The organism is Bernardetia sp. MNP-M8, assembly GCF_037126285.1.
Classification (GTDB): domain Bacteria; phylum Bacteroidota; class Bacteroidia; order Cytophagales; family Bernardetiaceae; genus Bernardetia.
Map to the genome: position 1 here is coordinate 3,165,172 of NZ_CP147012.1, position 115,343 is coordinate 3,280,514.

Annotated in this window: 91 protein-coding genes (1 of these 91 running past the window's edge); 60 read left to right on the forward strand and 31 right to left on the reverse strand. The window is 31.5% G+C overall.

What is annotated here, in order from left to right:
• Positions 1-163 precede the first annotated feature (163 nt).
• The gene (locus tag V9L04_RS12965; protein WP_338790232.1) at positions 164-4,768 is read left to right on the forward strand and encodes a translocation/assembly module TamB domain-containing protein; all 4,605 of its coding nucleotides are present in this window, start codon (positions 164-166) and stop codon (positions 4,766-4,768) included.
• Between the two features lie 14 nt (positions 4,769-4,782).
• Complete coding sequence (locus V9L04_RS12970) at positions 4,783-5,283, forward strand: hypothetical protein (RefSeq protein ID WP_338790233.1); 501 nt, start codon at positions 4,783-4,785, stop codon at positions 5,281-5,283.
• A 41-nt stretch (positions 5,284-5,324) separates the two neighbouring features.
• Here the strand turns inward: V9L04_RS12970 and V9L04_RS12975 are convergent, their stop codons facing one another.
• From V9L04_RS12975 to V9L04_RS13000, 6 genes are all read right to left on the reverse strand, one after another.
• Complete coding sequence (locus V9L04_RS12975) at positions 5,325-6,236, reverse strand: pirin family protein (RefSeq protein WP_338790234.1); 912 nt, start codon at positions 6,234-6,236, stop codon at positions 5,325-5,327.
• A gap of 186 nt (positions 6,237-6,422) precedes the next feature.
• A complete protein-coding gene (locus tag V9L04_RS12980; protein WP_338790235.1) occupies positions 6,423-7,001 on the reverse strand; it encodes a hypothetical protein in 579 nt (192 codons plus the stop codon).
• A gap of 50 nt (positions 7,002-7,051) precedes the next feature.
• Positions 7,052-7,345 carry a hypothetical protein gene (locus V9L04_RS12985; protein WP_338790236.1) on the reverse strand — a complete coding sequence of 98 codons (294 nt, stop codon included), beginning with the start codon at positions 7,343-7,345 and terminating at the stop codon, positions 7,052-7,054.
• 13 nt (positions 7,346-7,358) lie between these two features.
• Entirely contained in the window at positions 7,359-7,970 is a 612-nt protein-coding gene (locus tag V9L04_RS12990) for a hypothetical protein (protein WP_338790237.1), read from the reverse strand.
• A gap of 28 nt (positions 7,971-7,998) precedes the next feature.
• Entirely contained in the window at positions 7,999-8,913 is a 915-nt protein-coding gene (locus V9L04_RS12995) for a hypothetical protein (protein ID WP_338790238.1), read from the reverse strand.
• A gap of 70 nt (positions 8,914-8,983) precedes the next feature.
• Positions 8,984-10,381, reverse strand: a complete 1,398-nt coding sequence (locus V9L04_RS13000; RefSeq protein ID WP_338790239.1) for a DUF819 family protein — start codon at positions 10,379-10,381, stop codon at positions 8,984-8,986.
• Between the two features lie 265 nt (positions 10,382-10,646).
• Between V9L04_RS13000 and V9L04_RS13005 the strand changes: the two genes are divergently transcribed.
• Genes V9L04_RS13005 through V9L04_RS13015 form a run of 3 tightly spaced genes read left to right on the forward strand, consistent with a single transcriptional unit; the run spans position 10,647 to position 13,649 of the window.
• Positions 10,647-11,423 carry an SDR family oxidoreductase gene (locus V9L04_RS13005; protein WP_338790240.1) on the forward strand — a complete coding sequence of 259 codons (777 nt, stop codon included), beginning with the start codon at positions 10,647-10,649 and terminating at the stop codon, positions 11,421-11,423.
• Between the two features lie 37 nt (positions 11,424-11,460).
• Positions 11,461-13,134: a hypothetical protein gene (locus tag V9L04_RS13010; RefSeq protein ID WP_338790241.1), complete on the forward strand. Its 1,674-nt coding sequence runs from the start codon at positions 11,461-11,463 to the stop codon at positions 13,132-13,134.
• 23 nt (positions 13,135-13,157) lie between these two features.
• Positions 13,158-13,649, forward strand: a complete 492-nt coding sequence (locus V9L04_RS13015; protein ID WP_338790242.1) for a hypothetical protein — start codon at positions 13,158-13,160, stop codon at positions 13,647-13,649.
• Between the two features lie 59 nt (positions 13,650-13,708).
• Here V9L04_RS13015 and V9L04_RS13020 read toward each other — a convergent pair whose 3' ends face one another.
• The 3 genes from V9L04_RS13020 to V9L04_RS13030 form a co-directional block, all read right to left on the reverse strand.
• On the reverse strand, positions 13,709-13,936 hold the full coding sequence (locus V9L04_RS13020; protein WP_338790243.1) for a hypothetical protein: 228 nt from the start codon (positions 13,934-13,936) through the stop codon (positions 13,709-13,711).
• Between the two features lie 105 nt (positions 13,937-14,041).
• Entirely contained in the window at positions 14,042-14,914 is an 873-nt protein-coding gene (locus V9L04_RS13025) for a hypothetical protein (RefSeq protein ID WP_338790244.1), read from the reverse strand.
• Between the two features lie 138 nt (positions 14,915-15,052).
• On the reverse strand, positions 15,053-16,456 hold the full coding sequence (locus tag V9L04_RS13030; protein WP_338790245.1) for an ADP-ribose polymerase: 1,404 nt from the start codon (positions 16,454-16,456) through the stop codon (positions 15,053-15,055).
• Positions 16,457-17,255: 799 nt separating this feature from the next.
• On the opposite strand from V9L04_RS13030, the gene V9L04_RS13035 reads away from it, so the two are divergent.
• The 5 genes from V9L04_RS13035 to V9L04_RS13055 all read left to right on the forward strand — a co-directional run bounded on the left by V9L04_RS13035 (position 17,256) and on the right by V9L04_RS13055 (position 20,558).
• Positions 17,256-17,663 carry a hypothetical protein gene (locus V9L04_RS13035; RefSeq protein WP_338790246.1) on the forward strand — a complete coding sequence of 136 codons (408 nt, stop codon included), beginning with the start codon at positions 17,256-17,258 and terminating at the stop codon, positions 17,661-17,663.
• Positions 17,664-17,781: 118 nt separating this feature from the next.
• Positions 17,782-18,195, forward strand: coding sequence for a hypothetical protein (locus V9L04_RS13040; RefSeq protein ID WP_338790247.1), 414 nt, complete (start codon positions 17,782-17,784; stop codon positions 18,193-18,195).
• 140 nt (positions 18,196-18,335) lie between these two features.
• Positions 18,336-18,764, forward strand: a complete 429-nt coding sequence (locus V9L04_RS13045) for a hypothetical protein (protein ID WP_338790248.1) — start codon at positions 18,336-18,338, stop codon at positions 18,762-18,764.
• A 69-nt stretch (positions 18,765-18,833) separates the two neighbouring features.
• Positions 18,834-19,868 (forward strand): zinc metalloprotease, encoded by a 1,035-nt coding sequence (locus tag V9L04_RS13050; protein ID WP_338790249.1) that lies wholly within the window; start codon positions 18,834-18,836, stop codon positions 19,866-19,868.
• A 294-nt stretch (positions 19,869-20,162) separates the two neighbouring features.
• Entirely contained in the window at positions 20,163-20,558 is a 396-nt protein-coding gene (locus V9L04_RS13055) for a T9SS type A sorting domain-containing protein (RefSeq protein ID WP_338790250.1), read from the forward strand.
• A gap of 131 nt (positions 20,559-20,689) precedes the next feature.
• On the opposite strand, the gene msrA is transcribed toward V9L04_RS13055, so the two are convergent.
• Complete coding sequence (gene msrA, locus V9L04_RS13060) at positions 20,690-21,406, reverse strand: peptide-methionine (S)-S-oxide reductase MsrA (protein ID WP_338790251.1); 717 nt, start codon at positions 21,404-21,406, stop codon at positions 20,690-20,692.
• A 343-nt stretch (positions 21,407-21,749) separates the two neighbouring features.
• On the opposite strand from msrA, the gene V9L04_RS13065 reads away from it, so the two are divergent.
• Complete coding sequence (locus V9L04_RS13065; protein ID WP_338790252.1) at positions 21,750-23,171, forward strand: PcfJ domain-containing protein; 1,422 nt, start codon at positions 21,750-21,752, stop codon at positions 23,169-23,171.
• Positions 23,172-23,268: 97 nt separating this feature from the next.
• Here V9L04_RS13065 and V9L04_RS13070 read toward each other — a convergent pair whose 3' ends face one another.
• Complete coding sequence (locus V9L04_RS13070) at positions 23,269-24,444, reverse strand: pseudouridine synthase (protein WP_338790253.1); 1,176 nt, start codon at positions 24,442-24,444, stop codon at positions 23,269-23,271.
• 149 nt (positions 24,445-24,593) lie between these two features.
• Positions 24,594-25,265, reverse strand: coding sequence for an SMC-Scp complex subunit ScpB (gene scpB / locus V9L04_RS13075; protein ID WP_338790254.1), 672 nt, complete (start codon positions 25,263-25,265; stop codon positions 24,594-24,596).
• A 487-nt stretch (positions 25,266-25,752) separates the two neighbouring features.
• Between scpB and V9L04_RS13080 the strand changes: the two genes are divergently transcribed.
• Positions 25,753-26,400, forward strand: coding sequence for an outer membrane lipoprotein carrier protein LolA (locus V9L04_RS13080; RefSeq protein ID WP_338790255.1), 648 nt, complete (start codon positions 25,753-25,755; stop codon positions 26,398-26,400).
• A 231-nt stretch (positions 26,401-26,631) separates the two neighbouring features.
• A complete protein-coding gene (locus V9L04_RS13085; protein ID WP_338790256.1) occupies positions 26,632-27,075 on the forward strand; it encodes a hypothetical protein in 444 nt (147 codons plus the stop codon).
• A 197-nt stretch (positions 27,076-27,272) separates the two neighbouring features.
• Here the strand turns inward: V9L04_RS13085 and V9L04_RS13090 are convergent, their stop codons facing one another.
• Positions 27,273-28,127 (reverse strand): biotin--[acetyl-CoA-carboxylase] ligase, encoded by an 855-nt coding sequence (locus V9L04_RS13090; protein ID WP_338790257.1) that lies wholly within the window; start codon positions 28,125-28,127, stop codon positions 27,273-27,275.
• A 253-nt stretch (positions 28,128-28,380) separates the two neighbouring features.
• On the opposite strand from V9L04_RS13090, the gene rsfS reads away from it, so the two are divergent.
• From rsfS to V9L04_RS13110, 4 genes are all read left to right on the forward strand, one after another.
• The gene (gene rsfS, locus V9L04_RS13095; RefSeq protein WP_338790258.1) at positions 28,381-28,755 is read left to right on the forward strand and encodes a ribosome silencing factor; all 375 of its coding nucleotides are present in this window, start codon (positions 28,381-28,383) and stop codon (positions 28,753-28,755) included.
• Between the two features lie 233 nt (positions 28,756-28,988).
• Positions 28,989-31,034, forward strand: a complete 2,046-nt coding sequence (gene ftsH, locus V9L04_RS13100) for an ATP-dependent zinc metalloprotease FtsH (protein WP_338790259.1) — start codon at positions 28,989-28,991, stop codon at positions 31,032-31,034.
• 184 nt (positions 31,035-31,218) lie between these two features.
• On the forward strand, positions 31,219-31,965 hold the full coding sequence (locus V9L04_RS13105) for a DUF2459 domain-containing protein (protein ID WP_338790260.1): 747 nt from the start codon (positions 31,219-31,221) through the stop codon (positions 31,963-31,965).
• Between the two features lie 175 nt (positions 31,966-32,140).
• On the forward strand, positions 32,141-32,857 hold the full coding sequence (locus V9L04_RS13110; RefSeq protein WP_338790261.1) for a carboxypeptidase-like regulatory domain-containing protein: 717 nt from the start codon (positions 32,141-32,143) through the stop codon (positions 32,855-32,857).
• Positions 32,858-33,018: 161 nt separating this feature from the next.
• Here the strand turns inward: V9L04_RS13110 and V9L04_RS13115 are convergent, their stop codons facing one another.
• The gene (locus V9L04_RS13115; protein ID WP_338790262.1) at positions 33,019-34,143 is read right to left on the reverse strand and encodes a YihY/virulence factor BrkB family protein; all 1,125 of its coding nucleotides are present in this window, start codon (positions 34,141-34,143) and stop codon (positions 33,019-33,021) included.
• Between the two features lie 533 nt (positions 34,144-34,676).
• Between V9L04_RS13115 and eno the strand changes: the two genes are divergently transcribed.
• A complete protein-coding gene (gene eno / locus V9L04_RS13120; protein WP_338790263.1) occupies positions 34,677-35,954 on the forward strand; it encodes a phosphopyruvate hydratase in 1,278 nt (425 codons plus the stop codon).
• 130 nt (positions 35,955-36,084) lie between these two features.
• Here the strand turns inward: eno and V9L04_RS13125 are convergent, their stop codons facing one another.
• The gene (locus tag V9L04_RS13125; protein WP_338790264.1) at positions 36,085-38,337 is read right to left on the reverse strand and encodes a sodium-translocating pyrophosphatase; all 2,253 of its coding nucleotides are present in this window, start codon (positions 38,335-38,337) and stop codon (positions 36,085-36,087) included.
• A 671-nt stretch (positions 38,338-39,008) separates the two neighbouring features.
• Between V9L04_RS13125 and floA the strand changes: the two genes are divergently transcribed.
• From floA to V9L04_RS13140, 3 genes are all read left to right on the forward strand, one after another.
• Positions 39,009-40,034, forward strand: coding sequence for a flotillin-like protein FloA (gene floA / locus V9L04_RS13130; protein WP_338790265.1), 1,026 nt, complete (start codon positions 39,009-39,011; stop codon positions 40,032-40,034).
• A 224-nt stretch (positions 40,035-40,258) separates the two neighbouring features.
• On the forward strand, positions 40,259-44,089 hold the full coding sequence (locus tag V9L04_RS13135) for a two-component regulator propeller domain-containing protein (RefSeq protein WP_338790266.1): 3,831 nt from the start codon (positions 40,259-40,261) through the stop codon (positions 44,087-44,089).
• A gap of 116 nt (positions 44,090-44,205) precedes the next feature.
• Positions 44,206-44,772: a hypothetical protein gene (locus V9L04_RS13140; RefSeq protein ID WP_338790267.1), complete on the forward strand. Its 567-nt coding sequence runs from the start codon at positions 44,206-44,208 to the stop codon at positions 44,770-44,772.
• A gap of 63 nt (positions 44,773-44,835) precedes the next feature.
• Here the strand turns inward: V9L04_RS13140 and V9L04_RS13145 are convergent, their stop codons facing one another.
• Positions 44,836-45,897 carry a hypothetical protein gene (locus tag V9L04_RS13145; RefSeq protein ID WP_338790268.1) on the reverse strand — a complete coding sequence of 354 codons (1,062 nt, stop codon included), beginning with the start codon at positions 45,895-45,897 and terminating at the stop codon, positions 44,836-44,838.
• 373 nt (positions 45,898-46,270) lie between these two features.
• Between V9L04_RS13145 and V9L04_RS13150 the strand changes: the two genes are divergently transcribed.
• Together V9L04_RS13150 and V9L04_RS13155 are read left to right on the forward strand one after the other, a co-directional pair.
• A complete protein-coding gene (locus V9L04_RS13150) occupies positions 46,271-48,739 on the forward strand; it encodes a hypothetical protein (protein ID WP_338790269.1) in 2,469 nt (822 codons plus the stop codon).
• A 90-nt stretch (positions 48,740-48,829) separates the two neighbouring features.
• Complete coding sequence (locus V9L04_RS13155) at positions 48,830-49,858, forward strand: hypothetical protein (RefSeq protein WP_338790270.1); 1,029 nt, start codon at positions 48,830-48,832, stop codon at positions 49,856-49,858.
• Positions 49,859-49,927: 69 nt separating this feature from the next.
• On the opposite strand, the gene hslU is transcribed toward V9L04_RS13155, so the two are convergent.
• Positions 49,928-51,331, reverse strand: a complete 1,404-nt coding sequence (gene hslU / locus V9L04_RS13160) for an ATP-dependent protease ATPase subunit HslU (protein WP_338790271.1) — start codon at positions 51,329-51,331, stop codon at positions 49,928-49,930.
• Positions 51,332-51,737: 406 nt separating this feature from the next.
• Here hslU and V9L04_RS13165 point away from each other — a divergent pair, with 406 nt between their 5' ends.
• Positions 51,738-52,865 (forward strand): acyl transferase, encoded by a 1,128-nt coding sequence (locus tag V9L04_RS13165; protein ID WP_338790272.1) that lies wholly within the window; start codon positions 51,738-51,740, stop codon positions 52,863-52,865.
• 60 nt (positions 52,866-52,925) lie between these two features.
• On the opposite strand, the gene V9L04_RS13170 is transcribed toward V9L04_RS13165, so the two are convergent.
• Together V9L04_RS13170 and V9L04_RS13175 are read right to left on the reverse strand one after the other, a co-directional pair.
• A complete protein-coding gene (locus V9L04_RS13170; RefSeq protein WP_338790273.1) occupies positions 52,926-53,303 on the reverse strand; it encodes a hypothetical protein in 378 nt (125 codons plus the stop codon).
• A 114-nt stretch (positions 53,304-53,417) separates the two neighbouring features.
• Positions 53,418-55,706 carry a carboxy terminal-processing peptidase gene (locus V9L04_RS13175; RefSeq protein ID WP_338790274.1) on the reverse strand — a complete coding sequence of 763 codons (2,289 nt, stop codon included), beginning with the start codon at positions 55,704-55,706 and terminating at the stop codon, positions 53,418-53,420.
• Positions 55,707-56,048: 342 nt separating this feature from the next.
• Between V9L04_RS13175 and V9L04_RS13180 the strand changes: the two genes are divergently transcribed.
• The 4 genes from V9L04_RS13180 to V9L04_RS13195 all read left to right on the forward strand — a co-directional run bounded on the left by V9L04_RS13180 (position 56,049) and on the right by V9L04_RS13195 (position 61,028).
• Entirely contained in the window at positions 56,049-56,753 is a 705-nt protein-coding gene (locus V9L04_RS13180) for an FkbM family methyltransferase (protein WP_338790275.1), read from the forward strand.
• 9 nt (positions 56,754-56,762) lie between these two features.
• A complete protein-coding gene (locus V9L04_RS13185; protein ID WP_338790276.1) occupies positions 56,763-57,584 on the forward strand; it encodes a hypothetical protein in 822 nt (273 codons plus the stop codon).
• A 143-nt stretch (positions 57,585-57,727) separates the two neighbouring features.
• Positions 57,728-59,656, forward strand: coding sequence for an O-antigen ligase family protein (locus V9L04_RS13190; protein ID WP_338790277.1), 1,929 nt, complete (start codon positions 57,728-57,730; stop codon positions 59,654-59,656).
• Positions 59,657-59,906: 250 nt separating this feature from the next.
• Positions 59,907-61,028 (forward strand): MBL fold metallo-hydrolase, encoded by a 1,122-nt coding sequence (locus tag V9L04_RS13195; protein ID WP_338790278.1) that lies wholly within the window; start codon positions 59,907-59,909, stop codon positions 61,026-61,028.
• A gap of 71 nt (positions 61,029-61,099) precedes the next feature.
• Here the strand turns inward: V9L04_RS13195 and V9L04_RS13200 are convergent, their stop codons facing one another.
• The 4 genes from V9L04_RS13200 to V9L04_RS13215 all read right to left on the reverse strand — a co-directional run bounded on the left by V9L04_RS13200 (position 61,100) and on the right by V9L04_RS13215 (position 65,737).
• Positions 61,100-61,558 carry a hypothetical protein gene (locus V9L04_RS13200; protein ID WP_338790279.1) on the reverse strand — a complete coding sequence of 153 codons (459 nt, stop codon included), beginning with the start codon at positions 61,556-61,558 and terminating at the stop codon, positions 61,100-61,102.
• 187 nt (positions 61,559-61,745) lie between these two features.
• Positions 61,746-62,930 carry a hypothetical protein gene (locus V9L04_RS13205; protein WP_338790280.1) on the reverse strand — a complete coding sequence of 395 codons (1,185 nt, stop codon included), beginning with the start codon at positions 62,928-62,930 and terminating at the stop codon, positions 61,746-61,748.
• 713 nt (positions 62,931-63,643) lie between these two features.
• A complete protein-coding gene (locus tag V9L04_RS13210; protein WP_338790281.1) occupies positions 63,644-65,080 on the reverse strand; it encodes a C1 family peptidase in 1,437 nt (478 codons plus the stop codon).
• A gap of 333 nt (positions 65,081-65,413) precedes the next feature.
• Positions 65,414-65,737 carry a hypothetical protein gene (locus V9L04_RS13215; protein ID WP_338790282.1) on the reverse strand — a complete coding sequence of 108 codons (324 nt, stop codon included), beginning with the start codon at positions 65,735-65,737 and terminating at the stop codon, positions 65,414-65,416.
• A 243-nt stretch (positions 65,738-65,980) separates the two neighbouring features.
• Here V9L04_RS13215 and V9L04_RS13220 point away from each other — a divergent pair, with 243 nt between their 5' ends.
• From V9L04_RS13220 to porV, 5 genes are all read left to right on the forward strand, one after another.
• Positions 65,981-67,054: a nucleotidyltransferase domain-containing protein gene (locus V9L04_RS13220; RefSeq protein ID WP_338790283.1), complete on the forward strand. Its 1,074-nt coding sequence runs from the start codon at positions 65,981-65,983 to the stop codon at positions 67,052-67,054.
• 192 nt (positions 67,055-67,246) lie between these two features.
• Positions 67,247-68,251, forward strand: a complete 1,005-nt coding sequence (locus V9L04_RS13225) for a WYL domain-containing protein (protein ID WP_338790284.1) — start codon at positions 67,247-67,249, stop codon at positions 68,249-68,251.
• A gap of 679 nt (positions 68,252-68,930) precedes the next feature.
• Entirely contained in the window at positions 68,931-69,752 is an 822-nt protein-coding gene (gene pyrF, locus V9L04_RS13230; protein ID WP_338790285.1) for an orotidine-5'-phosphate decarboxylase, read from the forward strand.
• Positions 69,753-69,890: 138 nt separating this feature from the next.
• Positions 69,891-70,967 carry a hypothetical protein gene (locus V9L04_RS13235; protein ID WP_338790286.1) on the forward strand — a complete coding sequence of 359 codons (1,077 nt, stop codon included), beginning with the start codon at positions 69,891-69,893 and terminating at the stop codon, positions 70,965-70,967.
• Positions 70,968-71,334: 367 nt separating this feature from the next.
• Positions 71,335-72,525: a type IX secretion system outer membrane channel protein PorV gene (porV, locus tag V9L04_RS13240; protein ID WP_338790287.1), complete on the forward strand. Its 1,191-nt coding sequence runs from the start codon at positions 71,335-71,337 to the stop codon at positions 72,523-72,525.
• A gap of 99 nt (positions 72,526-72,624) precedes the next feature.
• On the opposite strand, the gene V9L04_RS13245 is transcribed toward porV, so the two are convergent.
• Positions 72,625-73,092 (reverse strand): DUF4293 domain-containing protein, encoded by a 468-nt coding sequence (locus V9L04_RS13245; protein ID WP_338790288.1) that lies wholly within the window; start codon positions 73,090-73,092, stop codon positions 72,625-72,627.
• 264 nt (positions 73,093-73,356) lie between these two features.
• Here V9L04_RS13245 and V9L04_RS13250 point away from each other — a divergent pair, with 264 nt between their 5' ends.
• Both V9L04_RS13250 and V9L04_RS13255 read left to right on the forward strand, forming a co-directional pair.
• A complete protein-coding gene (locus tag V9L04_RS13250; RefSeq protein WP_338790289.1) occupies positions 73,357-73,833 on the forward strand; it encodes a GNAT family N-acetyltransferase in 477 nt (158 codons plus the stop codon).
• Positions 73,834-74,074: 241 nt separating this feature from the next.
• Entirely contained in the window at positions 74,075-74,755 is a 681-nt protein-coding gene (locus V9L04_RS13255; protein ID WP_338790290.1) for a DUF1361 domain-containing protein, read from the forward strand.
• A gap of 59 nt (positions 74,756-74,814) precedes the next feature.
• On the opposite strand, the gene V9L04_RS13260 is transcribed toward V9L04_RS13255, so the two are convergent.
• The 3 genes from V9L04_RS13260 to V9L04_RS13270 all read right to left on the reverse strand — a co-directional run bounded on the left by V9L04_RS13260 (position 74,815) and on the right by V9L04_RS13270 (position 81,106).
• Complete coding sequence (locus tag V9L04_RS13260; protein ID WP_338790291.1) at positions 74,815-75,987, reverse strand: zinc-dependent alcohol dehydrogenase; 1,173 nt, start codon at positions 75,985-75,987, stop codon at positions 74,815-74,817.
• Between the two features lie 289 nt (positions 75,988-76,276).
• The gene (locus V9L04_RS13265) at positions 76,277-76,822 is read right to left on the reverse strand and encodes a SiaB family protein kinase (protein ID WP_338790292.1); all 546 of its coding nucleotides are present in this window, start codon (positions 76,820-76,822) and stop codon (positions 76,277-76,279) included.
• Between the two features lie 120 nt (positions 76,823-76,942).
• On the reverse strand, positions 76,943-81,106 hold the full coding sequence (locus tag V9L04_RS13270) for a two-component regulator propeller domain-containing protein (RefSeq protein WP_338790293.1): 4,164 nt from the start codon (positions 81,104-81,106) through the stop codon (positions 76,943-76,945).
• A gap of 413 nt (positions 81,107-81,519) precedes the next feature.
• Here V9L04_RS13270 and V9L04_RS13275 point away from each other — a divergent pair, with 413 nt between their 5' ends.
• The 5 genes from V9L04_RS13275 (at position 81,520) to V9L04_RS13295 (ending at position 86,746) form a co-directional block, all read left to right on the forward strand.
• Positions 81,520-81,672: a hypothetical protein gene (locus V9L04_RS13275; protein ID WP_338790294.1), complete on the forward strand. Its 153-nt coding sequence runs from the start codon at positions 81,520-81,522 to the stop codon at positions 81,670-81,672.
• 231 nt (positions 81,673-81,903) lie between these two features.
• A complete protein-coding gene (locus V9L04_RS13280; RefSeq protein ID WP_338790295.1) occupies positions 81,904-82,515 on the forward strand; it encodes a biliverdin-producing heme oxygenase in 612 nt (203 codons plus the stop codon).
• A gap of 63 nt (positions 82,516-82,578) precedes the next feature.
• Entirely contained in the window at positions 82,579-84,993 is a 2,415-nt protein-coding gene (locus tag V9L04_RS13285; RefSeq protein ID WP_338790296.1) for an ATP-binding protein, read from the forward strand.
• A 131-nt stretch (positions 84,994-85,124) separates the two neighbouring features.
• Entirely contained in the window at positions 85,125-85,553 is a 429-nt protein-coding gene (locus V9L04_RS13290; RefSeq protein ID WP_338790297.1) for a response regulator, read from the forward strand.
• A 56-nt stretch (positions 85,554-85,609) separates the two neighbouring features.
• Positions 85,610-86,746 carry an ATP-binding protein gene (locus V9L04_RS13295; RefSeq protein WP_338790298.1) on the forward strand — a complete coding sequence of 379 codons (1,137 nt, stop codon included), beginning with the start codon at positions 85,610-85,612 and terminating at the stop codon, positions 86,744-86,746.
• On the opposite strand, the gene V9L04_RS13300 is transcribed toward V9L04_RS13295, so the two are convergent.
• Complete coding sequence (locus V9L04_RS13300) at positions 86,743-87,189, reverse strand: hypothetical protein (RefSeq protein WP_338790299.1); 447 nt, start codon at positions 87,187-87,189, stop codon at positions 86,743-86,745. The genes V9L04_RS13295 and V9L04_RS13300 overlap by 4 nt on opposite strands.
• Positions 87,190-87,344: 155 nt before the next feature.
• On the opposite strand from V9L04_RS13300, the gene V9L04_RS13305 reads away from it, so the two are divergent.
• The 15 genes from V9L04_RS13305 (at position 87,345) to V9L04_RS13375 (ending at position 109,642) form a co-directional block, all read left to right on the forward strand.
• The gene (locus V9L04_RS13305; protein WP_338790300.1) at positions 87,345-88,451 is read left to right on the forward strand and encodes a DNA polymerase III subunit delta'; all 1,107 of its coding nucleotides are present in this window, start codon (positions 87,345-87,347) and stop codon (positions 88,449-88,451) included.
• 24 nt (positions 88,452-88,475) lie between these two features.
• Complete coding sequence (locus V9L04_RS13310; protein ID WP_338790301.1) at positions 88,476-88,952, forward strand: hypothetical protein; 477 nt, start codon at positions 88,476-88,478, stop codon at positions 88,950-88,952.
• Between the two features lie 160 nt (positions 88,953-89,112).
• Complete coding sequence (locus tag V9L04_RS13315) at positions 89,113-90,063, forward strand: hypothetical protein (protein WP_338790302.1); 951 nt, start codon at positions 89,113-89,115, stop codon at positions 90,061-90,063.
• Positions 90,053-90,637 (forward strand): hypothetical protein, encoded by a 585-nt coding sequence (locus V9L04_RS13320; RefSeq protein ID WP_338790303.1) that lies wholly within the window; start codon positions 90,053-90,055, stop codon positions 90,635-90,637. Before V9L04_RS13315 ends, V9L04_RS13320 begins: the two co-directional genes overlap by 11 nt.
• Positions 90,634-91,380: a hypothetical protein gene (locus V9L04_RS13325; RefSeq protein ID WP_338790304.1), complete on the forward strand. Its 747-nt coding sequence runs from the start codon at positions 90,634-90,636 to the stop codon at positions 91,378-91,380. Before V9L04_RS13320 ends, V9L04_RS13325 begins: the two co-directional genes overlap by 4 nt.
• A gap of 322 nt (positions 91,381-91,702) precedes the next feature.
• Positions 91,703-93,706 (forward strand): ATP-binding protein, encoded by a 2,004-nt coding sequence (locus V9L04_RS13330; RefSeq protein ID WP_338790305.1) that lies wholly within the window; start codon positions 91,703-91,705, stop codon positions 93,704-93,706.
• Positions 93,707-93,924: 218 nt separating this feature from the next.
• Positions 93,925-95,199, forward strand: coding sequence for an asparagine synthetase B (locus tag V9L04_RS13335; protein WP_338790306.1), 1,275 nt, complete (start codon positions 93,925-93,927; stop codon positions 95,197-95,199).
• 122 nt (positions 95,200-95,321) lie between these two features.
• A complete protein-coding gene (locus V9L04_RS13340) occupies positions 95,322-95,774 on the forward strand; it encodes a DUF1569 domain-containing protein (protein ID WP_338790307.1) in 453 nt (150 codons plus the stop codon).
• Between the two features lie 257 nt (positions 95,775-96,031).
• The gene (locus V9L04_RS13345; protein ID WP_338790308.1) at positions 96,032-98,374 is read left to right on the forward strand and encodes a transglycosylase domain-containing protein; all 2,343 of its coding nucleotides are present in this window, start codon (positions 96,032-96,034) and stop codon (positions 98,372-98,374) included.
• 246 nt (positions 98,375-98,620) lie between these two features.
• Entirely contained in the window at positions 98,621-104,836 is a 6,216-nt protein-coding gene (locus V9L04_RS13350) for a S8 family serine peptidase (RefSeq protein ID WP_338790309.1), read from the forward strand.
• 522 nt (positions 104,837-105,358) lie between these two features.
• Positions 105,359-105,529: a hypothetical protein gene (locus V9L04_RS13355; RefSeq protein WP_338790310.1), complete on the forward strand. Its 171-nt coding sequence runs from the start codon at positions 105,359-105,361 to the stop codon at positions 105,527-105,529.
• A gap of 537 nt (positions 105,530-106,066) precedes the next feature.
• On the forward strand, positions 106,067-106,219 hold the full coding sequence (locus V9L04_RS13360; protein WP_338790311.1) for a hypothetical protein: 153 nt from the start codon (positions 106,067-106,069) through the stop codon (positions 106,217-106,219).
• Between the two features lie 64 nt (positions 106,220-106,283).
• On the forward strand, positions 106,284-106,469 hold the full coding sequence (locus V9L04_RS13365) for a hypothetical protein (protein WP_338790312.1): 186 nt from the start codon (positions 106,284-106,286) through the stop codon (positions 106,467-106,469).
• Between the two features lie 117 nt (positions 106,470-106,586).
• Positions 106,587-108,245, forward strand: coding sequence for a cysteine peptidase family C39 domain-containing protein (locus tag V9L04_RS13370; RefSeq protein ID WP_338790313.1), 1,659 nt, complete (start codon positions 106,587-106,589; stop codon positions 108,243-108,245).
• Between the two features lie 65 nt (positions 108,246-108,310).
• Positions 108,311-109,642, forward strand: coding sequence for a hypothetical protein (locus V9L04_RS13375; RefSeq protein ID WP_338790314.1), 1,332 nt, complete (start codon positions 108,311-108,313; stop codon positions 109,640-109,642).
• A 130-nt stretch (positions 109,643-109,772) separates the two neighbouring features.
• Here V9L04_RS13375 and V9L04_RS13380 read toward each other — a convergent pair whose 3' ends face one another.
• Positions 109,773-110,231, reverse strand: a complete 459-nt coding sequence (locus V9L04_RS13380) for a hypothetical protein (RefSeq protein ID WP_338790315.1) — start codon at positions 110,229-110,231, stop codon at positions 109,773-109,775.
• A gap of 287 nt (positions 110,232-110,518) precedes the next feature.
• Here V9L04_RS13380 and V9L04_RS13385 point away from each other — a divergent pair, with 287 nt between their 5' ends.
• The 5 genes from V9L04_RS13385 to mscL (V9L04_RS13405) all read left to right on the forward strand — a co-directional run bounded on the left by V9L04_RS13385 (position 110,519) and on the right by mscL (V9L04_RS13405) (position 113,739).
• The gene (locus tag V9L04_RS13385; RefSeq protein WP_338790316.1) at positions 110,519-111,118 is read left to right on the forward strand and encodes a NifU N-terminal domain-containing protein; all 600 of its coding nucleotides are present in this window, start codon (positions 110,519-110,521) and stop codon (positions 111,116-111,118) included.
• Between the two features lie 163 nt (positions 111,119-111,281).
• On the forward strand, positions 111,282-111,863 hold the full coding sequence (locus tag V9L04_RS13390) for a sigma-70 family RNA polymerase sigma factor (protein ID WP_338790317.1): 582 nt from the start codon (positions 111,282-111,284) through the stop codon (positions 111,861-111,863).
• A gap of 70 nt (positions 111,864-111,933) precedes the next feature.
• On the forward strand, positions 111,934-112,581 hold the full coding sequence (locus tag V9L04_RS13395; protein ID WP_338790318.1) for a hemolysin III family protein: 648 nt from the start codon (positions 111,934-111,936) through the stop codon (positions 112,579-112,581).
• Between the two features lie 123 nt (positions 112,582-112,704).
• Positions 112,705-113,166, forward strand: coding sequence for a large-conductance mechanosensitive channel protein MscL (mscL, locus tag V9L04_RS13400; RefSeq protein ID WP_338790319.1), 462 nt, complete (start codon positions 112,705-112,707; stop codon positions 113,164-113,166).
• Positions 113,167-113,322: 156 nt separating this feature from the next.
• On the forward strand, positions 113,323-113,739 hold the full coding sequence (gene mscL, locus V9L04_RS13405) for a large-conductance mechanosensitive channel protein MscL (RefSeq protein ID WP_338790320.1): 417 nt from the start codon (positions 113,323-113,325) through the stop codon (positions 113,737-113,739).
• 120 nt (positions 113,740-113,859) lie between these two features.
• Here the strand turns inward: mscL (V9L04_RS13405) and V9L04_RS13410 are convergent, their stop codons facing one another.
• Positions 113,860-114,429 (reverse strand): GNAT family N-acetyltransferase, encoded by a 570-nt coding sequence (locus V9L04_RS13410; protein ID WP_338790321.1) that lies wholly within the window; start codon positions 114,427-114,429, stop codon positions 113,860-113,862.
• An 89-nt stretch (positions 114,430-114,518) separates the two neighbouring features.
• On the reverse strand, positions 114,519-115,343 hold the 3' end of the coding sequence (locus V9L04_RS13415) for a sodium:solute symporter family protein (RefSeq protein WP_338790322.1). It continues 936 nt past the right edge of the window; the window shows 825 of its 1,761 coding nt (coding positions 937-1,761); the start codon falls outside the window, past its right edge; its stop codon occupies positions 114,519-114,521.

Sequence of the window (115,343 nt, forward strand, 5' to 3'; positions counted from 1 at the left end):
CCTAATTTTGCTTATAGAATTACGACCTGCCAAAGCAGTGAAGCTAATTACGAATTTTTCTCATTAAAAAAACTCTCATTTACAATAGTTATCAAAGAAACGCAGTTTCGAACTGATAACTGATAACTGATAACTGATAACTGATAACTGATAACTGAAAAAATTGCAAAAGCTAAAAAAAATATATCATAATCTTGCTGTTTACCTCCGATGGTTTATGATTCGGGTGGGCAGAACCATACGCTTTTCATTGAAGCTAATGGTAGGTATTTTGCTTTTTTTGCTTTTTCTGACACTTATAGGACAATATTCGGGTACACAAACTTGGGCTGCCAAAATTGGAGCTACTTATTTGAGTGAGCGTTTGGGTTTTCCAATTACTATTGAAAGACTATATTTTTCTGATATTGATAAAGTTACCCTGATAGGACTTAGAGTAATTGACCATACTGACCGTCTTTTTATAGATTCAGACACGTTGAATGCAGATTTGGGTTGGCGAGCTATTTTTGGAGGAGAAGTCATTCAGATTGATAATGTAGAGTTGCGTGGGACACAGTTTAATATGACTATGAATCCTGCCACAGAATCTTGGAATATAAATGAGCTTGTACGAGCTATTTCTGCACTTTCTTCTACTAGTGATACTACTCAAAAGACAAAGGATATTCCCTTTAAAATTAGTAAAGCTAGTTTGCATAATGTACAGTTTTCGCTTCACAATCCTACTAGAGATTCATTAGAAACAGGACTTTTTGATTATAATCACTTTACAATTAGTAATATTTATGGAGAGTTAGATTATTTTAGACTCTTTAAAGATACTGTCGAACTCAATGTTAGGAAAGGAAGCCTGATTGAGCCTTTTGTTGATTTTCCTGTCAGTAATTTGGATGTGTTTTTTCGTTATACCAACAATTCATTAGAATTTCTGAATCTTGATGCACAAATTGGAAATAGTCATTTGAAAGATACTCTTATTTTCAGGTATGATAGTACAGCTTATCTTTCAGAAAATTTTATAGAAAAAGTAGATATTTATGCAAATCTCAAGAATGCTCAACTAGATTTTGCTGATTTGGCTCGTTTTGCCCCTTCTTTAAAAAAATATAAAGAAAGAGTAGTGGCTACTGGCTTAGTTCGTGGAACAGTTGATGATTTGCGTTCGAAAGATTTACGGATTGATTTTGCCAATCAAAGTTTTGTCGATGGAAAGTTTGCTATTCGTGGTTTGCCTGATTATGAAAGTTCCTTTCTTGATTTACGATTTAAAGATGCTCGTCTGACAATTTCTGACATCAAACAATATCTATCTCCTTCTGATTATCAAACCATTTTGCCGTTAGGAATGGTAAATTTTTCAGGGGAATTTTTGGGCTTTCCTTCCGATTTTGTAGCGAATGGAAAATTCAAAACATCCATAGGAAATGCTGTAACTGATATTCACTTAAATACAACAAACAAAACTTATGAAGGAAAATTAAATTTAGTTCGTTTTCAAGCTGGAAAGATGGCAAAAAGTGATTTTTTAGGACAAATAACAGCAAAAGGACAAATAAATGGAAAAGGCTTTACAAAAGAAGAAGCTGATTTGGAAGTAAAAGCTGCTGTTGATAGTATTACATTAAAAAACAAGTTTAAATACTATTCCTATAAAAATATTATAGTAGATGGGCGTTTGAAATATCCATCTTTTACGGGAGAAATGACAATTAATGATGCCAACCTAGTCGCTGATATGCGTGGCAAAATTGACTTACAAGACAGTGTCATTAATGGAAGAATTCGTATCATAAAATCAGATTTACAAAATTTAGGTGTGTCAAAAAAAATTGCTAATCTACAGGGAAATGGTAATTTTAATCTAAAAGGTCTTACTCTAAATTCTATTACAGGAACTGCCGAAATTCGTCAAGCTCAAATTGATTACAATAAAAATAAATTGGCTTTAAGTGTCATTTCATTAAATTCTACACTACAAAATGGTTTTCGTGATATTCATTTAGAATCTGATTATGTTGATTTGGATATAAAAGGAGAGTTTCAATTACAAGATGCTATCGATGATGCAATAAGCACTTTTGAAGAATATCAATTAGAGTTTTTAAACGATTCGGCTTCACAGGTGGCTTATTATGATAAAAAGAAAGAAAAAGTAGAGAAAAATCCTGCTGAAAAAATACCTTATAAAATTGATTATTCTATTGATGTCAAAAAAATAAATCCTCTTGTACAGCTTTTCGAACCTAAATTTTATATTGCTTCTGACTCAAAATTTGATGGGATATTTGAGCGAGATATAGAAAAAAATCAAGTTAAATTTACACTAGATTCTTATATAGACTCACTCTCCTATCAAGATTTGGCATTATATAGAACCGATTTGAAAATTAATGCCATCAAACCGTTAGATTCGATGGGAGTTGATGTTCAGACCAATATTTCCTCAGAAAGACAGTATTATACAAGCGCTCTTTCTGCTGAAAATCTGCGTATTGATGCACAATGGTTTGGAAGAGAAATTTTATTTGATACCTACATAAAGAGACAAGAACATAATGATAATGTTTCATTAAAAGGCTCTTTAAATATTACAGATTCACTTTATGCGCTCAATCTTATCAATCCAGAATTTTTAGTGTTAGATAAAAAGTGGAAAAGTGATTCTTCTGTTAGAATAGGAATACGTAAAGATGAAATTCGTTTTGAAAATCAATTTATTTTACAAAGTGATAGCCAGCGAATAGAAATAATGGGTAGAGTCTCAAAAGACCCAAATTCTGTTTTGAATGTAGGTTTGGTAAATGTAGATTTAGAACCCTTTGGGATATTTCTTGGACAAGACTTGGCAGGACGAGCAAGTGGAGAAGCATTTGTCAGTGGGGTTTATGATACACTAAAATTAGAAAATAACCTTAATCTTCAAAATTTAGTAATGGCATCCATTCCGATTGGAAACCTACATACAGAATCAGTTTGGAATAATGAAGAACAAAAATTAAATATTGAGGCTTATTTGGCATATGGACGTAGAGAAGTTGTCGATATTTCGGGATATTATTCACCAAAAGACAAAGAAAATCCATTGAATTTGGATGCAAAAATTATTGGAATGAAACTCAATATTGTAGAACCATTCTTAAATGTGGTAGCTGATGGTTTTAAAGGAGATGTTTATGGAGCTGTCAAGATAAAAGGAAAACCCAATCAGATAAAATTGATAGGAGAGGCTTTTGTAAGTGGAGGAAGTTTTAGAGTAGATTATCTCAACACAATTTATCATTTTGATGATAAAATTACTTTTACAGAAAATCAAATTGGTGTGGATAGGTTGCGTTTGTATGATGATGCTGATAATATTGCGTTTTTGGATGGTGGTATTTTTCATGATGGTTTTAAGGATTTTGTAATGCAATTGCGTGGAGAAATGAAAAAAATGAAGGTTTTAGATACAAAACCACATCATAACGATCTTTTTTATGGAACTGCCTTTGCAACTGGAGATTTTGAGCTTTTTGGTGCTTTAGAGCAGTTAGGAATTACAATTAATGCAAAGAGTGAAGCAGGAACTCGTATTTATATGCCATTATCAAATCCTGAAGATGTTGCGACACAATCCTTTATTCGTTTTGTCAATCATACTGACTCTACCAAGTTAGATTCTCTTCAAAGTCGTTTGAAAAAAGAAGATTTGTCTAGCTTAAAAATGGAATTTAACTTAGATATTACACCTGATGCTTATATAGAGCTTATTTTTGATAAAAAAGTAGGTGATGTAATCCGTGGAAACGGAAAAGGAAGGCTCAAAATGATTATTGATACAAAAGGTGATTTTAATATGTATGGCGATGTAGAAATTGTAAAAGGAGCATATAATTTTACTTTTATGAATGTCATCAATAAAGAGTTTAATGTCGATAGAGGAAGTCATATTACTTGGAGTGGTGATCCATTTGCAGCACAAGTAGATTTGACAGCAACTTATCAACAAATGGCTTCTCTTGCACCTCTTATTACTGTTTCGGATAGTAGTGTCTTGGCCAGTCAGGAGATAAAAAGACGTTATCCTGTTGTAGTAGATTTGTTTTTGAAAGGTGATTTGCTCACACCTGATATTCGTTTTGATATAAATATAACTCAATATCCTGCTTTGATATTGGCAGGAGGAACACCCATTTCCTTAGAATCTTATGTAGCAGCTTTCAAAACTCGTATCCAAAACGACGACCAAGAGATGAACAAACAGGTTTTTAGTTTGATTTTGCTACGGCGTTTATCGACACAAAATGCCTTTGAGGGAATCAATCGTTCAGCAGGAAGTAGTGTAAGTGAGCTTTTATCGAATCAGCTCAGTAATCTCATTTCTCAAGTAGATGAAAACCTAGAAATAGATTTGAATGTACAAGGATTAGATGCACAAGCATTAAATACATTACAGCTTCGTTTGTCGTATTCTTTTTTTGAGGGTAGGATACGTGTAACTCGGGAAGGTGCGTTTACAAATGTTCAGAATCAAGCTAATTTAGCCAGTATTGCAGGTGATTGGACAGTCGAATATTTGATTTTGCCAGATGGAAAATTGCGTATGAAAGTGTATCATAAAAATAATGTAAATACGTTTAATACAGCACTTCAAAACAACTCTACAGCAGGCGCAAGTCTTCTGAAAATCTTTACTTTTGATAATTTTAAAGACCTTTTCAAAATCAAAAAGAAGAAAAAAGATGTTCCTTTTGTGCAGGATAATGAAATTCGGATTGAGGAATGATTTTTTAATAAAAAATGAAAATATATAAACTACTATTTTTTTTAGTCTTGAACATATTTGCTGCTTCTTTTAGCTTAGTATCTGCACAAGGAGGCTGGGATATTGGGTATTTCCCCATACAACATTTGGATTCTATGTATGAAGCCTTTAAGGGCAAGGAAATCAAATTAGATTTTAGAGAGGATTTAGGAGATACAGTAAAAATAACAGGTACTCTTATAGATAATATGCTACCTCTTTCTCGTAAGGATACTGTTGCAATAAGAATATTTGATAGTTTAGATGTATTTGTTGAACACTGGGAAACTTATGTTGATCAAGGTTATTTTAAAAAGCAATATCTTAAAGGAATAAATGAAAATTCATTTATAGAAATAAGAAATATTATTTTGAAAGCAATAGATGAGAATTATCTGTATCTTACTGTAGAAATAACTGGAGTAGGATTTCAGCCCAATAAAGATATTATACTAGACAGAAAGTTAGTCAAAGGAATATTATATGAAATAGAATAAACCAAACGATTCACTTTGAGTAAACCGTTTGGTATATAAACCTAACTCATCGGAACTTCCATCAATAATACTTCTGCATCTTGTGAGGCTTCAAGTTCAAAATTTTTGGTGTCCCAAATTCCAAAACCATCTTTTGTGTCTAACTCTTGTGTTTCATTGTTATTTTTCAAGATAACTTTACCTTTCAAGACAAAAATATAAACACCATTTTTTGCAGCATCTTTCAAATCATAATCTACTTTTGTTCCTGTTTCAAGACTTCCTAAATGAAACCACGCATTTTGATGAATCCAAACACCTGCATCATCAGCATTAGGCGACAAAATCTGTTGTAATTTGTTTTTTCTATCTGCTGGATTTAGCTTAATTTGGTCGTAACGGGGTTTTACGTTTCGTTTATTTGGAATGACCCAAATTTGAAGAAATTTAGTCGTCTCTTGTGTGTCATTCACTTCGCTATGTTGCACACCAGTTCCTGCACTCATTACCTGTATCTCGTTTTTCCCTATGAATGAAGTATTACCCATACTATCTTTATGACGTAAGCCATTTTCTATAGGAATACTGATAATTTCCATATTGTCGTGAGGATGCGTTCCAAAACCACTTCCACCTGCAATAATATCATCGTTCATGACACGCAAAACACCAAAATTCATACGTTCTGGATTGTAATATGATGCAAAACTAAAACTATGTGCGCTTTTAAGCCAACCATGGTCAGCCATTCCTCTTGTATTTGCTTTGTGAAAAACTGTATTTGCCATAATAGATTGTGTTGAAGAGTTTGGTAAATGATTAAATCCTAAAAAAGTGTCAGAGTCTGTAACAGAATTTACTGTTTTTTTCTGAGTTTGTTTGCCAAAAACATTTCCCAAAACAGGTGTAGAAATTAAGAAACCTGTTCCAAGTGTTGTCTTTAAAGCTCGCTTTAAAAAATCTTTTCTGTTCATTACTGTATAAATTGCTAAAAATCAGTTTCAAATTTTTAATTGTATATACAATTATTGTACCTACATCTATTTATATGTAAAAAATCATTCTAATACTTGAGATATAAATTCAACTTGATAAAATAGTACCTTCTTTTTAGTTTTTAAAATGCTTTTTTGTCAGTAACAAGAATTTTTTCGAATAAATTAATCAGTCAGATTGGCAATACATTTTTCTCTTAACTGCCAAAGGGTGTCAAAATTAATTGCAAAATCAGATTTTTTATTTTGGTTTTCAATCCAATTTCTTAGAAAATTTTGATGATAGTTTACTTTAAATTCATTGACTTGATGTGTTTCGATTTCAATCTCTTCCAAAATATCATTTCTTAATTTCTCAAAGTCAGAATTATTATCCGTAAAATCCTGTTCTATTCCATTTATTTTGAGGTAACAATGTGCTTCTGGAATATAATCTAATCGATAATCAAATTCATTGTCTAATAAAATATTTCCAATCTTGGGCGTATTGGAGCTATTCATTTTATAAATTCCGATATATAGCTTTACATTTTCTATCTCGTTCAAATCAGCTATCTTTTTGAGAAAAGCGTGTTTTGAGCTACATGTTCCTTTTTGTTCTGTCAAAACCAAACTCAAATCGTGGCGATTTTCATTTCTTCCATACGGTAAATTCTGAATATATTTTGTTAATTCATTCCATGTCTTTATTCCTAACTTTTTGATTTGTAGAGTTAAGTTATCTTTTGATTTTAGAAAAATCATATTTATCCAAAATTAAAATAGAGTCTATAAAATTTTTTTTTCAGTAAAATCTAAATCAAAGGAATTAAAAAGAAAGCTAAAACTACTATTACAAATCCAACAGTATATAAAGTAGAGTGTACTAGGTTAGTTTTATTCAAAGCAGAAAGCACACTTCCAATAACTACCCCAGATAACAAAGAAGTACAGGCAGCCAGAATAAGCGTAATTAGCCAATTTGGAAATATCTGATGAGGATGAGCTACTGAGTTCATGCTCCAAATTAGTCCAACCACATAGCCTAATAAGGAAGAAATAAGTAGAGAAATTCCTACTGTTTTTAGAATGAAAATGAAATGTTTCATAAAGTAATTATATTTATATGTGTATTAACTGTTCAATTCCTAAAGTATCTTGTATTTCTTTTAATAGCTTTCCCATATTAGATTCTACTCTAGGGCAATATACCTTTCCTAGTTTTACTTTTCCATCAATGTAAGCTGCAAATATATGCTCTGTTCCATCTAAATAGTAAACCTTCGGACATTCTCTTGCATCTTTTACGGCATTGAAAACTTTGTCCACAAGTAGTTGTGTTTCATCTGATTTTATAGGGCTAGGATTTGCGTAACTATTTAGATTTATTTTTTCTCCTTCATTATTAACAGCATTATATATAAACCCATCTCTACCTATTTTCAAATATTGACCAGTTTCTCCGTGCCAAGCAAATTCCATTATTACTACTTCATCTTCTTTAGGTTTTTCAACACCTAATTCTTTTTTCCAAAAGGGACGAATATGCGATTCAAAACTACTTTCTATTGGAGTTAAGTATTCGGCAGACTTCATATTATTAACTACAATATCGTAATTGACTTTTACATTCATCATTATTTTATCGTAGTTTTCTCCCTTCCAAGTATCTTTTTTTCCACATAGTTTTTCCAATAATTCTAAATTTTGGTCAATATATTCTTCAATAGTCATAAATAATATGTTGTTCTTGAAATTAATATTATACCTCTGGATTTATACCAAAAGGATACAAAGTATAATATCCATTCATTTTGGCGAAATATTTCTCTGCAATAAGGTGATTGTTTATAGTTTCGGCTACTATTGTAAGATAGCAATATAAAGTGTAACGATGAATTGAAGAGGGAGGGTTTTGAGATACACTTCTATCTATTTCATAAAGAATTTCATTTGCTTTTTTATCCAACTCACTCATATTATTTCCAAAATAATTAATTTCAGCTTGATAAGCCTCTCCAATTATTTTTAGTAATGTTATTTGTCGACTAAGTTCATGATTTGGGAGGTTGGCTAATAATTCTCTAACCAACTCTTCATCTCCTCCCCATTTTGGCTGTATTAATTCAGAATAACGCAAGTAAATCCAAATATCATTAGGAGTTCTATTTTTAGCTTTTTGGAAATAATCTATTGCTGTATCTAACTCACTTTCTCCCATGTGAAATTGCATCAAACGAGAATAGAGTTCTGTTAATAAAGAAGTGTTTTCTGAGACTTTATATAAAGTTTCTAAGCCTTTTTGTTGGTAATAAGAAAATGTTTTTCTGCCATCTTGACTGACTTCTCTGTATAAAGCATGAGTACGAGCTTTCCAGCCTTCATGATTGTAAAATACACCTAACATGAGTATAGGAATATCTCTTGAGTTACTATTTTCTATCCATTCCAATAGAATATTTTCATCTACTGTAAGAGTAATAAAATCTATAACCGTCGACAAGTCATCACAATTAAGCCGTTGAATCTGCTCTTCTACCAAGTCATATTTTTCTAAAATAATATTACTTCGTATGTGTCTATAAACTTCATTTCCATACGAATAATCTATTGTATTACCGTATAGTTTAGGAGTATTAAGAAATTGATTGGCTAGATTTTTTATGAAATCAAACATAACAAATGAGGTTATTTAATTAATGCAAAAACAGTTGAGTTTTCATCAAATTCAAAAATCTAACTTTATTTTACCCTCCTGCATACACCCATTCCATCAACCAAGCTGCTGCAATTGCTCCATACGTTCCGAGTGCATAACCCAAAACAGCCAATAAAACACCTACAGGTGCAAGTGCCGTACTAAAAGCCGAAGCTACCACAGGCGCAGAAGCAGCACCACCAATATTAGCCTGACTTCCTACAGCTACAAAAAAGAAAGGTGCTTTTATCAGGTAAGCCACAAAAAGCAAAATACTAACGTGAACAAGCATCCAAATAATGCCTAAGAAAAATAGACCTAAATATTGACCTATTTCAGCTAAATTCATGTGCATTCCGATTGTTGCGACAAGAATATAAATACAAACACTTCCTATTTTTGATGCGCCTGCCCCTTCTAATTTACGAAGAGGAGTAAAAGAAAGCAAAACACCGATTGTAGTGGCAAAAACTACCAGCCAAAAGAATCCACTTGTAAGGGAGTTAAGTCCAATATCATTTAATTGCTTTTCATATCCTTCCATGATTGGTGTAATAAGATCAGCAAAAAAATGCGCTCCTGCCGTTGCACCAAAACCAATTGCCAAAATAACAAATAAATCAGTTGTAGATGGAATACGGGCATGTTTGGCTTGAAAATCTTCCATTTTCTTCTTTAAAGCTGTGATAGAAGAAGTATCAGCTTTTAAAATTCTGTCTATTTTATCGCTCATATTTGCACCATATAATAAAAAGCCCATCCAAATATTAGCTACTATAACATCAATTACTATCATTGCACCAAACAAACTTCCACTTGGTTGATAAATTTCTTTCATGGCTGCTTGATTTGCCCCTCCACCAATCCAACTTCCTGCAATGGTTGATAAACCTCTCCAAACAGCATTATTTCCTGTTCCTTCTACTGTTTCAGGACTTACTGCATGAACAATAAAAAGAGCAACAGCACCACCGATAACAATTCCGACTGTTGCAGTCAAAAACATAACAATGGCACGCCAACCCAAATTCAAAACTCCTTTCAAATCAATGCTCAAACAAAGCAAAACCAATGCAACAGGTAATAAATAACGAGAAGCAACAAAATAAAGATGAGATTCTTTTATAAACCCTTTGTACTGACTTTTTTCGATTCCATTATCTGAAAAAATCTGTTTTACTTCATTAAAATTAGCACCCTCTGGAATAGAAATATTGAGTGAGCTTGCAAATTCCAAAATATCTGAATCAAACCATTCTGCTGCAATAAGATGCAATGGATAATTTAATAAAGCAGGAATAAAATAACACAAAAGCAAAGCAGGAACATATGTATAAAATTTTTGCCAACCTTTATTTTTACTATTTGAAGTAACAAAAATAATAGCCAAAACAATAAGTAAAATACCTAAAACAATAGCATCGTTTGTAAAAAGAGGAGAATTCATGTCAGTTATCAGTAAACAGTTATAAGTTACCTGTTGAATTACAAATATGTAATTACTAAAAAAGGAATTTCAAAACTGAATGGATTAGGATTAAAATTAATAAAAATACTAAGGGGATTTCAAAACAATCTACAATATAGAATCTGTTTTTTGTGTTTACAACTGTTTGTTAAAATTTTATGTAAAAAATACTTAAACAAGTCGTATCAATAAACGTTGTTCTGTTTATAATCTCATTTTTTATTAGAATATAAAACAAAAAAATATGAAAGCAGCACTTATTACTGGCGCATCTAGTGGAATTGGTCTTGAACTAGCTCATGTGATGGCAAAAGAAAAACATAATTTGGTTTTGGTAGCTCGTAGCATTGACAAACTCAATGAGCTTGCTACTGAACTTACACAATCACACGGTGTAAAAGTTCAGACTTACAAAGCTGACCTAAGCAATACAAAAGAAATTGAAAATCTATATCAACAAACTCAAAATGATGATATTGAAATCAGTTATTTAATAAATAATGCAGGTTTTGGGGAATATGGAAATTTTATAGAAAATGATTGGGAAAAGCTCAATTCGATGATGCAACTAAATATGATTTCATTAGTGCATCTGACCAGTTTGTTTTCAAAGGATATGATAAGTTCTAAGTTTGGTAAAATTATGAATGTGGCTTCAACAGCAGCTTTTCAACCTATGCCTTATTTTGCTGTCTATGCTGCTACAAAATCATTTGTGCTTTCATTTTCAGAAGCAATTGCAAGCGAGCTGAAAGACCATGGCATAACTGTAACAGCACTTTGCCCAGGGCTTACAGGAACAGGTTTTGTAGAAGCAGCCAATATGGGAGAGAGCAAATTTTTAGATAAAGCAAAGTCAAGTATGGCAACTCCAGAAGAAGTTGCAGAATATGGTTATGAAGCCATGATGAAAGGAAAAACGGTTGCTGTACATGGAATGATTAATTCCTTGATGGCACAGTCTGCAAGATTTTTGCCTAGAGATTTGGTAACTACAATTGCTAAAAAAGTACAGGAATAGAACAAAGTTAGAAGTTAGATTTCAGAAGTTAGAATTAATGATAAATAAAATCAACTTAAAATTAATGTATAGAATAGGAGTAATATTGATTTTCTCAATTACTCCTTTTTTTTGTATGGAGATTTTTGGTTTTGAAAATTCAAATCCTCAACGACAGCTTTACGCCTCGTTGATGGTTCAGAAAGAATTTATTTCGAAAACAGAAACTCAAAAACTCTATGATGAAATTTTTGATTTAAAATTTAATTATGCTAATTATCAAATAAAGGAAGAAGATAATAAAACAAAAACACCTTTATATTTAGTTGTTGAAGATTTTAGAGATATGCTTTTTATTCTCCTGACAGAAGACAAAAAAAACTATGAAAATTTAGAAAAAAATGAAGAAATTAGACTGGACGAATTAGAAAAATTTAATACCAAAAAAAGCAGTTATTATAAAGAATATAAATGGGCAAAAGCCGAAATAAAACTACATTGGGCAATAATAAAACTTAGTTTCGATGAAAAATGGGCTTCTGCGTGGCGAGTTAGACAAGCCTATAAACTACTTTTAGAAAATGAAAAAGAATTTCCAAATTTCATTGAGCAAAAAAAGTCATTAGCTTTGCTTCAAATTGTTTTGGCAAGTGTTCCTCAAAAGTACAAATGGGCATTGGATTTAATTGGAATGGAAGCAGACTTGGAAAGTGGAATCAACAACCTTCAAAAAAGCACTTCGCAAATTCATTTTTTTCAAAAAGAAACTTTGCTTTGGCAGGCTTTACTTCAAACCTATTTAGTAGAAGATTTAATAAAAAGTGGAGATAGGTCAAAACAGATTGTTCAAAATTTAATAAAAAAACATCCTTCTGAAAGACTGGTTTTGGTGGCTTCTAGCTTAGTTTTGATGAAAAATGAATCACATAAAACAGCTCTTTTAGCTTGGCAGAATTACGCTAGAGTCTATCAAAATAATACATTGACTTTTGATAAAAAGGAACATTTTAGTCAAGAGTATCTTTTGGCAGAATTATATTTTTATTCAGAAAAACCCAAAAAAGCAAAATTTCATTATCTTAATTTTTTAAAGAATCTTAATTCAATTCAAAACCGAAATTTTATTAAAGACAGTTATTACAAATTATTTTTGATAGAATGGCTAAGGGAAAAAAAGAATACAATCAATGACTCAGATGACATTGAAAATGTAAAAGAAAATAATTATTTTACTTCTATTTCAAGTAAAGGAAGTACAAAAACAGCAGTAGATAAAAATGCCAAAAAATTTGTAGAATTGGTAAACGAATCAAATCATTTACCAAATAAAGAATTGTATCAAGCAAGGATTTTGACAGATGGAGGAAATTATCAAAAAGCCTTAGAAACTCTAAACCAAATCACTAATTCAGAATTTCAAAAGTGGGAACAAGAAAAGCAGTTTGAAATTATTTTAGAATATAAATATAGAAAAGGCAGAATTTTAGATAAGCTAAGTCAATTAAATCAAGCTATTCCTTTTTATAAAAATGTAATTGAATACTCTACTTTGCACAATCAAAATGAAATTCATTATTTTGCTGCAAATTCGGCTCTTCAACTTGGTTTTATTTATCAAAACCAAGATAAAAAACTAGCTAAAATCTATTTTGAAAAAGCAATTAGTTTTGAAGGGCATCAATATGAAGAAAGCATTACACAAAAAGCCAAACTGGCTTTAAAAAAATTATAGACAAACATTTCCATCTTTTCATTATGAAATTATTTTTATCATTTATTTTTTCTATTTCTTTCTTTTTCACAGGTTTTTTTATGGTTCTAGTGGCTTCTCGCCCTGCTCTAAAAACGGATTATTATTCAGAAATGAAAAAATCATCTTTATCAGAAGATAAGATAAAACGTAAAATTGAAAATAAGAATATTTCTTTAAGAGATTCTGTTGAAACGAAAGTAGAAGTTCTCCCTGAAAAACCTAAAAAAAATGGGCTAGGAATGATAATTTGGGGAAGTTTTCTAAATCTTTTAGGAATTTTATTTGGTGTAACTCTGTTACTTACCTTTTTACTCGGTTTTTCTATTGGTTCAGGCTTTTACTTCAAAGATATTTATGCAACAGCTGGCGTAATGTTAGCAGGACTAATTACTTTTGGAGTTGGTATTTATATGATTTCAAGAGGTAGAGAGCGTTGGAAAGCCTATAAAAGATATAAAAAGGCAATTAAGAAAATGAAGCAAAATAATAACTAGAAATAAATACAAAAACCGTTTTTAGATTTTTTCTAAAAACGGTTTTATTTGATAAAATTCTAAGCATATTCAATGCTCACAGTTTTATTTTCTACAAGATTAGGTTGTATATGATTTGCTAGAGTTACTTTCCATTTTTCCAAATCAAAGCCTCCTTTGTATCGTTCAGTTTTTTTTAAAATTGCAGTAACATGGTTGTCTTTTATTTCATAATTTACTGCAAAGCCTATTTTATTTATTTTAACAGACAAAATTTCAGCTTGCTCCTCATCTTTAAATATGTTCATATTATTTTGTTTTATGATGAATACGATTTTTAAATAGACGATTTTTTTAGTGAATAGGTTATACCAGCCTTTTTCATGGTTGTTATCCTCACCAACAACAACATACTACAAAGTCAGCCAACGCACCAAAGGCAAAAGTTCGGTTTCCCATTGCCAATCATAAGCACTCAAATAAAGTGTTTCGCCATTTGGATATGATAATTCTATCTCATAAATATTCGAATTATCAATTTCCATAATTGGCTGTGAAAGGTCTTCTACTAATAAAGGTTCTTTGTGAGAAGTTTCTTCGTGATGCACATGGACAGTCTGAAAATTGACTTGTACGCTGTTCCATTCTTTTTTACGAAGCATTCTTTTGAGTTCTTTTTCTTGTTTAGGAAGTTCCCAACCCAAAACATAATTTCCCTGCATTTCTATCCACTGATTGCCTTTTGCCATATATTTTTTGGTATTTCTATATGAAACAAGACAAGAAACAGGAGTTTGCATTCTATAATTTTGATACAACGAACGCAAACGCAGACGAGCAATAAATGGATTTTCGATAGATTTGAAACTATGTTGATAATTTCTAGTAATAATCTGTTTCCAGTTTGCCCACGCAATACGACTTTTGGGAAAAGTATGTTCGTGAACAGTTCGGCTCTGCATCGTGCTTCCGATTGCACCATGAGTTACCCAAATTGTTTTTCCATGTAGTTCGCCTTCCCAAAAAGTATTTCCTTTTACCATATAAAGTGTTGCCGAATACTGCTCATCTTCACCCAAAGAATACATTCTGAATGTTCCGTTACACTCATAATCCCATTCTTCTTCTGTGGCAAGTTCGTCCATCCAAAGCGAAACTTCCGACTGAATGGCATGAAAACCTTTTTTTCGAAGTTCATTTTTTACATCTAAAGTAGTTGTAAAACCACGTTTTTTGAAATGCTCGTGTGCAACAAGCTGTATATCAATCAAAGAGAGTGTTTTCATTGTAGATTTATATTTAGAGTTTGAAATCAATTATGAACTGAAAGTCAGCGTAGCTAATTACGAATTAAAAATTACGATTGTAATAATGCTCTTGACTTTAAATAGTTAAGTGTAATTATCGTAATCCGTAATTATTTCCTAGTAATGCACTTCGACCAAATATCGAATTGTACATTGATTTTCTTTGTAGATTATGAATTCATTATTGAATAAATCAATACCACCTTTTGCAAAAAGAGAATCAGCTTCTGAGTTTTGATTTTTTAGGTTTTCATAAGTCAGACCAGCGCACCAATCTTCATATTCTTCAATTTTGAGCTGCCTGCCTGTATGTACTTCATAGATTGCTAAAAAGGCTTTTTTATCATTTCCTGATGTCCAAAAAGAACCTGCAAGAGATGTATAATTCAAAGATTTTCGGCATTTATCAGCAAAATAAAGTCCGTAGCCAAACATTTTTCCTGTAATAAGTGCATTAGTAGGACGTAAAACCAAACCTGTTTTTAAGATAGAAAGCCAGTTTTCATTTCGACTTCCATGCCAGAGTAAATCTGTTGTTCTGTACTTGCTTTTTTTGAGAGCAGTAGCAAAAATCTGTTCTTGAGCGATGTCTTTTACTGAGTATGCATTGACAAATTTTCCAACTTCTTCTTGCATCATTTTTTTGATACGCTTAATTTGAATGGCATCAACTGATTTTTTTTCATCTAAAATACTGACTTCAATTCCTAAGGCATCTAAAAGTGTTTTTTCGTCTTGTGTTTTATTTCTTGTTGCTTTTGCTTTTAAATTGTCTTTCTTGTTTTGCTGTATTCGTAATTCTACTTCGCCACGCATTACATCTAGTGTTTCTTGTTCATGTGTCAAGATGTTTCTAGCTTTTTGTAAAACCTGTTTCGAAACATTTTTTCCTGCTGTGTATTCTAAAAGATAATTCTGAACACTTTCCATTTTTCGTGGAATAACTCCATAAAGTTCTAATAAAAGAGCGTTAAATCCGATTGTATCAAAATTTTCTAAGTCTTTTTTGCTTACTTTATTCGATTTAAAATCTACTTTTTTAGTTAAGTTATCCAACACATTTTGGGCTTCTTCTACTTGTGCCATTGTAACATCAGCAGCCGAAACTTGGTAATTATGATGAATCGAACGCTGTGCATACTGTGTCAGATGACGAAAAAGCTCACGAACTTCTCCATTTTTGATAGCTGACCAAGAGTTTAAAAAATTAGAAGAAGTTGATTTATTCTTTGATGATTTATTTTCCAGTTCTTCTAAAAATAAATGGGTTACATCTTTATATCCTTTCCGTACTTTTTCTCTGTATTTGCTTTCCCATTGATACATTGAATATTCATTTATGGCTGCTCGCTGCCCTACTCTTCCATATAATACCGAAAAAATATCATCAGAAATCTGTCGCATTTCATAGTATTTATTGTTGTTGTGAGCTGTTACCATTACTAGTTTCGCTGTTTTGAATTTAGTAATAGGCACTTTTGGTAAATGAGAACCAGCAGGAATAAAATGTTGCTTAATCATAATAGGTAAATTTGGTGTATAAGAGAATGATAATTTTTTTAGTAAAATTGGTATTCTCTTCTTTTATGAAAGCTAATATACCAATTATTTGCTAAAAAAAATAGCAATTACTAATTATTTATACAACAAATTTACATGAGTAGGTCGTAACGTATATGAGGACTAAAAAAAATGGCAAAAAAAAGCTATCAACTTTTTAGAGTTAATAGCTAGAATTTTTAAATATACAGTTCTCAGAGAAATACAAGAAATGAAATGCAAATACAATTTTTGAAGAGAAATAAAATTATTTCAATAAATTTAATGAATATATAACTATCAGCAAATCAGAATATTACAATTTTATTTTTTGACTATTTAACTAATAATGAATCTGTTTTGTAAAATAAATACAACTTTTTTTAATCATAATGCAACTAAACTGCACTTATGCTGGGTCTTTAATAAAAATAGGTATTACAAATATTCTTAAAAACACAAAGCTGATTAAAACAAAAATGCAACTATTCGAAAATTCTTACTTACTCTTTTTTAGCACTCATCAGCTTAACAAACAATAAATATTTAAAATAATTGTACTATTCCTTTATTTATAGGATTTTATTTGAAAAAAGTATACAATATCAATCAAATAAATTTTTTGAAATAGTATTATATTAATCTATCTACTTTTTTTACATTATTACTTTGTTTTACCTTGCACCTCCAAAAAAAATAACCCTCCGATAATTATTATTTATTCAAAAACCAAATACAATTAAATTTTTATTGTATCATTTAATCCTTTTTTATTATGAAAATGAAATATTTATTTTTTGCACTCCTCACAGCAGCAAGTTTATTTGTTAGTTGCAAAGATGATGAGTTAGAAGACAGTAAAAAATCAAGTGACCTTTTACAACTTTGCAATTATCAAAAAAGCAGAATAGACGGCTTTTTAACTAATCCTTGTGAAGGTGATATTTTTATCAAACGTCTATCTGGAGAAGGAGTAGTAAAATATGACTCTACTCTAAACGGTTATACTGTTTCTAGTCATGTGGAAGGAACTATTGATTGTATTATTATTACTCTTTTTTGTGAAGATTATAGTAATTTATTAGGTAAAGAAATTAGCTATTCTTGTGACTACTATGAATATAATGGGTTTTATGATTCTCCTCTAGCTGGTACAGAAGTATTCGTAGGAAAAAAACTCAATTACTAAAATATAATACAAATCTGAAAAACATTTACAGAGCCAACCCTCCGACAATTATTATTTATTTAAAAACCAAATACAATTAAAATTTTATTGTATTACTTAATCTTTTTTTATTATGAAAATGAAATATTTGTTTTTTGCACTCCTCACAGCAGCAAGTGCGTTTACAAGTTGTAATGATAGTGCACCTGACCCTACTCCAAATGAACCTTGTGTTACTTGTGAGAATGAAACTATTGTAGATTCGCTTTTTGAGTATGAGGCTGTTGTCAAGAAGCATATGCATGACCCAACAAGCACTCCTAAATATATACTGAGTATAAGTCAAAAAGATTTAACTAGTGGAGAGAGTTATACTATTGCTAATGACAGCTTATTTTTACCTTGTCCTGCACTTTCTCAAGAATATCAAGAAATCGGTCTAAGGGTAAAAATTACTGGTTATACAAAAAGTTGTACAAATGTTATAGGCGATGCTGAAACACGTCCTTTTTATGGGAGAAAACTAGAACTTATAGAAATTAAAAAATATTAATCATAGACATAAATAGTTCAAAGAAAATTACTAAAATATAATCAATTTTTATATGAAAATAACTTTACAAAATTAATCTTCCGAATATTATTTATTTATCAAAAAATCAAATTTCATCATTTATTTAATTCATTAAAATTATGAACATCAAACATTTAATCTTTGCTCTATTTACAGCAGCAACTCTAAGCTCACTAGTAAGCTGCGACGAAAGCACACCACAACCCACTCCAGAAACTTGTGTTACTTGTGAAAACGAAACTATTGTTGATTCGCTTTTTGAGTATGAAGCAGTAGTGAAAAAGCATACTTTTAATAGTGAAGGTACAAGTACAAGATATATACTTAGTATTAGAAAATTAGATCTAAACTTAGGAAATAATGATTATTCTTTAACAATAGATAGTTTATTTTATCCGTGTCCACCTTTGTCTAAAGAATATGAGGAAATAGATTTAAGAGTCAAAATTACAGGCTATACTAAGAGTTGTACAGGTGTTTTAGGAGATCCTATGTCTCGTCCTCATTACGGACGAAAGTTAGATTTAGTAAAAATCGAAAAATATTAATTAAAAATCTAAAACAAAAAAATGAAAATATTATTTTTAACCCTCATAATCACAATTATGTCGTGTACTATGAGTTTTTCACAACGTACTTGTGGAACAGAACTAGATTTAGAGCAAATTAGAAAAAATGAGCCTGAACGATTTAGGCATATTATGGAAATAGAAAAATTCATTTCTGAGCATATTCCTAATGAAAATCAGCGAATCATTGATCCAAATGGAACAATTATTATTCCTGTTGTAGTGCACATTTTGCACGATGGTTCGACTGTTGGTAGTAAATTTAATCCTGCCATGCTTACTGTACAGACGCAAATAAATGTACTTAATCAAGATTATAATCGTTTGAATGCTGATCGTACTCGTACACCTGATGTATTCCAAGGTGTAGCTGCTAGTATGGATATAGAATTTCGTTTAGCTTGTATTGATCCTAATGGAAATCCTACTACTGGTGTTACTCGTAAAAACGTGGGAAATAGAGAATTTACTACTACTACTAATGAAGTAGCTAATGGTATAAAATTTAATAGTACAGGAGGACAAGATGCTTGGGACACAAATAAATATCTTAATATTTGGGTATGTAAGTTGAGTGGAATATCTCTAGGGTATACTCAATCTATTGACAAATACTTGACTAATCCAAATACTGATGGAGTTGTTATTAATACTACTAATTTTGGTTATGATGGAATTGTTCAAGCTCCACATGAGAGAGGACGTACTGCTACTCATGAGGTAGGGCATTGGATGGGTTTAAGGCATATATGGGGAGGTGATGAGAAAACCTGTAGTGATGATGATTTTGTAAATGATACTCCTGTCCAGTATTATTATAATGACGTATGCCGACCATCAAGTTCTTGTGGTAATGAGCCAAATGGAGATATGTTTATGAATTTTATGGACTACACTCCTGATGCTTGTATGAATCTATTTACAGAAGGACAAAAAGCTAGAGCAAGGGCAAACTTTATGAATGTAGGTGTTCGTGCTAGTTTTGCTAATGGAAACTTTAATCTTAGTGAGGTATCTTCTTCTAGGTCGTGTTCTTCTCTGACTGTTTCTTTGAGAAATCAGTCTTGTCTTCCTGTTACTTAGTCGGTAGTAGGAGGAACAATAAGTAGTCAAAGCAATACACAAGCCACTATTAATGGAACTTCTGGAAATATAACGCTTACGGCTACTTCTGGAAATTATACAGATACAAAGACGTTTTATTTAGGACAAGCAGCTATTACTACTTCTGATATAGGTAAGCAGTTTTGTAAAACAACTTACTACGAAACTCAAAACTACATTGAGTTTGAAGGAAATGGATTTGCTCCATTGGGGGCTAATTTTCAAATAGAAAAGAATACGAATAATTTTGCTTACTATCTAACAAACAATAAAATGTTTATTCAACCTCATACAGCAGGTTTTATTTCTTTTAGAGTGCGTGTACTGGGCTATTGTGGTTGGTCGGCTTGGAAACTTTTTCAATATCCTGTTACAAATTGTGGTGCTGGAGGTATTTTTTTCAAAACCTATCCAAATCCTGTAAAGGAAAGCCTAACTATAGATTTTACTACTGATAGTAAGGAAAATCAAAAACAAGCAAGTTTGGAAGAAGTAAAAATAGAGTTTTATAATTCCTACCAAAAGCTAGTATTTGAAACTACATTTAAAGAAGAACAAAAAGACAGAAAAATTAATATTGATACCAACAAACTACCAAACGGAGTTTATTATCTCAAACTAATCAATAAAAAAGAAGTCTATACAGAAAGAATTGTGATAGAAAAATAAAAAAAACAGGAAAATCAATAAAAAAACAAAAGCCTTTATTAGAATTAGTCTAATAAAGGCTTTTTTGACGACTAAAAGTGTTTGAGAATAGATTTTATACTTTTCTGTTGCTCTGCTAAAGTAAGAAGTTTCTACTTACCATATTCCTTTTTGAGTTTATTAGGAAATACTTTTTTGAGTTTATCTACTTTCGGACTAATTATGAAAGAGCAATAGCCTTGAGTTTTATTATTGTTGTAATAATTTTGATGATAATTTTCGGCTACATAGAATTTTCCTAAAGGTGTAATTTCGGTAACGATTGGTTTATCAAAAACTTTTTCCTCTGTTAATCTTTTTAAGTAAAACTCTGCTTTTTCTTTTTGCTCTTCGTTGTGGTAAAAAACGCCCGAACGATATTGTGTTCCGACATCGTTTCCTTGTCTATTAAGAGTTGTTGGGTCGTGTGTAGCCCAAAAAACTTCTAATAATTCATCAAAAGTAATTATTTCTGGATTGTATGTAATTTGTGCCACCTCTGCATGTCCTGTTGTACCAGTACAGATTTGTTTGTAAGTTGGGTTTGGCACTTGCCCCCCTGTATATCCTGAAATAACTGTATCAACGCCTTCTAAACGCTGAAAAACAGCTTCGATACACCAAAAACATCCTGCTCCAAAAGTAGCTTTTTCTAGTTTTGCATTTATGTCTGTCATAGTATTATTTTTTTCTGTTTTAGTTTTTGCTTGATTTGAGTCTATAGAATCTTTTGCATGAGCATTTTGTTTTGGCGAACAAGCACTTGCAAAAATGGCTGACAAACTCATCAGAAGTAAAATGAAGAAAGGAAGTGTAGTTTTATTTTTCATTGAGATGTTTTTTATTTTATAAATGGCTGACAATTGACTCTAAATCAATAGTCATGCTTTTTTATCCTAAAACCTTCATTTTTAAGACTTTGTTAGATGATTTATTAATTTTTGTGAGAATAAATTATACAAAAACACCATTTCATTTGCTCTAAAAAATATTTTTTTTATTCTGATAAGGAACTTCTTTTACTTTTTATGTGGTTGGGTGGGTGTATCAAATAATTTTTTTCAACTGCAAACTTATACAAACAATGACGTATCGGAAAAATAACTTGTCTTTAGTATCAATGATAAGGTAAACCGTCTTGTTTCTATCTTCTTTCTTATTAATTTTTTTTGAGTGGGAGCGACTAGAAATAAGAAACCTTCTATTCGCTTTGAATTGCTTTCGTTTACAAAAACAGCCGTTTTTGTACCTCCTTCGTATTGCCTTTTTGTTAGTAAAAACAGCCTAAAAAAAATGTCAATTATGGCTTTGTCAAAACTCAAACTCAAAAAAATTAGAGAAGAACAAATTCTTCAAAATTATCAAAATACACTCAAAAAAAATAAAAACACACACGTAAAATCATTACGAAAAGTAGCCAAGCAACATGCAAAAAATAGTGTTTTGCCAGTTTACACTAATGAAAGAGTAAACAAATTAGTTACCTTGATGAGTTCTGGAAGCCATCGAAAAGAGTTTTCAGAAATTATAAATCTTATCGCTCAAAAAGGAAAAACTGAAGCACTTTTGCAAGAAGATTATATCTTAGATGCTTTGTCTTGTGTAGCAAAAGAACATTCTTTTTTCATCAGAACTATTGAAGATTGGAAACCAAAAGGACGTAATTCTGAAAAATTGTTTGCTGATTTGGTGCGTCATCTTTTTGTAAAGTATGATATTCCTGCTTGTATGACTTCACTTTGGTTTGATAGCGAAAATAAATTGTCTAGAAGTTGGTTTATTGATGTTGGACAAGGTAAAAATACTTCTAAATTGAATCATTTTCCTACAATTCTTACCAAAAAAGAGGCACATTATTTTACAAAAGCTCCTTCAAAGTTTACTTTCATTGCAGCCATTCGTTACGGACAAGTAAAGGCAATAGGAGGCACAACAGGTTTTATAAATAATCTTGTTCAGACTGATTTAGGAAAATATTTGTATCCAAAAGAAGGTTTTTGGAAAGAAGTAATTGCTTTTTTGTTCAGAAATAATCCTACTGCTACAGCACATCAACTAGATATTGTTGTCGAATATATTTGGACTCAAAAGTTTGCTAGACTTTGGGGACAAAATACCAAAGGACAAGTAGTTCAGAAAAATCCCTCTGACCCAAATTTTGATTTGAAAGGCAGAACGTGGGATTCTCTTTGGAAAAAAGCCTTTGAATGGTTTAAAGTCGTTGGTTTTTCTCGTCAAACTCCTCAAGAATGGGCACATTTTATGATGGAAGACAATTATGTGAGAGCCAAAACAGGACAATGTTTTGTTTTTCAACAACTTCTTACCAAACAAGAGCTTTTTGAAGAAGGTAAAAATATGAATCACTGTGTAGGTTCTTATGTGAGTGATTGTAAAAATAGTAAATCAGCTATCTTTTCTATGCAAAATGTCCTTTCAAGAAATAATTCTTTGGTAACGATAGAAGTAGATCCAAAAACACGAAAAATTGTACAAACAAGTCGTCGTTTCAATCATTTTCCTTCTGATTTTGAAAAAGAAATTATAAAAGAGTGGGCAAAACAAAATGATTTGAAAGTGCCTAGCTATTATTGATTGATAAAAAAGGTCTAATAAAAATTAATTTATCAGACCTTTTTGTATTTTCATATATTTCAGTTCTAACTTCTAAAATCAGACTTCTAAATTTATTCTACTGTCCTCTTTTATTAAAGAAACGCAAACGAATAATTTCCCGTTCGTTCAAAAGACGATATTGTCCACGCCCTAGCGTTTCTTTGGTAAGTCCTGCATAGACAGTTCTGTCTAATCTAATTACTTCATAGCCTAAGTGAGCAAACATGCGTCTTACAATTCTGTTTTTGCCAATATGAAGTTCTACTCCTACTGAAAGACCATCAGGTGATAAAATAGCTGCCCCATCTGCTTTGGCTAATCCGTCTTCAAGCTGTAAACCTTCTTTTAATTGCTCTACTTCTTCTTCCGAAAATGGCTTGTCTAATGTTACTCTGTATATTTTCTGAACTTCATACGAAGGATGAGAAAGTTGTTTTGCCATTTCTCCGTCATTTGTAAAAAGTAAAAGTCCTGTAGTATTTCTGTCTAGTCTTCCTACTGGATAAATGCGTTCTGTGGTTGCTTTTTTGACCAAATCCATTACAGTTTTGCGTCCTTTTGGGTCACTTGTAGTTGTAATAAAATCTTTTGGCTTATTTAGAAGAACATACACAGGTTTCTCTTTGCGAAGAACTTTACCTTTATATTTTACCTCGTCGGTTGGTCTTACTTTAAAACCTAATTCTTTTACTACTTTTCCATTTACACTAATTTCTCCTTTTGCAATAAGTGTATCAGCTTCTCTACGAGAACACACACCTGAATTTGAAATGTAACGATTCAGTCTCCAAATTTCATTATTGCTGTTTGAAGAATACGAATTTTCTTTTGCTTTATCAGAGGTTATATTTTTTGCAGCAACACGAGTAGGACGTTCAAATTTTTTGTCCATTTTTTTGAAATTCTTGTCTTTACTTTTTCGATCTTCAAAACTTCTATCTTTTTGATAGGTTTTTTCAGTAGATTCTGTGCGCTCTGTTCTGTTTGGTCTTTCTGTACGTTCTGAATTAGTTGTTTTTTCTTGTCTTAATTTAGGAGCTGTTTTTTTTGAAATAGTTTTATTTTCTTCTTGCTTTAGTTTTTCATCTTGTTTCTTTTTCTCAAAATGAGGATTAGGTTTGTTCTTCGCTTTTGCAAAACGATTACTTTTCAAGTTTCCTTTTTCAGCTGATTTGAGTTTAGGTTTGAAGGCAGAATTGTTATCTAAGTTAGAATCTTTTTTTTGATTTGGCTGCTTATCGTTATTTTTCATTGAATATCTTTTCAGTTTGTTAATAAAATTACGAGCGCATCTCGCAATTGTTTTTAATGATTGGCTTTTAGTGATTGATGAAATAACTTATCTTATTCAAATTTATTTGTTATGAAATTTTAGTTATATGCATCACTAATAATTAATCACTAATCGTTAGTTTCTTCTTGATTTTTTTTGTCTTGAATAGCTTTTGTTCCTCGTTGAAATTTGAAGAGTGAAAATTCATCACCTTCTTCGTCTTCCAAATTCGATTGTAATCTAGCTTGTTTTTGTGCAGATTCTACATCTTCAGCAGACAAATCTTCTGGCATTGGCAAATCATCTAAGGAATTAATTCCGAAATAGTGCATAAACTTATCAGAAGTTCCGTACAAAATAGGACGACCAGCTGTTTTATCTTTTCCCTTAATTACTAAAAGTTCTTTTTCTAATAATTTCTGAACGGCATAGTCACAACTTACACCACGTATGGCTTCTAGTTTTGATTTTGTAATAGGCTGTTTGTAAGCAATAAGAGCAAGCGTTTCGATAGCAGATTTTGAAAGTTTACGTTTTGCTCTTTGAGTAAGCAACAAACTTATACTACTCTGAAATTCGGATTTGGTCAAGAATTGGAATCCTCCTGCAATTGCTTTTATTTCGATTGCAAAATCAGCTTGTTCATAGCGTTTTTGTAATACTTCTATAGCATCATCTATATCTTGTTTTGGAACTTCTGTACCGAAAAGCTCCTCTAAAACCTTTTGAATTTCTTTTACAGAAATAGGAGAGGGAGAACAAAAAATAAGAGATTCTATATGATTGAGTAAATATTGCACGATGAATTACGAATGGGTCACTTGTAGGGATACAAGCAACAGATATTTTGTAAGAATAAATGAATAAGAAATTTTAAATTGAGATTTTTTATTTAAAAAATCTATTTTAAACCATTACTCGTGTCTACCACGAGTGATTTAGCTACTAAAAAATCAAGTAGGCAAAGGTACGACTTTTTCCACAACTTTCTGAAAAATAGAAGACTAGAAATTTATTTTTTTTCTCATAAAATAAATTTTTAAGGCTAAAATTCATTTCGGATGTTCGTTGTTTTTTATTTTTTTATTCTTGGAAAAACACAATGCTGTTTTACTTTTCATTTGGAACGGTTATTGAATCTAGGAACAATAGTAACATTTAAATAAAATCCTGTCTTAGTACTTCGGTACGCTTTTAGTAACTATTTAATTAAAAGATAAATTAAAGACTAAAAACGAATTCAAAATACATCGAAGTATTCAACAAAAACTTAATAATACCATCATAATGAGAAAGATTTTTATAATTTTCATTGCTTTATTTTTTGCACATGTTGCAACTAATTTTACTTATGCTCAAGATGCTCAAGCTCGTACACTTTTAGATGCAATGAGTAATAAGTATAAAAAATATAATTCATTTAGAGCTACTTTTACATCAAATTTAGCGAGTGAGTCTGAAAGCATTAATGAATCACTTACAGGAACAATTACTGTAAAAGGAAACAAATACCACCTTAAAACGCAAGGTCAAGAGATTTACAACGACCACAAAACAGTTTGGACATTTTTAGATGATGCCAACGAAGTAACTATTACAAGTTATGACGAAGCTGATGGTCTCAATCCAACTGATATTTTTGATATTTATAAAAAAGGATATAAATATGTAGTGGTAGAAGAAGTGAAAGTTGGTGGAAGAGCACACAAAGTAATTGATTTAGTTCCAGAAGATAAAAACTTACAATTCTTTAAGGTTCGTTTGACTATTGATAAGGCAAATTATAGTCTTGCAAGCTGGAATATTTTTGAAAAAAATGGACGTGTTCATTCTTACAAAATTGCTGATTTCCAACCTAATGTTTCGGTAACAGATGCTGATTTTCAGTTTAATAAAGCCAAACATCCAAATGTTGAAGAAGTAGACTTAAGATAGATACTAGTTTGTTTCAAAACGGTTAAAGATATTAGATTTTCCCTATTTACTTTTATTATAAAGTAAGTAGGGAATTTTTTTTGAATAAGTTTAAATAAAAATGAATTTTTTTTTCTATCAGATTAAACCTTCATTTTTACTTGGTATCTAACCTTACGAAAACGACTTAATCAAACTTCTTGATTGGGTTACTTAAATTAAATGTCACTAAACTTTTTTTATTTAAAAATTATGAAAACTCAAAAAATCACTTTGAACATTATTGGCAAAATTGCTCTTTTATCACTTCTTTTCTTTTTTGTTGGAATGACTACAACTTTTGCTCAAAAACGAGGAAAACGTGACAATGATGCTACACCCACTGAAAAAGCAGAAAAACGCTCTCAAAAATGGAAAACTGAATTTGGATTGAATGATACACAAACTGCTCAACTCAAAACTGCTCTTATAACAAGAATTACAGCAACTGATGCAATAAAAAATGAGGGAAAAAGTCCTGAAAAAAGAGAGCAACGTAAAGCAATCATGACTGAGTTTGATACCCAAGTAAAAAGTATTTTTACAGATGCACAATATGCAGCTTACGAGAAAAAGAAAGCTGAGAAAAAAGATAAAATGAAAGAAAATAGAGGAAAGAGAGGGCAAGGAACAGATATGGACGATGACGGTTTTTAATGTAAATTCTGATGTTACTCAAAAGGCTGCTCTGTGTGCCACAGAGCAGGGTTGAAAAAAACTAAATCCGTGTTCTGTGGCACACAGAACACTAAACTGCGTAACATCAGTAAATTGTTATTTAAGACTATCAAAGCAAAAACTTTAACTATTTATTCTCTAAGAATATTTAGTTAAAGTTTTTTTATGAGATTAGTTTATGTGTATAAAAATTCAATTTCTTTATTCTCAAAATAGCTAATTTTTCCATTTTGACCTGCTACCTCTAAGGCTAGTTTTCCTTCTGGGTTGATTCCCAAAATTTGTCCTGTAATTTTCTGATTTTTGATTTTATCTTTATAATAATGCCATTCTTGATATCGAAAAAGATGAGAAAGATAATCAGCTCTAAGTATTTCTTTTTTTCCTGCCCTTAATTGCAAATAACGTTTTTCTATAAAAAATAGAATTTCAGTTAAAATATTTTCTTTATTCCATTCTTTTCCAGTTAGTTCCTGTAATGAAACAGCTCTATTGGTAGTGTCATTTTTATCAAAAATCTGATTGATATTAATTCCAATTCCTACAATACTTTGATTTATTGATTGTGAATTGATTTGATTTTCTATCAAAATCCCTCCAATTTTTTGGTCTTTGTATTCATTCCCAACTTGATGATTTATAAAAATATCATTTGTCCATTTTATCTGAAAAGAATCAGCAATATCTGGATAATTAGTTTTCATAACTTCCTCTAGCGCATCACGAACACCCAACGAAACAGCGATGGTAATCCAAAAAGATTCTTTTGGAGATAAAAAAGTAGGAGTAAGCAAAATAGAAAAAGTAAGATTTTGATTTTCTTGTGCTGTCCAACTATTTCCTCGTTGTCCTTTTCCTTGTGTTTGATGATTTGTCCAAAGAAGCGTTCCTTCAAAAAGTGTATTTTGTGCTTTTTTTTTCTGTTCGGTAGTATGAAAAGCCAAACTCTCGTTGGTAGACTGACAGCTTGGCAGATAAATTTGATTTTGTCCTATAAAAAGTCCCTTTGTATGAATTTTGTAATTGCTCATTGTAAATGAATATTTTGACTATAATTTACTTATTAATACTGTATCTTTGTAGTTAAACTTTTGGCTACAGTATAGTTTTTAGATACTATAAATTTGATTTTATCTCAAAATTGGAACAAAATCTTTATCCTACTTGTAATTCAAGAGTGCAAATTCGTTAATAAGTAAAAATAAATAAAATCAAAATTATGAAAGCTGCTTAAAAAATAATCGCTTTCCTCTAATTTTTGAATAAAAATACTAAATCTATACTATGACTCAAAAACAGTCTGTTACTTCACAAATGCTTTCTCAAGCTGTAGTGGCTGGTCTTCAAGACCGAAAAGGAAAATCAATTACTCTTCTTGACCTTCGTGATGTCAAAAATTCTATTGCAGATTATTTTATTATCTGTACTGGAACTTCTGATACGCACGTAGATGCATTAAAAAGCTCGGTAGAAGTAGAAACCTACAAACAATATAAACAAGACCCTTGGCACGTAGAAGGTAGAGAAAATCGTCAATGGATTTTGATGGATTATGTAGATGTTGTAGTTCATATTTTTCAAGCTGAAAAAAGAGATCGATTTGGCTTAGAAGAACTTTGGGGAGATGCAAAAATTACTCAAATTCCTGATTTGGATTAGAACAGAATAGATATAAAAAATGGTAAAAATCAGAACAGAATTTTGAATAATTCTGTTTTGTGCTTTTTTTGATAAAATGATTACAAACAATAGAACTAACTTTTCGTTTACATAACCGATAATTTAGATTCATAGTTGAATACAATTAGAAACCGAAATATAAAATAGATTTAGTATTTAGTTCATTCTAAAACAAATCCTATAAATTATACTACTTATATACTTTTTTATAAATGGCGACAGAAAAAGATACTAAAACAGAAAAAGACACCAAGGGAACAAAGAATACCAAAAACACGAAGAATCCAATTCGTAATAATATACCAAAAGGTACAGGAGGCAACTATCAAATTTGGTTGTCTGGTCTTCTGATTGCACTGATTTTGGGAGCATGGTATCTCAATCAAAGTACCACTATCAAAACTTATGAACAAGATTTTGATAAAATGGCTCGTGCTGGAGATATTGAAAGTGTAAAACTCATTACAAATAAAAATATTGTAGAGCTTACACTTACAGAAGAAGCTCTTAAAAAAGATAAATATGCAAATGAGCTAAAACAAAAAAATCCTTTTGGCGCAATTATCGAAAAACCACCTCATTATTTTTTAAATATTACAAGTGGTGAGAGTTTTAAAGAAGATTTTGATAAACTTCAAGCTGATTTGCCTGCTGATAAACGTATAAAATATGATGTAGGACAAGAAGCTGATTTTAGTGGAGTAATCTTCACTTGGGGATTCTTGATTCTTATTTTGGTAGCTTTTTGGTTTTTGATGCGTAGAATGACAGGTGGAGGAGCTGGTGGACAGATATTTAATATCGGAAAAGCTAAAGTTTCTTTATTTGATACAGAAAATAAAGTAAAAATTACTTTTGAAGATGTTGCAGGATTAGATGAAGCCAAACAAGAAGTAGAAGAAGTAGTAGATTTCCTTCGTCAGCCAACAAAATACACAGAATTAGGTGGAAAGATTCCTAAAGGTGTTCTATTAGTAGGCCCTCCAGGTACGGGTAAAACATTACTAGCGAAAGCTGTTGCTGGTGAAGCTGGCGTTCCGTTTTTCTCGCTTTCAGGTTCTGATTTTGTAGAAATGTTTGTAGGTGTTGGGGCTGCTCGTGTACGTGATTTGTTCAAACAAGCAAAAGAAAAAGCTCCTTGTATTATCTTTATTGATGAAATTGATGCAATTGGTCGTTCTCGTGGTGGTGGAAAGCAACCTGGTTCGAATGATGAGCGTGAAAATACATTGAACTCTCTTTTAGTGGAAATGGATGGTTTTTCTACCGATGCAGGTGTAATTATCTTAGGAGCTACCAATCGTCCAGATGTTTTGGATAGTGCTTTGATGCGCCCAGGTCGTTTTGATAGACAAATTAGTATTGATAAGCCAGATATTAAAGGAAGAGAAGCGATTTTTAAAGTTCATTTAGAGCCTTTGAAAACTGCTCCTGAAATAGATGCGAAAAAATTAGCTGCCCAAACCCCTGGTTTTGCAGGTGCAGAAATTGCAAATGTTTGTAACGAAGCTGCTTTGATTGCTGCTCGTGAAAACAAAAAAGAAATTGGAATGATTGACTTTGAAAGTGCCATTGATAGAGTTATTGGTGGGCTAGAAAAGAAAAACAAAATCATTTCTCCAGAAGAAAAGAAAATTGTTGCTTACCATGAAGCAGGACATGCTGTGGCTGGTTGGTTCTTAGAGCATGCAGACCCATTGGTTAAAGTTTCTATTGTTCCTCGTGGAATTGCAGCTTTAGGATATGCACAGTATTTACCAAAAGAACAGTTTTTATATACTGTCGAACAGCTTACTGATGAAATGTGTATGGCTTTAGGTGGGCGTGCAGCCGAAGAGCTTACTTTTGGTAAAATCTCAACAGGTGCATTATCTGACCTTGAAAGAATTACAAAAATGGCATATAGTATGGTTTCTGTCTATGGAATGAATCCAAAAATTGGTAATGTTTCATTTTATGATGCACAGCGTTCAGAGTTTTCAGGAAAACCTTACTCTGATGCAACAGCCCAAATTATTGATGAAGAAGTAAAAGAAATGGTAGAAAGAGCATATATTTTTACCAAAGAATTACTTTCAAAGCATAGAAATCATTTAGAATTAATTGCAAAAGAACTTTTGGAAAAAGAAGTATTATTTCAAAGTGATTTGGAAAAATTGATTGGCAAACGTCCGTTTGATAAACCAACAAATTATGAAAAACACACGAAAAATGGATTTGATGATGTTTTAGAGGGTAATTTAGACCCTTTGACATAATTAATATTGAATCTTAAATCAGTTTTTTATACAAAAAAGCCTTTACTAATTCGTTTTAGTGAAGGCTTTTTTTGAGTTCAAGAAAAAAGAATAGGTAAGCAATAATTTGAATTTATGGATTTTCTGAACTTATGACATCTAGTGAGTAAGTTAATTTAATCTCAACTTAATAATTCTTACAAAAATGAGTCGAAAAAAAAACTATTTATTCTGTTTTCTGCGTTGGAGTTTCAAAATGATTCTCTTTAGCATTTCTTTTTATCTACTCTTTGTGCTTATTGGAGGTTATATTTGGACTGTCAAACCAAAAGCATCAAACTCTAATTTAGAAAACAATGAGATAGAGATTTATGTGACCTCAAATGGATTACATACTGATATTGTTATTCCTATTCAAATTGAAACTGATTTTTTCAAAGTTCTCAGTCAAGATTCTATCCTTAATTCTTATTTAGGAAAAACTAATTCTTATAAATGGCTTTCTGTTGGTTGGGGAGATAAAGGTTTTTATAATGAATCTTATAATGGAGGTTTTCCCTCTGTTTCTGCGTGTTTGAATGCTGCTTTTGTTCCCTCTGAAACACTTATGCACTTAGATTTTTATAAAAATAACCTATTAGAAAATGAAAACTGTAAGAAAATAAAGTTAAAAAAAGAGGAATATCAGAAGTTATTGCAACATATTACAATGAGTTTCCGAACTGTAAGAGAAGATTCCGAAAGTAAAGTGCAGCATATAACTAATCAGACAAAATTTATTCGGTTACCACAAAAAGGATATTCTAATTCTGACTATTTTTTTGAAGCAAAAGGTAATTATCATTTATTCTATACTTGCAATAGTTGGACAAATGAAGGCTTGCAAAAAGCAAATCAAAAAACAGCTCACTTTTCTCCCTTTGCACAAACAATTCTATATCATTTGAATTAAAAATATAAAAATCTAACATAAATCTACAACCAACCTAACAAAAGGATATAAAAATCTATTATCTTAGTAGAATAAATTGACTAAAAAAATACTTTCAACATAATTATTGATTCAAAATTTTTTACTTAGAATGAAATTTTTGGTTAAATAAAAAGAAACACTAACTAAATAAGCTATGAGCCAAATTGCAAATTTTACAAAAACTTCAATTAAAAACTCGATTCTAAAATATGGAATTACTTTTCTAATTGTATTTATTTCTACTACTTATTTTTCATCTTTTTCCTTTGGACAAGGAGAGAATCAAATGGTTCGTTTTTCAGGAATTGTAGTGGAGGGCGATAGTTTGTATGGTGTTTCGGGCGTGCATATTTATATTCCTAGAGCAGGACGAGGAAGTGTAACAAATGCGCTAGGTTATTTTTCGATGCCAGCTATGGAAGGCGATACTGTTATGGTAAGTGCAGTAGGCTATAAAAGTTCAAAAATAGTGATTCCTAAGCGAGGAGAACCTTTATATTCTGTTGTGATAGATTTGAAAGAAAATATTCAGATGTTAAATGAAATTGTTGTTTTGCCATATAAAAATTCGACAGAGTTTAAAGACATGGTTTTGGCAATGGATACCTCTGACCCACTTATAGAACAAATGAAAGAAAATTTGGATAGTGAAAGGCTTAATCAAATGGCTGCAAATATGCCAATGAATGCTAATTCGAATTATAGATATTTGATGCAACAAAATCTCAATTCAAGAAATAATAAGTTTTTTGCGCCTTCTATTCCTCTTCTAAATCCGTTTGCTTGGTCGAAGTTTATTGAATCAATTAGAAACAAAGATTATAAAAAACCACTAAGGACAACAACAGGTGGAAGTAGTGGAGGAAATTAATTTCCTCCAAACTTATAAAAAACTCTTTCTCAAAACTAATCAAAACTAAAAAGACAGTTTGGGAAAGAGTTTTTTTATGCGCTCATCAGTAAGGTAAGATAGATAAGTATAGTTCTAATTTGATTGATGTTAAATCTAGTCTTTTCTAGTCTTTATCTTCTCTATTCTTTCTCTTCATTTTTATTTTCTGTTTCTTCTTTAATCTTATTTTCTTCAGCTTCTATTTCTTTGTCTGGTTCTGCTTTTTGTGGTTCATTTATTATTTTTGCTTCTTCCTGTTTTTCCTTGTCTTGTAGTTCTAAATCTTTAGCTATGCTTTCTCGCCATACTCTACGCCTTCTGACAGCTATTTTTCGTGCTTTTTCTATGCTTACATTTATCTCAAAACCAAAAAGAATAACTAAAGAAATAACAAAGAGCCAAAACATAAATCCTACGAAAGTTCCAATCGAACCATACAATCTATTATAAGTATTAAAGTAATTTATATAATACGAAAATCCTACTGAAACAGCAACACACGAAAAAGAAGCCAAAATTGCACCTACACCATACGTACGCCAAGGAATTTTAAGAGCTGGTGCAAAACGATACAACATAGAAAGGGTAAGAAGAATAATTAAAAAGGCAACAATATATCTCAGAATTTGAATGCTGTAATAGAGTCCATCTTGACTCATAAGGTCATGAAAAATCAAGAAATTGAGTAGGTATTCACCTACAATAATTAAGACAATGGTAAGCAATAAAAGAACTGTAAAAATAAGTGTTAAGCTAAGAGCTGTAATTCTTTTTTTGATAAAATTTCGCTTATCAATAATTCGCTGTGAACGGCTAAAAGCATCCATAAAACCAATTGTTCCACTTGTTGCAGCAAAAAGTGCAGCCACAAAACCAAAAGATAAAAGTCCTCCTCGCTGTTTGCTGACAATATCATAAATGGTTGTGTCTATAAAAGCGTAAATCCCATTAGGAACAATGGCATTGAGTTCTGTAAAGATACGTTCTTCTAAATCTGGAATTTGTAAATAAGGAATAAGAGTAAACAAAAAGATTACAAATGGAAAAATAGCTAAAGTAAGATTAAAAGCAATCCCACTGGCACGGTCAGGAACGGCATCTTTTTGTATCTTAGAAAAAAAAATTCCTAAAATTAAATACAAATTAAATTCTGGGTTTTTCCTAAAATGAACATTCCCCAAAAAACGCTCAAAACCCTCTATTCGTCTGTGATTACGGATTCGATGAGAAGTTTTTTTGAGTCGTTCTCTAATTTTTTTACGCATAAATTCAAATTGGTTTAGCTAACAAACATAAATTAGCTAATAAAGTCTTTTAGTGAGTATGTGTTATCTATTTTAAAGCTGTTTTAAGAAGATAATTTTTCTATAAAGTTAGCTTGTAAAAATCTATTTTATAGAAAAATAATATAGTATTTGTTATGTTTGAGTGTGGCAATACCAATAAAAATAGTGCATCTATTAAGTGCATCTATTATTTATTCTTAAGTTACTTCTACTTCTTCAACTTTTAAGAAAAGCAAATAGTTTTAGTTTCAATTTAATCAAAAATCTAGTTAGAAAACGATTTATCTAAATAATTATTCAGATTTTTTAAATCTAAAACACTTACTTCTATCTTTTTCTGCTACATTTTTATAAATAATACTAAGCTAACTTAAAGATAGAGATAGATTTAGGTTCAAACTTGCCATATTTCAATTAAGAAACTACCTTTGTATTATCGTACTTATTTTTGTAACAAAATAATAAGTTTCCAATCTTTACTCATATTCATTCCAAAAAAACACACTTTATTCATGGCTCAAATTCAGCATATTCACGCACGTCAGATTTTAGATTCAAGAGGAAATCCAACTATTGAAGTAGATTTGCACACTTCAAAAGGAAATATGGGGCGTGCTGCCGTTCCTTCTGGTGCATCGACAGGAAAACACGAAGCTGTCGAACTTAGAGATAATGATGAAACAGCTTATTTAGGAAAAGGAGTTTTACAAGCTGTAAAACACGTAAATGAAATTATTGCGCCTGAGCTTATTGGTTTTTCAGTTTTTGACCAAAATATTGTTGATAAACTGATGCTTGAGATTGATGGAACACCCAATAAATCAAAATTAGGTGCAAATGCTATGCTTGGTATTTCGCTTGCTCTTTCAAAAGCTGCAGCAAAAGAAGCAAATCTTCCTTTGTATCGTTACATTGGTGGTGTAAATGCAAACACACTTCCTTTGCCAATGATGAATATTTTGAATGGAGGTTCGCACGCTGACAATGCTATTGATTTTCAAGAGTTTATGATTATGCCTGTTGGCGCAAGGCGTTTTTCAGATTCATTGAGAATGGGAACAGAAATTTTTCATCACTTAAAAACAGTCTTGAAGAAAAAAGGACTTTCTACAAATGTAGGTGATGAAGGAGGATTTGCTCCAAATCTTCGCTCAAATGTAGAAGCGATTGAAGTTGTTTTACAAGCCATTGAAGCAGCAGGTTACCAAGCTGGTAAAGATGTATTTATTGCTCTTGATGCTGCAAGTTCAGAATTTTATGATGCAAAAGAAAAAGTATATCATTTTCATAAGTCAACTGGCGACAAACTTACTTCTGACCAAATGGCTGAATATTGGGCAGATTGGTGCAAGCAATATCCTATCTTGTCAATTGAAGATGGAATGGATGAAGATGATTGGAGTGGATGGCAAAAACTAACTCAACTTGTTGGCGATAGAGTTCAATTAGTTGGAGATGATCTTTTTGTAACGAATGTAAAACGAGTACAAGAAGGAATTGAAAAGCAAGTAGCTAATTCGGTGTTGATAAAAGTAAATCAAATTGGAACACTAACAGAAACAATTGATACTGTAAATCTTGCACATAGAAACGAATATAAAACCGTTATGTCGCATAGAAGTGGAGAAACAGAAGACAACACAATTGCAGACTTGGCAGTTGCACTCAATACAGGACAAATCAAAACAGGTTCGGCTTCTCGTTCTGATCGTATGGCAAAATACAATCAACTTCTCAGAATAGAGGAAGAATTAGGCGAAGCAGCTTATTTCCCAGGTTTGGATTTTTAAAAAATAGAGAATAATCAATAGGAGAAATATCAACTATAAAAAAACCTTTTACTCTCCTAAAGTAAAAGGTTTTTTGCTGAAAAGTCATACATCAAAAGCTTATCTCAGACTATTTCTAAACTATTTTAAACTATTTCTTAAAATCAGAAATAATAATTTTACTAGTATTAGAATTAAAAGCTAAATCAGATTTCTTTTGACTATTCTCTACTTGAATAATTTTTGGAACAGGAATTTCTAATTCTGAATGATTTCCTTCATTTACGCTAATGTGAGGAGCAATAATCAAAGAAACAATAGACATAAGTTTAATCAAAATATTCATTGAAGGACCAGAAGTATCTTTGAAAGGATCACCTACTGTATCACCTGTAACGGCAGCTTTGTGAGGTTCAGAACCTTTGTAATACATTTTACCATCAATTTCAACTCCTTTTTCAAAAGATTTTTTAGCATTATCCCAAGCTCCACCAGCATTTGACTGAAACATTGCCATTAAAACTCCTGACGAAGTAACACCTGCTAAAAGTCCACCTAAAATTTCGGCAGAACTCACATTTGCAAAAACGCCTTTAAATCCGAAACCGATAACAATAGGAACAATAATCGCAATCGCCCCTGGTAACATCATTTCACGAATGGCAGCCTTTGTAGAAATCTGAACACAACGGTCGTAATCAGGTGTTCCTGTTCCGTCCATAATTCCTTTAATTTCTCTAAATTGACGACGAACCTCCTTAACCATTTCCATAGCTGCACGACCTACGGCAGAAATTGCCAACGCCGAAAACACAAAAGGAATCATCGCTCCTACTAAAAGTCCAGCCAAAACAGGAGCTTTATAGAGGTCAATCGCACTAATTCCAGAAATACCAACAAAGGCAGCAAAAAGAGCAAGTGAAGTAAGGGCGGCTGAAGCAATAGCAAATCCTTTTCCTACGGCAGCCGTAGTGTTTCCTGCTGCATCTAAAATATCTGTACGCTCACGCACTTCGGGAGCTAAATGACTCATTTCTGCAATTCCACCCGCATTATCAGCCACAGGACCAAATGCATCAACGGCAAGCTGCATTCCTGTTGTTGCCATCATTCCTGCTGCTGCCATAGCAACACCATAAAACCCAGCTACTGCATAAGCTCCTACAATTCCACCAGCCAAAACTAATGTTGGAAGTGTTGTAGAGTGCATTCCGACAGCCAAACCTGCAATAATATTTGTTGCTCCCCCTGTTGCAGATTGTTTAATAATAGAGTTTACAGGACCTTTTCCCATTGAACAAAAATATTCTGTAATATAAGACATGGCTGCTCCTACGGCAAGACCAATTGCAATTGCCCAAAAAACGCCCATTGAAGAGAATGCAAAACCTCTAAAATTCATCGTTTGAGGAAGCATCCAAGTTACCAAGAAATAAGAAGCAATCAGAGTAAGCAGAATTGCAGCCCAGTTTCCAATATTTAGAGCTGTTTGTACATTTCCACCTTCTTTTACACGAACAAATGCAGCACCAACCATAGAAAAAATTGCTCCCAAGCCTGCTATCATCATAGGTAAAAGAATTGGAGAAAGTCCATTGAACTCATCAAAAACTTTAATTTCTCTACCCAAAATCATGGCAGCCAAAATAGTAGCTACATACGAACCAAAAAGGTCTGCACCCATTCCTGCTACATCTCCTACATTATCACCTACGTTATCAGCAATTGTGGCAGGGTTACGAGGGTCATCTTCAGGAATTCCTGCTTCTACTTTTCCTACAAGATCAGCTCCTACATCGGCAGCTTTTGTATAAATTCCTCCTCCTACACGAGCAAAAAGAGCAATACTTTCAGCTCCTAAAGAAAATCCTGTCAAGACTTCAAGAGCCATTTCCATTTCTAAGCCATTTACTCCTACGCCTACACGCTGCACAAAATACCAGTAAAAAGCAATAAAAAGAGAGCCTACTCCCAAAATAGCCAAACCAGCAACGCCCATTCCCATAACTGCACCACCTGCAAAAGAAACATCTAAGGCTTTAGAAAGACTTGTTTTTGCAGCTTCTGCTGTTCTTACATTCGCTTTTGTAGCGATACGCATTCCGATAAAACCAGCTAATGCAGAAAAAAAAGCACCAATAATAAATGAACCTACAATAGCAGGATGTGAATTAGCATTTGTCATTCCTAAGAAAAACAAACCCAAACAAGCAATGACTACAAAACCAGCCATAACTTTGTACTCAGCCTTTAAGAATGACATTGCACCTTCGGCAATGTAGCGAGCAATTGTGGTCATTCTTTCGTCGCCAGCAGGCTGTTTGCTGACCCAAGCCGAACGAATGGCTGTATAAATAAGCGCAAGAACCCCAAAAAGAGGTACTAGATAAATGATATTTTCCATTAAAGAGGGATAAAATTAAATTGTAAATTGAATTTGTGCATTAGAACATCTAAAATTCTAATTTTTTATGACAATTCAAACAAAAATTTTATTTTTCTTGTAAAAAGAAGTGAATTATATGGATTTGTGAGTATTTTTAAATAAAAACGTCAATTGTATTTTGTAATATATAGAGTTGAAAAAAATATAAATTATTCTGATACAGAAAACTCTTATTACCAATAAATGGTGGTGTTGTAAAAATTATGATAAGTTAGGCATTGTGGTCAGTTTGTTAAGGTCGGATTTGTAAATTCTTCTTTTTACAAAAAATGTCGCCTTTTTTAGCGTAATGACACTAATAAATTAAATGCACATAAATAATTAACTGAGCAAAATAAAACATATCTAAGAAAAAAATTAGAAAGTGGAAGTTTAAACTGTCAATACACCTTTGAGATGTCAGACAGATTCCATTTGTATATAAATAATTTTGCTCAGTTACTTAATATGATTTGATTTTAGTTTTTATAAAGTATTTTTTTAGTTTGGTGTTTAAAGCAAATATATCTTTTTTAGAAAAAACGTTTTATAGAATCTTGGTTTGAATCAGTTTTTTAAAATAAAAAATTCATTTGTTTCACAACAATTTATTAAATTGCTACTTCATTTAAACATTATAAAAAAACACTATGTCGACAGAACAGATTATTCTATTTAGTATTCTCGGTATAATCGTATTAGGACTTGCCTATGTTATCCGAACCTACATTCCCGTTAATTTATGGATTACAGCTATTTTCTCAGGAGTTCGTTTGGGTTTATTAGAGCTAGTAGCGATGCGAATCAGAAATGTTCGTCCACGTAAAATTGTTTTGCCTCTTATTAATGCTAGTAAAGCAGGATTAAAAGAAATTACAGCCTCTGACCTAGAAACCCACTTTTTGGCTGGTGGTAGCGTTGAAGAAGTTGTAAAAGCATTGATTGCAGCCGATAAAGCAAATATTGATTTGAGTTTTAAACAAGCTGCTGCAATTGATTTGGCAGGTAGAGATGTTTCAGAAGCTGTTCAAATCTCTGTTAATCCAAAAGTAATTACCACTAATGCAGTTACTTCGGTAGCACAAGATGGTATTCAACTGATCACAAAAGCTCGTGTTACACTTCGTGCAAATATTGCTCAACTTGTTGGTGGTGCAGGTGAAGAAACTATTTTGGCTCGTGTTGGTGAGGGTATTGTAACAGCAGTAGGTTCTTCTCACTCTCATAAAGATGTTTTAGAAAATCCTGATAGAATATCAAAATTGGTTTTAGAAAAAGGATTGGATGCAGGAACAGCATTTGAAATTTTGTCTATTGATATTGCAGATATTGACGTAGGAGAAAATATTGGTGCAAAACTTCAAATCGAACAAGCGAACGCAGACCTTAGAGTTGCCGAAGCAAAAGCCGAAGAAAGAAGAGCAATGGCGATTGCAGTAGAGCAAGAAATGAAAGCAAAAGCACAAGCATCAAGAGCAAAAGTAATTGAAGCAGAAGCAGAAGTTCCGAAAGCACTTTCAGAAGCCTTACGAAATGGTAACTTTGGAATTATGGATTATCAAAGACTTCGAAATATGCAAGCCGATACACTTATGCGAGAGTCAATAGCCAATCCAGAAGAGCAACCTCAAAAGCGTAGAAATGATGATGATAGTTACAATCCTCCAAGAATCTAAAAAAATATGTAATGCAAAAATCCTATTTTCAGAAATGATGATAGGATTTTTTTTATGCTCATTATTTTGAGTTTTTTATCGAAAAGTAAGCCTGAATTGGACTAACTAATTTGATAATCAACAAAAAATTAGTATTATTGAATAGAATGATTTGCAGTTTTAGAGCTTAAGTTTCTGTCTACTAATATATAAAGAATAGATTGTAAGAACAATTACTTATTAAAATGATAAATAGAGTATATTATATTAATTTTTTTACAGCTATTATATTGTACTGCTGTCTGTCTGTAGTTTCTTATGCACAGCCACAGCTCAATACGACTGCCCAACAAGGACTTTTGCCTGATAAAAGTCTTACTCAATATATTCTTACCAACTGGACAACAGCCGAAGGATTGCCTTCAAATACAACAAATTACATTATTCAAGATGATATAGGTTTTATTTGGGTAACAGGATATGATGGACTAGTCAAGTTTGATGGCGCAAACTTTCAGACTTATACTAACTCTACTAATCCTGAATTTAATACCAATAGTTTTACAGCAATAGAAGTAGAATCAAATGAAAGTGGCAAAGAATCAGAAATTTGGATAGGCTCAGAAGGAAATGGACTTGTACACTATAAAAACCGTCAAATTGAATCTTTATTTGATACTTTATCCGTACGTATAGAAGCTATTTTTATAGAGAAAAGTAGAAATAATAAACCCAAACGAATTTGGTTAGGAACAAGAGGGAAAGGAATTTTTTTTGTAGAAAATGAAAAGTTAATAAAATGGGAAGGAATAACAGATGTAACAGGAGTTGTAACAGACTATAAGAATACTACTGTCAAAAAAATTGAAGGTGATCAACAAGGAAATATCTATTTTGCCATTACTGGAGTAGGGTTAGTTCATTTTGATGGTAAAAAAGTAAAAGAATTTACTCAAAAAGAGGGTTTACCTACCAATAATGTCACTGAAATTTTATACGAAGAAAATTATAAAAATCCGAAATTGTATATCGGAACGACCGAAGGAATTGCTATTATAGAAAATAACCAAGTCGAAACACTAGAAATTGCTTCTCAAGATTATATCAATTCTATGTATATAGATAATTTTAGTAGCCTTTGGATAGGAACGAATAATGGATTAATTAGAGTTACCCAAGATGAAAAAATAGAGAGATTGAATGAAGAAAATGGATTGCCTCATAATATTGTACGCAAAGTTATTCAGGATAAAGAAAAAAATATTTGGCTTACTTGTTACAAAGGAGGAATTGTTCAACTTAAACAAGGAAAGTTTACAAACTATACCACAGAGGATGGATTTACGAATAACTCTATAAATGTATTAGAAGTTTTTGACGAAAATACTATTCTAGTAGGAGCAGACTTTCCACAACTCAATCTTATTCATAAAGGCAATGCTATGGCTTTTAAGTATCCTATCAAAAACCTAAAAGCTCGTATAAAGGCAATTCAAAAGGCGCATGATGGTTCTGTTTGGATAGGTTCTGATAACGGAGTTGTGCAACTTCAAAAATTTGATCCATTAGCCAAAATACCCTATACAAAAGAAGTATTTTACAATGAAAAAAATGGACTTTCAAGTAATATTATCAGAACTATTTTTGAAGATACAAATCATAATATATGGATAGGAACACGAACAGGAGGTATTACGATAATTTCTCCATCAGGTGAAATTTCTTATCACAATACAGAAACAGGTTTTCCTTCCAATTTTATAATGTCCATCAACCAAGATAAAGACGGAATTATTTGGGTAGGAACAAATAATGCAGGTATCATAAAATTAAAAGAAAAAAAGCAAATAGAGCATCTTCTAACCGAACAAGGATTAGTGAGTGAACTTATCTTTAGCACCTATATTGATGAAGAAAATACTGTTTGGGCAACATCTACACAAGGTATTAGTAAAATAAAAAACGGTAAGTTTACAAATTTTACTGCCAAAAATGGACTTCCTTTTTCAAGTGTTTTTGATATCTTAGAAGATAAATCTGGTAACTTTTGGTGTACAACAAGTCAAGGGGTTTTCGTAATTGCCAAAAAAGACTTTGAAAAAATTACTACAGGAGAAATTGATAAACTTCCATTCGAACTTTTTAATAAAAGTGATGGAATGAAAGAAAATCAATGCTCGGGAGCTGCATTTTCATTAAAAACTTCAGATGAACATTTTTGGTTTCCTACAGTGGGTGGGGTTGCTTCTATTGACCCAAGTTCTATTCCGATGAATCAAACACCTCCTAATATAGTTATCAATAAAATGACGGTAGATGGAAAATCTATAGTCAATAACAAAGAACTTATCATACTTCCAGCAGGTACACAACGTATTATTTTTGACTATTCAGGACTTAGTTTTGTACGTCCTTCTGATGTAAAATTTAGATATAAAATGGAAGGTGTAGATAAAGATTGGATTTTAGCAGAAGAAGAAAGAAAAGCTACTTATACAAGTCTTCCTCCTAAAAAATATACTTTTAAAGTAGAAGCATATAATGAAGAGGGACTAAAAAGTGAGGAAGTAGCTTCTCTTAGATTCGAAATAAAACCTCTGTTATATCAAACTATAACCTTTAAAATAGCTATATTTGTTCTGTTCATTCTTATTTTATATTTTGTTTATAGATGGAGAGTACAACGAATAGAAATAAGAAATCAAAAACTAGAAAAAACTGTAGAACAACGAACGGCTGAAATCAACCAACAAAAAGAGGAAATACAAGTCCAACACGAAAGGTTAGAAAGCTCATATAAGAATATTGATTTAGTAAGTAAAATAGGACAACAAGTTACAGCAGAACTAGACATCGAAATCATAATACAAACTATTTATACACAAGTAACTAACCTAATGCCTACTGATGGTTTTGGAATTGGTATTTATAATGAATTCAATAATACATTAGACTTTAAATATTATATAGAAAAAGGAGAGTTACAACCTAGCTCGTCAGATTCTTTGGAAGATAATACACTTTTGTCTGTAAAATCTTTTAATGAAAAAGAAGAGATTTGGATAAATGACATGGAGAGTAAGTACAAGCATTATAAAGAAATCAAAGAAATTAGACAAGACGATTTGACGAGTTCTTTAATCTATGTTCCTTTATTTCTTAATAGCAAACCAGCAGGAGTTCTTACTGTACAAAGTTTTGAGAAAAACGCATACACTCCAGAATCTGTTTCTGTTTTGAGAGCTTTAGCATCTTATATTACTATTGCACTTTCGAACGCAAAATCTTTTTCTACTATCCAAAAAAAGAATCAAGAAATTACTGACAGCATTCGTTATGCTCAAACAATCCAACACGCAGTTTTACCTGCAAAAGAAAAATTAGACGAAATTTTGGGTGCAAATTTTCTTATTTATATGCCAAAAGATGTAGTAAGTGGTGATTTTTACTGGCTAAGTCATACACCTAGAGGTATCTATTTAGTTGTCTCAGATTGTACAGGACATGGCGTTCCAGGGGCATTTATGGCAATGATAGGCATTTCAGTTTTTAATGAACTCATCAATCTTCAAAAGATAGAAGAACCTGTCGATATTTTAGAGAAATTAGACCAAGAAATACAAATTGCTCTACAACAACAACAAGCAAAAAATAGCGATGGAATGGATTTAGTGCTTTGTAGAATAGAGAATCTGCAAAATGATGGAAAAACAAAAGTTACTTTTGCAGGCGCAAAAAATAGTTTATTTTATACCAAGACCGATAAAATAAAAAGACTAAAAGGAAGCAGACGTTCTATTGGAGGACGAAGAAACAAAAGCAATAAAAGACCTTTCACTCAAACTTCCTTAGAATTAGAAAAAGGAGAAATATTATATTTAACAACAGATGGATATATCGATCAAAATGCTCCCAATGAACAACGCATAGGTACTCAAGCATTTATGGAAAGATTAGAGAGTCTACAACATTTACCTCTATCAGAACAGAAAGAAGTATTACTAGAAACCTTAAAAGATTTTCAAAAAAATGCACCTCAGAGAGATGATATAGCTATTATAGGAGTGAAAATATAATTCTATTTTATAAAAGTTGTTTAAGAGTAGGTTTGATGTATTTATTCGGTAGCATGACTACACTAAAACATCAAAAATGACCATGAATTTTCATTGAAAATAAATAATATGAAGCTATGTGTAAACCAAAATCAGGAATTATATTTTGTACTTGTGAACATGAGAAAATTGATTCAGATATATCGTCTAATGTTAATTGGACTTTATATCGACACATTAAAGAAATTTTAGATGTACAAGAAAGTATAGTGATGGGTGTAGCTCTTATGTCTCAAGATATGCTTGAAGAAGGTCTAACTATTAATGGTGTACTTGAATGTTTGAATAATTCACATGCTTTCGATTTTGATTATCAACCTAAACAGGAAGATATTCTATGCTTGACTAAGAGAGAAGGAAAGTATGGAAAATCTATGTTTTTTTGTTATGAAAGTTCTTCTTGGAAATCATATGATGGTGGTTTTTATGATTATATAGATATGACTGCTGGATATATTGGTAATTTGGATAAGAACTCTGATTCTAACTTGAGTATAAAAAAATTACCTTGGACAGATAATGAGCTAATAGAAAAGGCTAAAGAACACATAAAAGAAAAAGAGCATCCTTTTACAGAACCAGCTCCCCCTCTTCCAAAGTTTAATATAAAGCGATTATTTAGACTTTTAGGAATCAATAGGTAAGCTATAATTCCAATGCTTTTCTTACCAATAATAGTATCCTTTATTAGATTCTAAATTTAATTTTTACATCTCAAAATATTTTCTCCAAGTAGAAAAAGCAGGACGTTCTTTTCCAGTTTCATCCAAAAGACCTGTATCTCTCCAAATACTTCCTAAATCTTGGCTTTCTTTTGGAAAATAAGCTAACAGTTTGTCATAATCTCTATGCGCCCACCAAATTACAAATTCATAATTATTGGTTTGAGCATTTTCTAAAAGAGTTTCTAAATAAACATTTTGTTCGACTTCTGACGAAGGAATAAACAAGTTATTCAGATTGGGAATATACAAATCTTGTGCTAAAGCATTTGTTTCTACAAAAGCGATAGACTTAGAAGTTTGAGTGTGTAAAAAATCAAATGCACCTTGAAACTCTGCCTTTGTATGTTTTTGCATCACAAAAGCATAAAAACTAATCGCCAAAAAATCTGATTTTTCACTTTGTGTACGAACATCATTTATAAAATCCGTTGATTGTTGATACCAAGTATGTAAAGTAAACGATTCGGTTAATTTGAGAGTAGGATATTTTGACTTCAAACGAACTCTTAATTTATCTGATAAAAGTTTGTATTCATTCCATTTACTCGGATTAGAACGTTTCAATTCATTTACTTCCATTGCCATTACCAAATAATCTGGTGAAAAGCGATCTACCAAATATTCCAAATAACGAAAATAAGCATTTTCTATATGTTCATCAGTTAAGGAATTGTAAATCGGAATTTGTTCATTATATCCCTCTTTTAAATCATTTCTAAAATCATTTAATAAACTTACAGAAAGCAGAAGTTGATGACTATTTATTTTTCGGCTAATCTTCCCATCTATATTTTCTACAAATTCAGTAGGAAAATCAGTTTGATTTAAAAGTGATTCCCAAGGAATTTTATTGTCTATCTGTTCGGAATAAATATCGGCATTTTGTTCTATAAATAAGTACGTAGAATTTACAGCTTCCATACTAAAATCATAAGGAAAGGTAGTAAAACCCATTTTATAGTTACGTTTTTCTACTACAAGATCTTCTTTTGTACACGAAAAAAAGGAGAGAATAATTAAAATTAAATACAGATAATTTTTCATAAGGACAGGAGTTTAGGAAATTACGACCTATTAAAGCAGCGAAGCTAATTAAAAATTACAAATTTAATTCATTTATTATCAGCCAATTGTATGTTTGAAAATAGCAGCTTATTTAACTCTTCTTCCTTAGTCAAACAAATAGAACTAATTTTTTTAAATTAAAACAAAAATGCTGCTACTTTAAAAAAAATGAAACCTTTATTTATAAAGTAGCGTTAAGGAATATAAATATCTTATTGTATTTTTTACACTAACTAGGCTTATCCTTTGTAAAATTCTGATTTATTCTTATTTTGAGGAAGAATTTTATCACAAAGTATTCTATTCATAACCATCAAATTTATCTATCATTTTAACTTAACACCAATAACTTATGTCTGACGTAAACCGAGAACGAGATTTAGTTTTAGCTCCTAATGAATACGCTTTTATTTCTGACCAAACAAAAGGAAACATAAATGTTTATGTAGGTCCTTACAAGACCAGTCTTGCCAATACTGACCGTCCTGTTATGTTTGACCCTGCTACAAAGCGTTTCGAAAAATGCAATTTAGAGGATTCTATGCGCTCTTTTATTATTGCTCCTGAAGGATGGTATGTAGTATTAAAAAATCCTTCAAAGGACACAAATCCTCCAAAGATTGGAACAAGTAATAATTTGGCAGAACTCAATGTAGGACGAAAAGTAAATATTGCAGGACCTATTTCTTTTGCGCTTTGGGCAGGACAAATGGCACGAGTTATTCGTGGGCATAATCTGAGTTCGAATCAATATTTGTTAGTTCGCATTTATGATGAAGAACAGGCACGAGCAAATTGGGGAAAATCAGTCATCAAGACAAAAGAAGGAGAAGCAAATGAGGCAAAAGAACTAAACGAAGTAGCAGAAACCCTAACTATGGGACAACTTCTGATTATTCGTGGCGATGAAGTTTCATTTTATATTCCACCAACAGGCATCGAAGTAGTCAGAGATGAGTATGCAGACGACGACGAATATGTACGTGAAGCAGTAACTTTAGAGCGTTTGGAATATTGTATTTTATTGAATGAAGACGGAAACAAACGCTATATTCAAGGACCAAAAGTAGTCTTCCCTGAACCGACAGAGGTTTTTATTCAAAAAAATGGAATGCGAAAATTTAAAGCCATCGAACTCAATGAAATGAGTGGACTTTATATAAAAGTAATTGCGCCTTACAAAGAAGGAAAAAATGAGTACAAAGAAGGCGACGAACTTTTCATTACAGGAAAAGATCAAATGATTTATTATCCTCGTCCAGAACATGCCATTGTTCGTTACGGAACAAAAGAACGCCATTATGCCATTGCGATTCCAGCAGGAGAAGGACGTTATTATTTGAATAGAAAAACAGGAACAGTTGCCCTTATGAAGGGTGCAGCAATGTTTTTACCTGACCCTAGAGAATTTGTTTTGGTGCGTCGTGTACTTTCCAAAAAACAAACTTCGCTATGGTTTCCAAATAATAATGAAGCCTTAGAATATAATTTAGCCTTACAAAATATTGCCAAAAATGATAATTTTGTAACTGATTTTGAAGTTCAAGAACAAAATCAAGCTCCTCAACAGTCTCAACAACTACGTAAGAAAGCAAAAATTTCAGATGAAATGGTAGGTGATGAGTTTAATCGTGATAATACGCACACGCCACCTCGCATGATTACATTAGATACAAAATATGAAGGAGCTGTTACGATTGCACCTTGGACAGGTTATGCTGTTTTGGTGGTCAGCAAGACTGGAAAACGAAAGGTTATTGAAGGTCCTCAATCCTATTTATTAGAATATGATGAAGAATTGGAAGGAATTGAACTTTCAACAGGAACTCCAAAAACGACAGATAATTCTATTAAAACTGTTTATTTGAGAGTTTTGTACAATAAAGTTTCTGATGAAATAATGGCAGAATCAGCAGATTATACACAAGTAAGAATTCATCTTTCGTATCGTGTCAATTTTGAAGGAAGTTCGGATAAATGGTTCAATGTAGAAAATTATGTCAAATTTTTGACAGACCACATGCGTTCGTATATTCGAAATACAGTCAGAAGATACCCAATTATGGAATTTTATGCCAATGGAATTACTATTTTGAGAGATGCTATTTTGGGAGAATCAGATAAGAAAACAGGAAAACGAACAGGACGACTTTTTGAAGAAAATGGAATGCGTATTTATGACGTAGAAATTTTGGATATAAGTTTGGGAGATGCAAACATTGAAAATTTATTGATTTCTTCGCAGCAAGATACTGTTATGCAAACGTTGCGTATCAATTCTGAAAAAAGAAAACTAGAATTTACACAAGAAAGCGAAGCCATTACAAGACAAATTGCTGCTACACAATCCGAAACAAAACAGACCATTTATGAGCTTCAAAAACAAGAAACTCAAAAACTCTTAGAAGTAACTCTTACTAAAATTGAAAGCGAAATAATTAGTAAAGAACGTCATTTACAAGCACGATTAGACGAACAAAAATCACTTAATCAAATCAATGATGACGAGCTTTCAAGACAAAAAGCTGTCAATAATGTAGAGTTAGAAAAAGCACAAAAAGAATTAGAACAGTTTATTTTGGAAGAGCAAACCGAAGTAGAAGCCGTTGTAGCAAAAGCAAAAGCCGTTTCTCCAGATTTGATTGCAGCTTTACAATCTTTCTCTGATAAAGAATTGGCTCAAAAAATGGCAGATTCTATGGCTCCATTGGCTATTTTGGGAGGAAAATCAATCGCTGATGTCTTTGGAAATCTTTTGAAAGGAACGCAATTAAGTAGCGTTTTGAGTGGATTGAAATTGCCTGAGAATACGGAAGAGTAATTTTTAATATTTATTAATTTCTATAAAACCATATTTGATTTTTGTCAGATGTGGTTTTATTATTTTTAATCAAAAAAAACATTATACTTTATGGAATTACAAGAAAATATTAACATTTTGACAAAAGATTTTAACTTAGATGAAATCACTCTTTTGGGTGTTCGTCTTAATCAAAATAGCAATATATTATTAGATAAACTATCTATAACAGAAAAAGAGATTACTGGGGATGGTTGGGTTAATACACACAATAACGATTTTTATTGTTATAGAACATCAGATAATAAGATTGTAGAATTTTTGATTAGAAAAGAAGGTTTAGATGCTTTGAAAATAACAGAGGCACAAGATATTGAGCGTTTATTTGGCAAAGCAGATTCTATAGAAAAGAAATATAGTTCGCATTATTACTTTTACTCTGATAAAAACTTAGTTGTTTCTTGGAATGATGCAAATAAAAAAATATTGGGTATCTATATTGGAAATACTAGAATTACTCCTACATTTTATACAGTAAAAGATTTTTTAGATATTTATCTCCAATTTGTAAATCTAGTTCCAAATCGATCAGATTGGAATGAAGAAGCTACTTCTTCTCATCCTCCAGAACTTTATAGATTACAACAACTCAAATCTTTAATGAAAGCATTTGATATAGGAGAAGATGTATCGAAAAATTTTAAAAACGGCAAATTTTTGAGAAATAGAAAGCCCTTTGAGTATAAACTAATTAATAACGATGTAGAAAGGTATGTTGATAATATAGAATCACAAAGCTATAAAAAACGAAAAAAAGAGCAATTAGAAGACTACAAAATGCAATGGGGAAGTTCTTTGTCATTTACGTTTACCAAATTTTTAGAAGTAATAGAACGAGCAGATAACCTTTTAAAAATTAATAGTGGAGTTATGGAAGCCAGTACACTTATGGGAGGTTATACTGTAAATAAAGTATGGGATTTAGCTCAAAGCATAGATAAAGAAAAGCTAGATGAAATAAAAGAATTATTATATTCTATGATAGACCCACAAGAAAAATCATTTTCAAGAAAGTTGTTGATAGAAAAGTATAATTTTCCAGATGTAGATTTAGAAGCTGTTGATATAGAATGGTACTAAAATTATTTCAAACAAATAAAAAAGGCTTTGCATCAAAAATGATACAAAGCCTTTTTTTATAAAACAAAGTTACAGAATATACTGGCTCAAATCTCTATTTTTAATAAGAGCTTTTAGCTTTTCTTGTACCATATCTTTGGTAATGACAACATGAGCATTTGGAGGAATAGTATCAGGAATGTCAAATAAAATTTCATTGAGCAAATGACTCATAACTGTATGCAAACGTCTTGCTCCAATATTTTCAAGTTCTGAATTTATATGAAAAGCAATATCTGCAATTTCTTCTAAAGCATCTTCTTGATAGGTTAGTTTTACACCTTCAGAATCCAAAAGAGCAACATATTGTTTACTAAGTGCATTTTTTGGATCTTTCAAGATTTTATGGAAATCTTCTTTTGTAAGAGAATTAAGTTCTACACGAATTGGAAAGCGTCCTTGTAATTCTGGAATTAAATCAGATGGCTTCGAAACATGAAATGCACCAGCAGCAATAAATAAAATATGGTCTGTATTGACAATTCCATGTTTGGTCGTAACAGCACTTCCCTCTACAATTGGCAACAAATCACGTTGAACACCTTCACGACTTACATCTGCTCCTCCTCCTTTGTTTCCAGAAGAAGCTACTTTATCAATTTCATCAATAAAAATGATTCCTGAGTTTTCGGCTTTTTTGATGGCTTCTATTTTTACTTCATCCATATCAATGAGTTTGAAGGCTTCTTCTTCTAAAAGAAGTTTACGAGCTTCTTCTATGGTAACTTTTCTCTTTTTTGAGCGAGAAGGCAACATTCCACTTAACATTTCTTGAAGGTTCATCATCGAAACCTCATCAATTGCACCACCAACAACACCTACACCAGGGTTATTGCTAGACTCTAAAGTAATTTCAATTTTTCTGTCTTCTAATTCTCCAGCACGTAATTTTTCTCTAAAACGCTCTCTTGTTCTTTCGTTAAGTTCAGCATCTGAAGTAGGCATTTCATCATTTGAAAAGCCAACAGTAGAAGGCGTTGTGGAAGTAGAAGGTTGTCTGTTTTTTAAAGGTGGAATAAGCGCATCCAAAATAATATCTTCTACGGCTTGTTCTGCTTTTTGCTTGACAGCATCACGTTTTTCAGTTTGTATCAATTTGACAGCCTGTTCTACCAAGTCACGCACCATACTTTCTACATCACGTCCTACATAACCCACTTCTGTAAATTTAGAAGCCTCTACTTTTACGAAAGGAGCATTTGCTACTTTTGCTAAACGACGTGCAATTTCTGTTTTACCAACACCTGTTGAGCCAATCATCAAAATATTGTTTGGCATAATTTCACGTTGCATATCTGATTTGACATGCATACGTCTCCAACGATTACGCAGCGCAATGGCTACATTTCTTTTGGCATCATGTTGTCCAATGATATATTTGTCAAGCTCCTCAACAATTTGTCGGGGCGTATAATAGATGTTATTGTCAATCATAAATTTTTTTTCAGTTTTGTTGTTGGTAGGGATACTAACAACGGAAAAAACAGCGACTTGTTATTCTCCTCGCCATTGTCGATGTTCCCACCGACGATTTTTAGCTTATTAGATTTTAAATTTATCAGTTTATTGTTAATCTAACAAGTATCGTAATTTTTTATGAGAATAAAAATTGTTATTTCATTTTTATACTTGTTTTAGCTACTTTTAAATTACTTTCTAACAGTTGTTGAAAGGTTATCGAAAATAGTATTCCTTTCTTAACGAAAAAGAATGTTTTTAGTTTTTTTTTACTGGTTTTACTGGTTCAAGCGTCGACGCTTGAACCAGTAAAATAAATAGTTAGTTCGTAATTTTTAATTAGCGACGCTGATTATTTCATAATTCGTCATTGATTTATAATATGCATGAAAATTTTATAAAAAAGTATAAAGAGAGTATTTTCTCTATTCCAAAAAACGATTTTGAAGCATTTGAAAATAAAGCTTTGGAGTTATTTTATTTTCAATCAGAATACAATCCTGTTTATAAGCAGTATATAGAAAAATTGAATATTAATCCGTCAGAAATAAATTCTATTTATAAAATTCCATTTCTGCCAATTCGTTTTTTTAAGTCACATACTGTACAGATAGAAGGTGTAAAGACAAATCAAATTTTCACAAGTAGTGGAATAACAGATTTGACACAGAGAAGTAAACATGCCATTTCGGATTTGCATTTTTATGAAAAATCAAGCCAATTTATTTTTGAAGAATTGTATAAAGAATACGGACAATTAAGTGATTTTCAGATTTTTGCGCTGCTGCCGTCTTACTTAGAACGTGATGGTTCTTCGCTAATTTATATGGTAGATTATTTTTTGAAAAATGCACAACCCAATTCAAATTATTTCCTGTATGATTATGAAAAATTGAAGAATGAATTAGAAAAAGCAACTATAACAAATCCTACAAAACCAATTCTTTTGCTAGGTGTAACATTTGCACTTTTAGATTTTGCTGATTTTTTGAAAGAAAAATATCCTAACTATTGCTTACCTAAAACTAAACGATTTGAAAGTTTAGAACCAACTCTCACTAAAAAGAATGAAATAATTGTGATGGAAACAGGAGGAATGAAAGGACGAAAAAAAGAAATGGTAAGAGAAGAGGTTCATCACATTTTAAAGACTGCTTTTGGTGTTTCTGCAATTGATTCAGAATACGGAATGACAGAGCTTTTATCTCAAGGATATGCAATTAAAAATCTAGAAAAAAATAATTTAGATGATAATGAAATTTGGTTTCAAACTCCTTCTTACCTCAAAATTATTATTCGTGATACAAATGACCCTTTTGAATTGAAAAATATAGAAAATGAATCTGAAATTCAAAGTGGAGCAATCAATGTCATAGATTTGGCTAATGTAGAAAGTTGTGCTTTTATAGAAACACAGGATTTAGGTAAAATAAATGCCAAAGGAGAGTTTCAAGTTTTGGGACGTTTTGATTATTCTGATGTGAGAGGATGTAATTTGTTGATTCTCTAATTTTCATATAAAAAAACAGCATAATTTCGAAGTGAAACTATGCTATTTTTTTGATGGGATTTATCTCTCATCTTTCCAAATTCTTTCTACAAACTCTGCTTTATCAAAATCTTCACAAACAAATCCTGCTATTCCACCCGAACGGCATACTACTTCACAGTCAGCGTTTATGATAGTGTACATTTTATCAGGGTACGTTTCTCCACCTTCTTCTAAGAAAAAGACATACTGACCTTTATATAAAAACTTGTCTATGTATGCTCTTGGTTTTTTAGGAGAATCTTGTAAAGTCATTTCTATAAAACTTTTGACAGATTCACATTTCAATACTTGATGTAGTGCATCTTTATTTTCTGACTCACTTGAAAACTCTTTTGTTTGGTAGCAAGAAGTAAATAATAATAAAATAAAGAGAGGATAAAAAAATAGTGTTTTCATTGCTTGGTAAATTTATGATTGAAAAAATAGAATCAAAAAAAAGAGTTTGATTTTTTCAAACTCTTTTTTTTATACCTCATTGACGGTTTCATTTGAACCTCAACAATGGTTAATTTACTGTACTTGGTTCATAATACGGATAGCTTCTAGTAAATGAATATCTTTTTTGAGTTCTTTCTCAAATTTATTAAAACTAGCTTGCTTTACTGTATCTGCTTTATTCTCTTCCAAGTCTTTCTTTAGAGCTAAGATTTTAAGAGTTTCGTCTGCCTGTACCAAGTTTTCGTATTTCTTAGATTCTTCTTCTAAAGTACGTTGTAAGTCTCTATATTGCTGCAAGTTAAGCGAATAAAGCGTTTCGTTTCTTCGTTTATTCAGACGTTGTGCATTTTCATCAATAGAAGAGAAAATAGTGTTTTTAGAAACTCGTTTGTCTGTTTCTTTCTGAACTTTATCCAATTTGTAATTTGGAGACCATTCTTGGTATTTTGCTTTTCTAATTTCATCCCATTTTAGTGCATATGGTTCTTGCTCTTCGCCAAAATCTATATACGAATACATATCTGGAAGTGTAATATCTGGAACAACTCCTTTAAGCTGAGTAGCTCCTCCATTAATACGATAATATTTCTGAATAGTGAGCTTTAAAGCTCCTAAAGGCTTAATACTAGCATATTCTTCGCCCAAAACTCTATCTAAATCAAGGAAGTTTTGAACTGAACCTTTTCCAAAAGTAGGACTTCCAACGACAATACCACGATTATAATCTTGAACAGCAGCAGCAAAGATTTCAGAAGCCGAAGCACTAAATTCATTTACCAAAACAATCAAAGGTTTATCAAAAACTACTTCTTTGTCATTGTCAGAATAAACTTTTGGTAGACCACCACGAGCTTTCACTTGTACTACAGGACCTGTTTCGATAAATAAGCCGACAATATCAATCACATCTCCTAACGAACCTCCACCATTATTTCTCAAGTCCAAAATTAGGCTTTCTACATTAGCTTCATTGAGTTTGATGAGTTCTTCTTTCATATCTCTTGAAGAAGTACGTCCATTTTTATCTTGAAAATTAGAATAAAAAGAAGGAAGTTTTATATAACCAATTTTCTTTCCTTTTTGAGGTTCTAAAACAACAGATTTGGCGTATGTTTCAGCCAACACAACTACATCACGAATGATTGGAATTATCTTTGTTGTTCCGTCTACTTTCTTAACTGTAAGACGAACTTCTGACCCTTTTTTTCCACGAATAAGCTGAACAGCATCATCTAAAGGCATATCAATAATAGAAACAGGTTCGTCATCTCCTTGTGCTACTTTTTGGATAATATCGCCTTCTTTTAGGTCGCCTTGTTTCCAAGATGCACTCCCTGGAACGATATTCATTACTTTTATTTCGCCTTCACGTTCTTGTAGTGTTGCTCCAATTCCTTCAAACTGACCTGAAAACTGAATATCAAAATTTTCTTTGTCTTTTGGTGGATAATATTCTGTGTGTGGGTCGTAAGCACTTGTAATGCTGTTTAAATATAGATTTCTCCAATCTTTTTTCTTTAAGCGATACATGCGTTTAAAAAACTCATCTTGATTTTTTTGTACACGCTCACGAGCATCTTTTTCTAATTCAGCCAATGATTTTGCTTTATAGCCTTTTTCCTCTTTTTGTTTTTTCTCTTCGGCTTGTAACAAATCATCTAAACGAACCATCACCTGATATTTTAAAAGTTTGCGCCAAACCTCTTTTTGTTCGGCTTCATCTTTCGCATAAATTGCTTTGTCGCCATCTAATTCAATTGTCTCATCTTTAGTAAAATCAAAAGGTGTTTTGAGAACTTCTGTACTTATTTCTTCTGATTCTTTTAATCTTTGTTCGAAGATTTCATAAGCTGTATTAAAGAAGGCGTAATCGCCTTGTAGAGCTTGGTCATCGATTAGATTTTTTTGAGCTTCAATTTTCTTAAAGTCTTCTTGTGTAAAATAACGCTTGTTGTTATCCATTCGCTTCAAAAACAAATCAAATGTTTTGGCTGCAAAATCGTCATCTAAGGCTAAAGGCTGATAATGTTGTTGTGTTAGAGCTTGCACTAAAAGAGTAAGCAAAAAGCGATTTTTCTCTTCATTATCTTCATCTGGATTGTCTAAAGTAGCCAAATTTGGATATTGCAAGGCTACATTCTGAGCAACCATCTCTATTGGAACTTGATTAGAATCTAACTCTTGAGCTTCAGCAGTATTTTGATTTTGATTACAAGAAGACAAAACCAAAAGAGCAAAAGCTCCTACATAGCCAAATCTGAAAGTAGATTTAATTTTGGAGTTAATGGATTGCTTTGTTTTCTGAAAAAGTGTGCTATCATTTTCAGTAGTTGAATATATATTTTGAAGGTATGTTTTCATGTATAAATTAGTAATGTTGGATAACTTGAATGAAAGCGAATAAAAATGGTAAATCAACGTTATGGTATTTTACTGTTCCTATTTTTATATCATTTGAACTTGAATAAACTAGTCTAAAAAATTAAGCCAAAATACACACTATTTTTCAAAAAAAGCTATTCAGAGGTTTTAATTTGCTTTATTTTTGATTTAACAGATTAGAAATAACATTTGTTAGTTTTTCAATCAAAAAAAGACCTTCTCTAATAAAGTTACCCAAAAACAAAGTATATCTGATAAATAAAATTTTATAGGCTTATTTTTTGCCTTTAATTTTTGTGTTATCGTTATAATAACAGAACTTTGTCATTTCATTCTAAACCTCATCACATGTTATTTAGAAAAGCAAAACCCTCTGAAAAAGAGTTGCATCAAAAAGTCAGTTATTCACAATCGGGAGAAGATTTGATTATAGATTTTTTCTTTACTGCTCGTAAGATAGATAAGCCTTCTTATATTGATATTGGTGCATACCATCCTTACAAAATAAGTAATACAGCACTTTTTTATGAAAAAGGTTCAAGAGGAATTATTATCGAACCTAATCCTGATGGGTTTGAAAAATTTACTAAATATCGTCCAGAAGATACAAATTTGAATATTGGTATTGGTAACGAAGAATCTGTTTTGGCTTATTACTCAATGAATTCGCCTACACTAAATACTTTTTCTGAAGAAGAGGCTAAAAGATATGAGGAAAAAGGTTCAGCACGCATAGAAAAAGTAATAGATGTACAAGTAAAAACATTGACGTATGTTCTTGAACAATATAATAAAAGTGTTTTTCCAGATTTCTTATCATTAGATGTGGAAGGTTGGGATTATCAAATATTGGAATCTCTAAAGCAATTTCAAACCACTCCTAAGCTGGTTTGTGTAGAAACATATAGCTATACAGAAGGCTATATCTACAAAGAACGATTTGATAACTTAATGAAAGAGTTAGGTTATACAATCTATGGAACGACAACTATTAACACTATTTATGTAAAAAATGAATTATTTTAATATCAATTTATGAAAAATATACAAAAAATAATATATATCCTTCTTTGTCTATCTGTGTTTACATCTTGTATGATGCAAGCAGAATTAGACTCTATACAACCTAATTCTGTACAGGTAAAACAAGGAACAGCTCCTATGCAAAACCAATCTACACTAGTAGAATATGGTACATTGAGAATTTTGAAAGATTCTGTAACCAAAAGTTATACACTTACAAATACAGGTGAACAAATGCTTTACTTTAGTCAAATTACGAGTGATAGCCCAGATTTTTTTGTGAAACTAGAAAAAGATACAGTTGCTTTACTCCCTAAACAAAGCCTAAAATTTTCTGTTACTTTTGCGCCCAAATTAGGAGGAACAACAATAGGAAAGATTAGTTTTTCTACAAATGACCCTGCTTTTCCTGTATTTAGTTTTGGTGTAAAAGGACAAGCTGTTGCCCCTCCTGAGATTATAGGAAGTGGTTCTCCTCAATTTAATGAACTAAATACAGTAGATTTGGGAACAAATGATTTGGGTGAAGATTTGGGAAATGCAACTCGTTTTACTATCGAAATTAATATTGACGACCCTTATGATAGAATAAACGCATCAGGACTTAGTGTTAAGTTAGTACCTATTTTTAGTAATGGAGATAGACCTGAGCCTATCACAAAAACTCCTAGTGAAATTACGCTAAGCGAGGACAAAAAACGCCTTATTTATAGTATTCCTATTCAATTTGGAAGTAGCACTTTTCTAGACATAGAGACAACACTTATTCTTTCAAACGGAGATGTATCTAATGTGTTTACAACTCGTGTAGAAAAACCAGCAGCAGCAGAATAAATAAGTTCAGCTTCAAAACAAGAAAAAGACATTTACTATTTTTATAAAAGTAAATGTCTTTTTTATGGATTATAAAATCTCTCAAAAAATCAATACATTTGAACGACTAAAAATAAATTCTTTTTCTATTTGACTTCTTTTTAATGAATCCTTCTAAATGGCTTTGGCTTGCTAGTCTTGCTTTTCTTCCCTTCTTATTTGCCAAAAATGGACAAACTCAAATTGATTCTGTTCTTTTCAGAACAACAGTTTGGAGTGTGGTCAATTTTTTAATTTTGGTTTTTAGCTTTAAAGAAATACCTTTTTCCATATTCAAAAAAATAGGTATCGTTTCTTTTTTAGGTTATGCAGCAATCGGAATTTTTAGTTATTTCCTAGTTCATTTTTTATATGCTCCTTTTCAGCTTGAAGGAATTTCAGAGATTATACGACTGATTAATTGTTTTTTTTCCATCATTTTTTCTATTCATTTTATCAAAAAAGAAGAAAAATTACTGTCTTTACTTACCAAAATTATTTCGTTGCAAGCCGTCATTTTGGCAGTAATAGGGATTTTGCAATATATAGGAGCTTTGCAGAATTGTGCTGATGGAGTTGCTCCTTGTGGCTTTTTGGTCAATCGGAATCTTTTTGGTTCATATTTGGTGTTAGGACTTCCTTTTGCTCTCTTGGGCTTTCAGAATGCAATTAAGAAGCAAAATAAAGAGGAAAATAATTTTATTACCAGTATTTCTTATTTAGTTGGAATAATTTTTATTCTAATAGGAATTTATCTTTCTCAAACTCGTAGTGCTTATGTGGCAACAGCTTTTATAGGGCTTTTTTATGTGCTTTATTTCTTGCTCAATCTTCGCTTTTTGTATGTTGCGCTTACTGTTTTGGTTTTGGGAAGTGTTGGTGGTTTTGTGTTTTATAAATATTCAATTTTAAATACTGGAAATTTTGACCAAAACTCTAAAGAAAAAAGTTGGAGAGATTTGACACAAACAGATAGCCAAGCAGAACGACTTTTACTTTGGGAAAAAACACTTTCAATGATAAAAGAAAATCCATTTTTAGGAGTAGGTTTTCAAAATTGGAAATATCAAATTCCCAAATATAGTTTGGAAGGACTCAGAAGTGAAAAAAATGAAGTTAATGTACAACGTCCTCACAATGATTTTCTGTGGATAGCTGCCGAAAGTGGAATTATTACACTGCTTTTTTATCTTTTTTTGATGAGCTATTTGGTTTATGTCGGAATAAAGAACAAAAATATTTTGGTGCTTGTTGTTTTTGCTTTTCTAATTGATTCTGTTTTTTCTTTTCCAAAAGAGCGAATTGTCCATACACTAATTTTGGCTACCAGTATTGGAATTATTCTGATAGATGATAGAAAATTATTTAGTAAAAATTCTCTTTCAGAATCTAATACAAAGAAGGAAATTGATAAAATAGAAGAAATTAAGATAGAAGAAAAACCGATTATACAAAACTCAAAAAATAAGAAAAAAATTAAATCTAAAAATAAAAAAACAGGTTCAAAATCAGTTCAAAAACACATTGAAAAACCTAAAGTTATTCTTCCTACTTTCAAAACAATTCCTACTTATTTAGCCTATTTAAGTCTATTTGTATTAGCTATTTGTGTTTATATTTCCTTTGTTCAGAACCGAGATAAAGCCAAAACAATTGATTTACTTATCAATAATCAAAACCGAAATTTTAATGCTGTTTTGCCTTTGGCTGACCAAATAAATGACTATTTTGTGCCATCTGATTATTTTATCAATTCGGTTTATATGCATAAAGGTTATGCATATCTTAACTTAAAAAATCCCAAAGCTGCAAAAGAAAATTATCTAAAAGGATTAGAACAAATGCCTTATAGTATTGCACTTTTGAAACAAGTAGCTGTTCTTTATCAATCTGAAAAAAAATATGACAGTGCTATTTTTTATTACGATAAAATGCAAAAAATAATCCCTCATTTGCCTGAAACTTATCAACAGATGTATAATAATTATCTTCTGAAAAAGGATACATTGAGTGCAAAGGAAATGATAGAAAAATGCCCTGCTCCTTGTAAGTAATATTCGTTGTTGGTGTCGCTACGCTAAAACACCAACAACAGCATAATAAACCAACTATTCAACACACAACCTGCAACAATTGAAAATTTTAGGAAGTAAATACTTTGTTGAAAATGACTAAATTTTCATTAAAATGCCTTTTTTGTGAAACAAAAAATTATCTATTACGTTCATCTGTTCTAAATACTTTTTATAAATGAAAAAAAAATCACTTAAAAGGTCTGAAAAAACCTTTAAACAAAAATTGAAAATGTTTTTCAAACGAACTTTCTATACTCTTTTAGTTTTAACTATTATGCTTACAATTGCTACAAATCTTATTTTACGACAAGACAAATTTGGAAAACTTCCTGATGGAGAGCGTTTGGAACGCATCAAAAAATCGCCTAATTACAAGGATGGAGCTTTTCAAAATATTCATCATACCCCAGACCTTAGTGAAGATGCCAATTATTATACAGTTTTGAAAGAATTTGCTTTTGGAGATAAAAGCCGTGTTTCACCTGTCGATAAAATTCCTTCTACCAAAATTGATTTATTTGCTTTAGATGCAACTGAAAATGTTTTAATTTGGTTTGGGCATTCGTCTTATTTTATGCAGCTTGACGGAAAAACGATTTTAGTTGATCCTGTTTTTAGTGGTTCGGCTTCTCCTTTTTCATTTACAGTAAAGGCTTTTAATGGAACAGATGCTTACACAACTGATGATATTCCAGAAATAGATTATCTCTTTATTTCGCATGACCATTGGGATCATGTAGATTATGAAACGCTTTTAAAATTAAAACCAAAAATCAAGAATGTATTTTGTGGTTTAGGTGTGGGAGCACATTTTGAACATTGGGGATTTGATTTGAATAAAATTCATGAAGAAGATTGGAATACAGAAATTAAGTTAGATGACAATTTTGAAGTTCATGTTATTCCAACTCGTCATTTTTCTGGTCGTGGTTTTAAGCGTAATCAAGCTCTTTGGGCTTCGTATGTTTTGAAAACGCCTACCATGCAAATTTATATTGGTGGAGATAGTGGTTATGATACACATTTCAAAGAAATGGGCGATAAATTCGGAGTTTTTGATTTGGTAATCTTAGAAAATGGACAATATGATAAAAGTTGGAAATACATTCATATGATGCCTGAGGAGGTCTTAAAAGCTGCTAAAGATTTGAATGCAAAACGTTTATTTCCTGTTCACTCTTCCAAATTTGCTCTTGCTAATCATGCTTGGGACGAACCTCTAACAAAAGTTTCCACACTGAATCAAAGTTTAGAAAAACCATTTTCTTTAGTAACTCCAATTATTGGAGAGAAAGTAGAAATTCAAAATAGCAATCAACCTTTTGAAAATTGGTGGAAAGGACTGCAATAAATGAAGTTGTTTAAAAGTAAAAAAGGCTTTTTTCTATTCTTAAACAACTTCAATAAATATTTATCACTTATTTATTCGGCAATTGAAACTACATTGTTTTTATGTGTTACCCAATCTTTAGCTTCTTGCAATTGGTCAGGATTAAAAAAGTCGATATGAATATTAGGTTTAAAACTTGTTATTGAATTTTTAATAATACTTGTAACAGCTTTTTCTAGTGCATTAGATGAACTTATAACAGCACAATAGATATTATTTTGGCTTAAAATAGAATGAGCTTTTTTAGTCACATAAGAAACAAACCAAATTCTGCTTTTTACTTGAGTAGATTTTTGCTTACTCAAATCGAAAATGATGCTATTATATTTGTATTCTTCGACTACTTCTAAAAACTTAAGATTTGTAGTAGTATGAAACTCTTGAGTAATATCACCTCCTGTACTGATAAGAAGATATTTCTTTTGTTCATCAATATAAATTCTGTAAAAAGCATTTTGCTTTTCGTCTTTGTTTTGGTAAATCAGTTTCATAAAAGTTAAAAGTAAAATTAGAGTTAAAATAAAAAGAGAATTTTTTTAAAAAGGAAGTTTACCTTTTTTGTTATCTTAATTTTAGTGTTTTAGCAAATTAATAACAGCACCAAGTTTTCACTGTGTGAACTCGTTTTTTTCTAGTTTAGGGTTTATAAACTCTAAGCAAAATAAAATACTCTTTGGTCTAACAAATATTTTTTGAAAGTCCTAAATTTGTAAAATGAATTTCTTTCTTTTCCTCAGTAAAATTTTCTTTTAGTTTTCCGATTGGTAAAATATTACCTTTACATTGAAGGGTTGCAGCACTTAAATTAAACCTTTCAAAGGCATTATAATAAACATTTATCTGCTCTGATGATGGTATTCCCAAAATTGAAGGCAGACTATTATCCAAATGTTTCAAGAGTCCTTCTGCCATACAACACCACGAAGTAGTTGTTCCATTTTCATCATGATTAGCAAAATCAAAAGGAAAATCTGACAAATAACCTATAGTAGAGCAATCTATTAGACCTGCTTCACAAGGAACTATATCATTTTTTTCAATTACTCTCCCCCACGCTTCTTCTCTGTTCCAACAGTAAGGCTGACTATCATCTATCAATATTCTATTGGCAGGAATATCAGCAATTTGTATTACATCTTTACTGCTTACAGCACTGATTAATACCTTACTCTCATAAATAATACTGTCCTCTTTAATAGTCCCATCGTTATTTGTTGTCTCTAAAAGAACAGGAATATTAGTTATTAATTCTAATTCTTTTTTCAGATTAATTAATTCTGTTTCTTTACTAGGCTTATCTATGAGCAGCAAATAGTTGAGTTTCTTTTCTTTATTTATTAAAAGTCTTGCAAAAGCAGTTCCTACACTTCCTACTCCAAGTAGAGATATACCTTCATTTTGCATATCTACACCTAATTCATCTATCACTTTTTTATATGTCTTGTAGATAGAAATTGATGTAAGAGCATGCCCAGTAGTAATCTGGATTGGGTAATCCTTAAGAGCTTTTTTGAGATGTCTTCCATACCCTAATAGAGATGCTGTTAAGCCTCCTAAACAAACTATTTTTGTTTGTGACACAATTAACATTCTTACTACTTCACTCTCTATTAATAATCTTACCTTGCTTCTTGTAACAGGGTTGATTATTTTCTCAGCTAAACTAGGTATAAATAAAATTCCTACATTCAAATTATTAGTTCTGATTACCTCTCCAAAAACAGGTCTCATACATCCTAATAATTCAGCTTTTTCTTCAAGAGAAATTTTGTTTGCCCAAGGCAATAAACGAACTACATCTTCTTCATCTCTAGGATGAGTAAGAAGAACTACATCTAATTCTTTTGGTATATCATTGTACATAAGGCAATTTGAGCTTATTGTTTTTTTGTAAGTAATTGTTGGTTGTGTAGTAAAATTGTTTTTTATGTGGTTTGAAAAGTACAATAAGGTTTGTGTTTTGTAAAATAACTAAAAAGCCATACCTTTGACCTTATTGATAGTTCTCAAAAGTAATAAAAAATGACTTCTCTAACAAATTAAAAATACAATATTTTATTGAAAAGGTTATAAATTTTAAAAAATGCTTGTTTTTCGACTGTTTGTAATCTTAGTATGTTTATAATTTTGCTGCAAGTCGCAATCTAAAGAAGATAGTTTTGGTGATTTTTGAAGTTTTATAATCAATAAATGTAATTTAATTTATTGATTTACAGGTTTTTGTGGATTCTGAGAAGATATTTTAACTTGTGAAAGAGGGGAAAAAAGTGTTCAAATAAATCATATTTGTATAGACCTAATTGAAAGATTTTACTAAATAAGCAAAACAGTTTGCTAAAATCATAACATAAAATAATACCATAACTAGAATGCATAAATATATAGCAATCTAAAATAATCTTTTTGTGAAAAGACTAATTTGTTACAAAAAAAATCTGTATAAATTTGTGATGTATAGCCAACGAAAAAAGAGCCAAAAATTTAACTTGAACTTATTTGGATTCAGATAAATAGGTAAAATAAATACAATTTTTAAAAGAGTTTGTGTAGTATTTTTATAATACAAAAAAAAATATTTATTTATGTTCCAATTCTACCACAAAAAAAGCAGCTGTTCCTTTTAGCGAACTAGTAGAAAATTTTACTTCATTTTGAGAATAAGCAACTTCATTTGTACTGACTAATTTATTTCCTAAAACTTGCTCTAAACCTTCTTTAAGTGTGCCTTTTCGCTGTCCTAACTTCTGATAAATATCATTTATATCTAAAGGATAACGAGAATAAATAACACAAAAGTAATCTGTTCCAGCTACATTATCCATCGTTAGATAATGTTTTTCATCTGGAAAAGCAATTTCGCCATTATGATAAGGCAAAAATGGACTTATATAAGCTTTATGAGGAAAAACAACTTGTACGTTTTTGGTTTTATCAGTTGCAAAAGCATATACATAAGCAGGTTCGAAATTAGAAAGATAAAGACGGAAATTTGTGCCTCCACTAAAAGGTTGAGGTGTTTTGTAAGTAGCAACTCCGTTCTTTTTTAACTCAATTTTGTTTCCATTGGCAAGTTCAAAACGCAGACTCCCAGCTAGTAAAGGACGTTCTTTTTTAGGTTTATAATAAGGCACAAGTTCATACGCAAAACGCACAAAATCAGTAAACGTATCATATTCTATCCACGTAAAACCACCATTTGCCCAGCCTGTTCCCCAACTGTTCATTATTTCAAAAGAACCTTTTTCTCCTTTTTTATCATCAAAGCCAACGACACAAATAGCGTGTCCTCCCCATCCTTGACCAGCTATTTCAGTAGGTCGCCAAAATTCTTGTGCTTGATAAATTGAAGGAGGTGCTTCCATTCCTACTACAACAGGATTTCCTTCTGTCAAACTTTTTTTGAGTGCCAAAATTCGTTCTTCTTGTGTAAAACCAATATTCCACAAACGTACATAATCTTTTAGTTTATACTCTTCGGCTTCTTTGTAGGTTCTCTCAGGGACATAATCGACACATTGCTCAGGAAAACTACTGCGTTTTGCTACGCCATGAACCTGCATTTTTTTGAGTGCATCGGTCATAATTGCACCATACGTACAATCTTGGTCTTCTTCTTCTTTTACTAATTTATAAATAAATCCAGGGGAAAAAATGAGTTTGTCAATTTCGGCTTGTGAACGCAAATCTAATTGACGAGCTTCTAAAATCGTTCTTGCTGCATACGCTGTCGTCCAACCTACACATGTTCCATAACTTCCTTGGTCTCCAGGGGTTGGACAGTATTGTTTGAGTGAAACAGCAGAAGGTAGACCACGATAACTTTCTTCTGTTTGCTGAGATTTTAATTGAATTTTTTGACTTTCCTTTACTTCTTCTTCTAATAACAAACCTCTTCCATGATTATCAGCATTTGGCTTTTGTTGAGCAAAAAGTGAAATAGAACTAAAAAAAGCAATCAAAAACAAACTTAAAAAAGCATATTTTGAACTATATTTATAAAATAAAACTTTCATTTGGATAGAATTTATACGTAAAACAGACTTCCTAGTCTGTTGGGAATACTATATTTTGCACAGACTGGGAAGTCTGTGATACATTTTATACCAAAACGCAAAAGTAATGCCTTCATTGTATTCCTGTAGCTGACACTTTTCAAGTGTCATAATTGTAATAGCTCTCTCCTGCTTGAAATTTTTGGTCAAGTTTTTTTTAGATTTGCAGAGATAATAGTAAATAAAAAAGACCCACACTTGCAAGTCTGAATATCTGCTAAACTGATAAATCAACGCTTAACAGCTTGTTTTTTCAATTTACTCCAACGAGTGAAGTGAGGTGTAGATTTTCTTTTATTTATTGTTTTCATTAATCTCAACAGCTTGACCATTGATTACTCTGTATGTTTGAATTGGAGTTAAAGTAATAATATCATATCCTTTTCTTGTTGCGATTGTCTTAAAAGTCGAACCCTCTTTTAAACTACCAGTCCAATTTCCTAAGTATTGATAACTATCTTCAATCTCGTCTATTTCTTCAACGAATGTTGAATCTTTATAGAGTTTTAAAATTTTATGTTCAACATCTGTATCTATTTGAAATACTTTTATTGGTTTTTCACAAGAAGTTAATGTCAAAATCACCAAGGTAAATATTGAGAATAAGTATATTTTCATAGTGGTAGTGTATATGAAATATCGCAGATTTTATGTGCTAAATTTGTAATTTGTTTGAGAATGTACTTTTGTTTCTCGTTAGGTTTCATGAATTTGTATTTTGCTGTTACAAAACAATAGATACAAATCTAAAAAATAATGTAGTAGAAAAACACTAGAAAATCTAAAACTGAACTTAAATTTACATTTATTTGCTTTGATGGGGTGATTTTCCTTATTCTTTAAAAAACATTATTACAACTTATGATAAACCTAGAAACACTAAAAAAAGAAAATTTAATCCTCTTAGAAGCACTTGCAGGAAGTAAAGCCTACGGAACAGATTTGCCTACTTCTGACACAGATATAAAAGGAATTTTTATTCTACCAAAAGAAAAATTTTATGGTTTGGAGTATATTCCACAAGTGAGCGATGAGAAAAATGATGTTGTTTTTTATGAAATAAAACGTTTTATAGAACTTTTATCAAAAAATAATCCGTCTGCGATTGAGATTTTTCATACTGCCAAAGAAGATATTATCTACAAAAACCCAATTCTTGATCTTATAAAGTCAGAAGACATTTTATCAAAATTATGTAGAGATACCTTTGCTGGTTATGTCCTTACTCAAATCAAAAAAGCAAAAGGACTAAAAAAGAAAATTTTTAATCCGATGCCAAAAGAACGAAAAAAGGTATTAGATTTTTGTTATATCCTAACTGATAACGGAAGTATTTCTCTTCAAAAATGGCTCAAAACAAACGATTACAAACAAGAAAATTGTGGTCTTTCGTCAGTAAATCATATCAAAAATACGTATTTACTTTTTTATCATAATCAAAATGAACAAAATGACTTTTATTATAAAGGAATTCTGAAAAATATAGATTCGAATGAAGTCAGTTTGAGTAGTATTCCGAAAGGAGAAAATCCGATTGCTTATTTGTATTTCAATAAAGAAGGCTATGCAGCACATTGTAAAGAATACAAACAATATTGGGAATGGGTAGAAAAGCGAAATGACACACGCTATGAAAACACACTTGAACATGGCAAAAATTATGATGCAAAAAATATGATGCACACTTTTCGTCTTTTAGATATGGCAATTGAGATTTTAGAGAAAAAAGAAGTCATTGTAAAACGTCCAAATAGAGAAGAATTACTAAAAATCCGAAGTGGTTTTTTTACGTATGAAGAACTGATTGAGAAAGCAGACCATAAAATTGAACTCCTAGAAAAAGCCTATCAAAATTCTACTTTACCAGAATTTCCAAATGTAGAAAATTTAGAAAAGGCTTTGATTGAAATTAGAAGTAAGTTTTCCCACGAATAAATTTGTGGGTTTTATTTAGATAATCAAAAATAAATGTTATTTTTTTTGGCAATGCCCTTTTAAAATGCGTTTTTTGTTAGAATTATGATTTGATATAAAAGTTGTTTCGTTTTTATGAATCATCAAATTAAAATTGTAATTAGATACACTGATTATTTCATAATTCGTAATTTTTAATTCGTAATTGTTACCATGGCAGCTACCAAACTCGCTTTTTTTCGCTATTTGCTTATCGACCAAATGTTACGCAGCAAATTCAAACCTTTTCCTACCAAAGATGAATTGTTGGAAGCCTGTCGTGAGCGTTTTGGAGTTTCATCGGCTTCTACCATCGAAAAAGATTTGGCTGCTATGCGTGACGAATTTGATGCACCAATTGAGTACAGCAAAAAAATGAGAGGTTATTCGTATTCAGATACAAAGTACAAATTTTTGTCTGTCAATCTTTCTGACGATGAGCAACTGGCTATGGCTTTTGTAGAATCTCTTTTGGGAGAGTTTAGAGAACTTCCTATTTTTAATGAGTTTTCAGGGGCAGTAGATAAAGTCTTGGACGGAATGGAAATTGCCAAAAGCTCTGAAATACAAAAAAATGTACAGCGAATTATTCAAGTCGAACAATCGATTTATAAAGGAAAAGGAACGCACCAACTCAAAGATTTAATTTATCATATTTCAGAGCAGAATGTCATCAAAATATTCTATCAAAAACACAACGAACCACACACAAAACCATACAGCATTCATCCTTATTTGCTCAAAGAATACCGAAATATGTGGTATTTGATTGGTTGGGTACGCAAATATAACGAAGTCAGAACCTTTGGTTTGGATAGAATAATGGACATAGAACCCTCCGATGAAACTCTTTTTATGACTCCAGAACAAGCTCATTTTAATCCAGAAGAATTTTATCATTATTGTATTGGCGTTTCGGCTCTCAACCAAAAGCCAGAAGATGTAATTTTGAGTTTTGACCCTTTTCAAGGAAAATATATCAAATCACAACCTATTCATCACACCCAAGAAGTTTTGATAGAAGATGATAATGAATACAGAATCCGTCTGCATTTGATTGTCAATTACGAACTCAAAATGTTGATTTTGGGCTATGGCTCGTCCGTTCGTGTGATTAGTCCTTCTCCTCTTGAAAAGCAAATTCGTGCAGAGCTTCAAAATACATTGCAGCAGTATTGATTTTTTATAAAACTTTGTCAGTCGTTTTTTTTGGTAATCCAAAATAACTCTGACGTAGGGTGTTCAGAATTTCAAAAATTTTTCCTGCAAAAAATGATTCGTTGAAATCATTTTATTTTCTTAGAAATTTAGCTGCGTAGCTGCGTACTATTTGTAGTCATGAAGAAAATACATTATCAAAAAGCTGCGTAGCTGCGTAATATCGCTTTTTGATGTTTGAAAATCATAAAATTTCAATGTTTCGCAGCTACGCAGCTCTAAATTACATCTTAATTTATTCTTCTACCAATATTACGCTGCGATGCAGCTAAAATACACTACATTTCTAAAAAATAAATTTCAAAAATTGAGGGAAAAAATAAACAAATTCTAAATACCCTAACTCTGACAATAGTTGAAACTAATGATAGTCTTATGAAAGGAGTGTCAAAGTTTCTCAAAAAGTAATTAAAATTTATCTTGTATTTATCATACAAATCATAAAAATCACTCGCTAATCCTACCTAGTATTCCCCTCAAATTCCTCAAAAATAATTCTTCCTTTTTCTGATAAAAATAATGAATGAAAAACAAGCATTGAAAGAGTTAGATAAAAACACTATTTTTGTATAAAATTTATTCCAAAATTTAGATACCTCAACAACGACGAAGTCTCGTTGACGGTTAAAATACAAAAAAAGTGAACCGTACTAAACTTATTTCCCAAATAAAAGCCAAAAATTCCTATCTCTGTGTAGGTCTGGATAGCGACATCAAAAAAATTCCATTTCATTTATTAAATGCAAAAGACCCTATTTTTGAATTTAATAAAAGAATTATTGATGCGACAGAAAAATATGCCGTTTCTTACAAAATCAACACTGCTTTTTATGAAGCTCTAGGAACAAAAGGCTGGGAAAGTCTTCAAAAAACGATTGACTTTTTACCTCATGATGTCTTTATTATTGCAGACGCAAAACGTGGCGATATTGGAAACACATCTTCACAGTATGCAAAAGCATTTTTTGAAAATCTAAACTGTGATGCCGTTACGGTTGCGCCTTATATGGGTGAAGACTCGGTAAAACCTTTTTTAGAAATAAAAGATAAATGGACAATTTTGTTGGCTCTAACTTCCAATTCTGGAGCGCAAGATTTTGAAATGTTAGAACTCAAAAATGGTAAAAAAGTCTATGAAGAAGTGTTAGAAAAAAGCCAAAACTGGGGAACAGACGAAAATCTAATGTATGTAGTAGGCGCAACAAAGGCAGAATATATTGAAAACATTCGTAAAATAATTCCAAATCATTTTCTATTAGTTCCAGGAGTAGGAGCGCAAGGAGGAAATTTAGCAGAAGTTTCGAAAGCAGGACTTACAAAAGACTGTGGGCTTTTAATAAACTCTTCCCGTCAGATTATTTATGCCAGTAAAGACCGAGATTTTGCAGAAAGGGCAGGAAAAAAAGCACAAGAAATTCAAGAAGAAATGGCGATTCAGTTATCAGTTATCAGTGACCAGTAACCAGTTGAATAAAGTTAGAAGTCGGAAGTTAGAATTTAGATTTAATGAAATTGCTTATTTTCATTCTCTATGTTCTCCGTAACTCTGTGTTTAAAAAATGTATTCGTATTTTCCTAATTTCCAATCCCTAATCCCGATTTGCAACATTTCAAACATCATCAAATCGATAAGAAAAAATGGGATAAATGTATTTCTTCATCAAAAGAAAATATTATTTATGCCTTTTCTTGGTATTTGGATTGTGTTTCTCCAAATTGGGAAGGATTTATTTTAGAAGATAATGAGCAAAATTATGAGGCTGTCATGCCACTTCCTGTCAAAAAAAAATATGGAATTTCATTTTTGCAGCAACCTCTTTTTGTACAACAATTAGGTGTTTTTTCTACTAAAAAATTATCTACTTCGGAGTTTAAAACCTTTTTGATTTTACTTCAAAAGAAATTCAAATTGGTTTCGAATTACCCTTTCAATACTACAAATTGCGAAGAGTTTTCAACTGAATTTGAAGAGGTATTTCATCACAAAGTAGATTCTAATTTAAAAAACTTTAAAAATCATCATCTTTCTGTACAGCAGAATTATCTTAAAATTCGTCAAAACTATAAGAGAGATACAAAATACAGAATCAACCAAGCTCAAAAACAGAATTTTAAAATTATCAAAAAAACAAAAGTTGATGATATAGATTTGGTTTGGCAGTTTTTTGAAGAAAGTGTTTTTTTAGAAAATGGAATTTCAAATCAAGCAAAACCAGTTTTAAAAAAACTTTTCCATATTCTGAAAGAGAAAGAACTTGCAGAGTTAGTTTACATTCAAAATAATGAAAAGAAAATTGTAAGTGGAGTTTTGTTGGTAAAAAGCAAATCATTGTATCAAGAAAATTCTATTACAAAATGGATTTATTTATTCAATGCAGCCAAACCAACTTATAAAAGAGATGAAAGTAGAAGATGGTTTTTAGATAAATTTATTCAAGAAAAAAGTAATCAAGAGGAGTGTTTTTTAAATGGAAATAATTTTGATATTCAAAGTGAAGATATAACTTATGAAACAATTTTAGATTTTGAATCGGCACAAGAGAAAGAAGTTGCTCGTTTTTATGCTAGTTTTGGAAGTGAAGAAAAGACTTTTTTTGTGGTAGATTATAATGAATTACCATTTTATATAAAACTTGCCCAAGAAATAATTCAGTTTATTAATAGAAAAATACTATAAAGTAAGTTTCAAGAAAATAATTTTAAATTTTTCTCCTATTTTTTCAATGTTTTTATAGATTTAATTCTCTTTACTATCGTTTAATAGATTTTTTTTATATTTTTGTAAACGGTCATTAAATATCCACTTTTACCAAACCCTTTGGTATTTTCCTTAGTTACGTGCTGATTTAGCCTATGAAAAAAACTTTTACTTGTCTTTTATTTTGTCACAACTAGTTTATTCAAAAAAATATAATTTTATCTTAACTAATTAGGATAGAAATGTTATTTTATTAAAACAAAAAAAAGATTTAATGAGGCTTAATCCCTTCAGCTTTTAACTAAATTAGATTCGAAATTTATATTCTTAAAAATTAAATAATTGTATGCAAATACGTAAAGTTCTTGCAGCCGTTTTGGGTTGCTTAGTAGTGAGTTTTTTTTACTCACATTTTAATACAGTTTCAGCTCAAATTGGTATTGATTCTACTGGACGTAGAGTTATCACAACTGCTGTTCCTATTTTATTAGTTGGTCCTGATTCTCGTGCTGCTGGTATGGGAGATTTGGGAGCTGCTACTTCACCTGATGCAAATGCTGCACATTGGAATCCTTCAAAATTAGCTTTTATAGAAAATGATTGGTCTTTTGGTGTTTCTTATTCTCCTTGGTTACAAAAATTGGTAAATGATATGTGGTTGGGCTATGTAAGTGGCGTAAAACGCATTTCAAAGACGCAGACAGTAGGTGTTTCTTTTCGTTATTTTGATATGGGAAGTCTTCAATTTACAGATGCTAGAGGAGAACCTCTAAGAGATTTTAACCCTCGTGAAGCAGCTATTGATGCAACTTTTGCTCAACAGCTTTCTAAAAAATTAAGTATTGCAGGTACGTTTCGTTATATTCACTCTAATTTAGCAGGAAATGTAACCAACAACGGACCAGTAGAAAATGTTAAACCAGCTAACACAGGTGCAGTAGATGTGTCGATGTTTTATAAGAGCAAACTAAACTTTAAAAGTTTTGAAGGAGATTGGGCATTAGGTGTAAATATTTCAAATATTGGTGCGCCAGTAACTTATAATGATGCAGCACAACAAGATTATTTGCCTGCCAACTTACGTATCGGAACGGCTTTTAATGCAGAGTTTGATGAGTTTAATAAACTAACTCTTGCTTTTGATGTAAGTAAATTACTTGTGCCTACTCCTGAAAACACAGCCTCTAATGGAAAAAATGATCCAGTTTTATCTTCTATCTTCAAATCTTTTGGAGATGCGCCTGATGGTTTTGGCGAAGAAGTAAAAGAAATGATTTTTGCTGTAGGTGCAGAATATTGGTATGCCGATTTGATTGCGCTTCGTGGAGGATATTTTCATGAAAACCAAGAAAAAGGAAATCGTCGTTACTTTACAGTAGGTTTGGGCTTGCGTTATCAAGTTTTTGGTTTTGATTTCGCTTATCTTATTCCAAATCAACAACAACATCCACTTGCTGATACAATTCGTTTTTCTCTTTTATTCAATATGAATAAAGGGGATAAATTAGATGCGCCCGAAGACGGAGTGACAAACTAATTATTAGTTATAAATAATTAATGTCCTAATCTAGCAAAAAACAAAAAGCCATTTCTAACTAAGTAGAAATGGCTTTTTGTTTTTTTAGGTATAAAAAAATCATCTCAAACGGTCTGCACTACGCACCATATCTTCGTCTTTTTTGATAAAACGAACAGAAAGCCAATTAAATAAAATGGCTGCCACAGGTAAGTAATAACCGTACGCCATAGTTCCTCCTACCTCAGGAGAAAAAATGTCTTGTGCTTGGAAGGTTATGAAGGTAGCAATACCAATAAAAGCAGCGATGAGAAGAGTACAAAAGAGTGCAATTTTCATCTGAAAACGACGATTTTTGAAATTAAAAATATTCCAAAGAGCTAAAATAGCTGTCAGACCTGCAATAACGGCGAGGTAAACTGTTGTTTGTTGCATAACTGTTTCCCCTGCTGAAGTTTGTATCATTTCAATAGCATTCATCTCAATTTTGTTTGTACCATCTACTTTTCCCCAAATAGGAAGAAAAACAGTAAGTCCCATTAAGATAGAAACCATCAATAAAAAAATACTTTGAATACGCTGAATCATAATTTTATGAATTTTATGAATGAATCAAAGACAATTACGAGTTACGAATTACAAATTAATCTAAGTAAATAAATTTTTTTATTAGTTAATAAGTCGTTCAAAATTTGAAAGTATTTTTAGTAAAACGTTGTCCTTTGTAAATTAAATAAATTATTTTTGTGGCTGCAAAATTACAGAACTTAGTCTAAAAAGTGGTATTAGATTCTGAAATCTTTTTTATTTAATCCTTAAAATCTCTTTTTTATTTATTTTATCTCCTCTATTATGAAGATTCAGCTTTTTGATTCAACAGCATTAGAAAATTTAGAACGTGCTTTTTCTATTCGTAGAATTGTTTTTATTGAAGGACAAGATGTTCCTGAAGAAGATGATTTTGATGGACTAGATGAAATCGCAACTCATATTCTAGCAATAGATGAAAGTAATTATGATAATGAGAAGACAGTTGGAACAGCTCGTTTTAGAGTAACTGAAAAACACAAAGATAATTCTCCAAAAAAAATAAAATTAGAGCGTTTTGCTGTTTTGGAAGAAGCTAGAGGAAAAAAGATAGGACAAAAAATGGTAGAATTTGCATTAGAACAAATCCAAAAAAAGGAAGAGTTCAAGACCGTAGAAACAATTTATTTACACGCTCAACTTGCTGCCGTTTCATTATATGAGCGTTGTGGCTTTAAAAAAGACGGAGATATTTTTGAAGAAAGTGGAATTATGCACTACAAAATGATTTATAAAGTTTAAATTACGAATTACGAATTACGAATTTTTCTTATTGTAAAACCTTTATTAATGTATTAGTAGAATCGTACTACTCTACTATTTTTAAAAAGTAATTTTTAGTTGCGGCATGACGTAATTTTTGAAATTTTTAAAAAAAATGTCAATATTTTTCACAGTACCTTTTACTTTTTCTACATTGTGTTTTATTTGTAAGTGAAGTGATACAATTAATTTGCTTTAGTGCTTATTTCAACTTATAATTATGATAAATACATTCAAAATTCATCCTAGAATACAAGAAACTTTATTTTTAGGATTTGTTACCTTAATATGCTTCGGACTTTCTGTATTTCGTTATTCTTACACAGGTTCAAAAGTGTTTTTATTCTTGAATTGGAATTTATTTTTGGCGTGTGTTCCTTGGTTGCTGACCAGTTTTGTAGCAATTACTCCCAAGATTGGAAAAAGTAAAATTATTTTAGCTATTCTTTTTTTTGTTTGGCTTGTATTTTTTCCTAACGCCCCTTACATTCTGACTGATTTGTTTCATCTACGTCTTAAAACTTCTATGCCTGTTTGGTTTGATTTGTTTCTGATTCTTTGTTTCGCTTGGGCAGGTTTACTTTTTGGTTTTCTGAGTCTTTGGGATATAGAACAGCTCCTAAAAAATCAAACAAAAAATAAAGTTTCTTCTTTTTGGATAACTGCTACAACTATATTTTTCCTGTTTTTAAGTGGTTTTGGAATTTATATTGGCAGATATTTGCGTTGGAATACGTGGGATATCATCAATCAACCTTCTGCTCTTTTTAATGATATTACTCTTCGTTTTACTAATTTAACAGAATATCCTCGGATGGTGGGAATGACAATTTTGATGGGCATTTTTCTAAATATTCTTTATTTTTCTTTTCGTTTTATTAGAGAAAGAAAAAATTTTTAAATATAAAAAAACCTATTTTACATACATTGTAAAATAGGTTTTAATCATATAGGTATAAATTAAGGAGTCAATACAACCTTAATACATTTGTCTTGTTTGTCTCTAAATGTTTTATAAGCCTCTGGAGCTTCATCTAATTTTAGACGGTGTGTAATGAGGAAAGACGGATCAATTTCTCCTCGTTCTACTTTTTCTAAAAGTGGTTTAAGATAATGTTGTACGTGTGTCTGACCCATTTTGAAGGTAAGCCCTTTATTCATAGCAGCACCAAAAGGAATTCCATCTACTACACCCACATAAACTCCTGGTATAGAAACCGTGCCTCCTTTTCTACAATTTTTAATAACTTGCTGTAATACATAAGGATGAGGGCTATGTAAATTAACAGCTTTTTCTATCTTATCTTTTGCATTCTCCAACATTGTTCCATGTGCTTCTGCTCCTACTGCATCTATACAACTTGCAGGGCCAAAACCATCTGTCATGTCTTGTAAACGTTCATACACTTCTTTTTCATTAGTAGTGCGAATTACTTCTGCCTTTCCATATTTTTCTGCCATATCTAATCGTTCTTCTACATCATCTATAGCAATTACCCGTCCTGCTCCCATCATCCATGCGCTCTGAATAGCAAACTGACCTACAGGACCACAACCCCAAACAGCTACTGTACTTCCTTTTTTAATTTGGGCGTTTTCAGCTGCCATATATCCTGTTGGAAAAATATCAGATAAGAATAATACTTGATCATCACGAAGCGAATCTGGTACTTTTATAGGACCATAATCAGCAAAAGGGATACGTACATACTCTGCTTGTCCACCAGCATAGCCACCTAACATATGAGAATATCCAAAAATACCCGAAATACTATGTCCTAAGTTTTCTTTAGCTTGCTCTGCATTTCGGTTTGAGTTGTCACAAAGCGAGTATAAATCATCATCACAAAAATTACAATGTCCACAAGCAATAGTAAAAGGAACAACAACTCTGTCTCCTTTCTTAAAGTTTTGTATAGATTTTCCAACTTCTACTACCTCACCCATAAACTCATGACCTAAAATATCTCCTTCTTTCATTGTAGGAACCATTCCTGCCAATATATGCAAATCAGAACCACAGATTGCTGTTGCAGTTACCTTTATAATAATATCGCCTTGATCTTCAATAATAGGATCATCTACCCTATCAATTCGAACATCGTTTTTACCATGCCAACAAAGAGCTTTCATAAAAATTGGTTTTTATAAGTTTAAAAAATGATTGAATAATATGATTATTTTAATAATCAATTATAGAACAAACTTGCTTTGTTTAAGAATGTTTTATATGAGAAGTGCTTTTTTGGAAAAAGCTAAACAAGACATAATTAGGATTATTCGTAAAGAGTCTATTTTTTCTTATGTTATTCTATCAGAAAAGAGAATACCAAGTAGTTTATTTATTAATATTTGAGACTTATTACTACGCTGGAAAATAGTATGCGAGAAGAATTTGATAAAAATAAAGAAAAAATAATTTTTAAAATACCTCAAGTCGATTCATTTTTACTTGAATAGAAAAGTAAGCCATTTTTTCATTTTTTTCTGAAACAGTAAATTCAGTTTCTAATGGATTATTAGATTTTCTGACCATTTCTATAAAGCCAATATTTCCTCCATAGTGTCCGTCCTGACGAGTAGCTCTTCGCTGTGAACGATAAAAAACACGCAAGTCTTTAGGGTTTAGTGAATTGATATGTTCACAATGTTTTTTCATTTTTTTTATTTTTCCAGCTTTTATCTTGTTGGCAGCTGTAAAAATATAATGTGTGTCTGTTTTTTGTACGACAAACATTCCATAGCCTACCTCTCTTCTGTCAGCAACAGAAAACTCTCTTTTTTCAGAATAATGATTGATATTCTGTCCTAGTTCGATAATGATAGCAAAAAGACGTTTACTAACTAAATAATCTTCTTCAGCTTCACGCAATCGTTTTGCCATCGTTGCCAAAATAGTTTGAGACATTGCCCCTTGATACATCAAAATGACATCTTTATGAGCTAAGGAAGGATATAAATCAAGCATATTCAGTTATCAGTTATCAGTTATCAGTTACCAGTTAAATACTGTATCTGAATTCTGTAATTCGTAATCATTAATTTGTAATTCTCCATTCTCTAATTCCCAATCTCCAATTTCCAGTTATTAAAGTCTAATTCCGATAAGGGTAATATCATCACGTTGTTTTTGATTTCCTTGATGACGATCCAAATCTTCTTCTAAAATAGTTTTTTGTTCACTCATATCAAAATCTGAATTCTGATTTAATAATTGATGTAAACGTTTCGAACCATATTTTGCACCTGCAATATTATTTTGATCAGTTATTCCATCAGTAAATAAGTAAAGCGCATCCCCTTTTTTGGCAGTCATTTGAAGTTGAATAAACGGACGTTTTTTGCTTTTTCTCCAACCACCAATAGATTTTTTATCGCCTTTCAAAATATGTGATTCTCCTCTGCTTATCCAAACGGCATGACGTTTTGCCCCTGCAAAAACAATTTCTCTTTCTAGTGTATCTTCTTCTAAAGCATCAATTCTACATAGAGAAACATCCATTCCATCATCATTTTTAGAATCTTCTTGTTTTAAAGCTGTTTTCAAACGAACGTGTAATTCGTCTAAAATTTTTGCAGGTTCAAGAACATTTGCTTCATTGATAATTTCATTGAGTAACCTACTTCCAATCATAGACATAAATGCTCCTGGTACTCCATGTCCTGTGCAATCAACAGAAGCAATAAAAGTGCGTCCTTCAATTTCTCTAAGCCAATAAAAATCTCCAGAAACCACATCTTTTGGTTTGAAAATCATGAATGAATCATCAAAACTATTTTTAAGCATATCATCAGTAGGCAAAATGGCTTGTTGAATCGTTTGTGCATAACGCAGACTGTCCATAATACGCACGCTACTTTCCTGAATCGTATTTTTAGCCTGACCCAACTCTGAATAATTTTGGATGTTATCTAAGGCAATCGAAACATAAGAAGCTAACCCTTTTAATAACGTCAAATGACGATCAGAATAAGTGTTTTTTTCTAAAGATTGTACTGTCAGAACACCAACAGGACGATTTTTGATAGCCAACGGCAAATAAATAAGCGATTTTGGAATTGTAGTCCCTACTGCTACTACTTCTCCAGCTACATACTTTGCATATTCACTTTGAAGGTCTCCGATTTTTACTTCTTTTTGATTACGAATTGCCCAAGCAGAAAGTAATGTTTTATCTCTAGCTGCATTAAAATCATACTTTAAGGGGTTTCCTTCTACTGAATATCCTCTAAATTCTATCAAACTGCTTTTCTCATTCAAAACACCAATTCCGAAACCTGGGGCATTCATTAAACTATTGACGTGTTGATAAAGAACAGCTACCATTTGGTCAAAATCTAAAGTAGCTGTTACTTGTTGCCCAATATCTGAGAGTATACGTACATTTTGATACGAATTTTCGATTTCATTTCTTTGTTTTGAAAGGTCATCACGTTGCGCCATTACTTCAGCTTGTTTTTGTTTCAAAACAGCATTCATATCTAAAATCTGACGACTTTGATTAGAAATTTCGTTGTAAGCAATCTGTAATTTTTCTTTTTCTCCTTCTAGTTCATTTGTTCTTTGATGAACTTCCATAGAAAGACGGCTTTTTTGTTTTTGCATTTCCCCATTTCGCCAAAACCAAAATGAAGCTCCAGCACCAATCAAAAGCATAGCTAATGCAATTTTGAACCAAATTGCTTCCCAGTAAGGAGGATTAATATAGATACGTAAAGTAGCACCACTTTCATTCCAGTATCCATCATTATTGGCAGCTTTTACTCTCAAAATATACTCTCGTCCTTCTGGTAAGTTGGTATAAGATGCAGTATGATTACGATAAGATGTATAATGCCATTCCTCATCAAAACCTTCTAATTTGTACATATAGACTGTTTTTTTAGGAAGGCGATAATTTAGGGCGACAAAATCAACCGAAAAACTATTTTGTCCGTGAGCAAGCGTTATCATGTCTGTTTGAGCAATATTTCTACTCAAAATTCCTGTTTCATCATTTGCACGAATATCTCTACCCAAAATCTTTAAATTAGTAAGATAAACAGGTGGAATATAATTATTGTCCTTAATGCTATCTGGATGAAAGACAGTAATTCCATACACTGTACCAAAGATAAGTTCACCATTTTTTGTTCTTTCTATGGCATTGTGATTAAAGCGATTGCTTGGAAGTCCATCATTTACATCATAATTCCTAAAAACTTGCGTATCAATATTAAACCTTGACAGACCTCTATTTGTACTAATCCATAAATGACGACTGTTGTCTTGTTCGATGGCATAAATTACACCATCAGGCAAACCATCTTTTTCGGTATAATGTGTAAAATTGTCAGCTTCTTTATGGAAACGATTAAGACCTCCTCCATGTGTACCTGCCCAAAGTACGCCTGTTTCATCTTCGAAAAGAGTAACAATATAACCATTACTAAGTCCACCAGAATTATCATTGGCTTGATTGTAGGTAATAAAATCATTACTTTGTTTTCTAAAACGATTAAGTCCATTGCTCGTTCCTACCCACAAAATGCCATATCTATCTTGTAATAATGCCCATACTGAATTATCACTTAATCCTGAGCCATCTCTTTCTGTATATTTATATACTTTTTCAGTTTTGTCTTTTATGGCGTACAGTCCATTATTTGTTCCTATCCAAATATCATTATATGTATCTTGCATCATTGTCCAGACACTATTGTCTGCAAGTTGAGGGTCATTTTTTTCTTGTTTATTTGCTAATTTGGTCAAATCAAATGGAATAGCTTCAGAAGTAGAGTTTCCTGTAAGTCCTAATGATTTTAAATTGTATTTGTACAATCCGTCTTGTAGTGTTCCTATCCAAAGATTTCCATTTTTATCTTCTAATAAGCTCAAAATATGTTTGTTTCGAAGTCCAATTTTATCACTTATTTTGATGAGTTGCCATTCTGTTGATTCTGGTTTTGGCATATAGACATACAATCCATTTTCTGTTCCCAACCAAGTATTTCCTAAATAATCTTGTTCTAAAGCCCAAATTTCGGTTTGAAGATGGTGTGCTACATATTGTAACGGAATTGGATAATTATAAAAGACCTCTTTTTCTTCATCATATTTATTAAGACCATCATAAGTTCCTATCCACATGATGCCACTTCGGTCGTGGTAGATAGTTTGTACAATATCATCACTCAATGAATACTGTTCAGCATCATTCTGACGGATAGTTATGATCTGTTCTGTTTTGGCTATAAAACGATTTATTCCACCTCCATACGTTCCTACCCAAATGTCTCCTTTTTGATCTTGTGCAATTGTTTTGACAATATCATTACTAAGTGTATGTGGGAAACTTGTAGAAGAATATTTTTGTACTTCTGTTTTTTTTCTATCTAATTTAAAAGCTCCTTCTTGTGTTCCTATCCAAAGATTTTGTTTTTTATCTTCAAAAAAAGTATAGACAGGAAATTGTGTAAGTTGTTTGTCATTTATAAAAACAGAAACAAATGCTTTACGGTGTCTATCTAATTTATAAAGACCATTTTCAGTTCCTACCCAAAATGTACTATCACTATCTTCGAATAAAGCCAAAACAGGAACATCTAAAAGACCATTATATTCTTGTGAGTATTCTATACTATTATTTAGCTTATCATAAATCTTGATTCCGTTTTCAGTTCCTACCCAAAGTGTTTCATGACTATCTTGAAAAATACTTCTTACTGTACGAGTATTTAGATTAGAAATTTTGTTTTCTTTAAGTCTGTATTGAATAAAACGATCTTGAGTAAAGTCATATTTATTGATTCCATTTGTAGTTCCTACCCAAAGCACTCCATTATCGTCTTGATGTAAAGCTGTTACCATTCCAGAGGAAAGTGAAGAAGAATCTTCTACTATGTGCGTATAGTTTTTGAACTCATATCCATCATAACGACTAAGTCCGTCACCTGTTCCTACCCATAAAAAACCACGAGTATCCTGTAAAATAGCAGTAATATTATTTTGTGCTAAACCATCATCAGAGTTAAATTTCTTGAAACGCAAGCCCATTATTGCTTGTGCTTGTTGTATTTGTTCGGCTTGTATTTGTTTAGAAATTCCTTTTTGGGCGTACGTAGAAAAACTAGAGCCAAAGAAAAAGACTACCAAAAGGACAATGTAACCTAGAAGAGGTACTATAAAAAATGGAAGCGAAAAAACACTTCTATATAGGTTATATAAATTGTTTTTGGTAAAATTAGTATTTAAAGAAGATAGAGATCTCATAACTTAAATTATTAATTACGTATGGGTGCGTATAGGAAATAGGATTTTTACTTAGCCTTTGCCTATACTTTTCAAACTTATAGCCATAAAGAAGCTATATGATAAAAATGCTCGGTAAATAATCTGAAATACTCGACGAAAAAAAGGAAGCTATAACTATTTGAAGATTAGTGTCTTTAGGATGTAGTATGCACCAAAAAGGCAAGTTATTTGCTTTAAATTTTATACACCATTAATATATACCAATTTAAACAAAAATACGTTCTCTAAATACATTTTGACAGAACCAAGTCATCAAAAATTTCGTACTTTTGTATTATTATCGTCTTTTAAATTATATTTATTTCTTGAACTAGTATTTTACCATTATCCTAGTAATCCTAAAGATATTTTATACCTCAAAATTTACTTCTATGAAAATTACTTCAATCAAAAATCTTCGCAGAGCATCAGCTATCATCGGTTGTCTTTTAGTAATCACAGCTAGTTCTTGTGCCTCTTACAAAACATGTCCTACCTATGCTAAAAAAACAAACACAGTTCAAAATTCTTCTGTGAATAGCTAATTCGTTTTCTATCTATACGATAAAAAAGGCTTACTGTTGTCGTTAGAAAGTATATCGCCCTTACTTATTTTTCAAAAATGAGTAGGGGTTTTGTGTGTTATAACTTATATTTGTTTAATGATTTTTTTTTAAGATGTTATTTTGTGAGTTAAGTTTAAACATTGTATCTTTACTGTTTAATAAAGCTAGACTATTTTTTAAACATTCTATTTTTTGTCTTTCATGTCCACTATGTCTATTCTTCAAACTGTCCGAACTGTTACTCGCCCTAGGCATGATTTAATGGAAAGTCTGATTGGCTCAGACCGTTTGAGTAACTTTTCTGTTGAAGATTATAAGTTGCTTTTAAGTACCAATTATCTTTTTCATTCTCATTTAGAACATCAAAGTCATTTTTTTTTATCTCTAAAAGATGAAAATCAAGAAGAGCAAATCAAAAAACTAGATTTTTTAAATCGTATCAAGAAAGATTCTTTAGAAATAGAATTAAGAGCAATGCTTCCTGTAGCTATTTTTCAAGAACTCAAACAACAAGAAAATACAATTCATTTTTCTAGTTTTGAGAATCTTTTGGGCTGGCTATATGTAGCAGAGGGTTCAATGTTGGGAGGAAAGATGATTCATAGAATTTTGGCTCAAAATAAAGAAATTCCTTTAGTTACAAACTTTGATTTCTTTAAAAATTATGAAGAAAAAACATCTTATTTGTGGAAGTCATTCAAAGAACTAGTTGAACAAGCGTGTAATTCAGAGCAAAAAAAAGAATCATTTTTAGAGGGGGCAGAAAAGTCATATCTCTATTTTGAAGCAGCATTTTATAAAGCTAAAAACATTTTACAATAAAAATACTTAATACAGACACCTATTAGAAACTGCCTTTATTCATCCTAAATTACTTATTTATCTATGTCTAATTTATCTGAAAAGGAATTAAAAAATGCTATCGAAAATTGTGCAAAAGAGCCTATACATCGTTTGGGTTCAATACAACCTCATGGTTTTTTGATTGTATTTTCAGAAGAAATGACAGTATTAGGAGTAAGTCAAAATCTAATACAAGAAACAAATTATAGTTTTGAAGACCTTATAAATAATTCTTTTTCTAAATTATTGGGAGAAAGACAAACTCTTTTTATCCAAAAAAAGATAAAAGAGGTTAACCTACAACAAGAAACAGCTTATTACAAAACAATCAACCCGTTACGTCTTTTCTTAGAAATAGATACAGAAAAAAAGCCATTTGATGGAATTATTCACAAAAGTAATCAAGGATTTATATTAGAATTAGAATCAATAGATACAGAAAAAACAGAACTTATAAGAGATAATTTTTATCAAATCAATAAAAAATCTATTATTCGTTTTCAACATTCCAATACGCTTACAGAGCTATATAAAGTAATTGTAGAGGAAGTAAGAAATATTACAGATTTTGATAGGGTAATGCTTTACAAATTTAATGAAGAATATGATGGACAAATTGTAGCCGAAATAAAAAGAGAGGAAATGAATCCTTATTATGATTTATGGTTTCCTTCTACCGATATTCCTCAGCAAGCAAGAGAATTATATCTCAAAAATTGGCTGCGTTTGATTGTAGATACAGATTATAAACCCTCTCCTATTTTATTAGCTGATTCTCTACAAAATGATTATTTAGATTTGAGTTTTTCCACGCTTCGAAGTGTTTCTCCTGTGCATATCGAATATCTCAAAAATATGGGAGTGGGTTCTTCTATGTCTATTTCTATTGTTATCGATAATAAACTGTGGGGACTTATCTCGTGCCATCACAACTCTGCTAAAAGAGTAGATTATTCTACTCGTATGACATCTGAGTTTTTTGGTCAGCTCGTTTCACTACAAATTGACAGATTACAAAAAAATGCCATTCAATATGATAGATTAGAAAAAAGAATTTTATCAGAAGGTATTATCGAATCGCTCAATGAAGAGAGAAATATCTATGCAGGAATGATAAAGAAAGGAAATTCTTTTCTTAGGCTCTTGGAAGCTGATGGTTTTGCTGTTGTCAATCTTATTGAAAGTACTAGAAAAATAAAAAAAATAGGAATCACACCAACTGATGAACAAATTTGGGAAATTACGGATTGGTTAGATAAGGAATATGAAAATGAATTGTTTTTTTCCTCTTGCATTACTGATGATATTTCAAGCATTAATATAGATACGACTATCTGTTCAGGATTACTCAGTATTCCCATTTCAAAAGAAGATAATAGCCGTATAATTTGGTTTAGAAAAGAATTACAACAGAGTATCAGTTGGGGAGGAAAGCCTGAAAAGGCTATTTTCAAAAACGGAGATGAGTTTGTACTTAAACCTAGAAATTCGTTTGCTAAATGGAATCAGAGTGTAGAATGTCATTCAAAACAATGGAATTTGACAGAAATAGATGTTGTTCAAAGTATTCAAGCTAAAATTTTCTATCTTGTTACTCAAAATATGAATGAATATAGAGAAGAACTAAGAAGGAAAGAGTTGGAACAACAAGTACAGATTCGTACAGAAGAACTCACAACAACAAATGAAAAATTAATTCAGGAAGTGAGTCAAAGAGAAAAAATAGCTTTTCAACTTAATGCTGGAATGCGACAACTAGAGCTAACTAACAAAGAGTTAGAACACTTTGCTTATGTAGCTTCTCATGATTTACAAGAACCATTGAGAGCAATTGCTAGTTTTAGCCAACTTTTAGAAAAACGCTATAAAGGGCAGTTAGATGAAAAAGCTGATATGTATATTGGTTTTATTATTGAAGGCTCAAATCGGATGAAAAGTCTTATTATGGATTTGCTGCTTTACTCAAGATTGCATCGCAACGAAACTCCTCATAAAGAAGTAAATTTGCAGCAAATTTATCAAAATGCACTCAAAAACCTGACTCTTAGAATAGAAGAAACAGAAGCTAAAATAGAATTGCAAGATGAATTACCTACCACAAATTTAATGGGTAATGAAACAAAGCTAACTCAACTTTTTCAAAATTTAATAGGAAATGCAATTAAATATCGCTCTGAAAAAACTCCTCATATAAAATTATCTTATACAGAAACAGAAAAGTATTTTGAATTTACTATCTCAGATAATGGAATCGGAATTGATTCAAGGTTTGCTGAGAGAATCTTTGTTTTGTTTCAACGTTTGCACACAAAAGAACAATATGAAGGAACAGGAATCGGACTTGCGCTTTGTCAAAAAATTGTAGAACAGCATAACGGAAAAATTTGGCTAAATACTCAAAAAAGTAAATTTGGAGAAGGAACAACCATCCATTTTACATTAAAAAAATCAAATTAATTAATGGCTTAAAATAAATAGCACTTAGTTGATATAAAATAAAAATAAACAAAGATAGATGATTCGTTGTTTATCTAAATATAACTAACTAATCAAATAAACACTTACTTACAAACAAAGTAAAAATAATTATGAAACCCATCAAAATTCTTTTAGTAGAAGACAATCTTGCTGATACCGTATTGATTCAGGAAAGCTTGCTTGAAAGTAAACTTAATCTTGATATTGATGCTGTTATTGATGGCGAAAAAGCAATGGAATATCTGTACGAAAGGCTAGAAAATGGCTGTGAAAGACTACCAGATTTAGTTATCTTGGATTTGAATATGCCTCGTAAAGATGGAAGAGAAGTATTAAAGGAAATCAAAGAACATGAGGAGCTTTGTCTCATACCTGTTGTGATTATGACTACTTCTGAAAATGAAGAAGATGTAAAATTTGCATATAAAAATCATGCAAATAGTTATATTAGTAAGCCTGTTGAAATGGATGAATTTACCAAAATTGTTTCTTCTATAAATAATTTTTGGCTGACCATAGTAAAACTGCCTAACTCATAGACTAGAACAAAAACACAAAAAGTGACCTTTAATTTTGAGCAATAACCTTTTACATCATGAATCGAACTTTGAATAGAATACATATTTTATTGATAGAAGATAATATAGCTGATCAGTTTCTCATGCAAGAAATACTAGAGAAGACTACATTCCCTGTCAAAAATCTAATTACAGCAGGCACTCTTACTGAGGGTTTAAAAGAATTGAATACAAAAAAAGTAGATTTAGTATTCTTAGATTTGTCATTGCCTGATAGTCATGGATTAGAAACATGTAAAACAATTACAGATAATTATTATGGAACACCTGTTATTGTTTTGACAGGATTAAATGATGTTCATGTAGGTTTAGAAGCTATTTCTTTAGGAGCTGCTGATTATATTGTCAAAGGAACATTGGATGAGTTTGGCATGGAAAGAGCGATTCTGTATGCTTTACAACGCAATGAAGCTCAAAAACAAATGACCAAAACAATGGACATGCTCAGAGGATATAATCAAAAACTAGAACAGTTTGCTCATATTATTTCTCATGACCTTATGTCACCAATTATTTCTATAAAGGCATCTATTCAACTGTATGAATTAGAAAAAAAACACAATGATTTGACCCAAACTGCCGAAGAGGTAATGGACGAGGTATATAAAGGAGTTGACAAATTACACCTTAAATTAAAATCACTTGTCAAAACTCTTGTCGAACAGCAAACTTCGGGTTCTAAATTTGATACAATAGAATTATCTAGTTTTACTAGAAAGGTAATTCAAGATATGCGAGAGATTTACAATCAACCCGATATTGACATTGAAGTAGATTTAACAGACGAACAAACTATTTCTTTTGTTCCTGACTTAATGTATAGTATTATGCAAAACCTCCTTTCAAATGCTATAAAATATCGCTCTCCGAAACGTACTCCCAAAATAAAAATATGGGCAGAATCTCAAGAAGAATATTATTGCTTAAATGTAGAAGATAACGGAATAGGAATCGACATGGAAGCCAATAAAAACCGTCTATTTGGTATGTTTCAACGTTTGCACGAAGATAATACTGAAATAGAAGGAAGAGGAATCGGATTACATTTAGTTAGAAATATCGTATACAGTAATGGTGGAAAAATAGATGTAAAAAGTACAGTTGATGAAGGAACTACTTTTATTGTTTGTTTGCCTAGAGAGCCAAAATTTTAATCTTCTTCAAAAAATTTCTTATAAACAGGACTTCTATAGGCAAATTGCGCCCACATTCCAGGATAAATTATTGTATCTAAAATTTTAGATGAAGTATAATAATCTATATCATCGATAATTATACACGAATTCTCATCTACTTTTCTTATTCTGTGGTGATGTTTCCATTTTTTGAGAGGAAAGGGCAAATCTTTTTCGGCTGTATCTATAAAATAAATTTCACTTTCTGTTTCAGCTTGTTCAACAATATAGGAAGTCCATTTTGAGCTATAAATTCCAAAATCTAATTCTAGATGTACTTCATCGCCTACCTTACAGCCATCAAAACGATTGAGTTTGAGCTTCGGAAAAGGAGGACTAAGTTTTAAAAATAGTTTTTCTGTAAAGCCATTCCATACCTCTTTGGCAGAACGGTTGATTGGAGTTTCAATGGTTAGTTTCATAATCTATAAAATCAAATTGTGAAGGAAAATGTTTTGTTATCTTTGTAAACTTAAATTCTTTCTCGGTCTGACCTTCGGCACTGACCTACATCATAAATAAAAAGATATTTTGCATTCATTCACAATTTATCATTCATAATTCACCATTCAAAAAAATGCTTTTCTCTGATATTTTAGGTTTAGATCAACTCAAAAAAACGCTTACTTCTGCTGTTCATAATAATCATGTGGCACATGCACAGCTTTTTTTAGGTTATGAAGGAAGTGCAGGTCTTTCTCTTGCTTGGGCGTATGCTACTTTTTTAAATTGTGAAAACAAACAAGAAAATGATGCTTGTGGAAAGTGTAGTTCGTGCATTCGCTACAAAAAGCTAATTCACCCAGATTTACATTTTGTTTTTCCGACAGCAAAAGCAAAAGCCTACAAGGAGAGAGAGGAGTTTATGAAAGGTTGGCGAGAATTTTTACCAAAACATAAATACCCAGTTTTGCAAGATTGGTCTGATTATTTGGAAACAGATGGCAAGCAGTTTAGTATTTCGGTGGCAGAAAGTCGTTATATTTCAAAAATTTTATCTCTGAAAGCGTATGAAGGAGGTTACAAGATTTTGATTTTGTGGTTGCCTGAATATATGAATGCGAGTGCAGCAAACGCACTTTTGAAAGGGTTAGAAGAACCTCCAAAAAATACTATCTTTCTTTTGGTAGCCGAAAAAACTGATAAAATATTAGCTACTATTCTTTCTCGTTGTCAGCTTATTCAAGTTCCTCGTTATTCTGACCAAGAAGTCAAGGAATATTTGATAAGTCAGAATATAAAGGAAGAAGAAGCTGGAGAAATTGCGCCTTTAGTAGATGGAAACTTGAATGAAGCCATGAAACTAAGTGAGCATTCGCAAAACAAAAATCAAGAGCTTTTTAGAGATTGGATGCGCCTTTGTTTCAAACACGATTATGCAGGTTTTGTAAATCAAGCTGATGTATTTCATAGCCTAGGAAAAGAAGGTCAAAAAACACTTTTAATGTATGCTCTGACTATTTTGAGAGAATCTTTGATTTCTAATTTTGGCACAGAACAGCTTATCCGTACCGAATCTGAAACACTAAAATTTGTACAGAATTTTGCTAAAGTTATCGATGAAAGAAATATTTTTTCGTTGGTAGAAAAGATAGATGAAGCCTATTTTCACTTAGAAAGAAATGCAAATTCTAAAATTATTTTTATGGATTTGTCGGTACAGATTGCTAGATTATTGAGATAAAAAAACTTCTAAACTATTTATACAATGAGAAAAACAGTTGTATTTGCTATTCTATTTTTGATTTTTTCTTTTACTACTATTTCTTCAAACTCAATTATAGACAATAAAGATGATTTTTCTATTGAAGTTGAAGAAAGCGCAATGCTCATTCACAATAATTACAAAATCTCACAAGATTGTATTAATATAAGATTACAAACACCACCTATAAAAGATGTATCCTATTCAAAAGTAGTTTCTAAAACTGATAGAAAAATAATTACTGATTTATTAGATAAAATAGAATTTGACGAACTTCGGAAAAGCTATTCCTATTATGCCATTGATGATATGGTAGAATATGATTTCACAGTCAATTACAAAGGAAAGAGTAAATCAATTCACATATACGATGTCAAAGTAAAACCTATTTTTGATTTGGTAGCAAAAATAAATACACTCTTGCCAAAAGAATATGCTATTGGTTATGATGAAGCCTACCTTTCTTTATCTAAAAGATAATAATACCAAAATGAAAACTAAACTACACCTAAATTTTTATCGATACAGATTGCCAGAGTTTTGAGATAACTTTTTAATATTTCTATATAGGTCAGCCTCGTAGAGCAGACCGTTTATAGTCTGTTCAAATAATAATCTAGTCTTTTTTCGTTCTTTAGTTATGAAATATCTACAAAACCCTTATTTGCCTACGGCTATTCTGTTGTTTCTACTCGCTTTTTTGGGGTACAAGACTTTTTTTGATGAACGTTATACTCAAACTGAAAAAGAAATTTTTGGTTATAATTATCATCAAAATATAGGCTTGAAGGAAGAATATACTGAATTAGCAACAAGAGCGTGGCATAGTGTGGGAAGGCATTTTGAAGAACATGGAGTTGAAGAAAACGATTACATAAAAAAGATAGATGCTCGTTTCAAAAAACAAAGAGATGAACTTCAAAAAATTTATCAAGAAACTCATAATACCTATTTTGAAGAGCCAAGATTTGAGTTAGTCAAAGAAAAAGTAAAATCAAATCCCAAATATACAGAAGAGCGTACCGTCGTCGAATTTCCTAATCTGAAAGTCGTTACAGCTTTCAATGAATATGTCCAAAAAGTATCAGCTTTAGATTCCTCGCTTTCGAAGCGTTATCAAGATTTTGTGTTTGAAGAGGGAATGAACAACAAAGAATTAGACGATTTTTATTTTGATACAGACGATTATTTGAGAGCCTTTCATTATTCTCGTTTTGAGGCACAACTTGCCACTATGTATTACGAAGATGCAAAACTACTTTCAAGAAAATATTTTCTCTTTCCTCTTGATTTGAAAGCAGAAGATATAAAAGTTGTGCCTTATGTGCATTACAAAAAAGAAAAAGACAAACCATATTATATTATTACAATGAGTGTTGTTCCTTTCGATAAAGAGAATACTCGTCTCGTTTACCCAGAAAATGTAGAAACCAAATTTGATGAAAATGGATTTATCATTGTCCCAAAAGAATTTAGAAAAGGAATACAGAAATTTCAAGTACAAATTCCAACGCTTCTTCAAAGTGATACTTCTTTTGTTATCGTACAAGATTTTGACTACCTAAATAAATATTATAAAGATGAAGAGTAAAACTGTATTTTCTGTTTCGCTTTGGTTCTTGATTGCTTTCTTAGGGGGGTATTATTTCGTTTCTCAAAAGAGTAATAAAGAAAACGAAGTTTTTGCAGTAGAAAAAAGTAGTCAAGTCTTGAAAAAGTCGATAAAACAGGCTCATAAAGACAGATATTTGACACTTTTGTATCACGTAGGAGCTACTATTGCTTATAGTAAAAGAGAACAATACACATTTCGCAACATAGAAAATGCTCATAAACTGGCAGAAATCAGATACGAAAAAGGTACTATTTCTCTAGATGATATGGAAAAATATCCTCTAACCAAAAATGAGTTTTCTAATAAAATTATTTCTCAAAATGATTTTAATTATTGCTCATCTAAGGAAAATAAATTTGTACAAAAATTACACAAACTTTATTTGTACAAAGACTTGATGAATTTTGTAGATGATGAAACCTACCCAAACATATCTTATTGGGGAACAGGATATAGAAGGTTTGATATTAAAATTATAGAAAACGATAAAATAGCTATTAGATTGACAGATATTTTTCATCCAGAACCTATTGAATACTATTTAAAATGAAAACTAAAACTATATTTTCTTTTTCTCTTTGGAGTTTGATAGGGATTTTTTGTTGTTCATACTTTTTTTTGGAAGAAAGGCAAGAAGAGAGAAATATCAAATCACTTGAAATCAGTAGTAGATTTTTGATAGAGAAAAGCAAGACAATTTTTTTAGAAGAATTACAAGAAGGAGAAACTCAAATGGCAGAAAGTGGCTATCACCCAAAAGATGTCAGTTTATATAGTTCATTGAGGAAGAATTATGAACTTTCGGATTCTTTGTACAAAACCGACAATTATAAATGGACTGTATTGAAAGAATATTTGAGAGATAGCTCTTATCAGAATATTATTTCTACCAAAAGTACAGAGTTATTAAATTATGGAAATCCTAACTCTTCATTACTTCAAAAATTTCATACAATGACTTTGTACAGGATACACAATCAAGCTGAAATAAGAGAATTTAGCCGAGTGAGTGGTAACTGGGTTTCTTTTGATAAATTTTCGCTCAACCTTATTGCTTTAAATCCAAAGATATTTTTGTATTACTCTGATAATCCTAAGTTGTTTTCTTACCAACTCTACCAAAACAATCAACCCATAGAAAATCTATATTTTGATATAGAAAAAGACACGACATTTCATTTTCAAATCCGAACAGATTATTACACAAATGATATATTCAAAAACACTAAAAACTACAAACTCAATATAAAAGCTGGGCAACGAAATGATTTTGAAATTGAGGAAGTATTTTGATTTATACAAGGCAGGTATTTAAACTATTTCCAAAATTACTTTGGGTTACCAAAAATTATTTTTATGGATTTATCGGCACAGATTGCTAGGCTTTTGAGGTAAGGACAAAATAAATATAAAGTAACATAGACTTCAAATGTAAAAAATCTTGTCAATCGATACAAAGTTAGCTTTGGTCTAAAATAGAGTAGTATAATAACTATTTTTATCCTATTTTTGACTTTAAGGCAAAACTATTGCAGTTATTTAACTCTTATAGTTTTCAAAATTCTTAAAGATTTCAAGACAAATACACAAATTAAAAAACTCATCTTTCCTTTCTATGTTCAAATTTCTCAATCATGTTTCTATAAAGACAAAAGTAGTCGGTTCGATTATGATAGCGACTATTATTGCTTTGATAATTGCCTTTTCGGCTTTTATTATCTATGACTTGATTGATTACAGAACCGAATTAGAAACAGGTTTGCGTGATAGAGCGCAGATTATTTCTAGGGATGCTTATCTTCCAGTTAGTTTTGCAGATCCTAAAAATACAGAAGACCAGTTAAAAGATTTATTTGCTTCTGATCCTAATATTTTGGCTGCACAAGTATATGATACACTTGGCAGACCCTTTGCAAAATATGAGCGTTTGGGAATGAAAGTAAATCCTGCTTATAAAAAACCTCCTTATGAAAATTCTGACTTTGATTTACTAAATAATCAAATGTCAATTTATCATCGTAGAGAAGTAGATTTAGCTAATTTTGATAAAGATAATACAACAGGACTTTCGATAGATAATCGTCCTCCAACTTATCCAACCGTTTATCTTTTATCTAATCTTGACCGTTTTTATGATCGTATGCAACGTTATGCGCTCATTACGGGGCTTATTTTGCTTACCGTTTCTCTTCTTACTTATTTTATAGCTATTCGTTTACAAAGATTAGTTTCGAAACCGATTTTGGAACTGACAGCACAAACAAAACAAATTGCTCAAGAAAAAGTCTATTCTACACGAATTAGTAGAGGAGAAAGAAGGGACGAAATCGGAACACTGACAGAAAGTTTTGATGATATGCTTGCACAAATTGAACAGCAAAACTTAGCTTTAGTTTTGGCAAAAGAACAAGCCGAACAATCTGCAAAAGCAAAAGAACAGTTTTTGGCAAATATGAGTCATGAAATTAGAACACCTATGAATGGCGTTTACGGAATGTCAGAGCTTTTATTGGATACTTCTCTAAATAATGTTCAGTTGAAGTATGTCAATGCCATTAAATCTTCTGCTGACCATCTTTTAGTTATTATCAATGATATTTTAGATTTATCAAAGATTGAATCTGGAAAAATATCTTTTGAAGAAAGTCCAATTGATTTTTATCCAATTGTAGAAAATATGATAAGTAGCATCAAAGTAAAAGCTGATACTAAAAAGGTTACTTTAAGAAGCAAAATAAGTCCAGATATTCCTGCTCGTTTTGTGGGCGATGAAGTGCGTTTAAGACAAGTTTTGCTTAACCTCCTAGGAAATGCTGTAAAATTCACACACAAAGGAGAAATAGTAATTGGTGCTAATTTGGTAGATGAAGATAAAAATTTTGTAACACTTCATTTTTATGTAAGTGATACAGGAATAGGGATTTCAGAAGAAAAGATAGATGATATTTTTACAATGTTTACGCAAGCAAGTAGCGATACCACACGAAAATATGGTGGAACAGGTCTAGGTCTTGCAATATGTAAACAATTGGTAGAACTTCAAGGAGGAGAGATTTATGCAAAAAGTAAAGTAGGACAAGGTTCTACATTTGCTTTTCAACTTCGCTACAAAAAATATACAGAAGTAAGTCAGCCTATGGTACAGCGAGATAGAACAAATCAAATTCCTGATTTTCTGCGTAATGCAATCAACTCTGAAAATCTTATCCAAAAAGAGAATATAGACAGTACAAGTATTGCAGCTCCCAAACCAATTACAAATAAGATTTTATTAGCAGAAGATAATGAAATCAATCAGCTTTTAGTAGTAACAATGCTTAAAAACTGGAACTATGAAATTGAAGTGGCTTTCAATGGAAAAGAAGCCGTCGAAAAGCTACAAAAAGAAGAGTTTAATTTGGTCTTAATGGATGTTCATATGCCTGAAATGGATGGTTACCAAGCTACCAAAATAATCAGAGAAACTATTTCAAAAGATTTGACTATTATCGCCATGACTGCTTCTGCACTAAAAGGAGAAGCCGAAAAATGTATTGCAGCAGGAATGAATGATTATATTGCCAAACCATTTAATAAAGAAGCCTTCAAGCAAAAACTTGCTAGTTATTTGAGAAAGTAAAGTAAAAACCTAGAAATAACAATTATTTTTTGAGAATCGGCTAATTCTATACATATTTTACGTCTCATTTTTGATGTTTAACATAGTGAAAAAAAACTTAAATACCTTTATACTTCTCTCTTTGTTAGTACAAACAAGTATAATTTTTGCGATATTTAGAGTTAGATTCAATTTTATATATTTGAATTAGAATTAATAAAAAAGACAAAAATCCAATTATGAAAAAAAAACTTATTCTATCTCTATTCTTTCTGTTTTTTATAAGTGTTTCAAATTTTGCTAAAGCTAATCAGATAATGATTGCGATGGACGAAACACAGAAAAATCATTTAAAAGCCTACGGAATTGCATTTGCTGTTCTTAAACAAGATATGACTGTCGAATGGCTTCTAAACTATCGTGGTGGTAGTTTTATGTTTGATTATTCTCGTCCTTTTGAAGAAGAAATGCGCCTTCGTGGAGTGAGTTTTGAAATTATCTCAGAAGCTCAAGCAACTCAAGTTCGCAGTCAGATTGCAAAGGCTGATGTTAATATGGACATTGTAAAACTGGAAGTTGCTCCAAAAATTGCTGTTTATTCTCCAAAATCCAAACAGCCTTGGGATGATGCTGTAACGCTTGTTCTGACTTATGCAGAAATTCCTTATGATGTCGTTTTTGATGATGAAATTATGCAAGACAAACTCCCTGAATATGATTGGTTACATTTGCATCACGAAGATTTTACAGGACAATATGGAAAATTTTATGCTAGTTATTCAGGTCAAAAATGGTATCAAGACCAACAAAGAGAATATGAAGAAGTAGCCAAAAAATATGGTTTTGCTAAAGTTTCAGAGCTTAAATTAGCTGTTGTAAAGAAGATTCAAGGATATTGCTTAGGTGGTGGATTTATGTTTGCCATGTGTTCGGCAACAGATACATACGATATTGCGCTTGCAGCTGAAGGAATTGATATTTGTGATAGAGTTTATGACGGTGACCCTGCCGATCCAGCAGCCAATAAAAAATTGAAGTTTGAGAATACATTTGCTTTCAAAGATTTCAAATTAGTCTTGAATCCTTTTGAATATGAGTATTCTAGTATTGATAATAGTTATCGTCAGCGCACAGGAATCACAGAAAAGAATGATTATTTTGAGCTTTTTCAGTTTTCTGCCAAATGGGATCCAATTCCGACTATGCTTACTCAAAACCACGTTACGAAAGTAAAAGGTTTTATGGGACAAACGACAGCTTTTAGAAAAGAGTTAGTAAAATCTGATGTTGTGATTTTGGGAGAATTCAAGACAGTAAATGAAGTTCGTTATATTCATGGAACAATGGGAAAAGGAACATGGACTTTTTATGGGGGACACGACCCAGAAGATTATCAACATTATGTAGGAGAAGCTCCAACAGACTTAAACCTACACCCACAATCCCCTGGATATAGACTAATTTTGAATAATATTTTATTTCCTGCTGCAAAGAAAAAGAAGAGAAAAACGTAAGCAAATTTAGAAGGTAGATTTTAGAAGTTAGAATTAAATGAATTTTTACTTTTAGAGTTTACGTTTTGTATTTCTAATTTTACTTCTGAATTCTAATTTCTAAAATCTAACTTTGTTCTCCTATGTTATTCGAAAAACAGCTTGCTGAACTTGAGTCTTATATTCCACAACTAGAAAAAACAAACCCAAAAGTCACACATTCAAATGTAGGTTGGCAGGTTGACCATGCACTGCGTGTTATTCGTGGAGTAGCTAAACAGCTAGAAGACTCTAACCCAAGTGAGTTTAAAAGTAAATTTAGTTTTCCTAAGTTTTTTGTAATGCTAACAAAGCATATTCCTAGAGGAAAGGCAAGAGTTCCCAAATCTGTCCGAAATGAAAATCCAATTACAGAAGAATCAATTAGAGAATTTTTAGAAAAAACGAAATTGCAGGTTGATAAGATAGAAGATTTGAATAAAAACACTTATTTTCCTCATCCTATTTTTGGACACATGAATAAAAAAGAAGCAATTCGTTTTATAGGAATTCATACTGAACATCATTTGAAAATTATTCGTGATATGCTTCAATAAAAACCAAAAAAAATAGAATAAAATAGGTAAGAACAGGGCATAAGAATTTACTATTTGTGATTAATTGTCGACTAATCAGTAATTTAAATCCATAATTCGCAATTTTTAATTCGTAATTGTTATTTAGGGCTTTTCAGAATTGAAAAAGTCCTTATTTTTTTGCAATTTTGTTTGTTGATATTGCTAACACTTTAAAGTGTCCTAAAAAAGAATTTCATTATACATTTATCAAAAATGTATTTATATATATAAAAGTTATGCTAAAAAAATCCTTATTCATAAAAGCCATAAAAATTACTTGGGCAGTCTTCGGAGTAGGACTATTTTTTATTGCCATGTGGGTAATGGCAATTCAAGAAGATTTTGGAGGTTATTTTGGTGGTATGCCAGACCTAAAAGATCTTGAAAATCCAAATAGTAATGTTGCTTCTGAAATTTATTCAGCAGATGGAACATTGATGGGAAAATATTATAGAGAAAACAGAACTCCTGTACCACTCTCCGAAATTTCTCCTAATGTAATCAATGCTTTGGTTGCTACCGAAGATATTCGTTTTAGAGAACATTCTGGGATAGACTTTATTAGTTTATTACGTGTTTTTTATGGAGTTATTACTTTTGAGCTTGATGGAGGAGGAAGTACAATTTCTCAACAGCTTGCCAAAAACTTATTTAATACTCGTACCGAAAAATATGAAGGAGATTGGACAACACCAGACAATAGCAAAATTCTACGTATGGGAATTATCAAATTTAAAGAATGGATGCTTTCTATAAAACTAGAACGTTCTTATACAAAAGATGAAATCCTTTATTGGTATCTCAATACTGTAGATTTTGGTAGAAATGCTTTTGGAATAAAAGTAGCTGCAAAAACGTATTTTGATAAAGAACCAATTGATTTGACATTGCCAGAAGCTGCTACACTTGTTGGAATGTTGAAAGCTCCTACTTCTTACAACGCTATCGGAAATCCTGAAAAATCTAAGTTTCGTAGAAATGTAGTTTTTAAGCAAATGGAAAAATATAATTACATTACTGCTGAAGAACGTGCAATTTTGAAGGAAGAACCAATGGTAACAAATGAAAATTATAGTGAAGTTGATGCACACCACAACGGAGCAGCCCCTTATTTCAGAACTATTGTAAGAAATGAAGTGATGAGATGGTGTAAAGAAAATGGCTACGATTTGTTTGCTGACGGACTACGAATTTATACTACTATTGATTCAAGAATGCAACAGCATGCAGAAGGAGCAGTAAAAGAACACATGAAAGAATTACAAGGTAATTTTTTCAAACAATGGAAAGACAAAAATCCTTGGAGAGATGAATATGGAAAAGAAATTGAAGGTTTTTTAGAAAAAGCAACAAGACAAACCGAACGTTACCGTCTTACAAAAATAAAACATGACGGAGATTCTACTCTCATAGCACAAGATATGGCACAACAAATGAATGAGCCTATCAAAATGAAGATTTTTGACTGGAATAGCAAAGGATATGAAAAAGATTCTGTCATGACACCGTTAGATTCTATTAGATATTACAAGCACTTCATGCATGTTGGTATGATGGCAATGGATCCACACACAGGACAAATAAAGGCTTGGGTAGGTGGAATCAATCACAAACACTTCCAATTTGACCACGTACAACAAGGAAGAAGACAACCAGGCTCTACTTTCAAACCTATCGTTTATGCAACGGCTATTTCTGAGAAAAAATTTCATCCTTGTTTTCAAGTTACAGATGTTCCAAAAACATTTAATTTAGAATCAGGTGGAACTTGGACAGCCAAAAATAGTGGTGGTTATACAGGACAAACCATGACACTTCGTCAAGGACTTGCTCGTTCTGTAAATACAATTGCAGCTTATCTGATTGGAGAACTAGATTCTAAAAATGGAGCAAGTAAAGTAATTGAATATGCTCGCAGAATGGGAATAGAAGCTCCTTTAGATGCCGTTCCTGCTTTAGCATTAGGCGTAAGTGATGTTTCTGTTTATGAAATGGTAGGAGCTTATGGAACTTTTAATAATGATGGGAACTGGACAGAACCTATCTTTATTACTCGTATAGAAGATAAAAATGGACGTGTACTTCGTGATTTTTCTCCAAAAACTCGTCCTGCACTCTCCAAAGATGATGCAAACACAATGCTTTATATGCTTATGGGCGCAGGAGAAGAAAGAGGAGGAACAGCTTTAGGATTATGGAAATATAAATTTAGAAAAGCAGGTGTTCAGATAGCAGGAAAAACAGGAACTACACAAAATTATTCTGATGGTTGGTTTATGGGAATGACCAAAAATTTAGTTGTCGGAACATGGGTAGGTGGAGATGATAGAAGTATTCACTTCAACAACTTTGCTTATGGACAAGGCTCAAGAATGGCAATGCCAGCCTATGGAATGTTTATGGATTCTTTGTATATGGATTCTACTATTACTGATTATGTACTACCAAGAGTAAATCTAGTAAATAGATCAGAGCTTTCCATTGAAACAGATTGTAGTAAATATAACCGTTCAGGAAGTGACTCTTCACTACGTGATCTTATGCCAGTTAGAGGCTCTTTGGAAGATGATATTATGTGATTTTGAGTAAGCATTTTTGATTAAATTATGAATTTTATGATTTAACCTAACAGAATCATATAAATTGTGTGTTTTTTAGTAAAAAAAATAAAGTGAAGCGTGGAAATGTATATCATTATACAATAAAAGTTAAAATACTATTATGTAATTTCATTAAATTATCCTAGATTTACATACTAGCTGCTTATTATAACTTTAGATTGATACAAATCTTACCCTTTTACTTTTATTTATTTTATACTAATTATGAAGCACAGATATTCGTTTTCTTCTTCAAAGAACTCAATTATTTCTTATCAAAAACTTGTATTATTACTTGTTTTGGGAATAGGTATGTTGAGTTCTCAAATGCAATCAGCAATTGCACAAAGCTCTTCCCCTTCCTTACGTTTAAAATCGTCTATTGAACAGTATACATCAAATACTGAGCAGTTTAAAAATGATAAGAGTAGTTTTTCAGATGCTCTTTTTGGAAATCATTATTTTTTAGTAGTACAATTTACTACTCTGCCATCATATCAAGAACGTCAAAATCTAAAAAGTAAAGGTATCGAACTGATTCAGTATTTGCCAGATTTATCCTATACTGCAAAAATCAATTCTACTATTTCTAATGATAAATTAGAAGCTCTTATTTCAGATTTTAAGATTCATGCGTTTGTAAAACTGTCTGTTAATCAAAAAACGCAAACAAGATTAGTACAAGGAGATATTCCTGAGTGGGCTATTTCTGAGTCTAATCAAGTAGAATTGAATATTATTCCTTTTGATACTGTAAATCCAATGCTTACTTCTATGGCTATGACAAACATGGGAGGAAAGCTAATCTATGAAAGTAAAGTATCAGGTATTTTGACAGTAAGTGTCCCTCAAACGGCAATTATGCAAGTAGCTAGTTTGCCTTGGGTACTTTGGGTAGAATCTTTACCAGAGCCTCCAAAAGAAGAAAATTATTATGGAAAATCAGCTCACCGTTCGGCTATCCTAAATTATGGTGCTAGAAATTTAGATGGTTCAGGAGTGAATCTTGGAATTTGGGACGGAGGAAACGTTGCAAATCATTTAGACTTTAGTGGAAGACGTACTCTTGTAGAAAATACATCAGATAGCGACCACGGAACACACGTAGCAGGAACAATGGCAGGAGCAGGTTTACTAAATCCTAGAAATACAGGAATGGCTCCTAATGCTCAAATTTATTCTCATAACTTTAATGGAGATATTGCTACTGAAATGCAAAATGCCATTACTAACTTTGGTATTGTAATTACTCAAAATTCATACGGAGGAGGTCCTAATTGTGCTACTGGAGACCCTTATGGTAGTAATAATAGAGGACAAGATTTATTAGTAAATAATAATCCTCAACTTGTCCATGTATTCTCATCAGGCAATTCTCAAAGTTCTTGTGCAGGTGGTTTTGGAACAACAACAGGAAAAGCAGCCAAAAATACAATTACAGTAGGAGCTTTAACAAATAACGATGTTATTACTACATTTAGTAGTTTTGGTCCTCTTGAAGATGGACGTATCAAACCTGAAGTAAGTGCATTTGGAAATGGTGTAGTTTCTACATTACCAAGTAATGGATATGGAGCAAATAGTGGTACTTCAATGGCAGCACCAGGTGTTTCGGGTACGGTAGCTCAACTTTATCAAAGCTATCGTCAATTAAATGGAAATGCAGACCCTATTGCCTCACTTATGAAGGCTGTGTTATCAAATAATGCTGATGATTTAGGAAATACAGGTCCTGATTATAAATATGGTTTTGGTAGAATTAATGGTTTGAAAGCTGTTAAAGCATTAGAGGGAAATAATTATGCAATAAATACAGTTACGACAGCAGGACAAAATGATGTTACTATTGCTGTTCCTGCTGGTACACACGAATTGAAAGTAATGTTATGTTGGTCAGACCCAGCAGCAGCAGCAAATGCAAATCCTGCTTTGATAAATAATTTGGATTTAGAAGTATTAGACCCAACTACAAATACATGGCTTCCTTGGACATTAGACGGCGCAAATCCGAATAATGTAGCTATTAGAGCTGTAAATAATGTAGATATTATCGAACAAGTAACTATTCCTACCCCAGCAACAGGAACATACACACTAAGAGTAAAAGGAACGGCTGTTCCTTCTGGAGCAAATCAGCAATATTCATTGACTTGGACAGTTACAGAACCTTATATTGAAGTTACTTATCCATCAGCAGGAGTGTCTTTGACTCCTTCTGCTACTGAACTTATTCAATGGGATATGGAAGGAGTTTCAGGAACTACTTCTGTTGAATATTCTTTGGATAATGGAACTACTTGGACAGTTATTAATGGTGCTGTGGCTGCCAACACTCGTCGTTTGAGTTGGACAGTTCCAAATGCAATGACTAATGAAGCGAAAATTCGTGTTTCTTCAACAACTCCATCTTTAAGTGGAACAAGTGAAGCATTTTCAATTATTGGTGTTCCTACTGGCATTACAGGTCAGCCTTGTAGTGGTTCAGCTATCTTACAATGGAATGCAGTAACTGATGCAGACGAGTATATTGTTTATCAGTTGAACACTACTACTGGAGTATATACACAAATAGGAACAAGTGCAACTACTACTTTTACTGCAACAGGGCTTTCAGGACAAACTTGGTTTAGTATTCGTGCAAGAAATACAACTACAGGAGCTACAAGTCAGCGTTCAGTAGCATTTTCTATTACTCCTGCTGCTGGCTCAGGAATAGATTTAGAACTTTCAGCAATCGTTTCTCCAACACAAGGTTGTGATTTGAGAACAGCTGCTGAAGCCATTACAATTCGTATCAAAAACTTAGCTTGTTCTGCTATACCAAGTGGAACAACAATCCCAGTTTCTTATACAGTAAATGGGGGAACAGCAGTAAATGAAAACCTTGTTTTAGCTAGTGATTTGAATGGTGCAGCTAGTTTAGATTATACATTTACTACTACAGTAGATATGTCAGCAGGAGGTAGTTATGTTCTTACAGCATCTGCTAACCTAGCAACTGATACAAATGGAGCAAATAATACTATTTCAAATCATACAGTTCAAAATAATCCTCCTGTTACTGTACTACCTTATACAGAAGATTTTGAGAATCCAAGCCCTGCAGAGTGTTGGGATATAATAAATGATGGAGCAGGAGTTGGAACTTGGCAATATGGAACTAACTTGGGAAGTTCTTTCTTTATTATCCCAGATGTTCCTGCTGGTAATCAATATGCAGCAGCAAACGATGATGCTTGTCCTAGTCCAGGTTGTGGAGCACCTTATAAATCGTGGTTGATTAGTCCAAAATTTGATTTTTCCTCTTATTCTCAAATTGAAATGGCATTTAGAGCTGTATTCCGAACGGATAGAGGAGAAGTTCGTATAAGTACAGATAGAATTACTTGGACAACCATTCATTCAATGGCATCTATATCTGGCGTTTGGCAAGATATTACCTTAGATTTAGATGCATATGCTAACGAACCTCAAGTATGGATTGCTTTTTACTATGATGATTTGAATACTTGGGGATATGGTTTTGCTGTTGATGATGTAGTTGTAAGAGAAAAAGCTATTCAATTAGTTAGTTTTTTGCCTGCAAACAATGCGACTAATGTAGATACAAATACATCACTAGCTCTTACTTTTAATCGTGTTCCTACTATCGGTACAGGCTCTATTACTCTTACAGGAGGAGCTACTCCAATTGTAATTCCTGTTTCTGCAACTAATACTACAATTACAGGAAATACAGCAACCGTAACTTTACCTTCAGCACTAGCAACTTCTACAACTTATTCTGTGGATGTTCCTAGCAGTACATTTACAGCTAATAGTTTAGGTTTTGGAGGAGTTTTACCTGCTAACTGGCAGTTTACTACTATTACTACATCAGCAGATGCAGACTCACGAATTGTTGCGCCCACTACAATGCCTGCTTCTGCCTCAATATCTTCATTGGCTACTACATCAGCTAGTGCAGTAGAAGTATTTTCTTTTAAGGTAGAGGATTTAGCAACGACAGATGCTTTACCTACCGATGTAACTCAGATTGATGTTAAACAAGGAGCTGCAAATACAGTAACAGACTGGACAACACAACTACAAGGAGCAGAATTATGGTCTGGAGGAACTCAGATTACTGCAACCACAACTATTACAGCAGATAGAATTCGTTTTACTATTCCTGCTGGTAATGCAAGTATAGCAAATGGAACAAATACAGATTATACTATAAAAGTGTTTTTGAATACAACAGGAATTTTAGACGAAGGAGTATTACAATTCCAAATTCCTACTGTGGCACATGGAGTACAAACTTCAAATAGTTCTTCTTCTTTTGCCTCTACTTTTCCTGCTAATGTAGTATCAAATACATTTACTTTAGATGTGGTGGCTACACGTTTAGGTTTTTCAACTGTACCAACAACAGCAACTGTTAATTCAAACTTTGCAGTAAGCGTACAGGCACTTGATGCAAATGGAAATATAGACCGAGCAGCCAGAACAATTACATTGTTAAGAGATGGAGGAACTGGAACAGGAGTTCTTAGTGCTACTTCTGGATTAGGAAGTCGTGCTATGATAAATGGAGTATTTACTTGGTCAGATTTACAATTTGATGAAATTGGAGAGTATAGTATACGAGTAAATGATGATGGAAGTGCTTTTACCGATTTAAGTAGCCTTATAAATGTAGTTGCTCCAACAGGTGGAGGAGGAAATACTATACCATCAGTATCTGCACCTACACAATTTAAAGCTATTGCAATAGATACTTCTCGTATTGACCTTACTTGGCAAGCTGCTACAAATGCAACTGGGTATAAGTTATATAGATTAAACCGTTTGGTGGCAACTCTATCAGCTTCTACTCTTTCTTACGATGATAGCTTATTGAATGAAGATACTTTTTATGGGTATAGACTAGAAGCATTCAATTCAGTATCTAGAAAAGAAGTTGCTACCAATGCTGTTACTTACCCTAAAGCTCCAACATTAATAAGCAAAACAGATGCTTGTGCAGGTGGAAAAGGAAAGATTGTAGTAAATAGCACACATACAACAAGAAGTATTCTTTGGTATGAGTCTGAAACAGCTACTGAGCCTATTCAAGATGATTCTTACACTTTCGAAACTCAAAACCTTACTGCTGCAAAAACCTATTATGTCACTGCAAATGGTATTCGTTATGAAAGTCAGACTAGATTAGCTGTTACTATTGATGTTAAAGAAATTCCAGTAGCAATTATTTTAGGAGATTTAGTCCGTTCAACCTGTGAGAACACATTGACTTTAGAAGCAGATACACAAAATGCTTCTTCTGATTTGATTTATACTTGGTATTCAAATGGAGTAGCTATACAAAATAGTAATGCGCCAACTTATCAAGCTACTAGAAGTGGAAACTACTCATTAAGAATAACACAAAATGAGTGTGTTTCGATGGTATCTTCAACTGTTCAAGTGAAAGTAGGACAAGTTGCTCCTGCTCAAATAGAACAAGGTAGTCAAGTATCGTTGTGTGAAATAGGTGAGTTATCTGCTTTAGAAGTAGAAGGTGCAACTTATCAATGGTTGTTTAATGATACTGAAGTAGGAACAAGTTCTTCTATTACAGTTTCTAATTCAGGAACGTATACATTGCGAGTAAGCAAAGAAACATGTACTCAAGAAGCTCAAATTAATGTAGAAGTAATTTCATTTCCAACAGATATTAGTATTACTACTGACAAAGAGCAATTTTGTGCAGGAGACCAAAGTGCTACAATTTCTGTTTCAGAAGTAGAAAATGCAATGTATACTTTATTCAGAAATGGAAATAGATTGCGTATAGGTTCTGAAAATAGAAACTTTACTGTGAATAGTTCAGGGGAGTATCATGTTGAGATTTCTTTAGGTACTGGTTGTGTATTCATTACGGATTCAGTGAGTATTGAAAGAATAGATGTTCCAACAGCACATATAAATCTAATAGAAGAAAATATGGCAACAATAACATCTACTGGAACAATTACAGAAGTAGAGTGGAACAAAGATGGTGAAATGCTTAGTGTTTCTAATTCTCTTTCACTTGCTCTTAATGAAACAGGGCGTTACAGAGCTAAAGTTACCTATGATACAGGTTGTCAAGCTATTACTTCAAATAGTATTTTCTATCGCAAACCAGAACCAGTTACAGGTGTTGAGGACGAAGAAGGAAATTGTTGTACAGTAGTTTATCCAAACCCAACTAGTTCTGAGGTTCGTTTGAAATTAGCAGCCAACTTAAAAGATGCCTTCACACTTACACTTACTGATGGTATTGGTAGAACTCTCATCACTAAATCTATTTCCAAAGAAGAATCTCAACAAGAAATCCGTTTGGATTTGAGTAAGTATGCTTCGGGAATGTATTTTATCAATGTAGTTACGCCAAGCGAAACACTTACTTTCAAAATAGCTAAAGAAGATTAATCTAGTTTAATTAGAAAGCAATATAGAAAAAAGGCAAATTCTTAATTTGAGAATTTGCCTTTTTTTGTCAAAGCTTATTAAAAAATAGAACTATGTGTATTTTAAAAGAGATAAAGTAGTATTGTTTTTTGATTCTGTATGCAAATTTGTGCTAGTCTGGTCTGTGCCACCAAACTACTAAAAAGAAAGTGTAGTATTGTAAATAAAATTTGCAAAAAAAAATTACATTAATATATTGTTGAAAATAATTATTATTGAATATTATAAGTACTTGTAAATTATCAATATTTAAAAAATGTAGTTTGAGTAAAAGTATATATTTCATAAAGATTAACATCATTTAAGTTGTTGAAAATCAATTTATTGTGTTTTTTGTTGAAAATAATTATATTTGTATTTGGAATTGAAGTTTCTTTTTTGCGATATTTACAACATCAAACTTACTCCAAAAACTAATTAAAAATTTTGAAAAGTGGTTTGAATATTATTTATAAATTATCATTTTTAAACTTATTTTTTATTATGAAGTCTTTGAAAAAGAAATTTGGAAAATTTGTGGTTTCTGAAAAAGAAATCCAAAAACTGAAAGGTGGTTTTAATTACTGTAATTGTGATCATTATCATAATTGTCCAAGAGGAGCAGCAAATTATATCGAACAACCAACAGGTTGTCAAGCTGTATGTTGTGGCTAAAATGAGCTCAATATAGTTCAGTTTTGTGTATACAATCACGTCTTACAAAATCTTGTAAGACGTGGTTATTTAAAGATGATTTAAAATTGGCTCTTTATCTGAAACACAATACCACTTCTAGCTAGACAAAAAAGGCGTTTTATAAACGCCTTTTTTTGTCAAAGGTTATTTCAAAAAAATCAATCAAGCTCAAATTTCAAGTAATATTATATTACTTTTTGCATACTATAAAGTAGAGTCTTTAGCTATTTAGATTAAAAAGAAAGAATTATCATAAATTATAACCTTTGAAAAATAGCAATATGTTGGGTTTTAATTACAACATCAAATACTTTGTGTTTTGAAAAAATAACATTTTGTAATTTACTGTTATTCAGAAAGTTATATCTTTTTTGAAAATAAATGTAATTTTTATTTGGAAATATGATTTATTTTTATTGATATTTACAGCGTCAAACTTACTTAGTAAGTATTAGAAATATATAAGTAAGTAATCTTGATAAATTATTTTAATTATACCTATTAAACTCAATTTTTATGAAATCTTTGAAAAAGAAATTTGGAAAATTTGCTATCTCTCAAGAAAAAGCAAATAAAGTAAACGGTGGTGAGCCACCATATCCGTGTAAGAATAAGTATTTTCCTAATCCAAATGATCCTTTTGAGTGTGATCCACTTAGAGGAAATTAAATTCATTTATTATTGATTCATTTTGTATCAATATTTTTTAATAAAACATCTGAACTCAATTTTTATGAAATCTTTGAAAAAGAAATTTGGAAAATTTGCTATCTCTCAAAAACAGAGCAAACAAATTACAGGGGGTTTTGATAATTGTGAAGTAGTTTTTTGGTGTCAAGGTAAAACGTATCCTACAAAATCACAATGTGAGTCAGGGTGTGATGATTTTTGCTATGGACAATATGTATTTCCGTGCTAGTATAAGTAATTAATATAAAAAATAGCGATAGAATAAACTTTGGTATTGCCAAACTTCTATCGCTATCTTTTTTGTAGTTTTGCAAGCAAAAAAAACAATATTTAAAGCAATTGTAATATGAAAACTATTGTAAGTATCCTATTAGATAAATTTGAAGTTTCTTACACTATCACTTATTTACAAAAACTGACAGCAAAATATAATGATGCTCAAACATTAAGTGATCTTACTACACTTTTAGCACACTATAAAATAGAGTCTTTAGCTGTTCAGATTGGAAAAGAACATTTATCAGAAATTCCTTTGCCTGCTATTGTTTTGGCTTCTCATAATGATGAAAATGGAAGAACACACACTGATTATTCTATTTTAGACGAAGTTAGAGACAATGAAGTAGTCTTGATTAATGTGAATTCAGAGAAACAGATAGTTGAAATAGAAGAATTTGAAAAATCATGGACAGGTTATACACTGTTATTAGATAAAAATGAAAATGCAGCAGAACCAAATTACTCTGCTCATAAAAAAGCACAAAAGAAACAACAGTTTTTTGACACTATAAAAAATACCATTCAATTTTTAGTGGGTATTTCTTTTTTATTTTTAGTTGGAAAAACTTTTTTTGACACGAATCAACAAGTCACAAAGTCTATTCTTGAAATTTCCTTTTATATTTTACATACTATAGGATTTGTAATTAGTGCTATCTTACTTTCTGGAGAAATTTTTAAAAATAATGCAGTTTTCAAAAAAGCTTGTACTGCCTTCGGAAAATCATCTTCATGTGCTGATACAAAACAAGAAAATACAAGTAAAATAGATTCAATCAAAAAATGGTTTACCTTTTCAGAATTGGGTGTTTATTATTTCTTTGGGGCATTTTTATTTTTACTGATTGGTAATTTTAATTCTTTAACATTCGTTTTTCAGAGTTTGATTTCTGTTTTGGGGATTTTTGCAGTCATTGCATCTTTATATTATCAAAAGTTTATTCTTAAAGAATGGTGTTCGCTTTGTGTTTCTATAATGGCAGTTTTGTTTGTAGAATCTTTGGTAGGGGGAGTATATTTATTTAGCTTTCAAGATGAAATTTCATCTTTTACTTTTACTTTGTATTCTGTTTTTTCAATTTTAGTAATAGCTGTTTTTTCATTCCTGTTGCCTATATTTATTTGGAATATTTTAAAACCAGTTCTTGAAAAATATAACTCTTCTAATAACGAAACTAAGAATCTACGTTCTTTTAAGTATGATTATGAGGTTTTCAAAACACTTCTTCATCAAAATAAAAAAGTAGATATAAGCGAAGTTCCAACCCATTTTGTAGAAGGAAATACTATTTCAGCCGAACTAGAGGAAGAAGAAGAGGAGAATAAAGTTTCTTTAGTTGTCATTAGTCGCCCTACTTGTCCACCTTGTATTAGTGCAAAGAAAGATTTACAAAAATTGAGAGAAGATTTTGGCAATTATTTTACTACAACTATGTGCCATTTGACTCCCAATCAAACAAGTGAAGATTACAAGCAGATTTCAGAAATGTTATCCCATCTTCCGACATTTTATTCTGATAAAGAAAAAGAAAGTATCATTTCACAACATTATACTTGGATAAATCAGACAGGAATTACTTTTACACCTGCTTTTATTGTAAATGGGTATTTATTACCAGAAAAATATACAGTTACTGATTTAGAGTATTTTTTAGTGCATTTGGCTAGTGAAATGGATGATTCAGAAGAAAATCCAGAAGAAGAACTATCTTTGCAAGAAAACTAATTATCAAAATAGTTTAAAGTTGTACCTAATTAGTTTCTACTACTAAGAATAATGTAAATTTTGTAATGGAAGATAATATAGAAAGAGAAGAGGTTTTTCGCTCTTATTCAGAAGAAACACAAGAATTATTGACAAGTCCACAAGGCTTTTTTATGCGTTCAGGTATTACAATCATCTTTGGTGTTTTGCTTCTAATGCTTGTCGTTTCTCATTTTATACGCTACCCTGAATTATCGACTTCAGAAGTAACACTATATGCAAATCAAGCAAAAGCAAGTTTGTTTCCAAAGATTAATAGCCGTATTATTTTTATAAATGCAGAACATAGTCAAGAGGTAAAAGAAAATGAGCTTTTATTAGTCTTGGAAAGCACAACAGATTGGAAAGAAGCCAAAAAGTTAGAAGATTATTTAGACACACTTTCTAGTCAAAATTCAGTATTTGAAAGTGTAGATTTTTTTCAAGAAAATGAAATTCCTCTTTTTACAAATTTGGGAAATTTACAATTAGATTACGAAAGACTAAAAAATAATATTTTAGATTATCAGTTATTTTCTAAAACTAACTCGCATGCTCAAAAACAAGCTGCTATTCGTTCAGAAATAGAAATTCAAAATTCGTTAAGAGTTATTTTACAAGAAAAATATGAACTTCAAGAAAGAGACTATGAGTTGAGCAAACAAAAATATATTACCGATTCATTATTGTATAAAAGTGAAGCAATTGCCAAACAAGAATTTTTACAAACAAAGAGCGCATTTCTAAACAAAGAAAGTAGTTTTTTGCAAAATAAAGAAGCAAATCTAAATGCCCAAATGCGAGTTAGTCAGCTCAATCAACAGCTTGTAGAAGTTTCTATTGCTTATCAAGAGCAAGCATTTAAGTATAAGCAACAATTACGAACTAGTTTTGCAACTCTAAAGAAAATGTTAGAAGATTGGAAAACCTCTTATTTGATTATTAGTCCGATAGAAGGTAAAGTTAATTTCTTTAATCCTCTTAATTTGTATCAATCAGTTGGTATGGATAAAGAGGTTATTTCTGTTATTCCTCAAAAAAATGCTATTTATGCCTATACAAAAGTAGACTCAAAACATATTTCTAAGCTCAAGGAGGGAAAAGAAGCCAATAAAGCAAAAATAAAATTAGAAGCCTATCCTTTTGCTCGTTATGGTTGGATAGAAGCAGAAGTTGCACAGATAAGCCTTGCGCCACAAGAAAATAAATATTCTGTCCAACTAAAACTAGACAATGGTTTACAAACCAACAGAAAGGTCGAAGTAGATTTAGATTCTAAGAATGAAATTTATGGAACAGTAGAAATAGTTCTAGAGGAAAGAAGTCTACTAGATAAATTTTTGGAACAGACAGTCTATTCAGTTGAAGCCTTTGAATAATAATAATACAGATAATACAAAAAAAGCCTTTTTTCGTGAAAAAAAGGCTTTTCAGTTTTATAATGATAATAATTTCTAGTTAGTCAAATTGTGATAGTTATAGTTAAAGAGTATAATATCTAATTTAAGATTAATTAGTCATATATTGACTCAAAATTGGGTTATCTCCCAAAATAGCGATTCCGACCATTAAAATTACGAGTACAACTCCCATTACAGTCATTGCACTTTTAAATTTGAATTCTTTCTTCATTACGTATGCAAAACCTGTAATCATTCCAACTGCGCCACCTAAAAGCGCACTACCAATAGCTAAAACAGCTATTCTACGAGCTAAGTTTACATCTGGATTATCCATAACAGAGTGCATAACAAAAACTTCTAAACCCACAGCGACCAAAAATACAACCATGCTTGTTAACATAACACGCATAATAAATGAAGGTGCTTGACCTGCTGGTCGGGATTGTACTTCATCAGAATCCAATTGATTAAGTTTTGCTTGTGCCGTTTCTTCAGATTCAAATTTAGAATCTCTGTCCATTGAGGTATAAGAAGTATCTTCTTGATTTGCTTGATAAGTTGCCATAAAAATAAGTGTTCAAAAAAGTGAGGTAAAAAAAATAGACTACTATAAAATTTGTAATCTACCTATATAACATAGAAATATGTATATTGTTTTGGAAAATTGATTTTATTTGACTATAAGTTGATTTTATGGTTTTTTAGATAGATTATAGTTTCTATACTTAATTTTGGTTTTATTTTATGGTATCTTTGTAGTAAAAACAAATAAAAAGCGATTTTGATAGAACTCAAATGCTTTTTTATAGTTCGATAAATAAGTAACCAGTTAATTTTAATCTATAAATCATTATGGCAGTAATCACAGATAACAACCGTGCGCCCCACGTACATATATATGTAGAAGAAAATCCAAATCCTAATTCAATGAAATTTGTGATGAGCTTTATGCTCATGGCAGATGGAATAGTAAAAGATTATGCAAGTAAAGAAGACACAACAGATTCTCCTTTAGCAGCTGCTCTTTTTAATGAATTTGATTTTGTAGAGCGTGTATTTTTGAGTAAAAACTTTATTACAATTACCAAAACTGAAAATGTAGAGTGGGTAGAAATCAATTCTATCCTTCGTAATTATTTGAAAGACTATTTTGAGGCTCAAAAGCCTGTTTTTTCAGAAGACTTACCAGACTCAAAAGTCGAACTCAATGATGATCCAACTATTGCAAGAATAAAAGATATTTTAGACCAATATATTCGTCCTGCTGTAGAAATGGACGGAGGAGCAATTTCTTTTTCTCAATTTGATAAAGAAACAGGAAAGTTGAGCGTTTTGCTTCAAGGTTCTTGTAGTGGATGTCCATCTTCTTCAATTACTTTGAAGGCTGGAATTGAAAATCTTTTCAAAAATATGATGCCTGAGGTAAAAGAAGTAGTGGCCGAAAATGGCTAAGTCAGTCAGCAGTAAAGTAGTAATCAGTTACCAGTTTATTTCATTGTTAGATGTAATTATTCATTTTTATAAAAAATCTAAACAGTGTTCTAATTAAAAATCTGATGCTTACGTAGTTGTATTCATTTATCATTCATAATTAATAATTTACCATTCCTAATTTATGGCTAAATCACTTCCAGAAAAAGAAAAACTACATATTTTCAATACCGAATTTATGCCTCATGCAGATGCTATGTACAACTTTGCTTACAAACTTACCTTTGATGAAGACGATGCCAAAGATTTGGTACAAGATGCTTACATGAAGGCATATCGTTTTGCAGGTTCGTATGAAGTAGGTACAAATGCAAAGGCATGGCTTTTTCGTATTTTGAAAAATAGTTTTATCAATAATTACAGAAAAAAGACAAAAGAACCTTCAAAAGTAGATTATCAAGACGTTGAGAATTATTACAATTCGGCTTCGGTAGAAACGGCTGAAATGAATCATACTGTTGATTTACGTACTTCGACAATGCAAAATAAAATTGGTGACGAAGTTACGGGAGCTTTAAATTCTTTGCCTGTTGATTTTCGTACTGTGATTATTCTTTGCGATTTGGAAGGGTTTACGTATGAAGAAATGGCTGTAATTTTGGATATTCCTATCGGAACAGTTCGCTCTCGTTTGCATAGAGCGAGAGGTGTTTTGAAGGAAAAACTCATCGAATATGCCAAACAATTTGGTTTCGATGTTGATTAAAATAAGTAAACAAACGAACACTTAACTCAAATAAATTAACCCTTTATCAATAAAAACATTTAAGAATACCTTGACAACTCTAGAAAAATTACAAAAATTTAGCAACAAACACCAAGAACTTGCCAATACAATCACACACGGATTAGGCATTGTTCTGAGTGTCATTGCTCTTATGCTTCTTGTTAATTGGGCAAGTGAAGCACAAGATATGTGGAAAATAATTAGCTTTTCCATTTTCGGAACTACACTTGTTTTGCTTTATACAGCTTCTACACTTTATCATGGAGCAAGAACAGTTAAACTAAAAAAGTTTTTTGAAAAAATAGACCACATGGCGATTTATCTTCTAATTGCAGGTTCTTACACTCCTTTTACACTTGTTACATTGCGTGGGGCTTGGGGCTGGACGCTTTTTGGTATAATATGGGGAATTGCTCTTTTAGGAATTATTTATAAAATGTTCTTTTTGGGAAGATGGAAACGATTTTCTGTCATTCTTTACGTTTCTATGGGATGGATGGCTGTTGTGGCAATACAACCTTTCTTTGAAAATTTACACACAGGAGGACTTATTTTGCTCGGAATTGGTGGGCTTTCCTATTCATTAGGTGTAATATTTTTTATTTGGGAAAGACTGCCTTTTAATCATGCTATTTGGCATCTATTCGTTTTGGGAGGAAGTTTGTGTCATTTCTTAGCTGTTGGATTATATGTCTAAAAATTTTGATATAGATCTTTTTTGAACCAAAGAAAAAAAGTATTTTTGAATCCGAAAATTATGAAAGTAGTTTTCGGATTTTTTATGTAAAAAAATAATTCGAATACATTAATTATTTAGAAAATGGGCTTTATAAAAGAATTTAAGGATTTTGCTGTCAAAGGAAATGTCATTGATTTGGCTGTCGGTGTAATTATTGGAGGAGCTTTTGGGAAAATTGTAACTTCACTTGTCAATGATATTATTATGCCTCCTATCGGAATATTGACGGGAGGAATTGATTTTGCTAATCTAAAATTTGTACTTAAAAGTGCTGTTTTAGATGAAACAGGAAAAGTGATTGAAGAAGCTGTTTCTATCAATTACGGCAATTTTATCAATATTGTAATTCAATTTCTCATAATTGCTCTTTGTGTTTTTGCTGTTGTAAAGGCTTTTAATGCCTTAAAAAAGAAAGCAGAAGACCCAAAAAATGTAGAAGCACCAACACCAAAAGATATTCTATTGCTTACCGAAATTAGAGATTTACTAAAAGGAAGTTCTTCAAATAATATAGAAGAAGAAGACAAACTGAAAACAGAGTAAAAACAAACTATAAATTTGAGTAAATCTATTTTTTTCCATAAATAAGTTTGTGAAATTTAATAAATTAAAAATTAATTGCAATAAAATGCGTTTATTGCCTGTGAATATGTTTTTAATATTTTCTCTTCCTTTTACAAACTTGACTAGAATAAACTTATGGGATTAATCAAAGAATTTAAAGATTTTGCTGTTAAGGGCAATGTAGTCGACCTTGCTGTCGGTGTGATTATCGGTGCTGCTTTCGGAAAAATTGTTACTTCGTTTGTCAATGACATCGTTATGCCACCTATCGGATTGGCAACTGGAGGAGTAGATTTTGCAGACTTAAAGCTAGTATTAAAAGAAGCTGTTGTAGATGCAGCAGGCACAGTTACTACCGAAGCTGTAAGCATCAATTATGGTAATTTTTTGAATATCATAATTCAATTTTTGATTATTGCGCTTTGTGTGTTTGCTGTTGTTAAAGGCTTTAATTCATTAAAGAAAAAAGCAGAAGACCCAAAAAATCCAGAAGCCCCAACACCACAAGATATTTTGTTACTTACCGAAATTAGAGATTTATTGAAAAAATAAATTTTCAATTTTCATAACCGCAAAAAAGTCTGAAACTTACAAAAGTATCAGACTTTTTTTGCAAGCTAAAAGCAATATAATTTTTTCTATTCATTTCTGATGTTTCCATTAGCGACATAATTATCTAAAAATCTCATAATAAACATATTCTTTATGGATATAATCTTGTTCACTTGCCACAAAACCTGCTCTTTGAAGTAACTCAATTGTAGCAACATTTTCTTTTGTGGTATAAGAAAGAATATAATTTTTATCTAATTGATTGAAAATTGCTTCTTTAAATGTTTCGATGGCTTCTAATGTATAATATTTTTCTCGGTGATTTTCTGTTGTTGCAAAACCTATCGTGCAGCGTTTGTGATTGTCATTTAGCGTTTCTTTACTCAAATCATAGAGATTAAAAACACCAATATACTCACCTGTATTTTTGTTTTTATAAAACCAATCTGCTGCACCTCGTTTATAAGAATATTGAGCAAAGTTGAGTTGATAATCTATATATTCTTCTAATTGATCTATTGTTTTGTAATCATTCATAACAAAAATACTCCTATCTTTTTCAAACATAGTGAGTAATTTTCTATAATTGTGCCAGTCTATTTGTTCGTATTCTAACCGTTCTGAATCTTCTAAAACTGGAAGGGTAATCGGAATAGAGCTTATCATTTTTCTATCTTCTTTTTTAGTCATTTTTGCAAAAGTATACGTACAGTACGTATTTGCACCTTAAAAGGTACGCTACACTATTTCGAAGATAACAAATTTTAGATAAAATTGTCTTATTCTTCTGCAATTTTTTTGACAAGCCAATTTATAGCTAAAACACTTCCTATAAAAATTCCAAAAGAAATTCCGAAAAGCATCCATTTAGAAAAAATAGCATATCCAATTCCAAACAAAAAGCTATATCCTAAAGCAATTCCGACAAACCAAGCTGCAATCATATACGGCAACTGATTTTTTGGTTTTGGAAGGTTCAATGAAATACGAATAGGTTGCCAACTTCCCTGTGGGCGTACTCGTTCGTAAAACTTTTGTAGTGTTTGCTCGTCAGTAGGTTTTGTTAAAAATGTAATCAACACCCAAGCAACTGTCGTAAATCCTAAAATAAAAAATAAAGAATATGGAGATTCTAAATGTAAAACAGTTCTATTTAAAATGACTCCAATAAGAGGTGTAATAGTTGCAGCGAGTTCACTAAACACATTTATTCTCCACCAATACCAACGCAAAATCAAAACTGCTCCTAGTCCTGCTCCTGCTTCTATTAAAAATACAAAAGCAGCTTCTAATGAGGTGATTTGTGTAGTAACCAAGATTCCAAAAAGCATAATTACAAATGTTGCAATTCTTGAAGCTGTAACAAGTTCTTTTGAGCTTGCTTTTGGCTTATAAAAACGTTGATACAAATCATTAATTATATAACTTGCTCCCCAATTTAATTGTGTAGAAATGGTACTCATATAGGCTGCAAAAAAAGCAACCAATAAAAGACCACGCAAACCTGTAGGTAAAAAGTCCTTCATTGCCAAAACATAACCTAACTTTTCTTCTCCTGCTATCGGATTTGGATATAAAATAATAGCTGATAAAGCCACCAAAAT

Coding starts and splice junctions, on each gene's coding strand:
- V9L04_RS12970 (WP_338790233.1), top strand. CDS start 4,783: ATGAAAATATATAAACTACTATTTTTTTTAGTCTTGAACATATTTGCT.
- V9L04_RS12975 (WP_338790234.1), bottom strand. CDS start 6,236: ATGAACAGAAAAGATTTTTTAAAGCGAGCTTTAAAGACAACACTTGGA.
- V9L04_RS12980 (WP_338790235.1), bottom strand. CDS start 7,001: ATGATTTTTCTAAAATCAAAAGATAACTTAACTCTACAAATCAAAAAG.
- V9L04_RS12985 (WP_338790236.1), bottom strand. CDS start 7,345: ATGAAACATTTCATTTTCATTCTAAAAACAGTAGGAATTTCTCTACTT.
- V9L04_RS12990 (WP_338790237.1), bottom strand. CDS start 7,970: ATGACTATTGAAGAATATATTGACCAAAATTTAGAATTATTGGAAAAA.
- V9L04_RS12995 (WP_338790238.1), bottom strand. CDS start 8,913: ATGTTTGATTTCATAAAAAATCTAGCCAATCAATTTCTTAATACTCCT.
- V9L04_RS13000 (WP_338790239.1), bottom strand. CDS start 10,381: ATGAATTCTCCTCTTTTTACAAACGATGCTATTGTTTTAGGTATTTTA.
- V9L04_RS13005 (WP_338790240.1), top strand. CDS start 10,647: ATGAAAGCAGCACTTATTACTGGCGCATCTAGTGGAATTGGTCTTGAA.
- V9L04_RS13010 (WP_338790241.1), top strand. CDS start 11,461: ATGATAAATAAAATCAACTTAAAATTAATGTATAGAATAGGAGTAATA.
- V9L04_RS13015 (WP_338790242.1), top strand. CDS start 13,158: ATGAAATTATTTTTATCATTTATTTTTTCTATTTCTTTCTTTTTCACA.
- V9L04_RS13020 (WP_338790243.1), bottom strand. CDS start 13,936: ATGAACATATTTAAAGATGAGGAGCAAGCTGAAATTTTGTCTGTTAAA.
- V9L04_RS13025 (WP_338790244.1), bottom strand. CDS start 14,914: ATGAAAACACTCTCTTTGATTGATATACAGCTTGTTGCACACGAGCAT.
- V9L04_RS13030 (WP_338790245.1), bottom strand. CDS start 16,456: ATGATTAAGCAACATTTTATTCCTGCTGGTTCTCATTTACCAAAAGTG.
- V9L04_RS13035 (WP_338790246.1), top strand. CDS start 17,256: ATGAAATATTTATTTTTTGCACTCCTCACAGCAGCAAGTTTATTTGTT.
- V9L04_RS13040 (WP_338790247.1), top strand. CDS start 17,782: ATGAAATATTTGTTTTTTGCACTCCTCACAGCAGCAAGTGCGTTTACA.
- V9L04_RS13045 (WP_338790248.1), top strand. CDS start 18,336: ATGAACATCAAACATTTAATCTTTGCTCTATTTACAGCAGCAACTCTA.
- V9L04_RS13050 (WP_338790249.1), top strand. CDS start 18,834: ATGAGTTTTTCACAACGTACTTGTGGAACAGAACTAGATTTAGAGCAA.
- V9L04_RS13055 (WP_338790250.1), top strand. CDS start 20,163: ATGTTTATTCAACCTCATACAGCAGGTTTTATTTCTTTTAGAGTGCGT.
- msrA (WP_338790251.1), bottom strand. CDS start 21,406: ATGAAAAATAAAACTACACTTCCTTTCTTCATTTTACTTCTGATGAGT.
- V9L04_RS13070 (WP_338790253.1), bottom strand. CDS start 24,444: ATGAAAAATAACGATAAGCAGCCAAATCAAAAAAAAGATTCTAACTTA.
- V9L04_RS13080 (WP_338790255.1), top strand. CDS start 25,753: ATGAGAAAGATTTTTATAATTTTCATTGCTTTATTTTTTGCACATGTT.
- V9L04_RS13085 (WP_338790256.1), top strand. CDS start 26,632: ATGAAAACTCAAAAAATCACTTTGAACATTATTGGCAAAATTGCTCTT.
- V9L04_RS13090 (WP_338790257.1), bottom strand. CDS start 28,127: ATGAGCAATTACAAAATTCATACAAAGGGACTTTTTATAGGACAAAAT.
- rsfS (WP_338790258.1), top strand. CDS start 28,381: ATGACTCAAAAACAGTCTGTTACTTCACAAATGCTTTCTCAAGCTGTA.
- ftsH (WP_338790259.1), top strand. CDS start 28,989: ATGGCGACAGAAAAAGATACTAAAACAGAAAAAGACACCAAGGGAACA.
- V9L04_RS13105 (WP_338790260.1), top strand. CDS start 31,219: ATGAGTCGAAAAAAAAACTATTTATTCTGTTTTCTGCGTTGGAGTTTC.
- V9L04_RS13110 (WP_338790261.1), top strand. CDS start 32,141: ATGAGCCAAATTGCAAATTTTACAAAAACTTCAATTAAAAACTCGATT.
- V9L04_RS13115 (WP_338790262.1), bottom strand. CDS start 34,143: ATGCGTAAAAAAATTAGAGAACGACTCAAAAAAACTTCTCATCGAATC.
- eno (WP_338790263.1), top strand. CDS start 34,677: ATGGCTCAAATTCAGCATATTCACGCACGTCAGATTTTAGATTCAAGA.
- V9L04_RS13125 (WP_338790264.1), bottom strand. CDS start 38,337: ATGGAAAATATCATTTATCTAGTACCTCTTTTTGGGGTTCTTGCGCTT.
- floA (WP_338790265.1), top strand. CDS start 39,009: ATGTCGACAGAACAGATTATTCTATTTAGTATTCTCGGTATAATCGTA.
- V9L04_RS13135 (WP_338790266.1), top strand. CDS start 40,259: ATGATAAATAGAGTATATTATATTAATTTTTTTACAGCTATTATATTG.
- V9L04_RS13140 (WP_338790267.1), top strand. CDS start 44,206: ATGTGTAAACCAAAATCAGGAATTATATTTTGTACTTGTGAACATGAG.
- V9L04_RS13145 (WP_338790268.1), bottom strand. CDS start 45,897: ATGAAAAATTATCTGTATTTAATTTTAATTATTCTCTCCTTTTTTTCG.
- V9L04_RS13150 (WP_338790269.1), top strand. CDS start 46,271: ATGTCTGACGTAAACCGAGAACGAGATTTAGTTTTAGCTCCTAATGAA.
- V9L04_RS13155 (WP_338790270.1), top strand. CDS start 48,830: ATGGAATTACAAGAAAATATTAACATTTTGACAAAAGATTTTAACTTA.
- hslU (WP_338790271.1), bottom strand. CDS start 51,331: ATGATTGACAATAACATCTATTATACGCCCCGACAAATTGTTGAGGAG.
- V9L04_RS13165 (WP_338790272.1), top strand. CDS start 51,738: ATGCATGAAAATTTTATAAAAAAGTATAAAGAGAGTATTTTCTCTATT.
- V9L04_RS13170 (WP_338790273.1), bottom strand. CDS start 53,303: ATGAAAACACTATTTTTTTATCCTCTCTTTATTTTATTATTATTTACT.
- V9L04_RS13175 (WP_338790274.1), bottom strand. CDS start 55,706: ATGAAAACATACCTTCAAAATATATATTCAACTACTGAAAATGATAGC.
- V9L04_RS13185 (WP_338790276.1), top strand. CDS start 56,763: ATGAAAAATATACAAAAAATAATATATATCCTTCTTTGTCTATCTGTG.
- V9L04_RS13190 (WP_338790277.1), top strand. CDS start 57,728: ATGAATCCTTCTAAATGGCTTTGGCTTGCTAGTCTTGCTTTTCTTCCC.
- V9L04_RS13195 (WP_338790278.1), top strand. CDS start 59,907: ATGTTTTTCAAACGAACTTTCTATACTCTTTTAGTTTTAACTATTATG.
- V9L04_RS13200 (WP_338790279.1), bottom strand. CDS start 61,558: ATGAAACTGATTTACCAAAACAAAGACGAAAAGCAAAATGCTTTTTAC.
- V9L04_RS13205 (WP_338790280.1), bottom strand. CDS start 62,930: ATGTACAATGATATACCAAAAGAATTAGATGTAGTTCTTCTTACTCAT.
- V9L04_RS13210 (WP_338790281.1), bottom strand. CDS start 65,080: ATGAAAGTTTTATTTTATAAATATAGTTCAAAATATGCTTTTTTAAGT.
- V9L04_RS13215 (WP_338790282.1), bottom strand. CDS start 65,737: ATGAAAATATACTTATTCTCAATATTTACCTTGGTGATTTTGACATTA.
- V9L04_RS13220 (WP_338790283.1), top strand. CDS start 65,981: ATGATAAACCTAGAAACACTAAAAAAAGAAAATTTAATCCTCTTAGAA.
- V9L04_RS13225 (WP_338790284.1), top strand. CDS start 67,247: ATGGCAGCTACCAAACTCGCTTTTTTTCGCTATTTGCTTATCGACCAA.
- porV (WP_338790287.1), top strand. CDS start 71,335: ATGCAAATACGTAAAGTTCTTGCAGCCGTTTTGGGTTGCTTAGTAGTG.
- V9L04_RS13245 (WP_338790288.1), bottom strand. CDS start 73,092: ATGATTCAGCGTATTCAAAGTATTTTTTTATTGATGGTTTCTATCTTA.
- V9L04_RS13250 (WP_338790289.1), top strand. CDS start 73,357: ATGAAGATTCAGCTTTTTGATTCAACAGCATTAGAAAATTTAGAACGT.
- V9L04_RS13255 (WP_338790290.1), top strand. CDS start 74,075: ATGATAAATACATTCAAAATTCATCCTAGAATACAAGAAACTTTATTT.
- V9L04_RS13260 (WP_338790291.1), bottom strand. CDS start 75,987: ATGAAAGCTCTTTGTTGGCATGGTAAAAACGATGTTCGAATTGATAGG.
- V9L04_RS13265 (WP_338790292.1), bottom strand. CDS start 76,822: ATGCTTGATTTATATCCTTCCTTAGCTCATAAAGATGTCATTTTGATG.
- V9L04_RS13270 (WP_338790293.1), bottom strand. CDS start 81,106: ATGAGATCTCTATCTTCTTTAAATACTAATTTTACCAAAAACAATTTA.
- V9L04_RS13275 (WP_338790294.1), top strand. CDS start 81,520: ATGAAAATTACTTCAATCAAAAATCTTCGCAGAGCATCAGCTATCATC.
- V9L04_RS13280 (WP_338790295.1), top strand. CDS start 81,904: ATGTCTATTCTTCAAACTGTCCGAACTGTTACTCGCCCTAGGCATGAT.
- V9L04_RS13285 (WP_338790296.1), top strand. CDS start 82,579: ATGTCTAATTTATCTGAAAAGGAATTAAAAAATGCTATCGAAAATTGT.
- V9L04_RS13290 (WP_338790297.1), top strand. CDS start 85,125: ATGAAACCCATCAAAATTCTTTTAGTAGAAGACAATCTTGCTGATACC.
- V9L04_RS13295 (WP_338790298.1), top strand. CDS start 85,610: ATGAATCGAACTTTGAATAGAATACATATTTTATTGATAGAAGATAAT.
- V9L04_RS13300 (WP_338790299.1), bottom strand. CDS start 87,189: ATGAAACTAACCATTGAAACTCCAATCAACCGTTCTGCCAAAGAGGTA.
- V9L04_RS13305 (WP_338790300.1), top strand. CDS start 87,345: ATGCTTTTCTCTGATATTTTAGGTTTAGATCAACTCAAAAAAACGCTT.
- V9L04_RS13310 (WP_338790301.1), top strand. CDS start 88,476: ATGAGAAAAACAGTTGTATTTGCTATTCTATTTTTGATTTTTTCTTTT.
- V9L04_RS13315 (WP_338790302.1), top strand. CDS start 89,113: ATGAAATATCTACAAAACCCTTATTTGCCTACGGCTATTCTGTTGTTT.
- V9L04_RS13320 (WP_338790303.1), top strand. CDS start 90,053: ATGAAGAGTAAAACTGTATTTTCTGTTTCGCTTTGGTTCTTGATTGCT.
- V9L04_RS13325 (WP_338790304.1), top strand. CDS start 90,634: ATGAAAACTAAAACTATATTTTCTTTTTCTCTTTGGAGTTTGATAGGG.
- V9L04_RS13330 (WP_338790305.1), top strand. CDS start 91,703: ATGTTCAAATTTCTCAATCATGTTTCTATAAAGACAAAAGTAGTCGGT.
- V9L04_RS13335 (WP_338790306.1), top strand. CDS start 93,925: ATGAAAAAAAAACTTATTCTATCTCTATTCTTTCTGTTTTTTATAAGT.
- V9L04_RS13340 (WP_338790307.1), top strand. CDS start 95,322: ATGTTATTCGAAAAACAGCTTGCTGAACTTGAGTCTTATATTCCACAA.
- V9L04_RS13345 (WP_338790308.1), top strand. CDS start 96,032: ATGCTAAAAAAATCCTTATTCATAAAAGCCATAAAAATTACTTGGGCA.
- V9L04_RS13350 (WP_338790309.1), top strand. CDS start 98,621: ATGAAGCACAGATATTCGTTTTCTTCTTCAAAGAACTCAATTATTTCT.
- V9L04_RS13355 (WP_338790310.1), top strand. CDS start 105,359: ATGAAGTCTTTGAAAAAGAAATTTGGAAAATTTGTGGTTTCTGAAAAA.
- V9L04_RS13360 (WP_338790311.1), top strand. CDS start 106,067: ATGAAATCTTTGAAAAAGAAATTTGGAAAATTTGCTATCTCTCAAGAA.
- V9L04_RS13365 (WP_338790312.1), top strand. CDS start 106,284: ATGAAATCTTTGAAAAAGAAATTTGGAAAATTTGCTATCTCTCAAAAA.
- V9L04_RS13370 (WP_338790313.1), top strand. CDS start 106,587: ATGAAAACTATTGTAAGTATCCTATTAGATAAATTTGAAGTTTCTTAC.
- V9L04_RS13375 (WP_338790314.1), top strand. CDS start 108,311: ATGGAAGATAATATAGAAAGAGAAGAGGTTTTTCGCTCTTATTCAGAA.
- V9L04_RS13380 (WP_338790315.1), bottom strand. CDS start 110,231: ATGGCAACTTATCAAGCAAATCAAGAAGATACTTCTTATACCTCAATG.
- V9L04_RS13385 (WP_338790316.1), top strand. CDS start 110,519: ATGGCAGTAATCACAGATAACAACCGTGCGCCCCACGTACATATATAT.
- V9L04_RS13390 (WP_338790317.1), top strand. CDS start 111,282: ATGGCTAAATCACTTCCAGAAAAAGAAAAACTACATATTTTCAATACC.
- mscL (WP_338790319.1), top strand. CDS start 112,705: ATGGGCTTTATAAAAGAATTTAAGGATTTTGCTGTCAAAGGAAATGTC.
- mscL (WP_338790320.1), top strand. CDS start 113,323: ATGGGATTAATCAAAGAATTTAAAGATTTTGCTGTTAAGGGCAATGTA.
- V9L04_RS13410 (WP_338790321.1), bottom strand. CDS start 114,429: ATGACTAAAAAAGAAGATAGAAAAATGATAAGCTCTATTCCGATTACC.